This is a genomic window from [Borrelia] finlandensis (genome assembly GCF_000181875.2).
Lineage (GTDB): Bacteria > Spirochaetota > Spirochaetia > Borreliales > Borreliaceae > Borreliella > Borreliella finlandensis.
The window spans coordinates 403,701-519,043 of the sequence record NZ_ABJZ02000005.1; the positions used below are offsets into that span (position 1 = coordinate 403,701).

The 115,343-nt window shown below is 29.4% G+C and carries 109 protein-coding genes, 6 tRNA genes, 5 rRNA genes and 1 other RNA gene (2 of these 121 cut by a window edge); 85 read left to right on the top strand and 36 right to left on the bottom strand.

Translation table 11 applies throughout. The annotated features are described in order from the left end of the window. A protein-coding gene (locus BSV1_RS03160) for a hypothetical protein (protein ID WP_008882837.1) crosses the window boundary here: on the bottom strand, positions 1–516 show its 5' portion. Its footprint begins 333 nt before the window's first position; 516 of the gene's 849 nt are visible here — the first part of the coding sequence; its start codon is at positions 514–516; the stop codon falls past the left edge of the window. Positions 517–529: 13 nt separating this feature from the next. Beyond that, entirely contained in the window at positions 530–1,561 is a 1,032-nt protein-coding gene (locus BSV1_RS03165; RefSeq protein WP_008882800.1) for a tetratricopeptide repeat protein, read from the bottom strand. Between the two features lie 339 nt (positions 1,562–1,900). On the opposite strand from BSV1_RS03165, the gene BSV1_RS03170 reads away from it, so the two are divergent. Further along, positions 1,901–2,560 (top strand): ankyrin repeat domain-containing protein, encoded by a 660-nt coding sequence (locus BSV1_RS03170; RefSeq protein ID WP_083858433.1) that lies wholly within the window; start codon positions 1,901–1,903, stop codon positions 2,558–2,560. A gap of 9 nt (positions 2,561–2,569) precedes the next feature. On the opposite strand, the gene BSV1_RS03175 is transcribed toward BSV1_RS03170, so the two are convergent. Beyond that, positions 2,570–4,120: a hypothetical protein gene (locus tag BSV1_RS03175; RefSeq protein ID WP_008882403.1), complete on the bottom strand. Its 1,551-nt coding sequence runs from the start codon at positions 4,118–4,120 to the stop codon at positions 2,570–2,572. 106 nt (positions 4,121–4,226) lie between these two features. On the opposite strand from BSV1_RS03175, the gene BSV1_RS03180 reads away from it, so the two are divergent. After that, positions 4,227–5,429, top strand: a complete 1,203-nt coding sequence (locus BSV1_RS03180) for a dicarboxylate/amino acid:cation symporter (protein ID WP_008882619.1) — start codon at positions 4,227–4,229, stop codon at positions 5,427–5,429. An 11-nt stretch (positions 5,430–5,440) separates the two neighbouring features. On the opposite strand, the gene proS is transcribed toward BSV1_RS03180, so the two are convergent. Further along, the gene (proS, locus tag BSV1_RS03185) at positions 5,441–6,907 is read right to left on the bottom strand and encodes a proline--tRNA ligase (RefSeq protein ID WP_008882698.1); all 1,467 of its coding nucleotides are present in this window, start codon (positions 6,905–6,907) and stop codon (positions 5,441–5,443) included. 52 nt (positions 6,908–6,959) lie between these two features. Continuing rightward, complete coding sequence (locus BSV1_RS03190; protein WP_008882466.1) at positions 6,960–7,637, bottom strand: DUF2259 domain-containing protein; 678 nt, start codon at positions 7,635–7,637, stop codon at positions 6,960–6,962. Positions 7,638–7,802: 165 nt separating this feature from the next. Here BSV1_RS03190 and BSV1_RS07195 point away from each other — a divergent pair, with 165 nt between their 5' ends. From BSV1_RS07195 to BSV1_RS03205, 3 genes are read left to right on the top strand one after another with little or no spacing between them, the layout of a single operon-like run. Further along, positions 7,803–8,219: a hypothetical protein gene (locus BSV1_RS07195; protein ID WP_039949544.1), complete on the top strand. Its 417-nt coding sequence runs from the start codon at positions 7,803–7,805 to the stop codon at positions 8,217–8,219. Continuing rightward, positions 8,216–8,827 (top strand): DUF3996 domain-containing protein, encoded by a 612-nt coding sequence (locus BSV1_RS03200; protein WP_008882751.1) that lies wholly within the window; start codon positions 8,216–8,218, stop codon positions 8,825–8,827. Before BSV1_RS07195 ends, BSV1_RS03200 begins: the two co-directional genes overlap by 4 nt. A 10-nt stretch (positions 8,828–8,837) precedes the next feature. Next, a complete protein-coding gene (locus tag BSV1_RS03205; RefSeq protein WP_008882720.1) occupies positions 8,838–9,449 on the top strand; it encodes a DUF3996 domain-containing protein in 612 nt (203 codons plus the stop codon). A 49-nt stretch (positions 9,450–9,498) separates the two neighbouring features. Here BSV1_RS03205 and manA read toward each other — a convergent pair whose 3' ends face one another. Next, positions 9,499–10,617, bottom strand: coding sequence for a mannose-6-phosphate isomerase, class I (gene manA, locus BSV1_RS03210; RefSeq protein ID WP_008882356.1), 1,119 nt, complete (start codon positions 10,615–10,617; stop codon positions 9,499–9,501). Further along, on the bottom strand, positions 10,614–12,491 hold the full coding sequence (locus BSV1_RS06525; RefSeq protein WP_008882514.1) for a fructose-specific PTS transporter subunit EIIC: 1,878 nt from the start codon (positions 12,489–12,491) through the stop codon (positions 10,614–10,616). The genes manA and BSV1_RS06525 overlap by 4 nt, the downstream gene beginning before the upstream one ends. A 172-nt stretch (positions 12,492–12,663) precedes the next feature. Here BSV1_RS06525 and BSV1_RS03220 point away from each other — a divergent pair, with 172 nt between their 5' ends. From BSV1_RS03220 to BSV1_RS03230, 3 genes are read left to right on the top strand one after another with little or no spacing between them, the layout of a single operon-like run. Further along, positions 12,664–13,293, top strand: a complete 630-nt coding sequence (locus BSV1_RS03220) for a hypothetical protein (RefSeq protein WP_008882815.1) — start codon at positions 12,664–12,666, stop codon at positions 13,291–13,293. Next, a complete protein-coding gene (locus BSV1_RS03225; protein WP_008882600.1) occupies positions 13,290–14,171 on the top strand; it encodes a DNA/RNA non-specific endonuclease in 882 nt (293 codons plus the stop codon). The genes BSV1_RS03220 and BSV1_RS03225 overlap by 4 nt, the downstream gene beginning before the upstream one ends. Then, a complete protein-coding gene (locus tag BSV1_RS03230) occupies positions 14,168–14,947 on the top strand; it encodes a hypothetical protein (RefSeq protein ID WP_002557006.1) in 780 nt (259 codons plus the stop codon). Before BSV1_RS03225 ends, BSV1_RS03230 begins: the two co-directional genes overlap by 4 nt. Here the strand turns inward: BSV1_RS03230 and BSV1_RS03235 are convergent. Beyond that, complete coding sequence (locus BSV1_RS03235) at positions 14,942–15,556, bottom strand: diacylglycerol/polyprenol kinase family protein (RefSeq protein WP_008882374.1); 615 nt, start codon at positions 15,554–15,556, stop codon at positions 14,942–14,944. The genes BSV1_RS03230 and BSV1_RS03235 overlap by 6 nt on opposite strands. Before the next feature lie 250 nt (positions 15,557–15,806). Between BSV1_RS03235 and BSV1_RS03240 the strand changes: the two genes are divergently transcribed. The 5 genes from BSV1_RS03240 to BSV1_RS03260 are packed head-to-tail and all read left to right on the top strand — an operon-like array spanning position 15,807 to position 20,787. After that, the gene (locus tag BSV1_RS03240) at positions 15,807–16,664 is read left to right on the top strand and encodes a protein-glutamate O-methyltransferase (RefSeq protein ID WP_008882468.1); all 858 of its coding nucleotides are present in this window, start codon (positions 15,807–15,809) and stop codon (positions 16,662–16,664) included. A 32-nt stretch (positions 16,665–16,696) separates the two neighbouring features. Next, positions 16,697–17,824, top strand: a complete 1,128-nt coding sequence (locus tag BSV1_RS03245) for a chemotaxis protein CheB (RefSeq protein ID WP_008882530.1) — start codon at positions 16,697–16,699, stop codon at positions 17,822–17,824. A 24-nt stretch (positions 17,825–17,848) separates the two neighbouring features. After that, positions 17,849–19,063, top strand: a complete 1,215-nt coding sequence (locus tag BSV1_RS03250) for a TraB/GumN family protein (protein WP_008882820.1) — start codon at positions 17,849–17,851, stop codon at positions 19,061–19,063. Between the two features lie 36 nt (positions 19,064–19,099). Beyond that, complete coding sequence (locus tag BSV1_RS03255) at positions 19,100–19,735, top strand: adenylate kinase (RefSeq protein ID WP_002658927.1); 636 nt, start codon at positions 19,100–19,102, stop codon at positions 19,733–19,735. A gap of 23 nt (positions 19,736–19,758) precedes the next feature. After that, positions 19,759–20,787 carry a hypothetical protein gene (locus BSV1_RS03260; RefSeq protein WP_008882460.1) on the top strand — a complete coding sequence of 343 codons (1,029 nt, stop codon included), beginning with the start codon at positions 19,759–19,761 and terminating at the stop codon, positions 20,785–20,787. A gap of 18 nt (positions 20,788–20,805) precedes the next feature. Here BSV1_RS03260 and rrp1 read toward each other — a convergent pair whose 3' ends face one another. From rrp1 to BSV1_RS03300, 8 genes are all read right to left on the bottom strand, one after another. Further along, on the bottom strand, positions 20,806–21,729 hold the full coding sequence (gene rrp1 / locus BSV1_RS03265; RefSeq protein WP_008882640.1) for a cyclic-di-GMP-producing response regulator Rrp1: 924 nt from the start codon (positions 21,727–21,729) through the stop codon (positions 20,806–20,808). 2 nt (positions 21,730–21,731) lie between these two features. Then, positions 21,732–26,213: an ATP-binding protein gene (locus BSV1_RS03270; protein ID WP_008882560.1), complete on the bottom strand. Its 4,482-nt coding sequence runs from the start codon at positions 26,211–26,213 to the stop codon at positions 21,732–21,734. Positions 26,214–26,311: 98 nt separating this feature from the next. Continuing rightward, positions 26,312–26,422, bottom strand: a 5S ribosomal RNA gene (gene rrf, locus BSV1_RS03275). Between the two features lie 23 nt (positions 26,423–26,445). Then, positions 26,446–29,374: ribosomal RNA gene (locus BSV1_RS03280) — 23S ribosomal RNA — on the bottom strand. A 181-nt stretch (positions 29,375–29,555) separates the two neighbouring features. Further along, a 5S ribosomal RNA gene (gene rrf, locus BSV1_RS03285) occupies positions 29,556–29,666 on the bottom strand. Between the two features lie 23 nt (positions 29,667–29,689). Then, positions 29,690–32,618: ribosomal RNA gene (locus tag BSV1_RS03290) — 23S ribosomal RNA — on the bottom strand. A 204-nt stretch (positions 32,619–32,822) separates the two neighbouring features. Next, positions 32,823–33,662, bottom strand: a complete 840-nt coding sequence (locus BSV1_RS03295) for a Cof-type HAD-IIB family hydrolase (protein WP_008882818.1) — start codon at positions 33,660–33,662, stop codon at positions 32,823–32,825. A gap of 123 nt (positions 33,663–33,785) precedes the next feature. After that, the gene (locus tag BSV1_RS03300) at positions 33,786–34,346 is read right to left on the bottom strand and encodes a DNA-3-methyladenine glycosylase (protein ID WP_008882420.1); all 561 of its coding nucleotides are present in this window, start codon (positions 34,344–34,346) and stop codon (positions 33,786–33,788) included. A gap of 370 nt (positions 34,347–34,716) precedes the next feature. Here BSV1_RS03300 and BSV1_RS03305 point away from each other — a divergent pair. Further along, positions 34,717–34,790: transfer RNA gene (locus tag BSV1_RS03305), tRNA-Ile, on the top strand. A 639-nt stretch (positions 34,791–35,429) separates the two neighbouring features. Here the strand turns inward: BSV1_RS03305 and BSV1_RS03310 are convergent. The 4 genes from BSV1_RS03310 to rsmI form a co-directional block, all read right to left on the bottom strand. Then, a tRNA-Ala gene (locus tag BSV1_RS03310) sits at positions 35,430–35,503 on the bottom strand. Positions 35,504–35,681: 178 nt separating this feature from the next. Further along, a 16S ribosomal RNA gene (locus BSV1_RS03315) occupies positions 35,682–37,217 on the bottom strand. Between the two features lie 210 nt (positions 37,218–37,427). After that, positions 37,428–37,976 carry a 2'-deoxyribosyltransferase gene (locus tag BSV1_RS03320; RefSeq protein ID WP_008882723.1) on the bottom strand — a complete coding sequence of 183 codons (549 nt, stop codon included), beginning with the start codon at positions 37,974–37,976 and terminating at the stop codon, positions 37,428–37,430. A gap of 94 nt (positions 37,977–38,070) precedes the next feature. Continuing rightward, complete coding sequence (gene rsmI, locus BSV1_RS03325) at positions 38,071–38,745, bottom strand: 16S rRNA (cytidine(1402)-2'-O)-methyltransferase (protein ID WP_039949603.1); 675 nt, start codon at positions 38,743–38,745, stop codon at positions 38,071–38,073. 211 nt (positions 38,746–38,956) lie between these two features. Here rsmI and BSV1_RS03330 point away from each other — a divergent pair, with 211 nt between their 5' ends. Further along, positions 38,957–39,274, top strand: coding sequence for a hypothetical protein (locus BSV1_RS03330; protein ID WP_039949549.1), 318 nt, complete (start codon positions 38,957–38,959; stop codon positions 39,272–39,274). A gap of 29 nt (positions 39,275–39,303) precedes the next feature. Here BSV1_RS03330 and BSV1_RS03335 read toward each other — a convergent pair whose 3' ends face one another. Further along, positions 39,304–39,693, bottom strand: coding sequence for a DUF1893 domain-containing protein (locus tag BSV1_RS03335; protein ID WP_008882668.1), 390 nt, complete (start codon positions 39,691–39,693; stop codon positions 39,304–39,306). A 113-nt stretch (positions 39,694–39,806) separates the two neighbouring features. Here BSV1_RS03335 and BSV1_RS03340 point away from each other — a divergent pair, with 113 nt between their 5' ends. The 3 genes from BSV1_RS03340 to BSV1_RS03350 all read left to right on the top strand — a co-directional run bounded on the left by BSV1_RS03340 (position 39,807) and on the right by BSV1_RS03350 (position 41,990). After that, a complete protein-coding gene (locus tag BSV1_RS03340; RefSeq protein ID WP_008882425.1) occupies positions 39,807–40,412 on the top strand; it encodes a YigZ family protein in 606 nt (201 codons plus the stop codon). A 109-nt stretch (positions 40,413–40,521) separates the two neighbouring features. Further along, positions 40,522–41,274, top strand: coding sequence for a ParA family protein (locus BSV1_RS03345; protein ID WP_008882488.1), 753 nt, complete (start codon positions 40,522–40,524; stop codon positions 41,272–41,274). Positions 41,275–41,276: 2 nt separating this feature from the next. Then, on the top strand, positions 41,277–41,990 hold the full coding sequence (locus BSV1_RS03350) for a hypothetical protein (RefSeq protein ID WP_008882791.1): 714 nt from the start codon (positions 41,277–41,279) through the stop codon (positions 41,988–41,990). A gap of 256 nt (positions 41,991–42,246) precedes the next feature. Here the strand turns inward: BSV1_RS03350 and BSV1_RS03355 are convergent, their stop codons facing one another. From BSV1_RS03355 to gyrB, 3 genes are all read right to left on the bottom strand, one after another. Further along, complete coding sequence (locus tag BSV1_RS03355; RefSeq protein WP_008882324.1) at positions 42,247–43,029, bottom strand: ParB/RepB/Spo0J family partition protein; 783 nt, start codon at positions 43,027–43,029, stop codon at positions 42,247–42,249. 118 nt (positions 43,030–43,147) lie between these two features. Further along, positions 43,148–45,580 (bottom strand): DNA topoisomerase (ATP-hydrolyzing) subunit A, encoded by a 2,433-nt coding sequence (gyrA, locus tag BSV1_RS03360; protein ID WP_008882797.1) that lies wholly within the window; start codon positions 45,578–45,580, stop codon positions 43,148–43,150. An 11-nt stretch (positions 45,581–45,591) separates the two neighbouring features. Next, positions 45,592–47,496: a DNA topoisomerase (ATP-hydrolyzing) subunit B gene (gene gyrB / locus BSV1_RS03365; RefSeq protein ID WP_008882704.1), complete on the bottom strand. Its 1,905-nt coding sequence runs from the start codon at positions 47,494–47,496 to the stop codon at positions 45,592–45,594. Positions 47,497–47,683: 187 nt separating this feature from the next. On the opposite strand from gyrB, the gene dnaA reads away from it, so the two are divergent. From dnaA to fbaA, 9 genes are all read left to right on the top strand, one after another. Continuing rightward, complete coding sequence (gene dnaA / locus BSV1_RS03370; RefSeq protein ID WP_008882538.1) at positions 47,684–49,141, top strand: chromosomal replication initiator protein DnaA; 1,458 nt, start codon at positions 47,684–47,686, stop codon at positions 49,139–49,141. A 242-nt stretch (positions 49,142–49,383) separates the two neighbouring features. Further along, positions 49,384–50,541, top strand: a complete 1,158-nt coding sequence (dnaN, locus tag BSV1_RS03375; protein WP_008882615.1) for a DNA polymerase III subunit beta — start codon at positions 49,384–49,386, stop codon at positions 50,539–50,541. 90 nt (positions 50,542–50,631) lie between these two features. Further along, positions 50,632–50,931, top strand: coding sequence for a hypothetical protein (locus BSV1_RS03380; RefSeq protein WP_008882585.1), 300 nt, complete (start codon positions 50,632–50,634; stop codon positions 50,929–50,931). Positions 50,932–51,022: 91 nt separating this feature from the next. Further along, positions 51,023–51,178, top strand: coding sequence for a 50S ribosomal protein L34 (gene rpmH, locus BSV1_RS03385; RefSeq protein ID WP_002557032.1), 156 nt, complete (start codon positions 51,023–51,025; stop codon positions 51,176–51,178). Beyond that, a complete protein-coding gene (gene rnpA / locus BSV1_RS03390) occupies positions 51,159–51,518 on the top strand; it encodes a ribonuclease P protein component (RefSeq protein ID WP_008882384.1) in 360 nt (119 codons plus the stop codon). Before rpmH ends, rnpA begins: the two co-directional genes overlap by 20 nt. After that, positions 51,505–53,139, top strand: coding sequence for a membrane protein insertase YidC (gene yidC, locus BSV1_RS03395; protein ID WP_008882749.1), 1,635 nt, complete (start codon positions 51,505–51,507; stop codon positions 53,137–53,139). The genes rnpA and yidC overlap by 14 nt, the downstream gene beginning before the upstream one ends. A 15-nt stretch (positions 53,140–53,154) precedes the next feature. Next, positions 53,155–53,883, top strand: a complete 729-nt coding sequence (gene jag, locus BSV1_RS03400; protein ID WP_008882831.1) for an RNA-binding cell elongation regulator Jag/EloR — start codon at positions 53,155–53,157, stop codon at positions 53,881–53,883. Positions 53,884–53,928: 45 nt separating this feature from the next. Beyond that, complete coding sequence (locus tag BSV1_RS03405) at positions 53,929–54,996, top strand: NAD-dependent epimerase (RefSeq protein WP_008882639.1); 1,068 nt, start codon at positions 53,929–53,931, stop codon at positions 54,994–54,996. 155 nt (positions 54,997–55,151) lie between these two features. Continuing rightward, positions 55,152–56,231 carry a class II fructose-bisphosphate aldolase gene (fbaA, locus tag BSV1_RS03410; RefSeq protein ID WP_008882527.1) on the top strand — a complete coding sequence of 360 codons (1,080 nt, stop codon included), beginning with the start codon at positions 55,152–55,154 and terminating at the stop codon, positions 56,229–56,231. Positions 56,232–56,685: 454 nt separating this feature from the next. Here the strand turns inward: fbaA and aspS are convergent, their stop codons facing one another. From aspS to BSV1_RS03445, 7 genes are read right to left on the bottom strand one after another with little or no spacing between them, the layout of a single operon-like run. After that, complete coding sequence (gene aspS, locus BSV1_RS03415; protein WP_008882473.1) at positions 56,686–58,446, bottom strand: aspartate--tRNA ligase; 1,761 nt, start codon at positions 58,444–58,446, stop codon at positions 56,686–56,688. A gap of 3 nt (positions 58,447–58,449) precedes the next feature. Then, positions 58,450–60,555 carry a cation:proton antiporter domain-containing protein gene (locus tag BSV1_RS03420; protein WP_039949554.1) on the bottom strand — a complete coding sequence of 702 codons (2,106 nt, stop codon included), beginning with the start codon at positions 60,553–60,555 and terminating at the stop codon, positions 58,450–58,452. 2 nt (positions 60,556–60,557) lie between these two features. Beyond that, the gene (locus BSV1_RS03425) at positions 60,558–60,833 is read right to left on the bottom strand and encodes an HPr family phosphocarrier protein (protein ID WP_008882816.1); all 276 of its coding nucleotides are present in this window, start codon (positions 60,831–60,833) and stop codon (positions 60,558–60,560) included. A 12-nt stretch (positions 60,834–60,845) separates the two neighbouring features. After that, positions 60,846–61,139 (bottom strand): HPF/RaiA family ribosome-associated protein, encoded by a 294-nt coding sequence (locus BSV1_RS03430; RefSeq protein ID WP_008882744.1) that lies wholly within the window; start codon positions 61,137–61,139, stop codon positions 60,846–60,848. Then, entirely contained in the window at positions 61,129–62,388 is a 1,260-nt protein-coding gene (gene rpoN / locus BSV1_RS03435) for an RNA polymerase factor sigma-54 (protein ID WP_008882764.1), read from the bottom strand. Before rpoN ends, BSV1_RS03430 begins: the two co-directional genes overlap by 11 nt. 2 nt (positions 62,389–62,390) lie before the next feature. Then, positions 62,391–62,924: a chromate transporter gene (locus BSV1_RS03440; protein WP_008882706.1), complete on the bottom strand. Its 534-nt coding sequence runs from the start codon at positions 62,922–62,924 to the stop codon at positions 62,391–62,393. Positions 62,925–62,938: 14 nt separating this feature from the next. Further along, a complete protein-coding gene (locus BSV1_RS03445; RefSeq protein WP_039949605.1) occupies positions 62,939–63,526 on the bottom strand; it encodes a chromate transporter in 588 nt (195 codons plus the stop codon). 207 nt (positions 63,527–63,733) lie between these two features. Between BSV1_RS03445 and BSV1_RS03450 the strand changes: the two genes are divergently transcribed. Beyond that, a complete protein-coding gene (locus BSV1_RS03450) occupies positions 63,734–64,576 on the top strand; it encodes a mechanosensitive ion channel family protein (protein ID WP_008882423.1) in 843 nt (280 codons plus the stop codon). Here BSV1_RS03450 and BSV1_RS03455 read toward each other — a convergent pair. Beyond that, the gene (locus BSV1_RS03455; protein WP_008882567.1) at positions 64,573–65,724 is read right to left on the bottom strand and encodes a lipid galactosyltransferase; all 1,152 of its coding nucleotides are present in this window, start codon (positions 65,722–65,724) and stop codon (positions 64,573–64,575) included. The genes BSV1_RS03450 and BSV1_RS03455 overlap by 4 nt on opposite strands. Before the next feature lie 56 nt (positions 65,725–65,780). Between BSV1_RS03455 and holA the strand changes: the two genes are divergently transcribed. Next, a complete protein-coding gene (gene holA / locus BSV1_RS03460) occupies positions 65,781–66,770 on the top strand; it encodes a DNA polymerase III subunit delta (RefSeq protein WP_039949557.1) in 990 nt (329 codons plus the stop codon). A 3-nt stretch (positions 66,771–66,773) separates the two neighbouring features. After that, the gene (locus BSV1_RS03465; protein WP_008882500.1) at positions 66,774–67,379 is read left to right on the top strand and encodes a hypothetical protein; all 606 of its coding nucleotides are present in this window, start codon (positions 66,774–66,776) and stop codon (positions 67,377–67,379) included. Between the two features lie 51 nt (positions 67,380–67,430). Here BSV1_RS03465 and uvrC read toward each other — a convergent pair whose 3' ends face one another. Next, positions 67,431–69,242: an excinuclease ABC subunit UvrC gene (gene uvrC, locus BSV1_RS03470; RefSeq protein WP_008882675.1), complete on the bottom strand. Its 1,812-nt coding sequence runs from the start codon at positions 69,240–69,242 to the stop codon at positions 67,431–67,433. Positions 69,243–69,363: 121 nt separating this feature from the next. Here uvrC and BSV1_RS03475 point away from each other — a divergent pair, with 121 nt between their 5' ends. From BSV1_RS03475 to BSV1_RS03490, 4 genes are all read left to right on the top strand, one after another. Beyond that, positions 69,364–70,881 (top strand): fibronectin type III domain-containing protein, encoded by a 1,518-nt coding sequence (locus BSV1_RS03475; RefSeq protein WP_039949606.1) that lies wholly within the window; start codon positions 69,364–69,366, stop codon positions 70,879–70,881. Further along, on the top strand, positions 70,874–72,184 hold the full coding sequence (locus tag BSV1_RS03480; RefSeq protein WP_008882570.1) for a tetratricopeptide repeat protein: 1,311 nt from the start codon (positions 70,874–70,876) through the stop codon (positions 72,182–72,184). The genes BSV1_RS03475 and BSV1_RS03480 overlap by 8 nt, the downstream gene beginning before the upstream one ends. 63 nt (positions 72,185–72,247) lie before the next feature. Then, positions 72,248–72,336: transfer RNA gene (locus tag BSV1_RS03485), tRNA-Ser, on the top strand. 56 nt (positions 72,337–72,392) lie between these two features. Continuing rightward, positions 72,393–72,479 (top strand) — tRNA-Ser (locus BSV1_RS03490). Positions 72,480–72,502: 23 nt separating this feature from the next. Here BSV1_RS03490 and BSV1_RS03495 read toward each other — a convergent pair. Beyond that, positions 72,503–73,216, bottom strand: coding sequence for a hypothetical protein (locus BSV1_RS03495; protein ID WP_039949558.1), 714 nt, complete (start codon positions 73,214–73,216; stop codon positions 72,503–72,505). 74 nt (positions 73,217–73,290) lie between these two features. On the opposite strand from BSV1_RS03495, the gene BSV1_RS03500 reads away from it, so the two are divergent. From BSV1_RS03500 to BSV1_RS03570, 15 genes are all read left to right on the top strand, one after another. Next, a tRNA-Arg gene (locus tag BSV1_RS03500) sits at positions 73,291–73,364 on the top strand. 16 nt (positions 73,365–73,380) lie between these two features. Beyond that, positions 73,381–73,467 (top strand) — tRNA-Ser (locus tag BSV1_RS03505). Between the two features lie 3 nt (positions 73,468–73,470). Next, positions 73,471–73,567: signal recognition particle sRNA small type (gene ffs / locus BSV1_RS06445), an RNA gene on the top strand. Between the two features lie 191 nt (positions 73,568–73,758). Beyond that, on the top strand, positions 73,759–75,441 hold the full coding sequence (gene dnaX / locus BSV1_RS03510; RefSeq protein WP_008882631.1) for a DNA polymerase III subunit gamma/tau: 1,683 nt from the start codon (positions 73,759–73,761) through the stop codon (positions 75,439–75,441). A gap of 4 nt (positions 75,442–75,445) precedes the next feature. Next, on the top strand, positions 75,446–75,745 hold the full coding sequence (efbC, locus tag BSV1_RS03515; RefSeq protein ID WP_002656115.1) for a nucleoid-associated protein EbfC: 300 nt from the start codon (positions 75,446–75,448) through the stop codon (positions 75,743–75,745). Between the two features lie 170 nt (positions 75,746–75,915). Then, entirely contained in the window at positions 75,916–76,425 is a 510-nt protein-coding gene (locus BSV1_RS03520) for a nucleoside-diphosphate kinase (protein WP_008882367.1), read from the top strand. 283 nt (positions 76,426–76,708) lie between these two features. After that, entirely contained in the window at positions 76,709–77,236 is a 528-nt protein-coding gene (locus BSV1_RS03525; protein WP_008882557.1) for a hypothetical protein, read from the top strand. Continuing rightward, on the top strand, positions 77,233–77,928 hold the full coding sequence (locus tag BSV1_RS03530) for an LptA/OstA family protein (protein WP_008882485.1): 696 nt from the start codon (positions 77,233–77,235) through the stop codon (positions 77,926–77,928). The genes BSV1_RS03525 and BSV1_RS03530 overlap by 4 nt, the downstream gene beginning before the upstream one ends. Beyond that, a complete protein-coding gene (gene lptB, locus BSV1_RS03535; RefSeq protein WP_008882581.1) occupies positions 77,906–78,697 on the top strand; it encodes an LPS export ABC transporter ATP-binding protein in 792 nt (263 codons plus the stop codon). The genes BSV1_RS03530 and lptB overlap by 23 nt, the downstream gene beginning before the upstream one ends. Further along, positions 78,694–79,383 (top strand): peptidoglycan editing factor PgeF, encoded by a 690-nt coding sequence (pgeF, locus tag BSV1_RS03540; RefSeq protein WP_008882499.1) that lies wholly within the window; start codon positions 78,694–78,696, stop codon positions 79,381–79,383. Before lptB ends, pgeF begins: the two co-directional genes overlap by 4 nt. Position 79,384: 1 nt before the next feature. Continuing rightward, the gene (locus tag BSV1_RS03545) at positions 79,385–80,131 is read left to right on the top strand and encodes a Nif3-like dinuclear metal center hexameric protein (protein ID WP_008882334.1); all 747 of its coding nucleotides are present in this window, start codon (positions 79,385–79,387) and stop codon (positions 80,129–80,131) included. A 10-nt stretch (positions 80,132–80,141) separates the two neighbouring features. Beyond that, positions 80,142–80,654 carry a signal peptidase II gene (gene lspA / locus BSV1_RS03550; RefSeq protein WP_008882333.1) on the top strand — a complete coding sequence of 171 codons (513 nt, stop codon included), beginning with the start codon at positions 80,142–80,144 and terminating at the stop codon, positions 80,652–80,654. 237 nt (positions 80,655–80,891) lie between these two features. Beyond that, a complete protein-coding gene (locus BSV1_RS03560; protein WP_002557063.1) occupies positions 80,892–81,713 on the top strand; it encodes a TIGR00282 family metallophosphoesterase in 822 nt (273 codons plus the stop codon). An 89-nt stretch (positions 81,714–81,802) separates the two neighbouring features. Then, positions 81,803–83,086 (top strand): UDP-N-acetylglucosamine 1-carboxyvinyltransferase, encoded by a 1,284-nt coding sequence (murA, locus tag BSV1_RS03565; protein ID WP_008882592.1) that lies wholly within the window; start codon positions 81,803–81,805, stop codon positions 83,084–83,086. A gap of 662 nt (positions 83,087–83,748) precedes the next feature. Continuing rightward, a complete protein-coding gene (locus tag BSV1_RS03570; RefSeq protein WP_008882785.1) occupies positions 83,749–85,113 on the top strand; it encodes an MATE family efflux transporter in 1,365 nt (454 codons plus the stop codon). Between the two features lie 196 nt (positions 85,114–85,309). On the opposite strand, the gene BSV1_RS03575 is transcribed toward BSV1_RS03570, so the two are convergent. Further along, positions 85,310–85,699 carry a hypothetical protein gene (locus BSV1_RS03575; protein WP_008882702.1) on the bottom strand — a complete coding sequence of 130 codons (390 nt, stop codon included), beginning with the start codon at positions 85,697–85,699 and terminating at the stop codon, positions 85,310–85,312. A gap of 489 nt (positions 85,700–86,188) precedes the next feature. Here BSV1_RS03575 and tuf point away from each other — a divergent pair, with 489 nt between their 5' ends. The 31 genes from tuf to BSV1_RS03730 all read left to right on the top strand — a co-directional run bounded on the left by tuf (position 86,189) and on the right by BSV1_RS03730 (position 103,554). Next, positions 86,189–87,373 (top strand): elongation factor Tu, encoded by a 1,185-nt coding sequence (tuf, locus tag BSV1_RS03580; protein WP_002657015.1) that lies wholly within the window; start codon positions 86,189–86,191, stop codon positions 87,371–87,373. A 51-nt stretch (positions 87,374–87,424) separates the two neighbouring features. Beyond that, positions 87,425–87,736, top strand: coding sequence for a 30S ribosomal protein S10 (gene rpsJ / locus BSV1_RS03585; RefSeq protein ID WP_002557068.1), 312 nt, complete (start codon positions 87,425–87,427; stop codon positions 87,734–87,736). Positions 87,737–87,771: 35 nt separating this feature from the next. Next, entirely contained in the window at positions 87,772–88,392 is a 621-nt protein-coding gene (gene rplC, locus BSV1_RS03590; RefSeq protein WP_008882804.1) for a 50S ribosomal protein L3, read from the top strand. A 9-nt stretch (positions 88,393–88,401) separates the two neighbouring features. Beyond that, positions 88,402–89,031 carry a 50S ribosomal protein L4 gene (gene rplD, locus BSV1_RS03595; RefSeq protein WP_002557070.1) on the top strand — a complete coding sequence of 210 codons (630 nt, stop codon included), beginning with the start codon at positions 88,402–88,404 and terminating at the stop codon, positions 89,029–89,031. Between the two features lie 20 nt (positions 89,032–89,051). Further along, on the top strand, positions 89,052–89,348 hold the full coding sequence (rplW, locus tag BSV1_RS03600) for a 50S ribosomal protein L23 (RefSeq protein WP_008882690.1): 297 nt from the start codon (positions 89,052–89,054) through the stop codon (positions 89,346–89,348). Positions 89,349–89,369: 21 nt separating this feature from the next. Beyond that, positions 89,370–90,203 (top strand): 50S ribosomal protein L2, encoded by an 834-nt coding sequence (gene rplB / locus BSV1_RS03605; protein WP_002557072.1) that lies wholly within the window; start codon positions 89,370–89,372, stop codon positions 90,201–90,203. Positions 90,204–90,212: 9 nt separating this feature from the next. Further along, complete coding sequence (gene rpsS, locus BSV1_RS03610; RefSeq protein ID WP_008882531.1) at positions 90,213–90,491, top strand: 30S ribosomal protein S19; 279 nt, start codon at positions 90,213–90,215, stop codon at positions 90,489–90,491. A gap of 6 nt (positions 90,492–90,497) precedes the next feature. Beyond that, complete coding sequence (gene rplV / locus BSV1_RS03615) at positions 90,498–90,860, top strand: 50S ribosomal protein L22 (RefSeq protein ID WP_008882350.1); 363 nt, start codon at positions 90,498–90,500, stop codon at positions 90,858–90,860. 3 nt (positions 90,861–90,863) lie between these two features. Further along, a complete protein-coding gene (gene rpsC / locus BSV1_RS03620) occupies positions 90,864–91,745 on the top strand; it encodes a 30S ribosomal protein S3 (protein ID WP_008882327.1) in 882 nt (293 codons plus the stop codon). A gap of 4 nt (positions 91,746–91,749) precedes the next feature. Further along, positions 91,750–92,166 (top strand): 50S ribosomal protein L16, encoded by a 417-nt coding sequence (gene rplP, locus BSV1_RS03625; RefSeq protein WP_008882545.1) that lies wholly within the window; start codon positions 91,750–91,752, stop codon positions 92,164–92,166. Positions 92,167–92,168: 2 nt separating this feature from the next. Further along, a complete protein-coding gene (gene rpmC / locus BSV1_RS03630) occupies positions 92,169–92,369 on the top strand; it encodes a 50S ribosomal protein L29 (RefSeq protein ID WP_002557077.1) in 201 nt (66 codons plus the stop codon). Between the two features lie 2 nt (positions 92,370–92,371). Then, on the top strand, positions 92,372–92,626 hold the full coding sequence (gene rpsQ, locus BSV1_RS03635) for a 30S ribosomal protein S17 (protein WP_002557078.1): 255 nt from the start codon (positions 92,372–92,374) through the stop codon (positions 92,624–92,626). A gap of 27 nt (positions 92,627–92,653) precedes the next feature. After that, entirely contained in the window at positions 92,654–93,022 is a 369-nt protein-coding gene (gene rplN / locus BSV1_RS03640) for a 50S ribosomal protein L14 (protein ID WP_002557079.1), read from the top strand. Between the two features lie 14 nt (positions 93,023–93,036). Further along, on the top strand, positions 93,037–93,342 hold the full coding sequence (gene rplX, locus BSV1_RS03645; protein ID WP_002557080.1) for a 50S ribosomal protein L24: 306 nt from the start codon (positions 93,037–93,039) through the stop codon (positions 93,340–93,342). Positions 93,343–93,347: 5 nt separating this feature from the next. Then, entirely contained in the window at positions 93,348–93,896 is a 549-nt protein-coding gene (rplE, locus tag BSV1_RS03650) for a 50S ribosomal protein L5 (RefSeq protein ID WP_008882616.1), read from the top strand. A 16-nt stretch (positions 93,897–93,912) separates the two neighbouring features. Beyond that, a complete protein-coding gene (locus BSV1_RS03655) occupies positions 93,913–94,098 on the top strand; it encodes a type Z 30S ribosomal protein S14 (protein WP_002557082.1) in 186 nt (61 codons plus the stop codon). A 9-nt stretch (positions 94,099–94,107) separates the two neighbouring features. Continuing rightward, positions 94,108–94,506 (top strand): 30S ribosomal protein S8, encoded by a 399-nt coding sequence (rpsH, locus tag BSV1_RS03660; protein ID WP_008882456.1) that lies wholly within the window; start codon positions 94,108–94,110, stop codon positions 94,504–94,506. A gap of 16 nt (positions 94,507–94,522) precedes the next feature. Continuing rightward, positions 94,523–95,065: a 50S ribosomal protein L6 gene (rplF, locus tag BSV1_RS03665; protein WP_008882708.1), complete on the top strand. Its 543-nt coding sequence runs from the start codon at positions 94,523–94,525 to the stop codon at positions 95,063–95,065. A 17-nt stretch (positions 95,066–95,082) separates the two neighbouring features. Beyond that, positions 95,083–95,442 carry a 50S ribosomal protein L18 gene (gene rplR / locus BSV1_RS03670; protein ID WP_008882555.1) on the top strand — a complete coding sequence of 120 codons (360 nt, stop codon included), beginning with the start codon at positions 95,083–95,085 and terminating at the stop codon, positions 95,440–95,442. Between the two features lie 12 nt (positions 95,443–95,454). After that, positions 95,455–95,952: a 30S ribosomal protein S5 gene (gene rpsE / locus BSV1_RS03675; RefSeq protein ID WP_008882657.1), complete on the top strand. Its 498-nt coding sequence runs from the start codon at positions 95,455–95,457 to the stop codon at positions 95,950–95,952. Between the two features lie 3 nt (positions 95,953–95,955). After that, a complete protein-coding gene (gene rpmD, locus BSV1_RS03680) occupies positions 95,956–96,261 on the top strand; it encodes a 50S ribosomal protein L30 (protein WP_002657114.1) in 306 nt (101 codons plus the stop codon). Beyond that, positions 96,261–96,698, top strand: coding sequence for a 50S ribosomal protein L15 (gene rplO, locus BSV1_RS03685; protein ID WP_008882540.1), 438 nt, complete (start codon positions 96,261–96,263; stop codon positions 96,696–96,698). Before rpmD ends, rplO begins: the two co-directional genes overlap by 1 nt. A gap of 12 nt (positions 96,699–96,710) precedes the next feature. After that, positions 96,711–98,015: a preprotein translocase subunit SecY gene (secY, locus tag BSV1_RS03690; protein WP_008882347.1), complete on the top strand. Its 1,305-nt coding sequence runs from the start codon at positions 96,711–96,713 to the stop codon at positions 98,013–98,015. A 12-nt stretch (positions 98,016–98,027) separates the two neighbouring features. Then, positions 98,028–98,141: a 50S ribosomal protein L36 gene (gene rpmJ, locus BSV1_RS03695; protein ID WP_008882649.1), complete on the top strand. Its 114-nt coding sequence runs from the start codon at positions 98,028–98,030 to the stop codon at positions 98,139–98,141. Positions 98,142–98,158: 17 nt separating this feature from the next. After that, positions 98,159–98,536, top strand: coding sequence for a 30S ribosomal protein S13 (rpsM, locus tag BSV1_RS03700; RefSeq protein WP_008882709.1), 378 nt, complete (start codon positions 98,159–98,161; stop codon positions 98,534–98,536). Between the two features lie 27 nt (positions 98,537–98,563). After that, on the top strand, positions 98,564–98,956 hold the full coding sequence (gene rpsK / locus BSV1_RS03705; protein WP_002557092.1) for a 30S ribosomal protein S11: 393 nt from the start codon (positions 98,564–98,566) through the stop codon (positions 98,954–98,956). A 15-nt stretch (positions 98,957–98,971) separates the two neighbouring features. Beyond that, positions 98,972–100,006: a DNA-directed RNA polymerase subunit alpha gene (locus BSV1_RS03710; protein WP_008882817.1), complete on the top strand. Its 1,035-nt coding sequence runs from the start codon at positions 98,972–98,974 to the stop codon at positions 100,004–100,006. A 21-nt stretch (positions 100,007–100,027) separates the two neighbouring features. Beyond that, on the top strand, positions 100,028–100,399 hold the full coding sequence (rplQ, locus tag BSV1_RS03715) for a 50S ribosomal protein L17 (RefSeq protein WP_008882381.1): 372 nt from the start codon (positions 100,028–100,030) through the stop codon (positions 100,397–100,399). Between the two features lie 72 nt (positions 100,400–100,471). Beyond that, complete coding sequence (rny, locus tag BSV1_RS03720; protein WP_002656978.1) at positions 100,472–102,004, top strand: ribonuclease Y; 1,533 nt, start codon at positions 100,472–100,474, stop codon at positions 102,002–102,004. Further along, positions 101,994–102,782, top strand: coding sequence for a TIGR00282 family metallophosphoesterase (locus BSV1_RS03725; RefSeq protein ID WP_008882730.1), 789 nt, complete (start codon positions 101,994–101,996; stop codon positions 102,780–102,782). The genes rny and BSV1_RS03725 overlap by 11 nt, the downstream gene beginning before the upstream one ends. Then, positions 102,763–103,554 (top strand): TlyA family RNA methyltransferase, encoded by a 792-nt coding sequence (locus BSV1_RS03730; RefSeq protein ID WP_008882449.1) that lies wholly within the window; start codon positions 102,763–102,765, stop codon positions 103,552–103,554. The genes BSV1_RS03725 and BSV1_RS03730 overlap by 20 nt, the downstream gene beginning before the upstream one ends. Here BSV1_RS03730 and BSV1_RS03735 read toward each other — a convergent pair. Further along, positions 103,551–104,297 (bottom strand): GerMN domain-containing protein, encoded by a 747-nt coding sequence (locus BSV1_RS03735; protein ID WP_008882363.1) that lies wholly within the window; start codon positions 104,295–104,297, stop codon positions 103,551–103,553. The genes BSV1_RS03730 and BSV1_RS03735 overlap by 4 nt on opposite strands. A gap of 86 nt (positions 104,298–104,383) precedes the next feature. On the opposite strand from BSV1_RS03735, the gene der reads away from it, so the two are divergent. The 5 genes in view from der to pheS are tightly spaced (at most 19 nt apart) and all read left to right on the top strand, a layout consistent with a single transcriptional unit that may run on beyond the window. Continuing rightward, complete coding sequence (gene der, locus BSV1_RS03740; RefSeq protein ID WP_008882366.1) at positions 104,384–105,685, top strand: ribosome biogenesis GTPase Der; 1,302 nt, start codon at positions 104,384–104,386, stop codon at positions 105,683–105,685. Further along, positions 105,682–106,941 carry a hypothetical protein gene (locus BSV1_RS03745; protein WP_008882614.1) on the top strand — a complete coding sequence of 420 codons (1,260 nt, stop codon included), beginning with the start codon at positions 105,682–105,684 and terminating at the stop codon, positions 106,939–106,941. Before der ends, BSV1_RS03745 begins: the two co-directional genes overlap by 4 nt. Then, complete coding sequence (locus tag BSV1_RS03750) at positions 106,938–107,624, top strand: HAD family hydrolase (RefSeq protein WP_008882484.1); 687 nt, start codon at positions 106,938–106,940, stop codon at positions 107,622–107,624. Before BSV1_RS03745 ends, BSV1_RS03750 begins: the two co-directional genes overlap by 4 nt. 19 nt (positions 107,625–107,643) lie before the next feature. Beyond that, positions 107,644–114,144: a SpiroCoCo family coiled-coil protein gene (locus BSV1_RS03755; RefSeq protein WP_008882685.1), complete on the top strand. Its 6,501-nt coding sequence runs from the start codon at positions 107,644–107,646 to the stop codon at positions 114,142–114,144. Between the two features lie 11 nt (positions 114,145–114,155). After that, positions 114,156–115,343: the 5' portion of a phenylalanine--tRNA ligase subunit alpha gene (gene pheS, locus BSV1_RS03760; protein ID WP_008882652.1), read on the top strand. 387 nt of this gene lie beyond the right edge of the window; 1,188 of the gene's 1,575 nt are visible here — the first part of the coding sequence; it begins with the start codon at positions 114,156–114,158; the stop codon falls past the right edge of the window.

The following is a 115,343-nucleotide window of genomic DNA, read 5'->3' on the forward strand; positions in this document are numbered from 1 at the left end:
ATAAATCACAATTCCTGTATAATCGGTTTTATCAACATCAGAATTTACCAATGGATAAAAAGCTTTATAAGGAGTTTCATGTGAAAAAAATAAATTTATAAAATCGGGAAAAAGACTAAGCTCATACCTAACAGTAAGACTTCTTAAATCTTCTGAATATTTTATATAAGACCTTTTCAAAATACTATTAGGCCCTGAAAAATTAAGTATCAAGCTGGGATTCAGGTCAAAATAATTCTTAAAGGTATTTTCAGAATCCATAATTATCTTAAAAAGAGATTCTCTTATTAACGTATCTTTAAAATCATTAATGGTTGCTATTAATTTAGACGCTGTATTTAAACCCACTGGTCTAAATTCATTTTCATTAATTTCCTTAACAATGTCAAAACAAATAACCTTCCTATCCCAATCGATTATTCTGTGCACACTTGTTTCAGTAGCTTCATCTTTTATTATGGAAACATTAGAATAAAGTAGAAATAAATAACTAAAAAGAAACTTAAGAAAATGCATTATCTCCTTCCTATTATTTTTTACCTAAATACACACCTATCCAAGTCCAACCATTATTAATTTCTGGATCTTTAGGATAAACAATTCTTTTAAAAACAAAATACCATTCACGAATATGGTCCCAGCCCCTTGACTCAAGATAAGATATATCGTCACTAGAATCCGCCTCAAGATGATTTGCAAATTGTATTCCGTTTTTTCTTCTCCCTCCAAGCCTAATCATCGTGGTTAAAAAGCTATTGGTATTAATAGAATTGCTCTTTCCGCCCTTTTGATCCCAGCTTTGAATAAAAAAATTATTCTTATCTCTTATATTAAGCAATTTAGAAGTATTCCCAGAAAGAACAAAATTTTTAACATCCTGAATTAAATCTCCTAAATTTCTATAAACAACAAACTCTGGATTATTAAAGTAATTAATTTTTGTAACAACATTAAAATAGTCTCTAGAATCTATTTTTAAATGTGCCCTTGGAATTGAAAGAAATTTTTTATAATAAAAATAAGATTCATCATAATCTTGAACATCTTCCAAGCTTAGCGCAAGATTATAAAAATAATTACCCTTTTCCTCATTATTTAAATTATCAATCCCCGTATTTAATATAAATTTGTAATAATTGATTTTATCGATTGAATCAATATTTAAATTGACAATCTTTTTAGCCACCCTTGTTTTCATTGAATAGTTTTCATAAACATAATCATCGAAATTATCAACAACACGCTTGTAAATACTAAAAGCTACAAAATCTTCTCCCATGGAATCATAAATATTGCCCATTAAATAAAGATACAAAGGATAATATTCTCTAGATTCATCATCAATAATTCCACTATTTACAATTTCTAAAGCATCTTTATAATTTTTATTTGCAATATATATGTTAACAACCCTATCAATAATAAGAAATTTATCTAATCTATTTTTATTAGAAGATTTTAAAAGATGTGTAAGATTTTGAATCTCGCTTTGCTTTTGGTTGCAAGAAGTAAATAAAAATAAAATCAAAATAAATTTAGCAATTTTGACCAATAGATTCATAAGAGTATTTTACAATATAAACTACACATAATAAAATGCACACCTCAATTTGAAAAGTTGTCAAAATTTTTATAAATACTAACTTAACATGACCACATTTTACATTAACGCCAATCTAAAAATATTAAAACAACAGAACTAAAGCCTAAATTTAAAATTTAGTATAAAACTCCAATATTAAAAAATAGTAAAAATCATTTCATACCTGACAATTATGACCACAAAAATGTTGAAAAATAATCTTACAATGACCTATAATAAATGTTAATTTAATACCTATTTAAAAAGCAATCGCCTAAAATTAAACACTTTATTAAAGGAATATAAAACTCACAAAACATGAAAAAAGAATTCATTATGCTTTTACTGTTATTGCAAACAATAATGAATTTAAACTCAATAAATACTAATACAAGTGCTTCAATAGTAAAAGAATTGCAAAAAAATTTATATGTTTTCAATAGCAAAGAATATCAAAAAGATAAAGACACTTTAAATGAATTTATAAATTCAATAAATATAAACGACAAAGAAATCTTACAAAATTTAGCAAAAATTAAAAATGAGCTTTTTATAATATCTGTTTTTTTCAACAATAAAAAGGGAGTTTTAATTGCACTAAATCTTGGAGCAGAAATAAACTTTAAATATAAAATATCTCCAATTTCAATTTCAATAATAAACAATGAATTTGAAATCACAAAAATATTGGTAGATTACGGAATAAGCCTTAATCAAATAGATGATACTGGTTATTCTCCAATATTTTGGGCAATATATACTAATAACGAAAAAATATTTGAATTTTTAAAAGAAAGCGGAGCTGATTTAAGTTTCACACTTAAAAATAGAAAAACACCAATGCAAGCCGCAATAGAAACAGAAAATATAAAACTAATTAAATCTCTAGAAAAGAAAAAAATTTACATTGACGACACTTTCAAAAAAGAACTTAAAAGGCTTAAAAACAAAGAAATAGTTCGAATTTTCGCAAAATAGAAAATAAATTTAATACCCATCAGATGCTTGGATATTTTTATCTTTATCAATAAGATCCTTGTATATAAAAGATTTTTTAGCAAGCGTCTCTTTTAAATTTTTAGAAAAGGGTAAATTCCTCCACATTATTCCACGTACTAATTTCTCAAGTTTTTGAATTCCTTTACTTTCTTTTTCTATCCAAAGAAAATAATCTTCTAGAAAAAAATTTTTAACATTTCCTTTTTTAATAAATTTAACATAATAATCGTAATATTGACCTGTAATTCCTGTTTCCATCCACCTAAAAGAAGCTTGCTCTTTTGCAAGTTCCCAAACAAAATCACCAATACCCAAAATAACCGCCCTTCTTAAGTTTTTAGCATACATAGGTATTAATATTTTACCCCTGCCATTTGCTCTGTTTTTAACATCAATTGATTCCCAACAAATTCCTTTATCACCATAAGAAGGTATTAATATAAAATAAGGAACTACTCTGAGCAAATCTCCTCTATACGCTTTTTGAAAAAGTCTGGGCTGAATATCTTCGATTTCCCAAACAAGCTGCATAATTCTTTCTCTACTTCCAAAAAATTGAGGGTTAGCAACTACATTATTTTTCAAAAGTATAGGAAAATGATTGCCTCTTGGCCCTATTGCAAGTTTATTGGCGCTTCTGATAACTTCAACTTCATCATATGCAATAGTTGATTCAGTAGACATCCCAATATTATTCATTTTATTTTGAATTTCAAAAAGCTCTCTGTTAGCATCTTCAATTTTATTAATAAAAACATTAATATCCCGATTTGATTTAATAAGATCATCAACATAATTACTGGCAAAATTTAAAGGCTTTAAAATCGAATTAGGATAAGAACTCTGCACTCCGTATTCAGTCATATAAGTTAAATCGCTTTGACTATTATTTGAAAATAAAAATTCAAACATGCTTCTTAACTTACTAAGAGCCTCTTCTCTGATCTTATCAGTTCTCTTAAGGCTACTTTTTGCAAAATCAATATTTGCTAAAAGTTTTTCTTTCTTATTAAGTAAAACTTTTTCCATATCTTCTTCTTTAAAATTATCCGTTGGCAAATCGGTTGCTAATCTACTAAGCTTAAAATTATTAACCCCATAAAGCCATTCATCAAAATAAATAAAAGACTCATTATAATGATTGTCCCAAATAGTTTTTGAAATTAATAGCTGAATTTCAGATCCAAGTGCATTTGGAATAAGGGCAGCAAATCTAAATAAAATTTTTTGCTCCAAGGTCAATTTTGAAATGTTTTTTGCAATTGATCTGAGAAAAGACCAATAAATGTTAATAACTTGATTATATTTTAAAACCCTATCAACCTCTTCTGACTGCGGATTTAAATAGTCTACCAAAACTTTATGAAGCTTAAAGCCAATTTGTTTACTGCTTGAAATAAGATTTTTATAAAAATCTTTAGTAAAAAATTGCTTATCATGCTCCTCTAAAGTTAAAATATTTGGCAATCTCGAATTTAAATCTGTATCTACAGAATCAGGATACTTATACAAACTACCCCCAAAAACACCCACAAGCAATATAGCGACACAAGCATAATTGTAACTCTAAAGTTTATATTTACAAAAAAATTTAGTACTATTTATTATACACAGTGTACCTTAAATCTCTGAAAGGGGAAGTCATATGAATATAAAAATCAATTTTTTTTTCACTCTGCCTATTGGAATCTTTTTAGGATTGTTTTTTCCTCTTGAGATTTATAGCTCCTTATCACATGCCTTTATAAGATTATCCTACTTATCTCTTATTCCCTTTTTAATATTTTCAATTCCATTAGGAATTGAAAATATTATTGAAAATAAAAACTTTAAAAAACTTTTTAGTAAAACAATTTATTATGGAATTTTAACTAACCTATCTGGAGTTGCTGTATCAATAATAGCCGCAACAATATATCTTCCGCAAAGAATTCCAATACTAGAAAAAACAATACAAAATACATGTTTTTTTGAAAAAGAAGCTTTACTAGAAACATTTTTTCCAAAAAATATTTTCAAAATATTTACATCTAGCAATCCAAATCTACTAAGCATCTACATGATTTCAATAATAATAGGCACAAGTTTTTATTATGCAAAACAAAAAGGCAGAATAGCTAGAGAACTGATGCTAAGCGCATCCAATCTTTTTTATCATGCAAACGGGTTTATTGTAAACATATTAAATATAGGAATCATTTTTATAACAGCAAATTACGCTGCAAACTTAAAAAACTTCAAAGATTACCCAAATTATACAAACAGCATAACATTCTTTTTGGCATGGACAATTATAATTTTATTCGTAATATTGCCAACAATTAGTTATAGATTAACAAAAAGTTTTAAAATGATATATAAAGGCATTTTTGTATCATTTCAAAACATAATATTTTCAGGACTTGCAAAAGATTCTTATTCCCCTTATGTGATATTAATAGAAGATATTAAAAATGAAAGAATAAATATAAAAAAATCCATAATTATAAACATACCTTTAATAAATTTTGTATCTAAATTTGGTACTATTTTTGTTTCAGTAATATCATTTTTTATAATTTTAAAATCATATTCTAGCTTACCCATTTCTATTTATGAAATAAGCTATATGAGCACTTTATCATTTTTTTTTGTCTTTGCATTTCCTCATATACCAAATAGTTTAATTTATATAATTACAATGCTTTGCTCTACATATACAAAAGGAATAGAGCTAAATGTTTCTAACATAACACCAATGCTGCCGATATTAATCTCTTTGGCTTTACTAATCGACTTTGCTTTTAATATTGCAATCATTCATATAATAAACTTCAAAGAATTAAAAGATCAAGAAAAAATTAATTAAAGCTAAACAAATTAATAGGATTTGGCAAATAAAACAAAATATTTGGCTTTAGACGAACAATAAATACAAGTCATACCTGTTAAATCTCTGGCTTTAAAATCATCGGGAATACATCTTATTGTGGCTTTAGTTTCATTTTTAATAATATTTTCACAATTCAAACTGCCACACCAACAAGAAAGCACAAATCCAGAATAATCATTCACATAGGCCTTGAATGTCTCATAACTATCCTTACTGCTTCTAAAAATCTCCTTAGTATTCAAAGTCCTAAAATTTAATGCTCTTTTAAATAAAGCTTTTTGCATCAAATCAAGCTCTACCTTAACCTTGCTTACAAGAGAATCAAGTGATATTTGATACTTAAATTTTCTATCTTTATCTCTTCTTGAAATAGTAACAGAATTTAAAAGGACATCATTTATCCCCACTTCAAGACGTATTGGAATTCCTTTAAACTCGGCAGATGAAAATCTAAATCCTGGAGAGTTTCTAATGTCCTTATCAATTTCAACCCTAAATTCTGCTTTTTTTAAAGTATCCACAACACAATCAGAATAATCTAAAATTTTTTTATTAATCTCATCTTCTTTTTTAAAAATAGGAATAACAATAATTTCTATGGGAGCAATGCGAGGCGGTAAAACTAAACCTTTCTCATCAGAATGAACCATAATCAAAGCACCAATCAATCTGGTAGAAACACCCCAGCTACTAGCAAATACATGCCGCATCTTGCCATCTTTGTCTTGAAATTTTACATCAAATGCCTTTGCAAAATTTAAACCTAAATAATGGGATGTAGCGGCTTGAAGCGCTTTTTTATCTTGCATTAATGCCTCAATTGAATAAGTGGAAACAGCCCCCGCAAATTTTTCCTTTTCAGATTTTTTACCACAAAAAACCGGAATGGCCAAATACTCTTCTATGAATCTTTTATATACATCTAAAATAAGTAAAGTTTCTTCTAATGCCTCCTCTTCGGTAGCATGAGCAGTATGTCCTTCTTGCCATAGAAATTCGGTAGTGCGCAAAAAAGGCCTTGTTCTCTTTTCCCAGCGAACAACATTTGCCCATTGATTAATTTTAAGAGGAAGATCCCTGTAAGACTTAATCCATTTGCTATACATATTCCAAATAATTGTCTCAGAAGTAGGCCTTAAAACCAAAGGCTCTGCCAAACTCTCCCCACCAGCATCCTTAATAATAGCAAACTCGGGTGAAAATCCATCAACATGATCCTTTTCTCTTTCTAAAAAACTATAAGGAATAAGCATAGGAAAATATGCATTCTCGTGTCCTGTCTCTTTAAATTTTTTATCAAGTATACTCTGAATTTTACTCCAAATAGAATACCCATAAGGCATAATTACCATACATCCTTTTACAGGGCTGTAATCAGCAAGTTTTGCTTTCTGAACTATATCTAAATACCATTTAGAATAATCATCTTTTTTTGATGCTATAAAATCACTCATAAATTATCCTTAATAAAGCATTTCACTTCTTTAAAAAACTAAATAATTATATTCAATATTTTTTAACTTCAACCATAAACCGTTTATACTTATTTCCATAAGAATTTAACATGATTTTTTCCAAAACAAAAACAATTCCATCTTCATTTGGGAATAAAACAATCTCTCTTATTCTGTAATCAATAACATTCTTTCTATAATAATTTCCTCTTCCAACAGTCAAATGCTTTTCTAGAGTTGAATTACAATATCTGACAGATAAAAAAATATTAAAAGAAGAAGAAAGTTCTTGAGAATTAATATCCTTATTTATAAAAACTTGATATTCGTTTCCCGTTTTAAAATCAACAAAATTTAAAAAATCTGTTTCTGGAATTTCACTCTTTACATAAAAATAAATTTCGCGTCCTCTTCTTAAATGATTAATTTTAAATTCTTTAACTTTAAAATTAATCATCTTTAAAAGCTCATAAAGACTTTTATCATAGCTGTCTGAATACTCAATATGCTCCTTAAAAGTCTTAGAATGTACTCCAGAGTTTGCAAAATTATTTTTAAAAACATCAACAAAGTACACAGCAGAGTAATAATATCCATTTTCAAAACCATATTCGCCAAACATAAAATACCGATCATTATTAGAAAATCCTAAATTTTTAAAAAAAATATTTTCTGGAAACCCCAATAAAAAAGTAAAAAAATAAAAAAAAACGATATATAGTTTAATCATAAGCTTTGTATAAGTTTAATAACAATAAATTATGTACTAAATCTTATTTATAATTAATTTAGCCTTACTTAAAATAATATCAAAACAGCATTTCAAATTCAAAACTTTGATATACTATTTGTTTATAGATTAAAAACTTAATATTTAAATTTTTGGGATAAATTTTTGAAAAAAAGAATTAATGGCCTAAAGTTAGCTTCAAAAAGCTTGAGGCAAATAAAGTTTTTTTGCCATAGTTTTATAATACAACATTGCAAAAAAACTTATTTATTGCATATTCATAAATTTATATTTTTTTCAAAGGCCAAAAAATCAACACAAAAATATCTTCCCAAAAATCCTTTACAAACAAACAAGATTAACATCAATATACAGTCAAGTAGTATAATAATAGCTGTATTTGTGATTAAAAATTTTTTGATAACTAAAACCTTGATAAACAAAGCGATAAAAAATTCAACAATAAAGTTTTGCTATCAAAATAAGCAAATAAATATCGATATTTTTAATTTTTTATGCTTTATTAAAAATATTGTAAAAATAATTTCTAAAATTGAAAAGAAAAAAGGAGAATTTCAATGAGAATGCTATTAGTAACAATAATACTTATATTAACAACGGGTTTATTAACTGCCCAATCCAAAAGCAAAAGTATGACTGAAGATGACTTTGATTTTGATAAACTTCTTGCAAAAGAAGAATCTGTGCGCCGTTTATTTGGCATAGGTTTTGGAGTTGGATATCCACTTGCAAACATTACAATATCTGTTCCATATGTAGACATAGACCTTGGGTACGGAGGATTCGTAGGGCTTAAACCCAACAATTTCTTGCCCTATGTTGTGATGGGTGTAGATCTTCTATTTAAAGATGAAATACACAAAAACACTATGATTTCTGGCGGCATTGGAATAGGTGCAGATTGGTCAAAAGGAAGTCCTGAAAAATCAAATGAAAAACTTGAAGAAGAGGAAGAAAATGAAGCACAACAAGTGGCTTCTCTTCAAAATAGAATAGGGGTTGTGATAAGATTGCCTTTGGTAATAGAGTACAGCTTTCTTAAAAATATTGTGATTGGATTTAAAGCTGTTGCTACTATTGGAACAACCATGCTACTTGGCAGCCCAATGTCATTTGAAGGAGCTAGATTTAATTTCTTAGGCACAGGCTTTATAAAAATATATATATAATGGAGAATAAATGATAAAAATTTTTAAAAAAATACACATTTTAACATTAGTATTGGGTATGGCACACCTTTCTTTTGCATCTGACAATTATATGGTCAGATGCAGCAAGGAAGAAGATTCAACCACCTGTATCGCAAAGCTTAAAGAAATAAAAGAAAAGAAAAATTATGACTTATTTTCAATGGGCATTGGAATAGGAGATCCTATTGCAAATATTATAATTACAATTCCCTATGTAAATATTGATTTTGGATATGGAGGTTTTATTGGCCTTAAATCGAACAATTTTGAAAATTATCTAAATGGTGGAATAGACGTTATTTTTAAAAAGCAAATTGGACAATATATGAAAATTGGAGGCGGCATTGGAATAGGTGCAGATTGGTCAAAAACATCCCTTATACCTCCTAATGAAGAGAAAGAAACTGATTATGAGAGAATAGGTGCTGTTATAAGAATTCCTTTTATAATGGAATATAATTTTGCAAAAAATTTATCCATAGGATTCAAAATTTATCCTGCAGTAGGGCCAACAATATTACTAACAAAACCAAGCATTTTATTTGAAGGAATTAAATTCAATTTTTTTGGATTTGGATTCATAAAATTTGCATTTAATTAACCAAATAATTAAGGTAATTAAAATTAAGCTCGCATAAGCAAGCTTAATTTTAATTAAAACCGGCAATAAAAGCTTCACCATCCCCATCAATAAACAAGTTTTCTGCTTTTCTACCTATAAATATGCTCTCACCTTTCTTAAGATTTAAGGATTTATTTACACTCACGCACCCATCTAAAACTAGCAAGACCATTGCACTATTTCTATTAATACAAATGTTCTCATTTATTTTTTTTTGAATCAATTTCAAATTAGTATTTGGAAGTCTAAATACGCTAAAATTATCTTGAAAATCGGGATTTAAAAATGACAACTTTCCTTCCTCAAATTGACCAACTCTTAACATCTCGTCTTTATTAATATACTTTGTAGTAAGCCCAGCCCTAATAACATTGTCGGAATTAGTCATAAGCTCAATGCAGTCTCCCTTAAGATATGCATGCACCTCCCGACTATTTGTATAAACAACTTCTCCTGGTTTTAGTTTTAAAATATTCATGCCCAAAAACACCAAAAGGCCCACATCTATACCATAAATATTATAAATTTCATTAAACCAATAGCCCCTAAAATTATCAATAAGATCCAAATTTTTTAAAATTTTTTCAATAATCTTCTCAAGTTCATACATTTGTAAATCAAAAATAGTCTTTACAAAGTCTTTATGTGATTGAAAGTCGAAATTTAATTCCAAAATTTCACAAATTTTTTTAATCTCATCTAAGGGTAAAAAGCCCTTAAGAGCATAAAAATCACTAAGAGCATAAATAAGTTCAATTTTGGGGTTTTTGTCTTTGTATGTCCTTTTGGGATCATTAATGTCTATCCCTTTATTATTCTCTGATTCATACCCTTTTAAGGCAATATCTTTAGAAGGATGAATTTGAATAGACAAAGGCTTATTTGCAGACAATACCTTAAACAAAAAAGGAAATTCGTCATTACAGCCTAAAAGCTCTTTATGATCTTCTAAAAAATCGCTTAAAAGCACATATTCATTTTTATACAAAATCTTACTAGAAAATGTCTTGTGTGCTCCAAGCCACATTTCAGCCTTGGGCTTTCCATCAATCTTATCACCCAAAAGATTGGGAATAAAATTAATTCCGCCCCAATCATATTCTTTAATATTATTTTTCATTAAAAAAATATTATCTTCATTATTCATTCAGATTCCTTTAATTTTAAAGATTTCAAAAAAATTACCAAAGCTGTTGCAACTGCAACTCCAACAGCAATTGCAATAATAAACCCAAATTTATTATCAATAACAGGAAGTACTATTGGTCCTCCGTGTGGAGCATGATTAGCAACACCCAAAAAAGCAGCAATAATGCTTGATACAGCTCCTCCTACCACTATCGAAGGAATTACCCGTCCGGGATCACTAGCAGCAAAAGGAATTGCTCCTTCGCTAATACCAATAAATGAAATTAAAAAGGCTATTTTACCAGATTCTTTTTCTTCATTTTCAAATAATTTAGGTGCTAAAAAGGTTGCAAGTCCCATAGCCATAGGAGGAACAGGAATTGCTGCTGCTACCATTCCCATTATTTCTGGCACTTGAGGAATTAGCCCCACACCAAAAAGAAATGCCACTTTATTAAAAGGCCCGCCCATATCAACAGTAATCATTGAACCCAGTACTAAGCCTAGGAAAATTTTACCCAACACACCAAAAGTTTCTGAATTACTCTGTAAAGATTTAAGCCCACTCTCAAGCACCCCCATAAATTCTCCAATATAAACGCCAAAATACAGCATAAAAAAGCCGACAATAATGGTGCTTATTAGCGGAATTACAAATATAGGCATCACAGGTCTTAACCACTCAGGAACAGATCTTCTTGCTAAAAACCTTGCAACATAACCTGCAAGAAAGCCTGCAAATATTGCGCCCAAGAAACCAGCTTTTACATTCCCAGACATTACTCCACCAACAAGACCAGGGGTAAGACCAGGCTTATCAGCAATTGCCATTGCAATAAAACCAGCAAGCACGGGCAACATCATGCCGAAAGCTATAGAACCAATATCTGCAATCTGCTTATAAAATGGATGCTCAGCAAAATTAGGCCCATCAGGTCCAATTCCAACAAAAGCAATGCTAAGAGCAATTAAAATTCCTCCACTTGCAACAACGGGAATCATTGGAGATACCCCACTCATTAAATATTTATAAAAACTACCTTTGCCTGTTGCAACCGAAGCTTTAGGAGCGCCATTAGCACCGGAGTCTTTGCTTTTAAATACCGGAGCATTAAAAGACTCCTTAATAATATTTTCTGTATTGTTTATAGCTTTTACAGTTGAAACTTTATAAACTCTCTTACCTTCAAATCTCTTTTCATCAATATCCTTATCAACAGCAAGTATTACAACGGACGCATTCTTAATTTCCTCTTCTGTTAAGGCATTTTCAATGCCAATAGATCCTTGAGTTTCTACTCTAATGCTATAACCCTGCTTTTTAGCTTCATTTTCAATTTTCTTTGCTGCAATATACGTATGAGCAACTCCAACAGGACAAGCAGTTACAGCCACTATTTTTTCTGCTTTTGTAGCTCCAAAAACCTCTTCTTTAGCTTTTCTTTGAACATTTTCAATGTAATAATAAATGTCATCGGTAGTAACAAACCCACGTAAAGCATTTTGAAAAGCATCATCTTCAAATAGTTTAGCTATAAAAGCAATCGCCTTAAGGTGTTCATTGCCTTGTTGTTTTTTTGACATACAAATCAAAAATATTAAATTAACAGGAGGGTTTTCTTCAGACCACTTAACCCCAGAACCTTTAATGTAAAGCAATGAAATAAAACTAGTCTTAACAACATCTCCTATAAAATGAGGAATTGCAACCCCATTTTCCCAAGAAGTGTCACCTATCTTTTCTCTATCAAGAATTCCTTGAAGAAAATCTTTTTTATTATCTATATATCCCTTATCATTGATTTTTTCAATTAAAAAATCAATTACACCTTCTTTTGAATTTACTTCTGGTAAAACAAATACAAGATCTTTTTTTAAAAAATTAAAAAACATAAATGTGGTCTCCTAGCAATTAAACATATTGTATAATATACAATAAAATAGCATACCACAGCCACCTAATATAAAAAATATTTTTTAAACTAAACAGGGAAATTTTATCTAAATACATATTGTAATATTGAAAAGGTAAAACAATTTTTATATTATTTAAAATAATCAGTTTATGAAAAAAACTCCAAACACTTGTATTTTCTTAACATTGCTTATCATTTCCAATTTAAATGCACTTGCAAATGAAGAAGGCAATACTAATGAAAAAAATGATCAACCTAAACAAATCTCTAATTTTTTTAGCCCAGAAAGAGGATTCACATATTCAACAGGAATTGGGATTGGGGTTGGATTTTTCCTAAATTCAAATATTAAGCACCTTATTTTTAGACCTTATTATACATTCTCCAATAATACTTTTGATTTTTTAATCGTTGCTATGATATTAACAAAAGAAAGCCTTAATATCCCCAAAAAAATGCAATACTTTAAATCTTATATTGGAGGAGGAATAAACTGGCACATTGCAAACTTAATTAAAAAAACAAAATATTTTTCCGCCACCATTGGCATAGGTGGCCGTTTTTACCTATCTACAAACTTTATAGGAGACATTCGATTTTATGAAAAATTGCCTTATGTAATAGAGCCTTACATGTTTATTGAAATTTCTTCTAAAAAGGCAATTCCTTTAATGGGACTAGACTTTAAAATTGATTTTTTATTTTTAGATACATTTAACATTTCTTTTAATTTCACTATTAGATATAATTTTAAGGACGAAAACGAGATGGAAACATGAAAAAAAGGTCGAAATTTTTTCTTTACTGCTATATTTTATGCCTAACAGGATTTTTATTTTTTTCCTTAAATCCAAAAGCCCTAAAACAAATTAAACACAAAATTTATGATTATTTAGAAATAATAGAAAATAAATACATTGACATTACAAAATCTATTCCAATAAAAGAATCCCAATTAATCCCAAAAGGATATCTTACTACCCAAATAATAAGCAAAAAACACTATACCTTAGGATATGCTGAAAGCGCAAGACAATCTGAATGGGCTGCTTATCCGCTTAAAAGAGAAATGGTAGAACTAGCATTAACTTTGTTAAAATCAAAAAAAATTAAAAGGAGCACCAAATTCTTTGAAGACACCAACATTAAGGGCGCTTTTCCAAAACTTGAAGATTACTTTAAAAGCGGTTATGACAGAGGACACATAGTAAGTTCTGCAGACATGTCTTTTTCTGAAAATGCAATGAAAGATACATATTTTTTATCAAATATGTCACCTCAAAAAAGCGAATTTAATTCTGGAATTTGGCTAAAACTTGAAAAATTAGTAAGAGAATGGGCAATCTCAAAAAGATATATATATATCATTAGCGCTGGGATTTTAACAGAAAATAAAGGATTCATTGGTAAAAACAAAATTTTGATACCTAAAAATTTTTATAAAATAGTACTGGCAATTAATAATAACAATTATTATGACATAATCTCTTTTATTATCCCAAATGAAAAAGCAAAAGACTTAAATTTGGAAAATTATGCTGTTAGCGTTGACTCAATTGAAAAAAAAACAAAGATAGATTTTTTTGAAAAACTTGATTCAAAAATTAAAAAAAATATTAAAAAAATAAAAAACACGCATTCTTGGAAATTTAAATGAAATCAATATTTGCAAAGTTAAACGCTTCTATTAATCTCTTTCTTTTTATAATTTTTATTTTGGCAACAATAGTTATACTGACTTTCTCTTATAAAATAAAATATAATGAAAATTATCAAAATTATATTCTAGAAATTTACAATAATAATTTTATAATATTGGTTAATAAATTAACAATCTTTATTGCTGGGATCATAGGTTCGCTGTGGTCATACATTAACTACAAAAGAACCAACAATATACAATTTATATTTTTCTATTGCTTTATTAGCTCATATACATTAGACCCTATTTTAATCTCTGAAGATTTTTTTTTAAAAAACAATCTAAATTCAAGTTATTATTTATTTACAAAATTTATCCTTTTTGTAAATACTTTTTCATTATTAAATTTATTTTTTCTCAGTTTATATATATGCGATTTCAAAATAAAATCAATACATTATACAATTTACATTATTTTGATCTTTGCCTGCATATATAGTTACACAATGCCTATTAATTCGTACGAAAATAGCCAAAACCACGGAATTCTTAAAATCGAAAATACAAAATTTTACATAGACGCATTCTTGCTACTTATTTTAACAAACTTTATAGTAGCCTTTTTAAGAAAAAAAAGCTTTGACTATTTTTTCCTTTTTGTTTCAATGCTTTTAATATTAAGTGGAATTTACTTGAATTTGCTAAAAATGCCTTATGCCTTTCTCCCAATCTCAATTGGCATACCAATCTACTTAAAAAAATCAGGAAAAATTTTCTTTTACTGGTTATAAAAAAAAAGAAGTTAAAAAATAGGAAGAAGCTGAAACAACAAGCGGTAAAAATAAATTGTCATAATTAGCAGCATCAAAAAGTTCTACCAATACTGCTAAAATTCCAAGAATTAAAGCTACTGTTAAATAAGGGAAAAAATAATAATATGAAAAAAAAGTAACACAAAATACAACAAAGCTACCAGAAATCGTTTTATCGTTTACAAGCTTAAAAGAAGGAATTAACTTTCCAATAAGACTTGCAAATCCATCACCAAGACATACCGAAAATATTCCAATATAATTAAAAGGATGCATAGATAAACAATATGATATCAATATGCCTAAAAACAAAAAGACAGGAGAAAAAGATACTTTATTGGGCAATATTTTTCTTGATTTTAATATTATGTTTGAAATATTTTTAAATAAAAGTATTTTTTTTTCAGTAATTCTAAAAATTTCAGAACTTAAGTATAAAATCATAAAAAGTATATTAGAAAAAAGCCCTATCCAAAAATTTATTTTATAAAAAACCAAAACTATTAAGCTAAAAATATGAAAAAATTTTCTAAAAATTTCATACTTAATATCTTCTCTAAGAATTGTTCTTTTAAACCCATCAAACATCATTTGATCTTTTTTAAATACATATTAAATCGACATTTGAAAAAATTTTTTCCAACACTCATTAAATTCCTCATTTATTACTGCAAATAAATTAAAATAAACAAAAACCTTTTTATAAACCTATGTCTTATAATAAAATTACTTATATTAATTTTACAATTTTTTTTCAAAAAAAATATTCTTACCTAGAGATTTATTATAAATAGGTAATACTTATTTATAAAGAGAAGAATTAAGCAGGTTCCCAAAAATGCTAGAAATTGAAGATAAACTATTTTTAAAATTTTGTGATTTTATATATAACAACAGTGGAATTCGTTTTGATAAAAAAAATAAATTTGTTCTTCAAAGCAGAGTGAATGACGCAGTACGAGCTCTTGCTCTTGAAAACCCATCACAACTTTATAATTTAATAATTAGTGAAAAATTAAAAAAAGAATATTTCTTGGATTTGGTCACAACAAATTTAACAAGATTTTTTAGAAATTCGCTACATTTTCAAACTTTTGAAAAATTTGTAATTCCTAATTTAATTAATATTAAAAACATAGAAAAAAAAAATAGGATTATCATCTGGTCTGCGGGATGTTCAACAGGAGAAGAGCCTTATTCATTAGCATTTGTGCTCAAATCAAAGCTTCCAAAAGAAATAGATTTTGTTATTATTGCTTCTGATTTAAGCTTAAAATCTTTGATGATAGCAAAAGAAGGATATTACTCATCAAATAAATGTGAAAATATTCCTAAAGAATACCGACACTACATATATTCTCATTCAAACGGATACAAAATTAAACATGAAATTAAAAATCACATAAGATTTGATTATCATAACCTAAACTTTGAAAGTAATTTTTCAGAAATTGATGTTGTTTTTTGCAGAAATGTTTTGATATACTTTGATGAAAAATCAAAAATAAAAGTACTTAAAAAATTTTACAACAATATGTCTAAAAACAGCTATTTATTTATAGGACACTCAGAATCACTTTTTGGGCTCAACCTTCCTTTTAAATTTTTAAAAACACCTTGGGCAATAATATATGAAAAAAAAGATACTGGCTGTCAAAAAGAAAAATTCAAATCACAAAATAAATATAAGTTATAATTTAACAAGAATAAAATGGGAAAAAAGTAACGGTGGAAACAAAAATTTCTGTACTTATCATAGAATACTTTGCTGTAAAGAGAAAACTTATATCAGACCTTATCAATTCATCTCCAAAACTCCAAGTCATTGCAACTGCTTCTAACAGCAAATTTGCGACAAATAAACTTAAAAAACATAAACCCGAAGTAATATTAATGAATTTAGAAGAGAACAATATTAAAGATATTCTATTTTTGGAGGAAAAAAACAGTTTAAACAAAACAATACCAATTGTCGTCACATCTTCAAATCAAAACCTAATAAATATTGCTGCTTTAAAGGGCGCCGATGATCTTATATTAGTATCTAAAAACAAAAAATCACATGAAATCAAAAAAGAACAAATTATTAATTCTCTTTTGGCCTATGGATCGATATCTATAAAAAATAAAATTGCCTGCAATAAGGACATGAAAACAAAAAACTACGAAAGAGCTAATTTTATTTTAAATCACAAAAATGACATTTCTTCATTAAATCAACTTGAAGAACATGCAAAAGAAAAAACATTAAATGAAAAAGAAATAAAAAAACTTAAACTGAGAAAATTTGACATAATAGCAATTGGAGTATCAGCGGGAGGGCCTGTAGCCTTGAAATCAATATTACCAGAAATACCTGAAAGCTTTCCGCCAATAATAATTGTTCAACACATGCCTAAAGGATTTACAGAAGAATTTGCTAAAAATCTTAATAATCTATGCAAAATAAGCGTAAAAGAAACCACCAATAACGAAATATTAAAGCAAGGATATGCATACATTAGCTCGGGTGGATATCATACAAAAATCAAAAAAATCGATGGTAACTATCAAATAAAAACTCTCGATGGCAAACATATAAATGGTCACAAACCATCTATTGGAGTATTATTTCAATCTATTGCAGAGATTGCAAAAGATAAAGCAATTGCCATAATAATGACTGGAATGGGAAATGATGGATCAAGAGAAATTGGAGATATAAAAAAAGCTGGAGGACTAACTATTGCGCAAGATAAAGAAAGTTCTATGGTTTTTGGAATGCCAAAAATAGCAATAAAGGAAAACAATATAGACTATATAGTTCCACTAAGCCATATGGTAAAATTATTAAAAGCTATACTAATTAATAGCTAAATTTTTTTAAACAAGGAATATTTTTTGGACAATAAAAAAGAAAACACCGAAACAGAAGACTGTTTTTCTCATGTAAGTAAATTTAATATACACAATAAAACAATATATATACTCGGAACTGCTCACGTGTCAAAAAAAAGCTCAGAAGATACTGCAAATTTAATAGAAATCTTAAAACCAGACTATATTGCCGTTGAACTTGATGAAGCTCGCTATCATTCGATCTTAAATACCAATGAAAATGAAAAATGGAGAAACTTAGATATAGATAAAGCATTAAAACAAGGAAAAGCTTTCTTTCTCATAATAAACATAATTCTTAGTAATTTTCAAAAAAAATTAGCAAAAGAACAGGGAATAAAACCTGGTGAAGAAATGAAAACAGCCATTTTAAAAGCTAAAAAACATAATATTCCACTAATTCTTGCTGACAGAAAAATTGAAACAACACTAAAAAGAGCTTGGATATCTATTCCAATATTTGAAAAAGTAAAAATAATCTCAAGCCTTTTTTCCCTAACAGATGCAAAAATTACAAAAGATGAAATTGAAAAACTCAAAGAACAGGACGCTCTTTCAAAAATAATGGAAGAACTTTCCAAAGAAATACCCAAAGTAAAAAAAGTTTTAATTGACGAAAGAGACGAATTCATTACAAACAAAATACTTGAAGGAACAGGCATTATTCTTGCTGTTGTGGGTGCAGGTCATGTAAGCGGAATAATGAGAACTTTAAAAGAAATAAGTCAAAATAAAAAAATAATAAACGTTGAAGAACTTGAGAAAATACCCAAAAAACATTTTTCATTTAGCAAAGTGCTATCTTGCTTGATTGCAATTTCAATCATTTTACTAATAGTAAGCTCTTTTTACTTTAAAGGATTTGACTTTGCTTACAAAAATTTAAAGCTTTGGATAATATCTAACTCTCTTTTTTCAGGCATCGCATCGATTTTACTAAAATCTCATCCCTTAACAATTTTAACAGCTATTATAGGTTCTCCAATATTCTCTTTAATACCATTCATAGGAACAGGTATGGTAGCAGGGCTTGTTGAAGCTTACATAAACAAACCAAAAGTCAAAGATTTTGAAAATCTACAAGAAGAATTGTCGACAATAAAAGGATATTTCAAAAACAAAGTTACAAGAATTCTATTAATAGTGCTTTTTGTAAACCTTGGATCTACAATTGGAACAATTGTAGGACTTAAATTTTTATTAAATGTTTTCAAATAAACCCTTAAAATAACAAATATTTAAACAGGAGTATATATGGGACTTGTATTTTTAGGTCCTCCAGGTTCTGGAAAGGGGACTATTTCAAAAATTATTTCTAATGAATTTAAATATCAACACATTTCAACAGGAGACTTATTTAGAGAAAATATTTTAAATTCTACGGCTCTTGGGCAAGAAATAAAAAAAATTGTTGAAAGGGGAGAACTGGTCCCCGACCTAATTACAATCAAAATAGTAGAAGATAAAATTAAAGCTATTAAAAAGAACAAGGATTTTATTTTAGATGGATTTCCGCGCAATATTTGTCAAGCCGAAGCTCTTGACAAATTTTTGCCAAATGTAAAAATAATAAACTTTTTAATTGATGAAGAGTTAGTGATAAAAAGACTCTCGGGAAGAAGAATTTGCAAATCTTGCAATAATATTTTCAATATATATACCCTAGCAACAAAAAAAAATGGTATTTGCGACGTTTGCGGAGGAGATCTTTATCAACGAGAAGATGATAAAGAAGAATGCTTAAAAACAAGACTCAAAGAATATAAATTACAAACAAAACCGCTAATAGAATTTTACTCAAAATGCTCTAGACTTAACAATGTTGATGCATCTGTTAAAATTGATGAAATAAAAAAAAAGATAATTAAAATAATGTTAAAAAAAAATTAAATGGAAAAGGTATTTTAAATAAAATGTTAATAAAAAAAATTTGCTTTTGCTTGTTACTTTTGCAAGCAAAAATAATTCTTTCCCAAGATCAACAGAACTTAGAATTTAATAATGAATATTTTTATTTTAATTTTCAATCTGCTTATTATCCTCCCCACGAGCTGGGTACAAATGGAAATGGCTTTTCACAAAGCTTTAAACATCCTAACTTCCAAAATATTGACCCAAGTTTAAAAATTCCAGTCAATTATTGGGGAGGGATAAAACTAATATCATATTTGGGCTACTATAAAAATTTTAAAGCTTTAAACAATCCCAATTCTATATTTTTTAAAAATAATGGTATAGACATAGATTTAAATATTGGATTGTCTCCTGTAATTGTCTCATTTAAAAGCACAGTAAGCTTTACTCCTACTGCTTTTTTAAATTTATATGCATCAAATGAACTTGGCATAGGTTGGCAAGCTTTTGGATTTAAAGGAGTAGGCGTACACATTGAAAATGGGAAATATTCAAATGCTGTTGAATTTTATTCAGAAATAACAGTAGGGGGGCGATTTCAATTTGACCTAAACGCTATTTTTCAAGGAGAATGGACACACATTATTACAGTTATTGGAAATGATTTTACATACTTAATCAATCCCCATGCAAAAAAAGATCAACTTTGGAAATATAAAGCAGATGATGGTAAAAATATAAATGGCATGCTAATAAAACCCTACGCTCTTTTGGCTTACAAAATGCCAATACCTCTTAACACCATTGGCATACTTTATGAAGGAAAAACACAAATTGGCAAAGAAAGAAACATAAGCTCTTGGAAAAACAAAGGCTGGGGAAGTGATATTTTTTATCACAACATTTCTATTGTTGCTAATTTTGAAATTATCAAACCTTTAACACTTGGCCTTCAATTTAAATTATCTACAAATCCCACATACACAAGTAACACAGCCGGACTGGCTGATATTTCAAAAAGAATAGCAACTGGCAATTCTTATTTTTATTACGATTCTATTGGAATGTCTATAACTTATAAATACTAAAGTCTATTAAATATAAATTTAATATCTAAACTGATTTCTTCCAGAAACTTTAGCCTCATAAAGCTTGCGATCAGCAAGCTTTATGATATTAGTAAAATTGTTATCAATAGGAACTTCTTGAGCAAGCCCAATTGAAACAGTAACAATGCTGGAAACGCTACTGTGCTCATGAACTATTCTTAAGCGTTTTATATCATTAATCATTGTTTTAATAATGCTAATCATTTCATTTAGACTTTTGTTGACAGAAAAAAAAATAAATTCTTCTCCTCCATATCGAGCAACATCTATTTTATATTTTAAGGAAACCTTATATAAGGCTTTAGCAATCAATTTAAGACATTCATCACCATTGGTATGGCCATAATTATCATTGTAATTTTTAAAATTATCAATATCTAACATCCCAACAATTATTATTTCTTTACTTTCTAAAGCTTTCATCCACGACTTAGAAAATTTATCCATAAAAAATCTTCTGTTTGGAATTTGAGTAAGCCCATCAATTCTAGACAAGCTTTTAAAATAATCTCTTAACCTTTTTAATTCAAGATGCGTCTTAACTCTAGCATCAATTATTCGACTATTAAAAGGCTTTAAAATATAATCTACTCCACCAACGTTAAATCCTTCAAGTTGGGCATCTGTGGAACTTCTTGAACTAATGAAAATTACAGGAATCTCTTTAGTATCAGGATCGCTTTTTAGCTTTCTGCATACCTCATAACCATTAATATCTGGAAGACCTACGTCAAGAAGTACAAGATCAGGACTATCTTTTTCAACTTGTTTTAAAGCATCAAGTCCATTTGTTGCAACCTCAATCTCGTAAGCACCTTGCAATATATTTACCAATAAATCTAAATTGTTGGGAGAATCATCCACAATTAAAAGCTTCTGATTCTCTGCTTCAAAAGCTTTATCTTTAATTATCATTTCCACTGCTAATATCTCTTATTATTAAGCATTTCAATAATCTCTTCAAGAATCTTAGAGCTCTCAGCAAATCTATACAATCTTAAATTTCTGCGAAGATCACTAAATAACACCTGAATATTATCGTCTAAAACATACTTGTCAATGTTCTCAAGAATTTCTTTGTATTCTCTTGGCTTTCTAGTCTTAATACCAATTAAAAGTTTATGGAGAAGGTTTAAAAATTGATCATTATTTTTAAAGCATAGCTTGTTCTCACTAACAATCTCAGACTCAAACAAAATATTTTCCTTTATGTCGCTTATTAGTCGAAATAAATCATCTTTTACAAAAGAATACATTTTTTTCAACTCAGAAATTGAATCTTCACTTGTTTCAATTTTTTGAAAATCTTTATATAATTCGCTACGCATATTAGAAAGAGCTCCGGATATTGAATGAGATATATCCTTAATTAAAGACAAATTTTCCTCATCAAAAGCTTTTTCCAAATCAATAATATTAATAGAGATAAAATCAACAAGCCCTCTACATAATTCAGAATATGATGCATATGAAAGATTTAATTCTTTTAAAGCCCTATTAACATCTAAATTAGGAAACTTAACAGGTTGATTCAAATCTTCATTCTCCCCAATATCATCAACTTCAAACTGTAAGTATTTTTTTAATATAGTTTTAATTGAACTTATGTGTATTGGTTTTGAGATGCAATCATTCATACCACTTGCAAAACACTTATCTTTATACTCTTGCAAAGCATGCGCTGTTACAGCAACCAAAACACAAGGCTTTAAATTCTTTGCCTTTTCAAATTTTCTAATTTCCTTAGCCACCGAAAATCCATCATATCTTGGCATTCGTATATCAATAAAAGAGATAGCATATTTTTTATCTTTTAAAGATTTTAAAGCCTTTACTCCATCATCTACAACATCAATAAAATTTTCATTAATGCCGATTACAACAAGAATATCTTTCAACACTTTTTGATTTACCTGATTATCTTCAGCTATTAAAACATTAATGGGCTCTTTTATCCTTAAAGCACTATCTATTGGAACCAAATCCTCAAAATCCATTTCTGGGTTAAACTCTTTTTTATAAAGAATAGAGCATATACCAAGTCCCATTAAAGGCTTTTTAACATAACCATATTTTAAATTTTTTAGAGCTTTATTATCTAAATAATAAAATAAAAAAATAATTTGTACATCAGAATTTAGTCTTTCAATATTATTGGCAAATCGAATACCCTCCTGAATATTATCGTTATTTACATTTACATAAACAAAATTATAAGAAGGGTATTTCTTGAAGACTTTATAAGCATCCTCAAAAGACGCTACATAGCGCACATTAGAAGAGCATCCCAATAAAATCGAACAGCGCTCAAAAATTTTAATAGATTTTTGACTTAAAAGCACATTTAATACTTTATTATCACTATTTATCTGAAATCTATTGATTGACAATTTTTTACTTTTAAGCTCACTACCCAATAAAAAGGGCAACATAAATGAAAAAGTTGTGCCCTCTCCCACCTTACTATCAACAGCAATGCCAAGACCACCCATTAGTCTTACAAGCTCTCTAGATATTGACAATCCCAATCCTGCACCCTCATGAACCCTTGAAGAAGAATCATCCTCTTGTTTGAATATTTCAAATATCTTGGAAAAATTTTCTTTTTCAATCCCCTTGCCTGTATCTATTACCTTAAATTCAACTGTAACTAAAACCCTATTACCATTAGTTCTTGTCCTACATACTTCTTCATAGTTTAAAACAATAACACCATCATCTGTAAACTTAAAAGCATTTCCTATTAAATTAATTAAAACTTGTTTAATTTTTACAATATCACCCTTTATATAATTCTTAAAAATAGATTTGGAATAAGAGAATAAATCAATATTTTTCTTTGCACATTGAGATTGAAAAGCTTTTAAAACCATTTCCATTTCATTCTCTAAATCAATCTCTTGACTCTCAACATATAATTCATTGACATCTATTTTAGACAAATACAATATATCATCAATTAAAGAAAGCAAAGAATCAGATGAATAATTTATCATCCTAACATAATCTTTTTGAACATCTGTAAGAATAGTTGTATCCAAAAGCTCAGTAGCCGCCATTATTCCGTTAATAGGGGTACGAATATCATGACTGACATTGGCTATAAAAATGGTTTTAGCAGCATTAGCAGCTTCCGCAATCTTTTTTTCATTCATCACAAAAGAATATCTTCTTTTCTGCTCAAATGATAATCTGGACATAAATATAATTACAAATCCTAAAAAAGTAAAATAAAATATAATGAATGTTATCACTAAAAATTTGAAATTTTTAAACCTGATACTTTTGGATTTATAATAAATATCAAATTTCCAATCATTTAAATACATCTGACCGTCAACATTTGAACGCATAACAACTTTTTGAATAATTTCTTTCAAGATATAATCCTGATTATAAATAGCAAGACTCAAATCAAAAGCCAAATCTCTAAAAGTAGGAATTTTTTCAACATCATCAATATTTAATTCCTCAAAAACAGCAGCAGCTGTATACTCATCGCTAATAATCCCATCTACCTTTCCCTTATAAAGAAGAAGCAAAGCTTCTTTAAAGCTGCTTACCAGAATAAGCTTTGATTTAATATTAGAAGCCAAATTTTTACTATATAAGAAATCAGGTATAGCAAACTTTTCTAAAGATCTAGATGGAAGCACCCTTTTCTTATTTGAAAAAATATAAAGTGGAATTCGAGAATTTAATTTTATGTTGAAAACATTATCTAAATTTGAATCGGTTGCATTAGTACTTAGCATATCGATTTTTCCAGATTTGATTAATTTTTTAAGATCTAAACTGCTGTGTGCTTTAATTACGTTAAATCCCAAACCTGAAAACATTCTAATCTTATCAAGCAAAAATTGATTTATTCCTTTATAATTATTTGCTTCAACATAATCTATTGGATACCAATTTTTAACAGCAAGATTTAATTTATTATTTTTTGATAACCAAATTTTTTCTTCTATATTAAATTTAACCTTATTCATAATTTTATAACTATTTATTCTAGAACTATTAATCTCTTCTTTATCCAACCAATTTTTATCTATTTGAAGCAAAGATTCAAATGAAATATCATCAAATATAGAATTGAGAATATATTTAATAACCTTATAAATCCTATTATCAATAGCTAATACTAAAAACCTATTTTTATTAAAAATCGAATCGTAAGATTTTAATCTACCGTTATATCCATTTAATTTTAATAAATATTTTGTTGTTATTGAATTTTCTATAAACCCATATGAATTATTAACAATATCTATAAAGTTGTTAACAATATCTTTATTCTTGTTTAATTGAATATTATTAAAATTAAAATCAATAAACTGAGAATTTATTGGACCAGCATCATTGCTTAGGTCTTTAGAATAAAATTTAAAATTAAGAGGATATATTGGCTTACTTACTACATAATTAACATTTTCCAATACACTATCATTGCTAATAATTCCTCCAAAAATACCTACTGATTTTCCATCTAATGATTTCTTAATATCCTCTTTGGAAAATCCCTTAAAAATAGGTTTAAAGATATGTTGTCTTGAGAGAAGATTCCATAAATCCACTAAAATGCCAGACAATTTCCCCTGTGAATTAATAAAACTTAAAGGAGGATAATCATTATATAAACCAACATCAACAAAACTTCCCTTAGCATTGCTATCTAAAAAAGAAAAAACAAGTTCCTCAGGCATTTTCATTAAATATGAAAACAAATCTAAATTCAAATTCTTTACTATCTCAGGAGCATTTCTACTAATAGCTACTCTATTTTTGATACTATAAAAAACATCCCCAGTAAAAATCACAAGATCTTCGCTTAAAAAATGATTTGCAATATAATGTAAAGTCTTGCAATCACCATATATATAATCAACTTTATCGTTTTTTAAAGCTAATACTAAATCTTGAGAATTATCAGCCAAAAAAATGGTGTTAACGCTTTTTAACCTTAAGATATCTTCATATATTGTATTTTTAATAACTCCTATATTAAAATTGGACAAAAATGTTGAATGAGTATTTTTATATTTTTTATTAGAGTTTTTAAAAAATAAAATTGAAATACTCCTAGCAAGCTCACTTTTAAAATAAAAAAAATCATTTAATTTTGCATTATAAGTCAATCCTAAATATATTGCTTCGTCTTCAATTTCACTTTCATTTAAATTATCAATATGTTCAACCCTAATATCAGCATTATTATCTTTTGCCCATTTATCTAAAATAGAAAAAATAAGCCCTTCATATTCTCCTTTATTATTCTTGTAGTAAAAAGGAAAAAACTGATCTACAAGCTTAAACTTGAAAATATCCTTAGAAAATAAATTGACGTTGACAAAACAAACCAAAAGTAAAATTAAAAAATTAGTACTTAAAAAGTTTGCTTTTTTCATGTTATTTTAAAATTCCCTTATTAAAATACAATAGTTTTATCACTGTGTAAAAACAAATATACATAATAAATTTAAGATTTAAAGCATAAAAATAAAAACCCTGGCAATAACTTACTCTCCCGCGAACTCGCAGTACCATCAGCGAATAAGAGCTTAACTTCTGTGTTCGGAATGATAACAGGTGTTTCCTCTTTTCTTTAACCACCAGGGTTTTTACAAGGAAGACAAAAATATGGCCAAAGATATGGGTAATTAGTATTAGTCAGCTTAATATATTACTATACTTACACTTCTAACCTATCGACCTGGTATTCTTCCAGGACCCTTAAAGGATATCTCATCTTGAGGAAGGCTTCCCACTTAGATGCTTTCAGCGGTTATCCTTTCCGAACGTAGCTACCCAGCACTTACCCTTGGCAGGATAACTGGTACACTAGAGGTTCGTCCATCTCGGTCCTCTCGTACTAAAGATAGCTCCTCTCAAATATCCAACGCTTGTGGCAGATAGGGACCAAACTGTCTCACGACGTTCTGAACCCAGCTCGCGTACCGCTTTAAATGGCGAACAGCCATACCCTTAGGACCTGCTCCAGCCCTAGGATGCGATGAGCCGACATCGAGGTGCCAAACCCTTCCGTCGATGTGAACTCTTGGGAAGGATAAGCCTGTTATCCCCGGAGTACCTTTTATTCGTTAAGTGACGGCGCTTCCACTTGCCACCGCCAGATCACTAAGACCTACTTTCGTATCTGTTCGACTTGTCAGTCTTACAGTTAAGCTACCTTATGCCTTTACACTTACAGAGTGATTTCCAACCACTCTAAGGTAACCTTTGCGCACCTCCGTTACTCTTTAGGAGGCGACCGCCCCAGTCAAACTACCCACCTGGCACTCTCCTCATATTTCTATAAGTTAGAAACCTAATTAAACAAGGGTGGTATTTCAAGATTGACTCCACTACCCCTAACGAGATAGCTTCAAAGTCTCCCACCTATCCTACACATATTTAATCAAATCTCAATACCAAGCTATAGTAAAGGTTCACGGGGTCTTTCCGTCTAACCACAAGTAATCGGCATCTTCACCGATACTTCAATTTCACCGAGCTCCACGTTGAGACAGCGTCCAAATCGTTACACCATTCGTGCGGGTCGGAACTTACCCGACAAGGAATTTCGCTACCTTAGGACCGTTATAGTTACGGCCGCCGTTTACTGGGGCTTAAATTCAATGCTTCGCATAAACTAACATCTCCTCTTAACCTTCCAGCACCGGGCAGGTGTCAGTCCCTATACTTCTCTTTACAGATTTGCAGAGACCTGTGTTTTTGGTAAACAGTCGTTTGGACCATTTTTATGCTACCTAATTGCTTAGGTCGTACTTATCCCGAAGTTACGTACGTATTTTGCAGAGTTCCTTAACGTGGATTCTCTCGCGCGCCTTAGAATTTTCATCCCACCTACCTGTGTCGGTTTGCGGTACGGTCCCTTATAGCCTAACCTTAGAAGCTATTTCTTGGCACCTTGACTACCTACATTTCATGCTACCTAAATAGCACTCATTATCACATCTTAGCTCTCTTAACGGATTTTCCTATTAAGATCATCGCCTTAATGCTTAAACTAGGACAACCATCGCCTAGCAGTAGTTAACCTCATGCGTCACTCCATCGAAACTATAAGAGGTACGGGAATATTAACCCGTTTCCCATCGACTACACTTTTCAGCTTTGCCTTAGGGGCCGACTAACCCTGGGAAGACGACCTTTACCCAGGAAACCTTAGGTTTTCGGCGAATGGGAATCTCACCCATTTTTTCGTTACTCATACCTGCATTCTCACTTCTGATACCTCCATCAAACTTTCCAGCTTAACTTCTCTGGCTTACAGAACGCTCCCCTACCATCTTAACTTTCGTTAAGATCCAAAGCTTCGGTAATGTGTTTAGCCCCGTTACATTATCGGCGCTTAAGTACTCGACCAGTGAGCTATTACGCACTCTTTAAAGGTATGGCTGCTTCTAAGCCAACCTCCTGGCTGTTTACGTACCTAAACCTCCTTTTCCACTTAACACATTTTTGAGACCTTAGCTGTTGGTCTGGGTTGTTTCCCTCTCGACTATGAACCTTATCGCCCATAGTCTCACTCCTATTCATCATTTAATAGCATTCGGAGTTTAACTGAGTTTGGTACCCTTTGACAGGCCCTAGCTCAATTAGTGCTCTACCTCTATTAAACTAAAATAAGGCTGAACTTAAATCCATTTCGGGGAGAACCAGCTATCTCCGAGTTTGTTTAGCCTTTCACTCCTATTCACAGCTCATCCCTGCCTTTTTAAACAGACTAGAGTTCGGCCCTCCACTTGGCTTTACCCAAGCTTCAGCCTGGCCATAAATAGATCACTCGGCTTCGGGTCTACCACATCTAACTAAATCGCCCTTTTAAGACTCGCTTTCGCTTCGACTCCAGCACTTCTATGCTTTAATCTTGCTAGACATGATAACTCGCAGGTTCATTATGCAAAAGGCACGCCATCACCGCAATAAATTACGGCTTTGACTGCTTGTAAGTCTACGGTTTCAGTTCTATTTCACTCCCCTCCCGGGGTTCTTTTCACCTTTCCCTCACGGTACTCTTCTCTATCGGTAGCTTTCTAGTATTTAGCCTTGGAGAGTGGTCTCCCCAGCTTCAAACAAGGTTTCTCGTGCCTCGTCCTACTCAGGAACATTTTAAAAAGATATTTACATTTAAATTACAGGACTATCACCTTCTTTGGTTAAACTTTCCAGATTATTCTTCTATATAAACATTTTGTAACTTTTTTGCTTATTACAGACTAAGCTTAAACGTCCTACAACCCCATAAATGCAACGCTCTGCAGCTTGACACATTTAAAGTTTGGGCTACTCCCTTTTCGCTCGCCACTACTAAGGGAATCTCTTTGATTTCTTTTCCTCAGGGTACTTAGATGGTTCACTTCCCCTGGTATCGCCTCTATTATCTAAATAATAGATAGCTAGCATCTTGCTAGCTGGATTACTCCATTCGGTAATCTTGGGATCAATAAATGTTTGCTTCTCCCCCAAGCTTTTCGCAGCTTACCACGACCTTCTTCGCCTTAAAGCTCCTAGGCATTCACCATAGACTCTTATTACTTTGACCATATTTTTATCTTCCATCTCTATTTTGCCAATTTGTTTATGCAACATAAAGTAATATATATCTTTGTTTAATACATGTCAATATATATTTCATTTTTTATGTTATTTAAATAACACATTCAAAAACACTAATATTTAAAAACGCAAAAATAAAATCAAAGTTAAAAGCATAAAAACAAAAACCCTGGCAATAACCTACTCTCCCGCGAACTCGCAGTACCATCAGCGAATAAGAGCTTAACTTCTGTGTTCGGAATGATAACAGGTGTTTCCTCTTTTCTTTAACCACCAGGGTTTTTATAAGGAAGACAAAAATATGGCCAAAGATACGGGTAATTAGTATTAGTCAGCTTAATATATTGCTATACTTACACTTCTAACCTATCAACCTGGTATTCTTCCAGGACCCTTAAAGGATATCTCATCTTGAGGAAGGCTTCCCACTTAGATGCTTTCAGCGGTTATCCTTTCCGAACGTAGCTACCCAGCACTTACCCTTGGCAGGATAACTGGTACACTAGAGGTTCGTCCATCTCGGTCCTCTCGTACTAAAGATAGCTCCTCTCAAATATCCAACGCTTGTGGCAGATAGGGACCAAACTGTCTCACGACGTTCTGAACCCAGCTCGCGTACCGCTTTAAATGGCGAACAGCCATACCCTTAGGACCTGCTCCAGCCCTAGGATGCGATGAGCCGACATCGAGGTGCCAAACCCTTCCGTCGATGTGAACTCTTGGGAAGGATAAGCCTGTTATCCCCGGAGTACCTTTTATTCGTTAAGTGACGGCGCTTCCACTTGCCACCGCCAGATCACTAAGACCTACTTTCGTATCTGTTCGACTTGTCAGTCTTACAGTTAAGCTACCTTATGCCTTTACACTTACAGAGTGATTTCCAACCACTCTAAGGTAACCTTTGCGCACCTCCGTTACTCTTTAGGAGGCGACCGCCCCAGTCAAACTACCCACCTGGCACTCTCCTCATATTTCTATAAGTTAGAAACCTAATTAAACAAGGGTGGTATTTCAAGATTGACTCCACTACCCCTAACGAGATAGCTTCAAAGTCTCCCACCTATCCTACACATATTTAATCAAATCTCAATACCAAGCTATAGTAAAGGTTCACGGGGTCTTTCCGTCTAACCACAAGTAATCGGCATCTTCACCGATACTTCAATTTCACCGAGCTCCACGTTGAGACAGCGTCCAAATCGTTACACCATTCGTGCGGGTCGGAACTTACCCGACAAGGAATTTCGCTACCTTAGGACCGTTATAGTTACGGCCGCCGTTTACTGGGGCTTAAATTCAATGCTTCGCATAAACTAACATCTCCTCTTAACCTTCCAGCACCGGGCAGGTGTCAGTCCCTATACTTCTCTTTACAGATTTGCAGAGACCTGTGTTTTTGGTAAACAGTCGTTTGGACCATTTTTATGCTACCTAATTGCTTAGGTCGTACTTATCCCGAAGTTACGTACGTATTTTGCAGAGTTCCTTAACGTGGATTCTCTCGCGCGCCTTAGAATTTTCATCCCACCTACCTGTGTCGGTTTGCGGTACGGTCCCTTATAGCCTAACCTTAGAAGCTATTTCTTGGCACCTTGACTACCTACATTTCATGCTACCTAAATAGCACTCATTATCACATCTTAGCTCTCTTAACGGATTTTCCTATTAAGATCATCGCCTTAATGCTTAAACTAGGACAACCATCGCCTAGCAGTAGTTAACCTCATGCGTCACTCCATCGAAACTATAAGAGGTACGGGAATATTAACCCGTTTCCCATCGACTACACTTTTCAGCTTTGCCTTAGGGGCCGACTAACCCTGGGAAGACGACCTTTACCCAGGAAACCTTAGGTTTTCGGCGAATGGGAATCTCACCCATTTTTTCGTTACTCATACCTGCATTCTCACTTCTGATACCTCCATCAAACTTTCCAGCTTAACTTCTCTGGCTTACAGAACGCTCCCCTACCATCTTAACTTTCGTTAAGATCCAAAGCTTCGGTAATGTGTTTAGCCCCGTTACATTATCGGCGCTTAAGTACTCGACCAGTGAGCTATTACGCACTCTTTAAAGGTATGGCTGCTTCTAAGCCAACCTCCTGGCTGTTTACGTACCTAAACCTCCTTTTCCACTTAACACATTTTTGAGACCTTAGCTGTTGGTCTGGGTTGTTTCCCTCTCGACTATGAACCTTATCGCCCATAGTCTCACTCCTATTCATCATTTAATAGCATTCGGAGTTTAACTGAGTTTGGTACCCTTTGACAGGCCCTAGCTCAATTAGTGCTCTACCTCTATTAAACTAAAATAAGGCTGAACTTAAATCCATTTCGGGGAGAACCAGCTATCTCCGAGTTTGTTTAGCCTTTCACTCCTATTCACAGCTCATCCCTGCCTTTTTAAACAGACTAGAGTTCGGCCCTCCACTTGGTTTTACCCAAGCTTCAGCCTGGCCATAAATAGATCACTCGGCTTCGGGTCTACCACATCTAACTAAATCGCCCTTTTAAGACTCGCTTTCGCTTCGACTCCAGCACTTCTATGCTTTAATCTTGCTAGACATGATAACTCGCAGGTTCATTATGCAAAAGGCACGCCATCACCGCAATAAATTACGGCTTTGACTGCTTGTAAGTCTACGGTTTCAGTTCTATTTCACTCCCCTCCCGGGGTTCTTTTCACCTTTCCCTCACGGTACTCTTCTCTATCGGTAGCTTTCTAGTATTTAGCCTTGGAGAGTGGTCTCCCCAGCTTCAAACAAGGTTTCTCGTGCCTCGTCCTACTCAGGAACATTTTAAAAAGATATTTACATTTAAATTACAGGACTATCACCTTCTTTGGTTAAACTTTCCAGATTATTCTTCTATATAAATATTTTGTAACTTTTTTGCTTATTACAGACTAAGCTTAAACGTCCTACAACCCCATAAATGCAACGCTCTGCAGCTTGACACATTTAAAGTTTGGGCTACTCCCTTTTCGCTCGCCACTACTAAGGGAATCTCTTTGATTTCTTTTCCTCAGGGTACTTAGATGGTTCACTTCCCCTGGTATCGCCTCTATTATCTAAATAATAGATAGCTAGCATCTTGCTAGCTGGATTACTCCATTCGGTAATCTTGGGATCAATAAATGTTTGCTTCTCCCCCAAGCTTTTCGCAGCTTACCACGACCTTCTTCGCCTTAAAGCTCCTAGGCATTCACCATAGACTCTTATTACTTTGACCATATTTTTATCTTCCATCTCTATTTTGCCAATTTGTTTATGCAACATAAAATAATATATATCTTTGTTTAATCCATGTCAATACTTATTACAATATTTTAATAAATAAATTTTCAAAAATACATTATAAGTAAAAAATTTATATTTTAAATAGAAAATCCTACTAAAAATAAATTAAATGGATTAAACATTTAAATATAAATTATTAATATTTAATATTAAGCTCAAAAAAATCAATTAAAAACCTAGCAACACCATCCTCATTATTACTAAATCTTGTTATTTCATTCTTTGCTAAATTAATTTTAAGAAATTCATTGGCATTTTTCATTAAAACCCCTTTACCAAGATTTTTAAGCATTTCATAATCATTATTATTATCTCCAAAAGCTAAAACATCACACAATGGAATGCTTTCAAGAAAAGCAATATTTTTAATAGCATTATATTTGTTAGCATTAATATTGGTAACCTCTAATAAATCTTTAGAAGAAAAAAACACTCTTGTGTCCTGAAAATCTTTACTTTTAATCTCATTGTCAAGTTTATTAAGAATTACCAAATCGTCACAATAATAAACAATCTTAGAAACAGAATCAACGTTTAATTTAGTCAAATCTCCAATAATAACATTTAAGCCCAAATCCTTAATAAAATGTTTCATAATGGGGCTTTTAACATCTGCATTAGAATACCAAGTGTCAAAAGTATAAAGATTAACATCAACATTATCTGTATGTATCTTGAGAATTTCTTTTGCTAAGTCATAATTCATTGCATATCTAAAAATTAAATTTTCTTGCAAAAACACTTCAGCCCCATTCGCCGTTACAAGATAATTTTCATTAATACCAATTTCTTTTAATTGGCTCCTTATATTTTTAACTTCACTCAATCTTCTACCGGTTGCAATAATTATTTTAAAATCTTTCTTCAAAGCCAAAAAAACCTCAAGGGTTAAAAAGGCAATCTCATGGTTATTATTCAACAAAGTGCCATCAAGGTCAAAAACCAGCATTTTATATCTTTTATAATTAGAATTCATATATAAATCTCTCTTTTAAGATATACTATCACAAATAATTTATTCTTAATAAATTATTCTTAAAGCATAAAATAATAAAATTTAATAATATTATATTTTTAAAAAAATATAATTAAATGAAAATCAACGCCTTGAAACAAATTTGTTATCTTTGATATAAAACCTCCAAAGCTTGTTTATATCACTCTCTTGTGCATAATCAATATTAATTCTTTTTGAACAAACTATATTAAAATCTAGATTCAAACCTCTTTGTAAAAAAAGCTCATTATTCCCAATAAGATCAACTTTATTAAAAGTTAAATCAATGTTTAAAAATTTTGTAAGTTTTCCAGGACCATTAGTAAAAATGCTTTTCTCTCCCAATAATGGAGAAATAGGCTCTACACTTCTGATTAAAACAGCTTGAGGATTATTTTTATCTGAAGTCACAACGTTAAACATATAATGTATACCATATATTATATACACATAAAAATATCCCCCTATTCTATACATAGCATTCGTGCGATTTGTTATCTTGCCGCCATAAGAATGACAAGCGCTATCTTTTATCCCCATATAAGCTTCCGTTTCAACAATTCTGGTAACTATTTCCTCTTTGTCGATCTTTCTGATCAACAAATTACCAAGCAATAACTTTGCAACGGTAGTAGCATCTTGCAAAAAAAAATATCGATCCATAAACTCAATTTTAAAACAAGATAATAATAATAATTACCAAAACACACATGTAAAACATAAAAACATATTGCCCAGAATAAAAATAAAAACTAAAATCATTTAATCACCCAATAAATACATATTTTAATAAATTCTTGGTTAGTTAATAAATTTTTTTGATTAAAAATCAAAAAAATTTAAGAAGTTGAACTAGTTTAACTTAAATCAGCTTATATGAAAATGCTAATCTAAAATATAAAATATCGAACATTGACAAATATATAAAAAATTATAAACTATATGCAATATCTCTTATATCTTGAAAAGATATAAGAGATATTGACAAAATCATAAGATTTAAATAAAATTTGTAAAGAATTGATATGCTTAGGGGATCATAGCTCAGGTGGTTAGAGCGCAGGTCTGATAAACCTGAGGTCGGATGTTCAACTCATCCTGGTCCCAATGTATTCCATTGTTTTAAGGGCGGCAGTACTGCTTTAAGCTATAATTAATAAGAAAGACAAAAATTTATTCAATTTCTATATTAAGGAATATAAGATTACTAACGATTCCAACTTTATAGCACTGAGTGTCGGGCAAATCCAAACTGAAATCTGTTTTATAGTATTTTGCTTAGCTTTTTTGGGTTATTGCTGCAAACTTGTAACCTAAAACATAAGAGCGATGACGATTTAATGTAACTCTTATCTTCCTTCAACTTATAACTGGCAGTCTTATCCGAATCCCTACCACTAAATACTGACAACGATAACAAGGGCTTTGGCTCGCTACAATACTTGTCCTTCTCTCAGACATCACACTTAGTAATCTACATTATTTCCTAACTAAAAACTATTTACTAAATGCAGATCGTTTATAAAATAGGCTGCTGAAAAATATAATCCTGCTTGATCCTTGTGCTTTAGTGAAACAACTTTGGATTTTATCTAAAGCTTGCTTTCGCTTCTAGACATTCTTATTAATATCAATAGATCCCAACTTAACCCAGAAATTTTAACTTCCTCTGTTTCACATTCCAACAATTACTTTAACAAAGTTACTTAAAAACATACTTAATTACAATTTAGGGCATAAGCCCAATGGAGGTTAAGGGACTCGAACCCTTGACCCTCGGCTTGCAAAGCCGATGCTCTAGCCAACTGAGCTAAACCCCCAAAATGACCTAAAATTAAGTCTAAGTCTAATAAAGCTATTTAATATCAACAATAAAAAATTTAATACATAAACTTCTCTTAAACTTACAGAAATAACACTGGTTTTAAAAACTCTCTTATCAAAAGAAAAGAGTAGGGAAGAGTTAATGGAATTAGCCTTAGTTTATCTTTCTCTTAGAAAGGAGGTGATCCAGCCGCACTTTCCAGTACGGCTACCTTGTTACGACTTCACCCCCCTCACTAAACATACCTTAAATACCTTCCTCCCTTACGGGTTAGAATAATAGCTTCGGGTATCCTCAACTCGGGTGGTGTGACGGGCGGTGTGTACAAGGCCCGAGAACGTATTCACCGTATCATTCTGATATACGATTACTAGCGATTCCAACTTCATGAAGTCGAGTTTCAGACTTCAATCCGGACTGAGACCTGCTTTATGCGTTTTGCTTCACATCACTGTTTCGCTTCGCTTTGTACAGGCCATTGTAGCACGTGTGTAGCCCAGGACATAAGGGCCATGATGATTTGACGTCATCCTCACCTTCCTCCGACTTATCACCGGCAGTCTTATCTGAGTCCCCACCATTACATGCTGGTAACAGATAACAAGGGTTGCGCTCGTTGCGGGACTTAACCCAACACCTCACAGCACGAGCTGACGACAACCATGCAGCACCTGTATATAGACCCCAAACGGGGAATAATTATCTCTAACTATATCCTATATATGTCAAGCCCTGGTAAGGTTCCTCGCGTATCATCGAATTAAACCACATGCTCCACCGCTTGTGCGGGCCCCCGTCAATTCCTTTGAGTTTCACTCTTGCGAGCATACTCCCCAGGCGGCACACTTAACACGTTAGCTTCGGTACTAACTTTTAGTTAACACCAAGTGTGCATCGTTTACAGCGTAGACTACCAGGGTATCTAATCCTGTTTGCTCCCTACGCTTTCGTGACTCAGCGTCAGTCTTGACCCAGAAGTTCGCCTTCGCCTCCGGTATTCTTTCTGATATCAACAGATTCCACCCTTACACCAGAAATTCTAACTTCCTCTATCAGACTCTAGACATATAGTTTCCAACATAGGTCCACAGTTGAGCTGTGGTATTTTATGCATAGACTTATATATCCGCCTACTCACCCTTTACGCCCAATAATCCCGAACAACGCTCGCCCCTTACGTATTACCGCGGCTGCTGGCACGTAATTAGCCGGGGCTTATTCATAAATTAACGTCATCACTTTGTCATTTCCTACAAAGCTTATTCCTCATTTATAAAAGAATTTTACAATCTTTCGACCTTCTTCATTCACGCAGTGTCGCTCCGTCAGGCTTTCGCCCATTGCGGAAGATTCTTAGCTGCTGCCTCCCGTAGGAGTCTGGACCGTATCTCAGTTCCAGTGTGACCGTTCACCCTCTCAGGCCGGTTACTTATCATCGCCTTGGTAGGCATTTACCCTACCAACTAGCTAATAAGACGCAGACTCATCTACAAGCGAAGCTTTAAAGGCTTCCTTTCATCAATTAACAAATTAATTGACCTTATTCGGTATTAGCTACTATTTCTAATAGTTATCCCCATCTCATAGGTAGATCATCCACGCGTTACTCACCCGTTCGCCACTGAATGTATTGCTACATCCCGTTTGACTTGCATGCTTAAGACGCACTGCCAGCGTTAGTTCTAAGCCAGGATCAAACTCTTCGTTATTTTATTTTTTTATTTAAAAAAATTAACAGGTTTTGTTTATTCTTTTGGCTTTTAACCTTACTTAACTCTTCCCTTCTCTCATCTTCCAATAATCATTTCAACCTTTAATACTTTAACAAAAGAAGAATCATATTGTCAATACCTTTGCATTATTTTTATTAATATAAAATGTAAAAAAATAAATTTTATTAATAAACCGCAATAAAAGCATTAACAGCCACACTTTTCATTAGCAGGTAAAGTTGTAAAAATTTTTTTTAATTTATTTCCCAATTTAGCTTTTAAATAATCAAAAAAGGTTCTGAAATTTTCATTATCTCCTTTAAACTTAATCCACAATTCTTTAAAGGTTAAAATTCCTTCCCTAAGATCCTTGTAATTGGAAAAAGCAGCAGTACAGTCGCTATACATTAAATTATAAAAATCAGAATCTTGTTTATCTTTAAAAAAATCTATACTTGGTATTTTCTTGGCAAAGGCGAATCCTCTCTCATAAGCCGTGCCAGAATCAACATAATTAACCAAGGCTAAAACAATATCGCTACTAACTAACTCTTTTAAATCTATTTCTCTTATCTTCTCCCTTATATCTCTATTTGCAAACTTATAATCAACCTTCTCAAGCAATCCCATCTTTTTGACAGCATGATGCTCTGGAGAAAATACTTCTAAATTAAACTCTTCAAGAAATTTCAAAACCTCATCCCTTAGTTTAATTTCCTCTTCCTTAAAAAATGGAGAGGCTAAATAAATCTTCATAAAAACCCCTATCAAAATTCAAGTATAACACAATAAATCAATCGGGTAAAATCAAGAATAAATAAATTTTTAAAATCTAAGTAGAAAACATTTATTATGAACGACTTCTGCTGACTAGAATAGTAAACTCTCCTTTAACCTTCTCCTTGCTCGATTCAAAATATTTTTTTAATTCTAAAGGTTTGCCAATTTGATATTCTTCATAAATTTTTGTCATCTCGCGACCAATAAGAACCTTTGCATCTAAACTAACAGAAGAAATTTCAACAAGCAATTTCAAAATTCTATGACCAGATTCAAGCAGAACAAAAGCATCTCCCCTTTTATATAGCTCAGCAATTCTTTTAAATCTTTTAAGACCTTTGTTAGGCAAAAATCCCTCAAAAAACACTGATTTATCTCTAAAAGGATTAACACTTACAATTGTATTAAAAGAACTTACTCCAGGAATTGGACAAACCTTGTATCCCCCTCTAAAAGCAGCAGCAACTAATAAGCTACCCGGATCACTAAGCCCCGGAGTACCAGCATCGCTAACAAAAGCAACAGAATTTTCTTTTGCCAAATAATCCAATAGCAAGCTTATCTTTTTGCTTTCTGTTACGGCATTACAAGAAATCATTTTTTTATTAATTTTATATCGAGACAAAAGTTTGCTAGTGACTCTCGTATCTTCCGCAAAGATAACATTTACCGATTTTAAAACATCAATTGCTCTATAGGTAATATCTTCTAAATTGCCTATTGGCGTACCAACAATATATAACACAGCTCCTTTTAATTCCTCCAAAACCAAAAATGAATAAAATATATTAAAAGCATTTTTCTTAATGATAAAAATCTAAAACCTTTTACTCACCAAATACAAGAATAAGGCATAAGCCATATTTTATATGTCTATCAAAATACTTGCTTTTGTATTATATTTAGTTATATCATTAAGTATTAATGATTAAAAAGTTAAAAGAAAGGGAAAATTTATGTTTGCATTAATTAGAAAAATATTTATGATCTATTTTCTATGCATTACTCTTGCAGGTTTTGCCATGATTTTTATTGACAGCAAATTTACCGAACAGCCTGATGTTAAAGAAAATCAAAGCAAAATTAATCAACATACAATTGAACCCAATTTAATCATGTTTACATCTTCTATAGGAGGATTTTTAGGTGTTTATGCTGGAATTTGGATCTTTAACTATGACAAAAGCAATTTTTACCTAAATTGGGGAAATTTAATAATATTAATATACAACATAGCCCTAATTATCACTGTCTACTCAAAGTCACATAGTTAGCTAAAATATGGCTCAATTATTTTCATAATTTATAAATTATTGACTATAATACCTCTTTTAATCATATACTTATAAACCTCTTCAGGATTTTCTAAGCTTTCAATCAAGCTTTCTGCCCTGTCATTTATTTTTTCTACCAATTTTTTATAAGTCACTTTTATTCCTCTACTTTCTAAAAAATCCTTTGCAGGTTGAGAAACAACCCCGGCTTGAACATTTTGAAGCCCTATATTATAAATAATAACGGCTGCTGCCTTGCCCACAACTTTATCATAAATTTCAAGTCCTTCTTTATTCTGGATATACTTATTGATAAAATTATCTACTTCTAAAAGAGGCTTCAATCCTCTTTCCATATTAGAATAAAGTATTTTATGATCTTTAAACAACCTTAATGTTGGATTCAAGCCTGATATCATTTTTACCTCTTTTCTGGATATTTATAAAAATCAATAATAAAAACAAACACTATTAATAATATACATAAACAATAAATACTGCAATATCTAAAAAGATAGTATACTTACGTTATATGATATTTGTGCCAAAAAACAATAGTAATTCTAAAATTGAAATAAAGAAGTCCATCTTTGTTTCATATATTTTTAATATTGAAAAAAAAGACGATATAAATAAAACTATTAAAAAATACAAAATAAAATTTAAAAATGCTACTCATGTAGTTTATGGATTTAGAATCGGAAACAAAAACTCATTTCTAAATGGAATGAGTGATGATCGAGAACCTAATTTAACAGCTGGAAAGCCTACATTGGATGCCATAATACATAACAATTTAACTGATACTTTAATAATCACATTGCGATATTTTGGAGGCACTTTGCTTGGTAGAGGGGGATTAATCAAAGCATATTACAAGTCTGCCAAAGAAGTCATTAATAATACATCCACAATGGAAAAAGAAGAATTAGAAATTTTAAGCTTAAATTTAACTTACAACCAATACAATTCATTATTAAAAATGAAAAATAAACTTGAAATAGAAATAATAGACTCAAACTTTTCAAACAAAATAAACACTTCAATTAAATTCAAAACAAAAAATAAACAAAAAATATCGGAATTTTTTATAGAAAATGGCTTAATTCAAGAAATTTTAAAGTTTAATAAAGAATAATATGCATGTCAAATAATCAAATATTTAAAAACTAATTTAAAATATTATTATTTTTATCATTTATGTTTTAAAATATAAAAACAAAACCAAATAAAAAGAGAAAATTTATATGAAAATAATATCTGTAATCAATCAAAAAGGGGGCGTAGGAAAAACCACAAGCGCCATTAATATTTCTTATTCAATGACCCTGCTTAATAAAAAAATTCTTCTAATAGATATTGATTCGCAAGGAAACTCCACTAGCGGCACGAATACCTCGGAGCATATAGCCGAAAAATCAAGCTATGAACTTATTAACAAAAAAATAAAGGTCAAACCCTTAAATCATTTTGGATTAGACATAATTCCTTCTAGTATTAAATTAGCTTTGCTTGAAAAAGAATTAATAAATGAACTTTCAAGAGAAAATTTTTTAAAAAATGCATTAACACTGTATGAAAAAGATAAATATGATTTTATTATTATCGACTGCCCCCCCACACTTTCAATATTAACTATAAATGCCCTTATTGCAAGCAATTACTTGTTAATACCAATTGAAACGGAATTTTTTGCATTTGAAGGCATAAATCAACTAATAGATACAATAAATACTGTAAAGCAAATAAATAAAAATTTAGAGATTGCGGGTGTTTTTATAAACAAATACGACATAAGGAACAAAAGTAAAGAAAAATATGTAAACTCGCTAAAAAAAGTTTTTAAAGAAAAACTTTTAAATACAAAAATAAGGAAAAATATAACTATTTCAAAATCCCAAGAAGCAAAAATGCCTGTATATGAATATGAAAAAGAAAGCAATGCTGCAAAAGATTTTTTAGAGCTCTCAAAAGAGATAATAAACAAAATTAAGGAATAGCCATGTCTGACAATTTAGAAACTTTAATGTTTCTAATGGGTAAAAAATTAGAAACATCTTTAAACAATTCAGAAAATACTGAAAAAAAAGAAATTATTTCGATTGAAAGAAAAAACTTTGACTACAATAAGCTAGATAAAGATATTTCTGATTTTTTAAAAAAAAAGCAATATGAAATTTTCAATATTTTCAACAACACTTATACAAAAATTGGAAAGATACTTAAAGACGCACAAGACAAATTAAAAGGAAACAATCAATATAACGGGCTTTTTTATCAGTGGTTCAAAAGCATGGGATTTAAAAAAGACAAGGTTTACGCTTTAATATCAAGATACAATCTGCTTGTCGAAAATTCCGACAAGCAGCTCACTATAGAAAAATTACCTTTATCATTATCATATGAAATATCTAAAAAATCTTGTCCCCCTATTTTAAAAACCGAAGTTTTAAATGGCAAAATAAATTCTTTAAAAGAATTTAAAATTGTTTATAAAAAAAGTTTTGATTTAAAGGATACGCGCAAACCATTACTTAAAAAAAACGAAAAATATGAAAATGACATAAAAGAAGTATTAGATTTTATATTAAAAAATATAATAGAATTTAAAAATATCGAATTTAACAAATTAAGACAAGAAAACTTAAAATTATTTTTAAATTCTATTTTAGAAATAAAGAAAAAAATAAAATATATTAAAAATAATTCTATTTAAATTTACAGCTGCACTAATAAGAATATATAAATATATTCTTATTGTTCATTTTTTAAATATTAATTTTTTTTACTTTTAAATTTAACTACAAATAACAAAATATAAACTTTGCCCTTTTTTTAAAGCCCAATATTTCTTTATAGAAACTAAACAATTTTAAAATAAGCTTAAAAAATATTGTGACAAATACCTAGAAATAAAAATGCTCATAAAATTAAGAAAAGATATTTTACAATCTTTAAATTATAAAAACAATTTAGCTACTATGCCCAAAAAAGGAAACAATCCTTTTTAAATCACCCGCAGTAAAATACTCTATCTCTATTTTACCTTTATTTTGATTCCCTTTGATATCTATTTTTGTTTGGATTTTATCAAATAGAAATTCTTTTATATTGTTTAAAAAAGGATCTTCTTCCAGCTCTCTTTTTTTTACTATGGATTTAGAAAAATTTTTAACATATTTTTCTGTATCTCTTACAGAAAAATTTTTTTTAAGTATCATTAAATAAAGATTATACCTGTCTTGCCTGTCTTTTAAGGATAAAATAACTTTAGCATGCCCAAAAGAAATTTCTTTTCTATGTACTGCATTTAATATTTCTTGCTCAAGATCTAAAATTCTAACTAAATTTGAAATATAGGTCCTACTTTTACCAATTTTTTCAGATAAATCCTTTTGAGTTAACGAATATTTATTCATTACATTTTTATAGGCATAAGCCTCTTCAACAGGAGTAAAATTTTCTCTTTGAATATTTTCAACCAAAGGCATAAAATCTCTACAGGATTCTTTTATGTCAACCTCGATGACAGGAATATTTGTCAACTTAATAAGTTTAGCAGCCCTAAACCTTCTTTCTCCTACTATTATTTTATATCTATCATTTGCTTTGCAAACAATTAAAGGTTGCAAAATTCCATTTTCTTTTATAGAAATGCTTAGTTCTTCTAATTCAACAAGACTAACAGATTTCCTTGGCTGATCATTATCAATATCTAAAAGGTGAATATCTATCATTTTAAAAACTACATCCATATTGTCAGAACCTCCTATAACACAAAATTTTACCAGGTTATAATATTGAATTACAATTTAAGAATAAAAAAAAAGAATGTTCCACGTGGAACATTCTTAAATAAGAAAAACCAATTCTTTATTTAATAAATTTTGAAACAGAAACCAAGCTGTCACTATCAAGAAATAATACTTGAATTCCTCTAGCATCTTTGCCCTGTTCAGATACTTTTCCAGCCACTGTTCTTAAAGCTTTTGAACGTTTACTTACAAGCAAGATTTCATCATCCTCTGAAACTGCTATAGCATCAACAACACTACCCGCTTTTTTATCAGATTTTTTATAACTAGTATAACCAGTGGCTCCTCTTTTAAGCTCAGATATTTTAGACATGTTTAACCTTTTTCCATACCCATTTTCAGAAACAATTAAAAGATAAGGATTTTCTCTAACCGCTAAAACTTTAACAAGCAAATCGCCTTCTTTTAATTTCATTCCACAAACACCTTGAGTGCCTCTATTAGTAAGCCTAACATCCCTTGAATTAAATATAAATGCACTACCCTTTTTAGAAAGACAAATTACTTTTTCATCCTTAAAAACAATCTCTGCACTTGTAACAAAATCTTTATCATTCAGTTTAATAACAATAACACCTCGTGACTTTACTGCTTTAAAATCTGTAGATTCGAATCTAGCTATCTTTCCACTTGCAGTTGTAAGTAATAAATAAGCATCATCGGTTAAATCCTTACTATTCTTAATAGTTAATATTTCTTCTTGATCTCCTAAATTAAGAAGCTCACTAATATTTTGGCCTTTTGAAGCTCTTGAAGAATCTTTTATTTCATAGGCATTGATTAAATAAAGCTTTCCTTCATTTGAAATCATAAATAAATAATCATGAGTATTGACACACAAAGCAATAACAATCTCATCTCCATCATTTAGATCAAACGAGCTAAGACCTTTTCCTCCCGTACCTTGCAATTTATACTCATTTTGTGAAAGTCTTTTAAGGAAACCTTTCTTTGTAAGCATAACAACAATATTTTCTTTTTGCATTAAATCCGACATACTAGTTTTTAAAACCTCCTCATCATAAATTATTTTAGTTCGACGTTCATCGCCAAATTTCAAACCCAAATTAATAGTTTCTTCTCTTATAATATTAATAATCCTTACTGGATTCAAGAGAATATCTTCATAATCTTTTATTAAGCTTAAAAGTACCTTAAGCTCATCTTCAAGCTTAAAAATCTCAAGGGCTGTAAGTTTTTGTAACTTCATATCAAGAACTGAATTGGCCTGAATCTCTGAAAGACCAAAATTTAAAACAAGTCTCTCCTTTGCATCTTTTGCTAATTTAGACGATTTAATAATCTTAATAACCTCATCTATATTATTTAAAGCAATATTTAAACCCTCAAGAACATGTGCTTTCTCTTTTGCCTTTCTCAAGTCAAATTCAATACGTCTTTCGATAATATTTTTTCTATGCTCAATAAATTCAAATAATAATTCTTCCAAATTCAACTGTTTGGGAATACCATTAACAAGAGCTAGATTATTTATACTAAAATGCTTTTTAAATTCAGTATATTCATAAAGCAAATTCATAATAACATGAGGATCAAATCCTCTTTTAACTTCAAGAACTATTCTAATGCCTTCTCGATCAGATTCATCTCTTATGTCCAAAAGTCCTTCTAGCTTTTCTTCTTTTGCCAAAAGCGCAACTTTCATAAGAAGTGCAGATTTATTTACCGTATAAGGTATTTCTGTAACAATTATAGCATTTTTATCTTCTGCTCTTTCTTCAATATGATATCTTGCTCTAATAACAACACTTCCCTTGCCAGTTTTGTACGCTTTAATTAAATTATCATTATAAACAATCTCTCCAAAAGTTGGGAAATCAGGCCCTTTAACTATTTTAAGCAAATCAAATACAGAAGCATTCTCATTATCTAGCATGTAAACAATGGCATCACAAATTTCTCTTAAATTATGAGGCGCCATATTAGTAGCCATTCCAACAGCAATTCCACTAGAGCCATTTACCAAAAGAAATGGAAATGATGACGGCATAATCTCAGGTTCACTTAAAGAATCGTCATAATTAGACTTAAAATTAACAGTCTCTTTATCTATATCCCTAACAATATATTCAGTTATTTTTTCCATTTTAGCTTCAGTATATCGCATAGCAGCAGGGGGATCTCCGTCAATAGATCCAAAATTTCCCTGTCCCCGTATTACGGGGTATCTAAGCGAAAAATTCTGAGCAAGTCTTACAAGAGCATCATAAATTGATTGATCTCCATGGGGATGATATTTTCCAAGAACATCTCCCACTATTCTACCAGCTTTTTTAAAAGCCTTATCAGAACGAAGTCCCATCTCATACATAGAATAAAGTATTCTCCTATGAACTGGCTTAAGACCATCTCTTACATCTGGAAGAGCTCTGGAAACAATAACTGACATTGCATAATTTAAATAAGACGTTTTTATTTCATCTTCTATCTTAACATTTAATATTTGTTCTTTATTTTCTCCAACTGCCATTAACGCTCCAATTACACATCAAGATTAATTACATTAAGTGCATTCTGCTCAATAAATTCTTTTCTAGGCTCAACTAAATCTCCCATAAGAGTAACAAAAATTTTTTCAGCTTCAATAGCATCATCTATATTCATCAATCTCATTTTTCTTCTAGCAGGATCCATAGTCGTTTCCCAAAGCTGCGTTGGATTCATCTCCCCAAGCCCTTTATATCTTTGAAGAGAAATACCATTGCGATTTTTAGTTTCAATAGAATCTAAAAATTTTTCTTTTTCTTTCTCTTCATAAAAATAATAAATACGATTGTCATACTTTATTTTATAAAGAGGAGGCATGGCTATGTATATATATCCATTTTCAATTAAATCTCTCATATATCTAAAGAAAAAAGCTAAAAGTAAAGTTCTAATATGAGATCCATCAACATCAGCATCTGCCATAATAATGATCTTGTGATAACGAAGTTTTGTAATATCAAAGGTTTTACCAACTCCTGCGCCAAGAGATGCAATTATGGGAATAAGCTTATCATTGGTAATCACCTTATCTTCTCTTGTTTTCTCAACATTAAGCATTTTCCCCCACAGTGGCAAAATGGCCTGAAAAAATCTATTTCTACCCATTTTAGCACTTCCTCCGGCAGAATCACCTTCTACAATATAGATTTCTCTTTCCAAAGGATTTTTAGAAGCACAATCAGCCAATTTTCCAGGCAATGCCAAGCTTTCAAATGCATTTTTTTTTCTTTCTGATTCTCTTGCTTTTCTTGCAGCTTCACGAGCACGAGCAGCTTTTATTGCTTTTCCAAGAATAGTATCTATTTCTAAAGGATTTAAATTAATAATTTCCAATAAATGTTCATATACAACAACTTCAACTATTTTTCTTATCTCAGAATTACCAAGCTTACTCTTTGTTTGACCTTCAAATTGAGGTTCTGGAACTTTGACAGAAATAACAGCTGTAAGTCCCTCTTTAAAATCATCTCCTGTAAGATTTGGAATATCTTTTTTGCTTATTTTTGAATTTTTAAAAGCTTCATTCATGGCCTTAGTAAGTCCACTTCTAAATCCCATAACATGGGTTCCCCCTTCTCTTGTATTAATGTTATTAACAAAAGAAAGAATGTTGTCAGAATAGCTTTCAGTCCATTTAAGACCCACATTAACAATAACATCATTAATAAAACCATCAATATAATAGGGTTGTGATTGAAAGGCTTTACTGTCATTAGTTAAATAATCTACAAAAGATTTTATCCCACCTTCAAAATAAAATTTTGAAGATTTTTCTTTACCAATTCTTCTATCTTCAATTGAAATGTATATTTTATCGTTTAAAAAAGCAAGCTCTTTAAGCCTTTTTTCAAGAACATCAAAATTATAATCTAAAGTTTCAAAAATTTCAGAATCCGCTAAAAAAGTAACTCTGGTCCCCGTAATAGAAGATTCCCCCACAATTTCTACTTTAGAAGTTGGAATACCTTTTGAAAAAGTTTGCCTAAAAATTTTTCCATCCCTATTAACATAAACCTCTAAAAAAGAAGACAGAGCATTTACAACCGAAATTCCAACGCCATGAAGTCCTCCAGAAACTTTATAAGTGCCTTTATTAAATTTACCACCAGAATGTAATTTTGTTAAAACAAGTTCAAGGGCGCTAATACCCTCCTCTTCATGAATATCGGTAGGAATACCTCTCCCATTATCAATTACAGTTATAGTATTATCTAAATTGATAATAACATCTATTCTATCACAAAACCCAGCTAAAGCCTCATCAATGCTATTGTCAACCACCTCATAAACCAAATGGTGCAACCCATTAACAGAAACTGAGCCTATATACATGCCAGGCCTTTTCCTAACAGCCTCAAGTCCTTTTAAGACCTGAATGTTACTAGCAACATAATTCATAAACCTTCCATTCATTTAATCAAAATCTAGACACAGATAAATTCTACATTAAAAAAAAAATAATATCTATTACATAGAAAGTACCAAAAACTTTTAAAAATTCACAAACAATTTAGATAGAATCCTAATTTAACATTATACTATATAATGTTAAAAGTATAGTGCTAAAACCAACAAGGACAAAAAAATGGAAAAATCAAAAAATATATGGAGCTTGATTTTAACAGAAATAAAAAAAGAACTATCAGAAGAAGAATTTTATGTTTGGTTTGAAAATTTGTGCTTTTTAGAATCAATAGGTGACAATATTAAAATATCTACTCCAAATTTATTTCATAAAAATCAAATAGAAAAAAGATTTACAAAAAAAATTAAAGAAATCCTTATAAAAAATGGCTACAATAATGTAGTCATTTTATTTACAAATCAACCGTCCAAAACTCATTTTAACAAACAAGAAAGCAAAAACCCGGCTTTTAACGAAACTTTTCCAAGTTTCGACAAGCTCAAAGAAAAAACACTCTCCAAAGAACCAATTCAAAATATTCAAGACCGTATAAAAATGTATATCAAAAAAGAAGAAGAGCCCACAAATTTTAAAAACCCCTTTCTTAAAAAAAGATATACATTTGAAAATTTTATCATTGGGCCAAATAATAAACTTGCATACAATGCCAGCTTGTCAATCTCAAAAAATCCTGGAAAAAAATATAACCCGTGTTTAATTTATGGTGGAGTTGGACTTGGAAAAACACATTTGCTTCAAAGCATAGGAAACAAAACAGAAGAATTACATCATAACCTTAAGATATTATATGTTACTGCTGAAAATTTTTTAAATGAATTTGTAGAAAGCATAAAGACACATGAAACAAAAAAATTTAAAAAAAAATACAGATACTTAGACATGCTACTTATAGACGATATCCACGACTTACAAAAAAAAGAAGGCATACAAGAAGAGCTTTTTCACACATTTAACGCCCTTTATGAAGACAATAAACAACTAGTATTCACATGTGACCGATCTCCTTCTGAACTTACAAATTTTACAGATCGATTAAAAAGCAGATTCACAAGGGGATTAAATGTTGATATATCAAAGCCCAATTTTGAACTCAGAGCAGCTATTGTCGAAAAAAAAGCAGAAGAAGATGGCATAAATGTCCCTAAAAATATACTAAATCTGGTTGCTCAAAAAGTTACAACCAACATAAGAGACCTTGAAGCTGCTGTAACAAAACTAAAAGCATATATAGATTTAGACAATATAGAAATTGATATTGATATTGTTGAAAAAATAATCAAAGAAATAATAATTTACGAGAAAGAAACAACCAATGAACCAAACAATAAAATTAATATCGAAAATATAAAAAAAATACTCTTAAGAGAGCTAAAAATCACACACAAAGATATTGAGGGACATAGTAAAAAACCAGATATAACAAAAGCTAGACATATTTATGCATACCTTTTAAGGAATTTTACAGAGCTATCAACAGTTGAAATTGGAAAAATTATTGGGGGGAAAACCCATTCAACAGTGCTTTATTCGATAAATAAAATAGATAGAGACAGAAATAATGACAAAGAAATTAACAATTTAATAACAGAACTTATGAACAAAATAAAAAAAAACTAAACTTAATTGAAAAATCAAAAATTCTTTTAAACAATTGAAACAAATAATTTATCAAAAAAAATAACAAAAAACAACCCATAATTCAACAAGATATTTCATTACATTACATTACATTACATACAATTAAACAATCAAACAGTAGCTTATTACTATTACTACTATATATATCTATAAAAAATAAAAATACAAAATCTATAAAATCTTACAAAGATAAAATGTAATAAAATATATAAGGAGGCATCATGCTAAATAACACATTTTTTATTTGCGAAACAAATCAAGTTATAAATGAGATAGAAAAAGCAAAGGGAATAATATTGAACAGAAATATGAATGACATTTGGAGTGCATTATTAATAGAGGTAAAAAAATCTAATCTCATAATCAAATCAACAGACAGGAATATATTTTTTGAAAGCACAATTTCAATTGTTTCAGAAACAGATTTTAAGGTATTAATTAATGCTTCAAATTTTTATGATGCAGTAAAAGCATTCGGTTTTTATAAGAAAATAAAAATAGTTCTTAATAAAAATAATAGTAAATTAGAAATTATGGGAGAGTTAAAAGACGAGAAAGAGGAATATGAAGATCATTTAAAAGAGCCCACTTTTTCATACGAAGAAATAGAAAATTACAATTATGATATGGTTGATGAAGATTACACTTTTGAAATTGAAATAAAACAAAAATCTTTTAAAAAAGTAATAAATAGAATAGCTTTTTCAGCACATCTTGACGAATCTAAGAATGTATTAAATGGTGTGTATTTTTCAAAAGATGAAGATTCTAAATTGCTGCTTGTTTCTACTAATGGTCACAGAATGTCTATTTGTAAAACAGAAGTCATGGTTGAAGAAGATGTGAATTTTATAGTTCCTGTAAAAATATTTAATTTCTTAAAACATCTTATGTCGGGAGAAGGTATGGTTAAAATAAAGTTTTCGGATAAAAAATTTTATGTTGAATTTGATAATTATAAAATAGCTTGCAGCTTAATTAATGGCAATTATCCGGATTACAAGAGCATTATACCCAAAGAACAGAAAAATAAGTCTTTAGTTTCGCTAGGCATTCTAAAAGATAGACTTGCAAGAGTCAATTTATATGTTGATAAATCAAGAAAGTTAGTTTTAACTTTTTCTGAGTTGCAATTAAAACTTCTCGGAGAAGATTTGATTACTGGAAGAAAAGGTGAATTTTTTATTAAAGATCCGAATTATCTGTATGATGGAGCAGATGAGGTTATGGCTATTAATATTTCATATTTCGTTGAAGCTATTAATGTTTTTGAAACTTCAAAGATAGAAATACAATTTAATTCGGGCAATGTATTGAAATTGAGCGAACCTGAAAATTTTAATTTTACGCACTTGATAATGCCGATGTCTTTAGGTTAAAGTGAGTTATCAATGCTATTTTGAATATTAAAATAAGCTTTTCTAGGTTTATTTAATATTGTTTTTTGTATTGTGGTATAAAAAATTGCTATGAATGATTCTGCTTTTAAAAAAATAGGTAATGTTCTTAAGGATTATTTAGATTCCAATTTGCTTGTTAATAAAAAAATAAGTTCGAAATTATTGATCGCTGATAAATGGAATCAGATCTTTGAGGCTTTATCAGATGATGTAAAATTTTTAGATTTTAAAAATGAGCAGATCCTTTTTATTGAAGTAAGTAATTCAAGTATTTTGTATAGTATAGCAATCAATAAGTCGAAGATAATAAATTCAATAAAAGAATTAACAGGTATTAAAATAATAGATATAAAGGTTTTGGTAAGGTAATTATTATTGACAATTGCATTTATATGCTATACCATGGTAGTGTTCAATTTGTAGCTTGGCAGCATAAAATTGTTTTTAATGGAGGAGCGTTTTGAAAAGGACTTATCAACCCAGTCGTGTTAAAAGAAATAGAAAATTTGGGTTTAGAGCTAGAATGAAAACTAAAGGTGGAAGACTTATTCTTTCAAGGCGAAGGGCAAAAGGAAGAATGAAATTAACTGTTTCTGATGAGAAAAAGAAATATTAGTTTAAAATCAAAAATAGAAATTCAAAAAATTTTCAAAGAAGGCAAGCTGATTAGATTTAGCAATCTTAATCTTAAAATGTTCTATAAATCAAATCATTTGGCTTATTCTAGAATTCTTGTTACCTTTTCTAAAGGCTTTAGGGGATCTGTTAAAAGGAATCGTATTAGAAGACTTTTTAAAGAAGCTTTTAGAAAAAGATTAGAATTATTAGAAGGGATTGCTTTAGATATTATTTTTGTAGTTTCTTATAGCAAGTTAACTTTGACTTATTTTAGCATTGAATCTCTTATGAAAGGTTTGGTTTTAAGGCGTGAAAGGGGCATAGGTGAATCAAAGTAGAAAAATTTTAAGAACAGTTTATTTGTCTTTATTTTTAATAGGTCTTTTCATGCTTATTAATGATATTTTTTCTTCAAACATTTTAAGTTCCAGGTCTTCTGATAAGGAAGTGCAGTTTGATTTAAACAAAAGTTTTGATGATAATGAGATGTTTTCAGTTAAGAGCAATGGCTTTAATTTGATTAATAAATCTCAATATATTGTTGTAGAAACAGGGATATATGTTGCTACTTTTTCTACATTTAAAGGAAATTTGGTTTCATTAAAGCTTAAAAATCATTTAAATTTGGAAAAAAATCCTACAGATTTGATTAATATTGATCGCAAAAATGAAACTTTTTTTGAGGTTAGTTTTGACTATTTTGTAGATGATTTGTTTTTGTATAAAAAGATAGATGATTTTAATCATGAATTTAAAGCTTATTTTAAAAATAATGGTAAAACTTATGAATATGTAAAGAAGTATACATTTTCGAAAAAAGATGAGTACTTGATGAAATTCAAAGTTACTGTAAATGGTCTTGAGGATTATGACTTATTTGATTTTGATTCTTATAAAATTATTTTTAGTTCTGAGATTGAAAGGTTGAGTGATAAAGCAAAGCTACAATATAATAATTATTTGTCTCAAATAATTTATTATGATAATAAGCTTAAATATGGTAAAGATGGTCTAAGAATTAACAATCCCAGATGGATTGGTTCTAGTACTAAGTATTTTGGGGTTTTGGTTTCTAAAGAAAATATGGAGGTTGAATTTAAGAAGGAAAGAGGAATTCTTAAATCGTTTATTGTTAATAATGTTAGAAATAAAAAAAATATTAGCGATGAGTTTTTTATTTATGCTGGACCCAAGGATAATAGATATTTAGACGTTTTTGACAATAGAGGTGACAATACCTTTGGTTTATTTGATATTTTTTTTGGAATGTCAGTGGAAAAGAGTTTTTGGCATTTGATTCAAGTTCCTATGCAAATGGTAATGCAAGTTTTTTATGACGTTATACCTAATTGGGGGCTTTCAATTATTTTTTTGACAATTGTTGTTAGAGTGCTTATCTTTCCTTTGACATTTAAGGGATTTAGAGCTACTGCGGAGCTTTCCAAGCTTCAACCTAGAATGAAAGAGCTTCAAGTAAAGTTTAAGCATGATCCTAAAAAGTTAAATGAAGAGATGGGAAGGCTTTATAAAGAAGAAGGAGTTAATCCTCTTGGGGGGTGTCTTCCTGTAATTTTGCAGCTTCCTATATTTTTTGCTCTTTATTCACTTGTAAATAATTTATTTTTATTAAGAGGAGCTAGTTTTATTCCAGGATGGATTGATGATTTATCTATCGGTGACAGTGTATATCATTTTGGATATAAGCTTTATTTTGTTTCTTGGACCGATATTAGAATTTTGCCTTTTATTATGATGTTTACTCAATTGGGATCTACAATTGTTAGTTCTAATATGGATTTAAAAAATCTTGGGGCGCAGCAGAAGTTTTTATATTTTGGAATGCCTATTATGTTTTTTTTCATACTTTACAATATGCCATCAGGGCTTTTGATATATTGGATTACAACAAATATTTTTACTATTTTGCAGCAATACTATATAAAGATGCATTTGTCTTAAAGGGGGAATAATAATATGAGCTATGAATTTTACGGAAAAACCGAACAAGAAGCAATAAAGAAAGCAATGAGAGATCTAGAATTAAAAGAAGGCGAGTTTGATGTAGAAATTTTAGATAAAGAAAGGGTTGGATTTTTATTTAAGAAAGAAATGATTAAAATAAGGGTTTCTCCTCATGTAAAGGAGGTTAAAAAAGACGGTTTTGAAATTAAAATTGGTAATGAAATTTGTGATAAAATTTTAGAATTTGTAAAAGAAATGCTAATTAAAATGGGATATTCTGTGCATTTGACAATAGAGCCCAAAGAAGGGGGATATGTTAAGATTTCTATTGAAACAGATAGTCCAAATATTTTGATTGGACGAGAGGGTAAAAATTTAGACTCTTTGCAGCTTTTAACAAATGTTTATGCCTCTAAGCTTATTGGTGAAAATGGGGCTTTTAATAGGGTTATATTGGATATTGGAGATTATAGAGAACGGTTTAAATCTAGGTTTATTAATTTAGCAATAAATTCTTTTCATAAAGTCAAAAGAACCAGGCGCTCTATTTTGTTGCCGTCAATGAATCCTTTTGAAAGAAGGATTGTTCATACAACTTTAAATCGTTATAGTGACATAAAAACTGAAAGTGAGGGAGATGGAAATATAAAAAGAATAAGAGTCTCTTATGTTAGAAATAATAGGTATGGTATCAACAATTCCCGTGGTTATCAGAAAAGAGATATTGGTTTTAAAAAATAGATTAATGGGCTTGCTTTGTATTGAATTTTAAAGAGGAATAATAGTATGAAGATTTTTTTAACCGGAATTGCAGGGTTTATTGGATTTCATGTAGCTAAAAAGCTTGTAGAAAAAGGTCATGAAGTTTTGGGAATAGACGTATTAAATAATTATTATGAACTCAAATTTAAGCATGAAAGATTAGAAGCTTTAGGGCTTTGTTCTAAGGATGTTAAAACGCATAAGATTATTAAGAGTGAAAAATATAATAATTTATCTTTTGCTTATCTTGATATCCTAAATAAGGATAAACTGCTAGAACTTTTTAAAGATCATAAGTTTACACATGTTTGCCATTTGGCTGCTCAAGCGGGCATTAGAGATAGTCTTGAAAATCCTGATAGCTATGTTTCAATAAATATTGTTGGGTTTTTTAATGTTTTAGATGTATGTAGAGTTTATAAAGAAAACATCGAGCATTTTGTTTATGCTTCAACTTCATCGGTTTATGGCATAAATGAAAATATGCCGTCTAGTGAAGATTCTATTACGGATCACCCTTTAAATTTATATGCAGCTAGCAAAAAATCTAATGAGATGATGGCGCATGCTTATAGTGCATCTTTTAATATTCCCACAACAGGGCTTAGATTTTTCACAGTTTATGGGACTTATGGAAGACCCGATATGGCTTTATATTTATTTTCAGATGGAATTAAAAATGGCAAGGCTATTAATATTTTTAATAATGGGAATATGGCTAGAGATTTTACATATGTGAGTGACATTGCAGACGGTGTTTACAAGGTTTTGAAAAATCCGGCTAAGAGTGATTGTAATTTTGACGTTAAAAATCCAAATTCGTCAACTTCTTCTTTTCCTTACAGAATATATAATATAGGAACCGGACACGCAACTAAGCTGCTAGATTTTATTAGTGAGCTTGAAGCAAATTTTGATAAAAAGGCCTTAAAAAATTATATGCCTATGCAAAAAGCAGATGTTGTGGAAAGTTGTTGTGATATTTTAAAGCTTAAAAATGATGTTGGGTATGAGGCTAAAGTTTCTATTCAAGAAGGAATAAAAGAATTTTCACAGTGGTATAAAATGTTAGAGTCTACCAAGAAGGCTTGATTTTAAACTTTTTTATGCAAAATAATAAATTTTATGTTTGGGTTTGATTTAATAATTATTTATTTTTTGATTTAAATTCAATTCAACTTCTTAGGTGTATAATTTATTATAGGCATTTGATAAAAGAAAAAATAAAATGGAAAGGAGTGATATAAATGGGTGTTTTAGATAAGATTAAACCAGGTGTAGTTTATGGGAAGGAACTGCATTTTTTATATGAAATATGTAAAAAGGAAGGATTTGCTATTCCTTCTATTAATTGTATAGGAACAAATTCTATTAATGCAGTTTTGGAGGCAGCAAAAGAAATTAATTCTCCTATTATGATACAATTTTCTAATAGTGGCTCTGCTTTTATTTCTGGAAAAGGATTAAAGATGGAAAAACCACAAGGAGTTTCAATAGTTGGAGCTATTTCTGGTGCTATGCATGTTCATTTAATGGCAGAGCATTATGGTGTTCCTGTTGTTCTTCATACTGATCACTGTGCTAAAAATTTGCTCCCTTGGGTTGAAGGCCTTTTAGAATATGGAGAGAAATACTATAGTCAGCACAAAAAACCATTATTTTCTTCACATATGTTAGATTTATCAGAAGAACCTATTAAAGAAAATATTGAAATTTCTAAAAAATTCTTAGAAAGAATGGCAAAAATTGAAATGTTTTTGGAAATAGAGCTTGGAATTACGGGTGGGGAAGAGGATGGAGTTGACAATTCAGATAGAGCTTTGCATGAACTATTTTCTACTCCTGAGGATATTTATTATGGATATTCAGAACTTTTAAAAGTTAGCCCAAATTTTCAGATTGCAGCAGCTTTTGGAAATGTTCATGGAGTATATAAACCGGGGAATGTTAAGCTTACTCCAAAAGTTTTAAAAGATGGTCAAGATTATGTCATATCAAAAACAGGAGTAAATATTGCTAAGCCAGTTTCTTATGTTTTTCATGGGGGGTCTGGATCTACAATTGATGAGATTAATGAGGCACTTTCTTATGGCGTTGTAAAGATGAATATTGATACAGACACACAGTGGGCTGCCTGGGAGGGTGTTTTAAATTATTACAAAAAAAATGAAAGTCGTTTACAAGGTCAATTAGGAGATGGCAAGGATATTGATATTCCAAATAAGAAATTTTATGATCCAAGAGTTTGGTTAAGAGAAGCTGAGGTTTCTATGAAAGACCGTGTGAAGATTGCATGCAAAAACCTTAATAATATTAATAGGAATTAAATAAAAATTCACTAATTTTTATTTGCAAGCTGCTTTTTGAGCGGCTTTTTTATTATTCTAATTATATTTTAGATATTTATAAAATTATTGATTGTTTGATATATATTTTTTACTATTTATTGGGTATCTTTTTTTGTTATTTTTGTTTATTTTTTCAAAACCCGAATAATAGATTAATTTATTTTTAAAATTATTATTAAATTCTGTGTTTATGAGGCTGTTTTGATTGAAGAAGTAATTAATTAATAAGATTTTTTTTAAAATTTTAAAAAAGCATTTTGTTTTAGATTGATTTTATGCGTTTTTATAGTGTTTTTTGTTTTTGAAAAATTAAACCTTGAGATTTGAGACTTAATTTCTTGAAAGAATAGGATTATCTTGAAAAATTCCAAGGAATGTGGATTAGCTGATTTTTATAATTTTAAAGGTACATAGTTAGAGAGTGCATTATGGATTAAGTATCACCATCAACAATATTAATTCCCAGTTCTTTGAGTTGTTCATTTGAGATTTTAGAGGGGGAATTATCAAGAGGGCTTGCTGCAAAAGAATTCTTAGGAAACAGTATTACATCTTTTATTGAAGTTGATTTTGTCATCAACATTATTAGTCTATCAATGCCAATAGCAATGCCACCATGATTAGGAGCTCCATATTCTAATGCTTTTAGAAAAAATCCAAATCTATCTTCTGATTTTTCTTTTTGAAATCCTATTATGTTGAAAATTCTTTGTTGAAGTTCTTTGTTATGTATTCTAATTGAACCTGAGCCAAGTTCTACACCATTTAAAACAAGGTCGTAAATTTCACCTATAGTTTTTTTTGGATTTTTTTCTAAATTAGCAATATATTGCTTTTTGGGAAGCGAGAACATGTGGTGAGCTGGTGAATAGGTTTTTGTATTTTCATCATATTCAAATAGTGGAAAATCATAGACCCATAGAAATTCAAATTTATTTTCATCTATTAGTCCAAGATCATTTGCAATTTTTATTCTAATTTGACCCATTGCTTTACATGCAGTTTCCCAGTTATTATTAGCTGTAAATAAAATTATGTCATTATTTTCTAAAGAATAGGTTTTCATTAATTCCTGTTCTTCTGTTTTTAAAAATTTTGCAATTCCCCCGGAAAATTTATTGTTTTCAATTTTTGTAAAATAAAGCCCTTGTGCCTTGTAAAGCTTTGCAATTTCTTCTAAATTGTTTATTTTTGTTCTTGAAAACTTGTCAGCTTTATCTTTTACTATTAAAATTTTAATTGAACCTTTGTTTTTTAGAGTATCTTTGAATATATTAAATTCTGAATTTTTTAGATTGCGACTTATATCTTGTAATTCAAGTTCAAATCTAGTATCTGGTTTATCGCTTCCATATTTGTTCATTGCCTTTTTGTATGTTATTTTTTTGAATTTTTTAGGTAGGTTAATATTGATGCAATTTTTGAATATTAAAAAAAGCATATTTTCTATTAATTTAAAAATATTTTCTTTTTTGACAAAGCTCATTTCAAGATCGAGCTGGGTGAACTCTGGTTGCCTGTCTCCTCTTGAATCTTCGTCCCTATAGCAGCGGGCTATTTGAAAGTATTTGTCAAATCCTGCTATCATTATGAGTTGTTTGTAAAGTTGTGGAGATTGAGGTAGTGCATAAAAAGATCCTTTGTGAATCCTTGATGGGACTACAAAATCTCTTGCACCTTCTGGTGTTGATTTTACAAAAGTTGGAGTTTCTAGCTCTAAAAATTTTCTTTTTATTAAAAAATTTCTAATAAGATGAGTAGCCTGACATCTTAAAATAATTTTATTTTTCAAGGAATCTTTTCTTAAATCTAAGTATCTGTATTCGAGTTTTGAGTTTTCACTTGCATTATTGTTATCTTCTATCATAAATGGCAATTCATTGCACTTTGAGATAATTTCAATGTTTTTTGCCAATATTTCAAAATGTCCCGTTTTCATATTTGCATTTATCATGTTAGGGGGTCTTTTGATCAACAGTCCTTGAATTTTAATGCAATATTCAAGTTTTATTTTTTCTGCGATCTTTAGAAGCTTTTCTTCATTTACCAGAACTTGAGCTTTTTCATATCTGTCTCTTATGTTTAGAAAGATAAATTTTCCGTGGTGTCTAATTTTTTTTACCCAAGCATTTATTTCAACTTTTTTGTCTATCAATTTTTCATTCAATTCATTACATTTGATAACTTTAAACATAATTCAGCTCACTATTATATTATAAATTTCTTTATCTGTTTTTGCATTTAAAATTTCTTTTTTGTACAGATCAACTTTGCCCACAACAGATGCTAAAATTCTAGGATAGCTAACGTAATCTTTTGCTGGGCACAGTATTAATATAAAAACATGACTTAAGTTCTTGTCAAGAGCATTAAAGTCAATTCCCTCATGGCTTATTCCTATTGCAATATGTATTTTTGATATTAAATTTGTTTTTAAATGGGGAATGGCAAAGCCTTCTTTTAGTGCAGTAGTAATCAACTTTTCTCTTTCCATTAAATCTTGGAATATTCTTTCTTTATCAATTTCAATGTTTATTACGCTTAGAAGTTCTCTTATTACATCAGCCTTATTGCTTGATTTTAATTCTAGAATAATGTTTTCCTTTTTTATTCTTTTATTTAGGTTGATATTACTAAGGATTTTATCGTAATTTATTGAGTAATCTAGTTTTTTTGCTCTTAAAGAAACTGTTTCAACTTCTTTGGTTATTTTTTCTAGGTTTAAGATTGTTTCTCTAAAAAGATCTTGTATTATAATTAAATGATTATTTGGGCATTCAAATGTGATTTTGCTACCTTCTCGTTTTATTGAGAAGGATATATTGTTTTTTCTTGCATTAATATATTGTGAAGAATCATTTTTAATTTGTTGTGTAAAAAATCCTTCTTTTCTTAACTCATTTTTAAAGTCCCATATAAGAATTTTGGCTAAATTATCATATTCAAATGATACGCATATGTGTGTATTTTTATCTATTGGGAGTTCTTTTTTAAGTCCGCTTTTATTTATTTTAAATAAAAAGTTTATTATGGGTGTTGCAATGATTGTTGGCAAAAACACCATTATTATTATGATTCCAAATATTTTTTGGCTAATAAATCCTGAAGATAATGCTACATTTGCCATAATAAGTGAAACTTCTCCTCTTGGAACCATTCCGGTTGCAATTTTTAAGGCTCCAAGTTTATTAAATCCTAAAAAGAGTGCTGGGATAAAGCAAAATATACTTTTAGTAATTATTGCCATTGCGCTAATTGCTAATCCTAAAATAAGAACTTCCTTTGAGAGTATTTCATTAATATCTGACATAAGTCCGATTGATGTAAAAAAGATCGGGATAAAAAATCTTTCAAAGATTGTTAGTTTGTCTTGAATTACGTATACAATGTCTGTTTTTGACATGGCAAGTCCAAATACATAAGCCCCAACAACAAAAGACATTCCTAAATTTTGGAAAATGCTTGCAATAGTAAGGGCTAGAGAGAGCGTTATTACGGTTGCTAAGGTGACACTGTTTAATTTTTTTAACAGTCTTGAGAGTGTTTCTGATATATATATTAAAGAGAAAGTTAAGCATAGCCAAATTACTATGTTTTGAACTATGGCTTTTATTGAGCTTGCTATATCAAGATCTGATATAGATCTTGATATAGTTATTACACTTGTAAGCATAAGCATTGAAAGCACATCATCAATAATTGAAGTTGAGATTATTGTCACTCCTTCTGAGGTGCTCATTTTTTTCTTTGCCGAGAGTATGCTTGCTGCTATTCCCGCTGATGTTGGGGTTCCAATTATTCCAATAAAAAGTGAGGTTGGGCTTATTAGGGGAACGTTAAAAATTATGCTTGCCATTAGTACAAAACTTGTGAAGGTTCCAACAACCTCTGTTATTCCAATAATTCCTCCGCGTGGCAAAAATTTGATAAACAATTTTAGGTCAGTTTCAAGTCCTGCTGTGAAAAGCAATATTATTGAAGCTATGGTAGAGATTGCAAATATTTTTTCATTTATTAAATAATTTTCTCCAATTTGAGTTATTCCCAATGGGAATAATAAAGGTATTTTAATTTTCCCAAAGGCATTCGGACTTAGAATTATTCCTGCTGTTATTTGCCCTATTACTTTTGGAATTCCTATTTTAGCTACTAGATTTCCTATTGAAATAGATGAGATTACAATGATTGCCAGACTCATGACAAAAGCAGACATTTTTACCTCAATGTCGTATCTTGTTGAGTATGAAAATAGAAGATTAGGTAAGTGCAGCAGTATTGTTGTGTAAAAAATTTTTTTGTTCATTTTTAAAGCTCTTTTGAAAAATTATATTTTAGCAAGTTTAATAAATTTTTAATTGCTAGTTTTTCTTTTTTTCCTACGACTGTTATTTTTATTTTTTCTTTGTATATTATTCCCAATATGATAATTTCTATTATGGACTTTGCGTCAGCTTTTCTACCATCTTTTGTTGTTATTTTTATGTCGCAGGAAGAATGTTTATTTGCGAATTCAGCAATGATGTTTGCCGACCTTGAATGTATTCCATCTTTATTTATTATCTCAATTTCTACTTCTTGCATTTTTTGCTTATCTTATTTGTTGTTTTTTTTCTCTTTCTCTTTGGTTGCTGTTTTGTAAAGTCTTGCTATTGCGCTATCAATAAGATTAAGAAGTATTTTCCCATCTTCTCTTATATGTATTATTTTCCCCCAATTAAAGTGAATATGTGCGTCTAATTCAAAAAGCTCATGTTCTTTTTTAATTGTAATTTTTAAATTATCAATATGTTTTTTGATATGAGTATCAAATTTTTCTAGCTTTTTGAGAATAAAATTTTTTTCATTCTCATTTAAGCTGTAATTAACCGTTTGAATTTTAGGTTCCATAATATGTTCTCCCTTTTTCAGATTTCAATTCATTTCTGTACTTGTTTACTGTTCTTCTAGAAATAGAGATTCCTTTGGATTTCAGTATAACAGAAATCGCTTTGTCTGACATCTTTTTATTTGCTTCTAACAACTTTTTTACTGTTATTTTGATGCTTAATTTTGAAAATTCATTTGTTTTTGCTCCACCAACAGAGCTAAAAAGCTCTTTGATTAATATTGTACCCCATTTGCATTTTAAGTATTTATTTTTTATTGCTCTTGATATTGTTGATTTTGATACACTAATTTTTTCTGATAAAATGCTCAAGTTCATTGGCCTTAAGCTTTTAAATCCTCTTCTTAGAAATTCTTTTTGCAATGTATATATAGCTATCCCTATTTTTGCAAGTATTTCGTCTCTGTATCGTAGGGATTCGATTAACCACTTTGCTTTTTTTTGTTTTTGGGGATTTTCACTTGTCCTTTTAAGTTCTTTTTTAAAGATATTAACTTCTTTGATTTTAATTTTAAATTTATTATTGTGATTTATTATTAATATATCTGGATCAACATAAAAATTAGTGTCGTCTGGGTCTTTAAATTCAAGTGTTGGGTTGGGGTTAAGTTTTTGTCTGATAATTTCTAAAGCTTTGTTAAATTCTTTGCTTCTTATTTTAAGCTCTTCTTTTAACTTTTCTTGAGTTTTTTCAAGAAGCTCTGCTTTTTCAAGAATTTTAATAATATTAGTTTCTAATTTATGATGCTTTGCTTGCAAAATTAACGATTCTATTATGTTGGGGACACAAATTCCAATTGGATCAAATTTTTGAATAAGTTCAATTATTTTTTTTACTTTTTCTTTTTCTTCCTTTTTAAAAAGATCGTAAGGGTTTATTATATGAAAACCTTTGCTGTTTAGATTGTTTATTAGTATTTCGCCTATTTTAATTTCATCTTCATTTATTCTTTGAATTCTTAGTTGCAGTAAAAGGTGTTCTTTTAAAGAAGTATTTGTTTGTGTTTTTTCAAGAGCTATGTCGTGTTGATTTTTTATCATATCATCTTCTTTATAAAAAACTTTTTTAAACCTATATGTTTTCAATGTTTCAAAAAATATTTTATTTGAGTCTATTTTTAGGCATTCATTATTTTCGATTTCTTCTAGTATAAGCTTTGTTAATTCTTTTTGATTAAGGCCTAATATTTTTATTGTTTGTATTTGAATTGAGTTTAAATTTTGAGATATTTTTAATTTTTGTTTAATCATATTTATATTAATGTATAAAAAAATCCACTAAGCATAATTACTAATGCTGGACTTATTTTATTATAAAAAAATAAAATAAAAAAATTAATTCCTACAATAGCCAGAGTTCTCAAAAGTTCTGTTTTGTTGTTTTCTATTTTTAAATATGTATTTTCAAGTAGAATGATTATTGTAATTATCCACAGCGCAACAATAATAGGTTTTAGATTTTCTAGGCAATAATTTAAAAAACCGATTTTATGTAGTATTAGGAGGATTATAATCATTATTATTATTGGGGCTGTTATTAATGCTACTGTAGCAATTATTGCTCCTGCAATTCCTGCAGTTTTCATTCCAACGTATGTTGCTATGTTTGTTGCAATAGGCCCAGGGGTTATTCTTGATATTGTAATCATATTGACAAATTCTTCTTTTGTTATCCAATGTTTATTATTAATTATTTCGTTGTTTATTATTGCTGCAATTCCATTACCGCCTCCGAAATTTAATAATCCGATTTTTAAGAATGTAATGAATAAATTTATTAAAATCAACCGATACCCTTTTTCTATTTAGTTAATATTTTTTTTATTGTTATATATTTAAATGTGTATACTAAAAAGAAAATTAACAATATGTATGATATTTTTATTTTTAATTTAAAAATTGCAAAAATTACAAAAAAACATATTGTCCATTTTATTATAGAATCATTTAACATTTTTTTGGAAAATTTTAAAACAACGGTTATCATTATGATAATTGAAGATATTTTTGCACCTTCGAGAAATTTTTTAACATGTATGCTATCTGGTACTAATTTTAGGTAAAGGAAAACCATTATTATTGCAATAATGGAAGGTAAAATTCCTGCAACAACGAGCAAAAGTGCGCATGGGAAACCTCCAAATTTTCTTCCTACTAGGAACACAAAATTAATCGCTGTAACTCCAGGAATAACATTTGATGTTGCTAGTATTTTGTTAAAATCGTCCTCAGATATTATTTTTCTTTTTTTTACAAATATTTTTTTAAGCTCAGATATAATTATTAATCCTCCGCCAATTGTAAGTGTTGTTGTTTTAAAGACAAGTAAAAACAAGTCCAGAATTTCACATATTTTTTTTTGTTTCTTTTTATACATTTGTTTTGTCAAATTTAGTAAAAACCTTTGGATACTAATTTTATCACAAATATTGTTGTAATGTTCATTTTGTTGTTGAGTGGCAGTAATGAAAACATGCTTTATTGTGGCTTTAAAGCACTGAGCCATTGTTTTAATTGGGGTTTTTATTGGAAGGCTTGTTTGTTTTTTGTGCTATAATTCAATTAATTTATGTGAAGCCTGGAAAGAAAGTTTAATTTGTTTAAGGAGTTTTTTATATTTCAAGATTATTTTAATTATATTATTGAGGGCGTGGTAGGTTATGGTCTAAAAGTTTCGATTGCTATAGTGCTATGGTATTTTTTAAAGTTAATAGTTAATAAAATGGGAAAAATTTTATTTAAAACTTTAGAAAAGTCCAGATTAGAGGAGAAGTTAGAGGTTACAGTTTTTAACTTTTTAAAATCTTTTTTTAAAATATTAACAGACTTTGTTATTGTTTTAATAATATTGCCATATCTTGGGGTGCCCACAACATCTATTCTTGCTGTATTTGGATCATTAGGGCTTGCCGTTGGGCTTGCTGCTCAGAATATTTTATCTAATTTTGTTAGTGGATTTATTGTTTTGAATTCTAAGTTTTTTAAGTGTGGAGATCATATTCAATGCGGAGATGTTGAAGGTTTGGTTGCGGATGTCCAGATTTTTTTTACTACACTTGAAACATTTAACAAAGAAATTATTAAAATTCCAAACAGTAAGCTTACATCCAATTTTGTTGTTAATTTTTCGGCATGTCCTAGAAGAAGAGTTGTGTTTTCTTTTCAAGTTCCCTATGATACGAATATTGGTTTATTAAAGGATAAAATAGAGGATTTAATGATTTTTAATAATAAGAAATTTAATGTTGAGCTTTGCGCTCCTACTCTTATTGTTAAAAAATACACTCCTTATTATATGGTTTTGCAAGTTCGATTTTTTGTTAATACAGAGGTTTTTTGGGATTTTCAATATTTTGTTGGGGAGTCTATTCAAAATGTTTTATTGGATATGAAAATTAAGGTTCCAATTTGTTTTGTGCCTTTTGATAAGCTGTATTAATGATTTTTTCTTGCAATAATTTCTGAGTAATAGTTTTCAATTTTTTTTGTGAAAAAATAGCTTGAAAATTTAGTGGAGTGTTTTTTTGCATTTTCTTTAAATTTTTTTAGTATTTCATCATCTTTCATTACTTTGTCTATGTACCGAGATAAGTTTTCATATTTTTTTATTAAGAATCCGTTTACCCCCTCTTTTATTACGTCTTTATATATATAATCATTTATTAAAATAGCAGGTATTCCAGCGGTTAATGCTTCTATTACTGTCATTGGATATACTTCACTTTTTGATAGGCTAGCAAAGATATCAGAAATTTTGTAGTAATAGTATATTTCTTCCCATGGAATTGTTCCTATTAACAATATTTGTTTTTCAAGCCCATGTTTGATGCTAAAATTTTTTATTTCCTTTTCTTCACTTCCTTTGCCAATAAGTATAAGTTTATAATTATTGTTTTGTATTAAAAGATCTTTTAAGTGTGTTACTAATAAATTTATGTTTTTTTCTTTATTTATTCTTCCAACAAATATTATTATTTTGTCTGTTTGCTTTATATTGTGCTTTTTCAAAATTTCATTTTTTTTTTCTTTGCTTAGAGTTTTTATAAAAAGCTTTCTATCAACTCCATTTGGAATTATTTTATAGTTAGAAGAATTATTTGAAAGTCGGAAATATCTCTCTTTTGCTTTACTTGATGGGTAAATAAAATGTTTTATTTTATTATAATGTTTTCGCATCATTTTGTCGGGTTTGATAAAATATTTAAAAATTCCTAAGTAATGCAAATAATAATCCCACATTGTATGGCTTGTATGAACTATTGGTATGTTGTGTTTTAATGCAATTTGTTTTCCAATTTTTCCCATAGAAAATTCGGAGTGAGTATGAATGATGTCTGGTTTATAGCTTTGTATTATTTTGGATATTTTTCTTTTGTTGGGAAAAGCTATTACAGCATCAAGTTTTTTATTTATTTGAATAGATGGGCATCTGTAAACGTTTTTTTCGTTTAAAGATTTTTTGGATTTTGGGCAAAATATGTAAACTTCATAGCCATTTTTTTCAAATCCTTCTTTAATTTGTTTTATTGATGTTGCTACTCCATTTTTTTCTGGGATATACGTATCTGTAAATATTGCGACTTTCATATTCTCCTCCTAGCTTAAGTATAATATATTTGCTACTTGGATTATAATTTACCTTGATGCAAGCGGTTTATTTATTATTGGGTAATGAGCAAGGTTTAAAAGAAGCTTATTTAAAAGAGCTTTTAATCAAAATGGATGCTTTTAAATCCGAAGTTTCAGTTACTAAAGTTTTTTTGTCAGAACTCTCAGCTGTAGGATTTGCTGAGAAATTATTTTCCAATTCTTTTTTTTCAAAAAAAGAAATTTTTATTGTTTATGAGTCTGAACTTTTAAAAGCAGGAAAAGATTTAGAGCTGGTGTGTAATGCAATTTTGAAGTCTAACAATAAAACTGTTATTTTTGTTTCTAATAGCAATACATGTAACATTGATTTTAAGAATAAGCTTAAGTTTATAAAAAAAGTTTTTTATGAGATTCCTGATGATGATAAATTTACATTTGTAAAAAGAAATTTTTTTAATCTTAATATTAAAATTACAGATTCTGCAATAAATTTAATGCTTTTAATGTTAAATTCAGATACTAAAATTTTGAAATTTTATATAGATTCTTTTGCGCTTTTTGCCAAGAATAATACCATTGATGAGGAAGATATAACTTCTTGGATTAGTTTTATTCGCTTTGAAAACACCTTTTCCTTATTTAATTCAATTTTGAGAAAAGATATGACTCAGTCTTTGATCAAGATTAAGTCTATTTTGGACCAGGGAGAAGATTTGCTTAATATTTTAATGAGTCTTATTTGGCAATTTAAAAGATTATTAAAGGTGCAAATAGATTATAATGCATGTGGGAGCTTACAGAGTGCATTGAATAAAAATAAAATCTTTTTTTCATTAAATAAAATTTATAGAGCAGGAATTAAAAATTATTCAATTCCAGAAATTAAAATTGTTTTGAAAATTTTATATAAATTTGATTTATATTTGAGAATTTATTCTAAAAATATTCATCAAAATTTGTCATATTTTTTAATATTCTCAATTTTAAAGCTTAATAATAATTTTTTAATGCATTATTCTACAGAATCAAAGTTTAATTTTTAATGTATGAAGCAAAAATTAAGTTGGATTTTATTATTTTGTTTTTTGTCTTGTAGATTTGAATCTAGATTGGCTGAAAATGTTTTAATAGGGTTTTTTGATTCTATTAAAAATTTTCAAAGCAATCCTGAAATGTTTTTTAATTATTTAAATATTCCAAGTGATGATGACCTGAAGGCAAAAATTCGTGGCTTAAAATCTCAGGCAAAGGACGATTTCATTTTTTATCCTTTGTTTTTTAACAATCTAAGATATGAGATAATAGGTAGGAAAAATATTTCTAAGGGCTTTGAATTTGAAGTTATTATTAAAAATATTAACTTTCAAAGCGGTATAGAAAAATTTTTGGTTAAATTAAATAAAATTGAAGGGAGATCTTTAAATATTAAAAATTTAGAAAAAAAAGAGCGTAAAAAAATATTTGACAATTTAATAAATGAAGTTATTGGAGAGTTGAATGATTTTGATTACACCGAGATTGTTCATTTTTTTAGAGTAGTTAAGAGTTCTTCTGAAAATTATAAAATAGAGCTTTTGGGAGATGTTTTAAATATACAGTCTAGAAATAAGCTTATTAATGATCTTTTTTTGGTTTTATCGCCTGGAATTTAAAATATTGTTTTATTTTAAAAAATGTTAATAAATAATAATCTAGTTTAAAATTTATTTATCTTGATTATTATTTTTTATTGAGTTTTCTTTTATTGCAAATTCTTTTATTCTTTTTGCAAGTTGCACGTTTACTTTTATTTTTTCTGAAATTTCGTTTTCACTTAAAGGAAATATATCCTTATAGGTTCCAATTGATTTTAATATTTTTTGGGCTGTTTTTTCTCCAATTCCGTGTATTTTTGTATACAATAGGGTTATTTTTTCTCTGCTTTTTTTGTTAAATCCGTTGGCCTTTCTGTGTGCTTCGTCTCTTACATTTTGCAGTATCCTAAGGGCAGGATGTCCGTGGGGTAGATTTATTCCCTTTTTGTTGGTTGTTAAGAATATTGTTTCTTGTTTTTTTGCCAACGAGCAGACTTTAACTTTGTTTTCTATTTTTAAGCCCTTTAAGATAGAAATAGCAGCATTTAATTGCCCTTTGCCCCCGTCAATTAAAATTAAATTTGGCAGTTCTAAATTGTTATTAATTATTTCCGAATATCTTCTTGAGATTACTTCTTTTATTGCCTTAAAGTCGTCAATTTCTCCTTTTAATAGCGAATTTAGTTTGTAAAGCCTGTAGTTTTTTTTAAAAGGTATTCCCATTTTAAAAGTAACCATAGAAGCTACTGTTTCTTGACCTTTAAGATGAGCAATATCAAATCCTTCGATTATTTTGGGAAGTTTGTTCATTTCTAGCAAAATTTTTAGACTCTCAAGCGCTTTGTTGCTTTTGTTTTCATATTCTCTTAAAGATAATTCAGCATTAGATATGGCCATTTCCATTATTTTTAAAATTTCTTCTGTTTCTTTGTAAATAATTTCTGTTTTTGTATTTTTAATTTCATTTATTAGTTTTTCAACATTTTTGGTGTCAATATCTTTGAGAAAAATATGAATTTTGTCTGGTACTATCATATTAATAGATGTGTAATATTGAGTCAAAAATTGTAAAATCAGCTCATTTTCTTTGCATATACTCTCATCAAAGTTTGCATCTCTTTCAACTAATTTTCCATTTCTATATTTTAATACTATTATTGTATTTACATTTTCTCCTGGATGAACATGTACATAGTCTATGTTTAAATTGTTGGTTTTTGTAACGATTTGGATTTGATTGATTTCTATTAAAGAATTTTTAATTTCTTTTAATTTGATAGCGGTTTCAAAATCTTCTTTTTGTATGGCAAGTTTTAATTTGATATCAATTTGACTTAATATTTCGGATATATTTCCATTTAGTATGGATTTTGCCTTATCTAGTTCTTTTTGATATTCTTTTTCAAGGTTTTCTTTGTGGCATACTCCAAGGCATTGCCCCATATGGTAATATAGGCAAGGAGCATTGGATTTTTTTTTACACTTTCTAATCTTAAATGTTTTGTTAATAAAATCTAGTACTTGGTCTAATTTTTTTACATTGGTAAATGGTCCAAAATATTCGCTTTTGTCATTAATTATTTTTCTAGTTTTGAAAATTCTTGGATATTTTTCATGGGTTATCCTTACCATGGGATAACCTTTTCCATCTTTTAATTTTACATTGTAATCAGGTTTGTGGGTTTTAATTAGATTGCACTCTAGAAGCAATGCTTCGTATTCGCTGTTTGTTGTAATAACTTCTATTGATTTTACATTTTTCATTAATATTTTGATTTTGAGGCTATTTTTTTCTAAAAAATAACTTTTTACTCTTGATCTTAGATTTTTTGCTTTTCCAATATAGAGTATTTTTTTATTTTCATTTAGCATCTTATAGCAACCGCTTGTGGTTGGTAATTTTATTACTTTTTCGAATAAATTTGTTAGGCTCTCTTTCATAATGTCAGGCAGTTTTTAGATTTTAAAAATCATCTTATGATATAATATTGTATCATAAGGCAGTTTGTTTTATGTTTTGGGGTATTTAAAAATATGGGTAATAACAAATAAAAGGTCAAAAATGAGATTAATTTTAATACTCTTGCTATCTTTTTTGTGCTTTTCTACTCTGTTATCTCAAGAATTGAAGTTGATACTTGATTCGAAAAAAAATTTTAAATTTATTCAAGATTCTAGCAATGTTACTTTTGAAAGGGATATGAGGGGTTTGCTTGGTATTTATTTGGATAGATATAAAGCTGTTTTAGATTTAAATAATATTGATTTGCGCTTAGAAATAGGAAGGGATAATAAATTAAAAGACACATCTTCAAATTATTTAGTTAGTGCAAAAAGTTTGAGAGTTTCAAATGAATTTCGTAATGTTTCTAATGGCTCTTTAATTTTTTATTCAAATCAAAATCCTGTTAAGTTTAAGCCACTTACAAAGAAGGCGTTCTTTTTTTCAGGCAATACTGTTTCTGATTTTACTATTAAGTTTTGGGTATATCGAACAACGTCTGTTACAGGAGAAATTATTTTTAGTTGGGATGGTTATAAAAAGATTAATAATTCGTGGGTAGATCAGTCTATTAGATTGGAAAGCGATGAGGGAAATTTTGTTTGGGTTTTAAACAATGTATTTTTAAAAGACAATAAAAATCCTATCAAAATTAGAATGAAAAGCAATGATGATTTTATTCCAAAGGAATGGCATTTGCATATTTTAAGATATAGGCAAAAGGACGGCATACTTGAATATTTGATAGATTCTAAACCTCAGGCAATAGAATATATAACAGATGATAAGAAGGAAGGATCAGGATATTTATTAAGTATTGGTAATTTTATTGATTTTACCTTAGGAACTTATTTTACTGGTGCGGTTGAGAATTTGGAAATACATAAAAGCTTTGAAGAGGTTAGTAATGCTTTTTTCTCAAAGAATATGGGATACATTATTACAGAGCCTATTAAGCTTTCTAAATATTATTCTCAAGTATTATCCTTTGATGTTGATTCCAATGTTCCTAAGGATACAGAGATTGTTTATTATTACAGATTAGATAATAAGGTATTTTATGATACAGATAGTCATGGGAATATTAAAAAAAATTTAACTGGGGCATGGATTCATTTTGATCCTAAAAAAGATTTTCCAGATTCAAAGATATCAAAATATATTCAAATAAAAGTTGAATTTTATCCTAGTGGGGATTCTGTAAGCAGTCCTTCTCTTTATAGTATGTCAATTACTTACGTTCCTGAAGCAGCTCCATTTCCTCCTGTGATAACAAAAGTTATTCCAGGCTCCAGGGAAGTTTTTATTGAATGGATTCCTGTTGTTAATAGCAGTGTTGAGGGGTATTACATTTATATTGGTGTTGTTTCTGGTAATTATCATGGAAAAACCGGCGGTGTTTTAACTTCTCCTATTGATGTTGGAAATCAAACTTCTTTTAAGATTACAGGACTTGAAGATGGAAGACTTTACTATATTAGTATTGCTGCTTACAATTTGGATAAAAGTGTTAATAAGACTTCTTTTTCAAAGGAAATTTCTGTAAGGCCTATGGAGATTTTTAAAAAATATGAATAACTTTAGTTTTGAGAAGGCTTTAAATTTTTATAAAAATGGTGATTTTAAAAGCTCTCTTGATAATTTAGATGTTTTTGATGAGAATTTTGATTCTCTTGCACTTAAAGCGCTTATTTATTTCAAGAAAAAGGATTATAAGGCTCTTTTATATGTTTTAAATACTTATCCTGTTGTTTTGAGCGAATATAATTTTTTAGTTAAACTTATAGATTATGGCAAAATTGAAAAAAATAAAGATGATTTAGGTCCTTTTGAGAATTATAATTTAGGTGTTTTTTATTTTAATTTAAAAGAATATGAACTTGCTTTAAGTTGTTTTTTAAAAGCTAAAGAGCAAAAATCTGATTTTGTACAAGCTTTAAACAATAGTGCTGTTTTATTTGAAATGTTGGGTAACAAAGACAAGGCTTTAAAATTATTTTTTGAGGCTAGAGATTTGGATCAAAACAATTCTCTAGTTAAGCTTAATATTTGGATTTTAAAAAATAGTGAATCTCTTCAAGCAGCAAACTTTTTAAAAGTAGATAAAATTTTTTTTGATGCCAATCTTGCTCTTGTTGTTAATTATTTAATGTATTATTTCTATTCTATTGGGGAAATAAGCAGAGCAATTAGGCTTTCTGAGAAATTTTTAACAGACTCTCATTATTCTAAATATATTTGGCACAATAGGGCAACTATTTTTCATAAAATAGGCAACATGACTCAAGCCACAACATCTTATGTTAAAGCCATTTTAAATTTTCCCAATATTTATACGATCTACAATATGCATATTGCAACAGTTGAGCTTTTAAAATTTTCTCCTAAAAAGTCTATTGAGAGAATGGTTAATGATTATTCCAACTTAGATTTGATATATTTATATGCAACCTTATTTTTTCTTAGAAATCGTGATCTTGAGGATGCCTATTTTTATATGAAAAAACTTTGTGAGCTTAATCCAGAACCTTATTCAAAATTTTTAAAATTGCTTGAGTCCAGCGAGGATATGTTAATTGAAACTCTGCTTGAAGAATTTGCAGTATCTTTAAGAGTAAATTGGTATTTAGAGTATTTATTTTTTATTGACAATTCTTTGAATTTGAGAGATCCTATTTTTGTTTTTGATCACAATATAAGAGTAAATACGTATATTTGGAGAATTAAAGATGAGTGCATTGAATTAAAATTTAGCAACAATGAGGAAAAAATGGTTCAAGAAATCTTGCATGAAGAATGTATTTTGCCCGAAATTGACATTTCTATTGGGGATTTTCAAAATTTAATAGAAGCTTATAAAGAGTTTAGAATAAATTACTAATAATTTATAATTTATTTGGTTGACAATAATAATATCTCTAAGATAATATGTATTAATGTTATAGGAGAGATGCCAGAGTGGCCGAATGGGGCTTCCTGCTAAGAAGTTGTCCTTTTAAAAGGGGACCATGGGTTCGAATCCCATTCTCTCCGTAATTATTTAAATATTGACAGCGTGTATTTTATTTATTAAAATTTGTTTTAACTCTGGAGAGGTGGCAGAGTGGTTTAATGCTACGGTCTTGAAAACCGTTGTAGGTGTGAGCCTACCGTGAGTTCGAATCTCACCCTCTCCGTAATTATCATTTAATTTTAAGTATTAAGATTGGGGGTGAAGGTTTTTGTTTGGTTGATATTCATTTTCTGTGTTTTCATGTATGGGGAATTGAAACTCAATTTTATCGCAGCCATTACAATCATTTGAGAATGGATTGTAAAAAACTATAATTTGGTTATTTTTAAAATAATATTTATATCTTGGAAAGATTGTTGTGAATTTTTTTTCCAATTCTTTTTGACTGTGTTTGCCTTTAACATAAAAATCTTTAATTCTGCTATTTAGCTGTTCTTTTAATACGTTTATTAGAGAGTCTAGCTGATCTTTTGATATTATTTCTGAAATTTCTATTTTTTTGTTTCCTTTTAAGTTTAAAGAATAATATTTCAAGAAAGTGCTTGATTCTTTTTCTCTGAAAGATTCTTTGTATAAAATAGATGTAATGCCAATATTTTCATTTTTAAATATTGTAAAATTGGAAAAATAAAAATATTCATTTTTTGAGTTTTTGGGTTTTGATATTTTATTTTCGATGTCTTTTTTCCATTTTTTTATAAGATTTTCAAATTCAAAGCTTGCATTTTCCATAAAAGGAATTTTTGCATCTATGTGGAGAATATTATTGTTTTTTAGTATTTCATTTTCTTTGATATTTTTAGTTTTAATTTCAAATTCGGAATTGACTTTACTTGAGACTGATTTAGAGCATGATAGAATAGATAATATTGAAAGAAAAATGATTAGTTTAGTTTTCACAATTTCTCCATTTTCTATTGAATGTTTTTATTGTAATAAATAGTAATTTTTATTACAATAAAAACTAATTATTTGTGTCCATAGCTCAGTTGGATAGAGCGTTAGATTGCGATTCTTAAGGTCGGAGGTTCAAGTCCTCTTGGACACGAAAAGTTTGTTAGTTTGGAGAGATGGCCGAGTGGCTTAAGGCGCACGCTTGGAAAGCGTGTATACAGTAAAATGTATCATGGGTTCGAATCCCATTCTCTCCGATTCCTAGGACCCGTACTATCAAGTATTGCCGAATCCCGTCAGGACTGGAAAGTAGCAGCGGTAAGTGATTTTTTTGATGAGTACGTAAGTCTTAGGTTTAATTTTGAACCCAAATGCAATGTTTTGCTTTATGTTAAGATATGGATTTGTCTTTTTGCGACTTTCAATTTTATTATATTTTTTATGTTTCATAAAATTCTTTTAAAGTAATAGTTCTGAGATATAAATATGTTGTATAGTATATATTTACTAATATTTTACTTATTAAAGCATAGGGAGGTAAAAAGTTAATGGCGTCTTCAAGAGGCACTGCTCTTAAGAAACGCCCCAGAGATTTCAACTCTCTTGAAGGGCAAGACTTTGTTATTGAAACTCTAAAGCATTCTATAGAGAAAAATAAAATAGCCAATGCTTATATCTTTTCAGGGCCAAGAGGCGTTGGCAAAACTTCATCAGCCAGAGCTTTTGCCAGATGCTTAAATTGCAGGAATGGTCCAACAGTTATGCCATGTGGGGAATGCAGCAATTGTAAATCTATTGAGAATGATAGCAGCCTTGATGTTGTTGAAATTGATGGTGCTTCAAACACCTCGGTTCAAGATATTAGACAAATTAAAGAAGAGATAATGTTTCCTCCTGCAATTTCTAAATATAGAATATATATTATTGATGAAGTTCATATGCTTTCCAATTCTGCTTTTAATGCTCTTTTAAAGACAATTGAAGAGCCTCCAAATTATATTGTTTTTATTTTTGCCACTACAGAGTCACACAAGCTTCCAGAGACAATAAAAAGCAGATGTCAACATTTTAGTTTTAAACTTTTATCTTTAGAAAAGATTTATAATATGCTTAAGAAAGTTTGTTTAGAGGATGATATTAAATATGAAGATGAAGCTTTAAAATGGATTGCGTATAAAAGTAGTGGTAGCGTAAGAGATGCTTATACTCTTTTTGATCAGATAGTTTCTTTTACTGATTCTAACATTAAATTAGATCAAATAAGATCTAAGATGGGCTTAACCAACGATGAATTTTTGGAAAAGTTGTCAGTTAGCATTCTTGGTGAAGATGTGAAAGAGTTAATTTGTGTTCTTGATTCTATTTTTTCATCTGGAGTGTCTTATGAGCAATTTCTTTTAGATTCAATCGAATTTTTTAGAGAGGCATTATTTTTAAAGATAGGTATTAAAAATTTTGAGTTTATTGGAATTAAATCTGAGGATTTGAAAAAGAAATTACTTGAGTTTGATTTGAACTATCTTGAGAGAATTATTGTTGTTTTGCTTGAAACTTACAGGGATTTGCAATTTTCGGTTAATCCAAGATATGAGCTTGAGATTAATTTTATTAAAATTTTAAGACTTAAAAGTTATGTTCCAAATCATGTTTTAATAAAGCAAATTCAAAATCTTGAAGACAATTTGTTAGAAAATATTGCTGCAGATTCAAGCAATTTTGATGTTTTATCAAATAATAAGAGCGAAGATGATTTGGCTTTTATTCCATCAAAATCTAACTTAAAATGTGAATTTCCCGAAATCAAATCTTTAGAAAAAGAGGAAGCTGATCGTGATGAAAATTTGTCAACAAAAATTGATAAAAATATTTTAGAGACCAATAGTATTGACGAGATTGATGAGATTTTTATTGAAGATGATAATTCGAGTAATTCAAATGATTTTATTGATATAAGAGATAAGCTTATTTATATTGTTTCAAGATATGTTCAAACTTTAGTTCATTCGGGAGAAGTTGTTATTGACGACAATGTTCTTTATTATAAGGTTTTTAGTGAGTTTGAATATAATGAGCTTCAAAATTATAAAGGTGAGATAAGATCTGAATTTTATAAAGAATTCCCCAATTTAAGCATTGTGTTTCAGAAAAATTTTAAAAACCTTGAAAAGGATTTTGAAAAAATAGAAACTGTAAAAAATATTTTTGGAGCAAGTGAAGTTCTGGAGGGATAAAAATATGGCAGTAAATCCGTTAGATTTTTTGAAAAATATGTCTAGTGTTAAGAATAATATTGACAATATTAAAAAGGAAATTTCTAAAATTACGGTTTGTGGTAAAGCAGGTAGCAATATTGTTACTATTGAGATGGATGGCGAATTTAATGTTAAAAAAGTTTCAATCAATAAGGAATTTTTTGATGATTTAGACAATGATGCTTTTGAACAAATGGTTAAATCTGCTTTAAATGATGCTGTCTCTAAGGTTAAAGAAGAGATAAAATTAAAAACCATGGGAGTTCTTCCTTTTGGAATGTAGTTTTTAATTTTGTAAAAGTTATACTTGAATTTTTCAATACAATGTTAAGTGCTTTATAATTTGTATTATTCCATATAAATGTAATTAATCAGATATAATTTTTGTATTGAATAAGTATTTTTATTTATTTAATTATTTTTTAATATATATCCTAAATTTTAGGAGGATTTATGTCAATGTTATTGCAAAAAACTTTATGTATTGTTAAGCCAGATGGAGTTAGAAGAGGTTTAATTGGCGATGTAATTTCTAGATTTGAAAGGGCAGGTTTAAAGATGGTAGCTGCTAAAATGCTTATTGTTGATGAGAGTTTGGCAAAAAAACATTATTTATACAATGATATTGTCTTTAGACATAGTGAGGCTGTTTGGAATTCTTTAATTAAATTTATTTCAAATTCCCCTGTTTTTGCATTTGTTGTTGAAGGGGTTGAAAGCATTGAGGTTGTGAGGAAGCTTTGTGGTGCTACTGAGCCAAAATTGGCTATTCCTGGAACAATACGGGGAGATTTTTCTTATCATAGTTTTAAGTATTCAAATGAAAAAGGTTTTTCAATTTACAATGTGATTCATGCATCTGCAAATGAGGCAGATGCGATGCGCGAAATACCAATTTGGTTTAAAGACAATGAAATTTTAAACTACAAAAGAGATGATGAATGTGAGCATTATTATTGTTAATTTTTATAAGTCTATCTCTTAAAAGGAATAAGCTGTAAATTACCTTTGTGTTAGCCCGAAATAAGAGCAATTTTTGTACTTTTGTTTGAATTTTTGTATTTTAGGAGAATTCTTATATAGAAAATTGTTCTTAAGAATAGTGTTTTTACCTTGATTTTATGTTTTACATTATAATTGATTATATAAATAAATTTTGTTTGATAAAGTTTTTGATGTTGTGTTGTTATGTTTGGTAGATTGTCAATTGAAATAGAAAAAATTTCTAGTCTTGTGAAAAATGTTTATGAAAATACTTAGACTTTATTTGTTGTTTTTGTTTTTTGCTTGTACTTTCGATTATGATGAGTATTCTAGTAGATCTGATGTGGCCAAAAAGTTTCCTTCAATACAAATATTAGGAATCAAGTATTATGATGTTGTATACAATAAAGAGCAAACTGTTTTAAATTCTTTAAGCTTTAGTTATTTCAATGACTATAAAATTTATAAGGCAGAGAATGGAAGGTTTTTATATCATTCCCTAGATAATGAAATTTCAGGGAAGTTTAATAATTTGGAAGGTTCTTATATTACAAAGGATTTGGATATGAGGGATTCTGTAGAATTTAAAATAGAAGATAAAAATAATTATTATTTACTTAATTCAAATAGGCTTTTATGGAAGAATAAAGACAAGAAGTTGCAATCTCCCCCAAATGAGCTAGTATTAATTAGATTTAATGATAGCAAAATAAACGGAAGAGGATTTTCTTATTTTTTAAAGAGCAATGTTTTTTATTTTGATTCTGGAGTTGAAGGAATCATGAATTGAGAGATTTAATTTTAATATGGATTTTTATTATTTTTATTAACAATATTCAAGCAACACAAATAGAATCCAGCCTTAAATCTGAAAGGATTAAGGAAAGTGATGAGAAAAGCACCAATTTTACCTTTAAGTCAGATTTTGCACAAGGAGTAGTGTCTTCTTTTTATAAAAAAATTGTTTTAAAAGGGAATTCAGAGGTTATTTCCTCCGATTTTAATCTTAGAGCAGATGAAATTGAAATTTATGGAGAAAATGGCTCTTATCTTGAAGCTAGAGGCAATGTTTTTTATAAAGATTATAAGAATAAAATGAATGTTAAAGCTCAGTTTTTGTTTTTTAATAGAAAGTTGGATAATTTTTATCTTCAAAAAGGGGTTGAGCTTGAAGACTTAGAAAACAATATGATTGTTAAAGCAGAAAGAATTGAAGGCAGTAATAAAACTAATGTTTATATTATGCAATATTCTGTTAAAATATATAAGGATGATACTTTTGCAAGAGCTGAAAATGGGACTTATAATAAAGAAGAAAAAGAAATGATTCTTGAGGGGGTTCCAGTAATTTACCAGAAAGACAACTATTATTCTGCTTCAAGAATAATTTTCAATACAAAAACCAATAGGTATAAACTTGAGGGAAGTGTTGAAGGAGAATTTACTCAAGTTGAAAATGATGTTTCTGAAGAAAAAAAATAAAATAAAAGAGATTAAGGAAAGCCTTAACCTTGATTCTGTCAATAATGTTGTCTTAAAAGCAGACAACATTATTAAAAAGTATGGTGAAAAGCTTGCTGTTAATGGTATTACAATTAGCATTCATAAAGGTGAGGTTGTGGGGCTTCTTGGTCCAAATGGAGCAGGCAAAACAACAACATTTTATACTATTGTAGGCTTTATTAAGCCTAATGCAGGCAAGGTTTTAATAAATGATTATAACATTTCATCTCTTAATATGTATGAGCGCGCACGAATAGGAATTGTATATCTTCCCCAAGATGCTTCAATTTTTAGAGAACTTACAGTTGAAGAGAATATCATGGTTGCTTTAGAGAGAAGAGAAGATCTATCTAAAGCTGAGCGCAAAATAGAGCTTGTGAATTTGCTTAAAGAATTTGAGATAAAAAGAATACAAAGCCAAAAAGCGTATACTCTTTCTGGTGGAGAGAGAAGGCGAGCAGAGATAGCAAGAGCTTTGGCTGTAAATCCCTATTTTTTACTCTTAGATGAACCTTTTGCCGGTATTGATCCTATTGCGATTGGGGATATAAAGAATATAATAAAAATTTTAAAAGAGAAAAACATAGGAGTTCTTATTACTGATCATAATGTAAGAGATGCTTTTGATATAATCGACAGAGCTTATATTGTTTATCAGGGGCAAGTGCTTGATGAGGGCGATGTTGATTATATAATAAGCAGCGAGAAAGCCAAAAAGCTTTATTTGGGAGAAGAATTTAGATTATGAAAACAATAGATCATGAACTTTATTATGAATTTAGGATAGCTGATGATGTCAAAATGATTTATACTAAAAAGCCTTTTAATCTAAAATTAAAAGAACTTAGTAATGATAATTTTAACTTTGTTCCTAGGTCTAAGAAAATAAAATATTTAAAGCAATTGCATACAGATATTATTTATAAAGTTGAAGATGATTTTGTTAATTTTCAAGAAGGAGATGGTCTTATATCTAGCTCTTTAGATGTAGCCCTTGTTGCTTACTTTGCAGATTGTCTTCCAATATACTTTTATGATTCGGTGAAAAAAATTATAGGACTTATTCACAGTGGATATAAGGGAAGCTTTAATTTGATTATTTTAAAAATGTTATTTATGTTTGAAAAAATGGGATCAGCTTTTAAGGATTTGAAAATTGTTTTTGGGCCTTATAATAGATCTTGTTGTTATGAAGTTTCTGAAATTTTCTTAAAAGAAGTAAGTAATAAATTTAGCAAAGATTTATTAAATGCTTCTTTTGTTACAAGAGATGGTAAAATATACTTTGATAATGCTAGTTTTAATTTAAATTTACTTTCTAGTTTTAATTTAAATATTTATAATTCAAAGCTTTGTACGTATTGTTTGAAAAATCTTTATTCTTATAGAAGATTAAGAGAAAGTCAAAGTTATGCTTTAATTTGGAGAATTTAATTTGAATGTAAGAGATTTGTCTTTTAGGCTTAATTCAATTTTTGATATAAATAAGTATGAGCATATTGATAAAAATTTAAATGGGCTTCAAGTGGGGAATATTAATGCTAAGGTTAACAAGGTTGCCTTTGCTGTTGACGCTAGCTTTTCAACCTTAAAAGAAGCAAAAGGAAATGATTTTTTAATTACCCATCACGGTATTTTTTGGTCAAAAAAAGAGCGCATTGTTTCTAATATGTATGATAAAACAAAATTTTTAATTGAAAATAATTTAGCTCTATATTCGGTGCATTTGCCTATGGATGCTCATTCTGTTTATTCGCACAGCAAAGTGTTTTCAGATTTTTTAGGATTAAAAAATCCTTTTGCTTTTGCAAATTATGGAGGGTTTAATCTAGGAATTATTGCTGATTCTGTTTTTAGCTTTTCTGAAATTTTAGAAAAAATCAAAAAGGAAAATAAACATATTCTTTTTTCGAAAAAGTTCAAAGAATCGGTGAATAAGGTTGCAATTGTTAGTGGTTCTGGATACTCTTTTTTTGAAGAAGCTTTATGTCATGATGTAGATTTGTTTATAACCGGCGACACTTCTCATCAAATATATTCTTTGGCAGAAGAATTCGGTGTGAACTTAATTTTTGCAGGTCATTATTTTACTGAAACTTTTGGTTTAATTAAATTAATGGAAGATTTCAAAATTCAAGAAGATTTAGAGGTTAAATTTATTTGTAAAAATACTAATTTATAAGGATTTTTGTATGAGCGCTAAAAGTAAGCAATATTTCAATATTTTTGTATTTATTATTAGTTTGATTTTTTTTGATCAACTTTCTAAGTATTTGGTTGCAAAGTATGTTAAATTAGGCTCAATATATTTTTCCTTTTTTGATGATTTTTTTAGGATAATACATGTAAGAAACACAGGTATTTTATTTTCTATGGGCTCTAATATCCATTATAGCTTGAAAAAATTTTTTTTTCTTGCAATGCCCATTTTCATTTTAATATTTGTTTTTTATCTTTCTTTGAAAGAAAGAAATTGTATTGCCAGAATTTCACTTTTATTAATTTTTTCAGGGGGAGTGGGAAATGTTATTGATAGATTGTTTAGGCCTTCTGGGGTTGTAGATTTTTTAGATTTGAAATTTTATGGAATTTTTGGACTTGATAGATGGCCTACTTTTAATTTTGCAGATAGCTATGTTGTTATAGGTATGATTTTATTTTTAGTTTATGATTTTTTTATAAAAAGAAAAGCGCTTAATAAATGAAAATTTTGAGTTTTATTTTATGTATGTTAATGAACTTGTCATTAATGTTTCTAGTTTTCTTTTTAGAGTTTTTTTTAGTTGTTAAATTTAGCATTATTGTAAAGCCTTATTTGCAATTTATATTGATTTTTATGATGATTGTTTTCGCTGTTTTGGTGGGGTATTTTGTGTCAATTTTTATTGTAAGAAGTTTGCTTATTAGGTTGTTTGAACTAGATTAATAAAAAGAGAGGCTTTGTGTCTTTAAGGATTTTAATTACCGGCGAGGTTGTCGGTAAAGCTGGGATTATTGTTATAAAATCTTTTTTATCATCCTTTAAGGTGGAAAAAAAGATTGATTTTGTAATATCTGGCAATAATTTTACTACAGGCTTAAGAGGTCTTGGAAAAAAGCATGCCTTTTTATTAAAAAAGTATGGAATTGATGTTTTAACTTTAGGTGAAAATGCTTTTGCAAGGCCTGATTTATCTGATGATCTTGATAAGTATAATTTTATTTTAAAACCTTTAAATTGTCCTGCAAAATTAAAGGGATATTCTTATTTTATTTATAATATTAATGGCAAAAAATTGGCTGTGATTAGAATTGTAGGTCAAACAGGAATAACCAAATATAAATTTAATCATCCTTTTTATAGTTTTGATTTTTTTTATCAAAGAATCAAAATGCAAACAAATAATATTATTGTTCTTTTTGATTCAAATACTACAGCTGAGGTTAATGCTTTGTTTTTTTATCTAAAATCAAGAGTTAGTGCTTGTCTTGGAACTGGGAAAAGGATTTTAACAGCTGATTTGAGAATTTTAGATAATACTGCTATTATAACTGATTTGGGGAGAGTTGGGAGTTTAGACAGTGTTATTGGATATTCTCCCGATTTAGAGGTGGATAAATTTTTGAAAGGATTTTTAAATCAGAAATTTAATGAATCTTGGGAAGGCCTTGGTTTTAACGGTGTTTTAATTGATATCGATGAGAATGGCCATTCTTTTTCTGTAGAGACTGTTAGAGAATATATAGATTGTAAATCAAGTTTAAAAGATATGGATATTGTTTGATATTCATATCTTTAGATATTCTTTAAATTTTAATAATCTTATCTGTGTGATTTAATTTTATTAAGTTTTTATATATAGGAGGATGGATTATGCATAGTTATATTGTAGAAGGTGGCTATAAGATAGGTGGTCAAATTACAGCTAGTGGGAATAAGAACGCTGCTTTACCTTGTATTTTGGCTGCTTTGCTTACCGATGAAGAGGTTATTTTAGAAAATATTCCTAATATTAATGATGTAAAAGTTGTTTTAGATATTTTAAATGATATAGGAGCAGATATTGCAAGAGAGAGAAATACTTTAAAAATAAAAGTTTTAAATATTGTAAAAACAGAAATAGATTCTTCTTTTACAGATTTAATTAGGGCTTCCATACTTTTGTTAGGACCTTTTGTTTCTAGGTTTGGGGAAATAGATATGGCGCTTCCAGGAGGAGATGTGATTGGAAAGAGGAGGCTTGATACTCATTTTTACGGGCTTTGCAAGCTGGGGGCCAAGTTAAGCACAAAAGATAGAAGGATTGTTTTAAAGGCTAACAAGCTTGTTGGCGCTGAAATGTTTTTAGATGAAGCTTCTGTTACAGCCACAGAAAATATCATTATGGCTGCAGTTCTTGCTGAAGGAAATACCGTTATTATGAACGCTGCTTGTGAGCCACATGTTCAAGATTTATGCAATATGTTGAATTCAATGGGTGCTAATATTTTAGGAATTGGTTCAAATGTTTTAGAAATAAAGGGTGTAAAAAAATTAAGTGGGACCGTATTTAGAATAGGAGCCGATTTTATGCAAGTTGGTTCTTTAATTAGCCTTGCTGCATTAACAGGGGGCGAGCTAGAAATTAAAAAAGCAGATCCCCAGCATTTCAGATTAATTAGGCATGTATATTTAAGACTTGGCATTAATTTTGAATATGACAGGGAAAATGTATATGTAAGAGATAAGCAAGAATTAAAAGTTAAGTTAGATTTTGGTGGGCACATTCCAAAAATTGATGATGGCCCATGGCCAGCCTTTCCAACAGACCTTATGAGTATTATTGTAGTTACTGCAACGCAAGTAGAAGGCACAGTTTTAGTTTTTGAGAAGATGTTTGAATCTAGGATGTTTTTTGTAGATAAATTAATAAAAATGGGTGCTCGAATTGTGCTTTGTGATCCACACCGCGTAGTAGTTACGGGTAAATCTTCTCTTAAAGGTAATGTTTTGTCTTCTCCGGATGTACGAGCGGGAATGTCTCTTCTTATTGCTGCTTTTGTTGCTGAAGGTCGCAGCGAGATTCAAAATGTTTATCAAATTGAAAGAGGATACGAAGATGTAGCTAACAAATTAATTAATTTGGGTGCAAAAATCAAGAAAGTTAAAAGTCAATAGCTTAGTGTTGAGCTTTATTATATGTATGATTTATGGAAAATGTTTTTAATAAAAGGTAAAGATAAGGTATTAAGAGGTTGAATTATGAATGAAAATATATTACATTAATTTTTATTGTTGAGATTTTTTTTTATTTTATTTAGTTAGTCCGTAATTTGAAGTATTATTAGGGTTTTAGTATTTTTATCTAATATTATTAATTTTTTTATTTTATAGTTTAAAGATCTTAGTGTAAAAAATAATATTGAAAGATTGATAAAAATTTGCAGAGAGGTATTTCTGATTTTGAATTTTTATTTTTATAATATTAATTATTCTTTTAAATAAAGTATTTATTTCTCTGCTTTAATTCGTAAGAATGGTTTTAATTTTATTAATTACTGTTTATTTATGATTAATATCAGAATTATTAAATTTTTATTATTTATTATATCTGGTTTTAATTTTTCTGTTTTTGGTTATGATTTTTTTGTTGTGGCAGATTAATAGATTTTATTTATATCTTGGTCATTTAATGCATAACATGTTGACTATTAATTGTTTTGACATTGTATATTAATTTTTAATTTTTGAAATTAAAAATTAAATACTTGTTTATTACTGATGAATAAATTTGATTTTAGATTTTTTATAAAAAATGTTTTAGATGGGGATAAAATTTTATGTCTACAGATAAGAGCAAGACTAGGGAATTAATATTAAATGGCAATTTATACAAGGTTCTTTTTTTAATAAGTTTTCCTATTGTTATAACCAATATTATTCAAGCTTTTTATGATCTTACTGATATGTTTTATGTTGGTAAACTTGGAGCCATGCCTTTGTCAGCGCTTTCACTTGCTGGTCCTGTAAATTTTTTTATTATAGCTATTGCTATGGGAATGGCTACAGGAAGCATTTCTTTGATGTCAAAATGCATAGGAGAGGGAAATTTTTCTCGTTTTTCAAGATATGCAGGGCAACTTATTGTTTTAAACTTTGTTTTATCCTTATTTGTTACTATTTGTGTTTTTTTTTTAATTGATCATCTTTTAGATTTGTTGGGTGTAAAAGGGGAGCTTAAAGAACTCTCAAGAGTTTATTTTTATGTGACAATTTTTGCAATACCTATTATGTTTTTAAGCATTTCAATTACATATGTTTTAAATGCTCAAGGAGAAACTATCCTTTCAATGACAATAGTTTTATTTGCCAATATTGTTAATTTTATTCTTGATCCAATTTTAATATTTAGTTTTAATATGGGCATTGCTGGAGCTGCTTGGGCCACTTTATTTTCAAAATTGTTAACAGTTGTCTTTTATTTATTTTTGACTTACAGGCTAAATTATGGATTAAAAATTCATCTGAAGGATTTAGTGATAGATGTAAGATCCATTAAAGAAATTGTTAATCTTGGATTGCCTTCGACTTTTGGGCAAATAATGGTTTCGTTGTCTTTTTTTATTTTCAATTATATAGTTATTGAGATTAGTCCAAAATTTTTGGCGGCTTATGGACTTACAAACACCATTATTTCTTTTTTATTTCTTCCTGCTATGGGAATTGGTACTGGGATTATTTCAATTGTTGGTCAAAATCTTGGTGCTAAGAAGGTCAATAGGGTGGGAGAAGTTTTGAAAAAAGGGTTTTTTATTTCTTTAGCAATTTTATTGATAATAAATTCGATTGTTATTTTTAATAAACAGTTTATACTAAGGTTATTTACAAATGATTTAGAAGTTTTAAATTATGCTAATAATTATTTATTGTTAACAACTATTGGTACTTTTGGATATGGACTCCAACAAGTATTTTTTGGGGGACTTATTGGGTCTGGTAGGACAAAAATTGCAATGATTGTTATTTTTATTAGGCTGTGGCTTATTCGTCTTCCAGTAGTTTTTCTTTTTCAATATTTTGGCATAATTGAAAATTCTTTGGGTTATGCTTTTATAATTTCAAATTATTTGGCAATTATAATTTTAATTGTTTTTACTTGCACTCGTTATTGGGCTAAGCCTATTTTAATTAAAAAATACAAATAGTAATTAAGATTTATTTTATATTTGCATTTTGCCAAAAAATGGCTGATTTGTTTTTAATAAATTTAATGTCTTTGGCCTTAAAAATAGATTTTAGATTCTTTGTTAATCTATTTTTAAGTGTAATTGTTTGTTTGCAATAAAGCTTTTTAAGTAGAATTAATTTTAATAATTTTAGGTTTTAAATCATTTCTATTTGTTATTGTTTTTCAAAAATATATAATGTGTTTTTTCTTTTAGTATTGATTTTAGTTTTTAAATGAAAAGTTTTTGTTTCAAGCCCATTAAGTTTTTCTTTTATTAATTCACCTGTTTTGCTACCTTCTTTAAAAATTGCCAATGAATTTGCATTTATATCTTCTGTGCTTTTGTTTTTAAGGGTAATTATTAGATTATTTTTGCTGTCGGATTTGTAGTTTATTATTTCTACTTTTTTGTTGGTTTTTATAGTGCTAATAAGATAGGTAATTTCTTTTGCATTTTCTTTTGATTTTATTGTGCTTGTTTTTATGCAAGACATAAAAACAATTGAAATGCTAGAAATTGCAAGTATTGGCAATAATTTAAGCTTAAATTTTTGAGCTTTCATCATTTTTATTATATTTTTTTACTAGGGAAAGTGTTAGCCTTTTTGATAAAATAAAGGTTTTTGATCAATTTTAAATAGTGACTAGATTTCAAAAAGTATTTACTATTGTGTTAAATTTCATGTTTTTGAATGTGTTGAGTATCGCTTATTTTAAGTGGTTGCTTTTAAAGCTTTATTTTTCAACATTTTGTGTTTTTCTTTAATTAATGTAAAGTTTATATTAATTTTTAATACCATTATATGTGTAGTGAATTGAGTTTAAAAGTTTAAGCGTATTGACTATATTTTATAAAATGTGTAGAATTTTAAAGCTATTAAAATTTTTTAGAAAAACACGTAGTTCGGGTCAATTTCTAAAAAATTGATTTTTTTATTTTTTTGATTATTTGTAGCTATTTTCTTATTTTAATAAGAATAAATTTGTTAAAAATTTTTTAAAGAGATTAAATGTAAGTAGCTATTTAGAATGTGAAATTTAGGAGGTTAGTCATGGCAAAAGAAGTTTTTCAAAGAACAAAGCCGCACATGAATGTTGGAACAATAGGGCATGTTGATCATGGTAAAACAACACTAACAGCGGCTATTAGTATTTATTGTTCAAAATTAAATAAAGATGCAAAAGCATTAAAGTATGAAGATATTGATAATGCACCCGAAGAGAAAGCAAGAGGAATAACAATTAATGCTAGGCATATTGAGTACGAAACAGCTAATAGACATTATGCTCATGTAGATTGTCCAGGCCATGCCGATTATATAAAAAATATGATTACAGGAGCAGCTCAAATGGATGCAGCGATACTTTTAGTTGCTGCTGATAGTGGTGCTGAGCCTCAAACAAAAGAGCATTTGCTTCTTGCTCAAAGAATGGGAATAAAGAAAATAATAGTTTTTTTAAATAAATTGGACTTAGCAGATCCTGAACTTGTTGAGCTTGTTGAAGTTGAAGTTTTAGAACTTGTTGAAAAATATGGCTTTTCAGCTGATACTCCAATAATCAAAGGTTCAGCTTTTGGGGCTATGTCAAATCCAGAAGATCCTGAATCTACAAAATGCGTTAAAGAACTTCTTGAATCTATGGATAATTATTTTGATCTTCCAGAAAGAGATATTGACAAACCATTTTTGCTTGCTGTTGAAGATGTATTTTCTATTTCAGGAAGAGGCACTGTTGCTACTGGGCGTATTGAAAGAGGTATTATTAAAGTTGGTCAAGAAGTTGAAATAGTTGGAATTAAAGAAACTAGAAAAACCACTGTTACTGGTGTTGAAATGTTCCAGAAAATTCTTGAGCAAGGTCAAGCAGGGGATAATGTTGGTCTTCTTTTAAGAGGCGTTGATAAAAAAGACATTGAGCGGGGACAAGTTTTGTCAGCTCCAGGTACAATTACTCCACACAAGAAATTTAAAGCTTCAATTTATTGTTTGACCAAAGAAGAAGGCGGTAGGCACAAGCCATTTTTTCCAGGATATAGACCACAGTTCTTTTTTAGAACAACCGATGTTACTGGAGTTGTTGCTTTAGAGGGCAAAGAAATGGTTATGCCTGGTGATAATGTTGATATTATTGTTGAGCTGATCTCTTCAATAGCTATGGATAAGAATGTAGAATTTGCTGTTCGAGAAGGTGGAAGAACCGTTGCTTCAGGAAGAATTCTTGAGATATTGGAATAGGTTAAGACTTTAAGGATATATTTAATACTCTCTAAAGTTTAGGAGAATAAATTGATTGCTAAAGATAAGATACGCGTAAGATTATTTAGTTTTGATGTTAAAATATTAGACCAGAGTGCCGAATCTATTGTTAAAGCTGTTCAGAAGGCTAAGGCTCAGATTAAGGGTCCAATCCCTTTGCCGACAAAAATAAAAAAATATACTGTTTTACGTTCTCCTCATGTCAATAAAAAATCAAGAGAGCAATTTGAGATGAGAACTCATAAAAGGCTTATTGATATCTTAGAGCCTACTTCTGCTTTAATGGACTCTTTAATGAAATTAGAGCTTCCAGCAGGTGTTGAGGTAGATATTAAACAGTAAATGATATTTTAAGTATATGAATTTGAGGTATTTTAATGTTGGGATTGATTGGAAAAAAAGTTGGCATGACTCAGATATTTCAGAAAAATGGCATTGTGGTTCCTGTTACTGTTATAGAGTTTCAGCCCAATTATATTATAGGGAAGAAAACAGTCGATAGAGATGGTTATAGCGCTCTTATAGCAGGTTCTGTTGATCTTAAGAGCTCTAAAGTTTCAAAGCCCATAAAAGGTCAATATAAAGGTTTAAAAGATATTGAACCTAAAAGATATGTGATAGAGCTTAAGGGGCTTGACGGGTATGATGCTGGTGATGAGATTAAGGTTGATGTTTTTAAGTCAGTTAAGTATGTAGATGTTACAGGGACCACTAAAGGCAAGGGTTTTCAAGGGGCTATGAAAAGGCATAATTTTAGTGGTGGGCCATCTTCTCATGGATCAAAATTCCACAGACATCTTGGTGGAACAGGACAAGCCACTACTCCTGCAAGAACATTTAAAGGGACCAAAATGGCTGGTAGAATGGGGGGAAATCAACAAACTATTCAAAATCTTGAAGTTGTTTTAATCGATGAAGAAAAAAGAGCCCTTCTAGTAAAAGGGGCTGTGCCTGGCGCTAAGGGTTCTTTTGTTGTTGTTAAGAAATCTAAAAAGTAGGTATTTAGTATGGAAAGAAAAGTTTTTTCTAAAGATGGGAAAGAGATTGGAACCATAAATTTAGATGATAGAGTTTTTAATATAGAAATTAGTCATGGGTCTATTTATAATGCTATAAAAAATGAATTGTCTAATCTTAGGGTTGGAACATCTTCAACTAAAACCAGATCAGAGGTTAGAGGTAGTTCTAAAAAGCCTTGGAAGCAAAAAGGAACCGGTAGAGCTAGGGTTGGTACAAAGCGAAATCCAGTTTGGATTGGCGGAGGTATAGCATTAGGGCCAAAGCCTAGGGATTATAGCTATAGATTGCCCAAAAAGGTAAAGAAGCTTGCATTTAAGTCTGTATTAAGTTTGCGCGCTGCTGATGAAAATAGTTTTAAAGTTATTGAGAATTTTAATGTTGAATCTGGAAAAACGAAAGATCTTGCTTTAATAATAAAAAATTTTGCAAGTTTTAATGGTAAGGTGGTTATTCTTTTGGGCAATGATGATCAGATGATAAAAAGGGCTGGTAAAAATATAAGAGATTTAAAGATTTTATCTTTTGATAAACTTAGGGTTGTTGATTTATTTTATGCTAAGAATTTAATAGCTCTAGAATCCGCTGTTAACAAGCTTAATGAGTTTTACATTAAATAAAAAGGATGTTGAGGATAAGTATGAAGGCTTATGATATAATAGTTTCACCTATGCTTACTGAAAAAACTAATACTCAAAGGGAAAGTATTAATGTTTATGTTTTTAAAGTTAATAGGAGAGCAAATAAAAAAGAGGTTGGTGCAGCAATAAAAGAACTTTTTAATGTTACTCCAGTATCGTGTAATTTGCTCAATATTAAAAGTAAAGCCAAGGTTGTGGTGTCTCGAAAAGGGTACCCTATAGGTAAGGGAAAAACTTCTTCATGGAAGAAGGCATATGTTTATCTCAAAAAGGAAGATAAAATAGATATTTTTTAGTGGTTTTGGAGAAAAATAAATATGGGTATTAAGACTTATAAGCCAAAAACTTCTTCTTTGCGCTATAAGACGACTTTATCTTTTGATGATTTGAGCAAAGGTAATGATCCTTTGAAGTCTTTAACAAAAGGTAAAAAATTTAAATCGGGCAGAGATTCTTCTGGTAGGATTAGTATTAGAAGAAGAGGTGGTGGGCATAAGAGAAAGTATAGGTTGATTGATTTTAATCGAAGAGATAAATTTAGCATTCCTGCTCGAGTTGCTTCTATTGAATATGATCCTAATAGAAGTGCTAATATAGCTTTGCTTGTTTATAAAGATGGAGAAAAAAGGTATATTATTTCTCCTAAAGGCATTAAGGTTGGAGATGTTTTGGAAAGCGGTCCTAATGCTCCAATTAAAATTGGCAATGCCTTACCTCTTGAAAATATTCCTATTGGAAGAACTGTTCACAATATTGAGCTTAATGTTGGAAAGGGTGGACAGCTTATAAGAAGTGCTGGTGGATATGCTATGATACTTGCTTCTGACGGGAATTATGTCACTGTAAAATTATCATCTGGTGAGATGAGATTGATTTTTAAAAAATGTATTGCAACAATTGGTGAAATTGGAAATGAAGATTATGCCAATATTTCTATAGGGAAAGCTGGTAAAAGCAGGTGGCTTGGTAGAAGGCCTAAGGTTAGAGGTGTTGCTATGAATCCTGTTGACCATCCACATGGTGGTGGTGAAGGAAAAACTTCTGGAGGTCGTCATCCTGTGTCTCCTTGGGGACAGCCTACTAAAGGTTATAAGACTCGCAAGAAAAAGAGATATTCGGATAAATTTATTATTAAAAGAAGAAATAAATAGGAGAGTATAGTGGCAAGATCTATTAAAAAAGGACCTTTTATAGAAAAGAGTCTTTATCAAAAAGTTTTATCATCTTTTGGAAGTGAGAAGAGGGTTGTTATTAAAACCTATTCCAGATCTTCAACAATAATTCCTGAAATGGTAAGCCTTACTATATCTGTTTACAATGGCAAAGCTTTTATACCTATTTATATTACTGAGGATCTTGTGGGGCATAAGCTTGGCGAGTTTTCACCTACAAGGATTTTTAGAGGGCATGCTAAGTCAGATAAAAAGGGAAGGAAGTAAGTAGTTATGTTGGTAAATAGAAGATATACAGCAAAGGGCAAAAATTTACCCTCTTCTCCAAAAAAAGTTAGGCCAATAGCTGACAATATACGGGGAGAGTCTTATATTAAGGCTATTGCAGTGCTTTGTTCTATGCCTAATAAAGGAGCTAAGCTTTTAGAAAAGGTTGTTAAGTCGGCAGCATCAAATGCTATGTATCACAATAAAAATCTTTCCGAGGACATGATATTTATTAAAACAGTTATGGTTGATGATGGGCGTCGTCGTAAAAAGATTTGGCCTAGAGCTAGGGGTAGAGCTGATAGGCTTGTTAATAGAAATTGTCATATTTTTGTTGAAGTTGATGAAAAAAAAGATATTAAAGGATAAAGCATGGGCCAAAAAGTACATCCATATAGCTTAAGGGTAAAAATTAATAAGGATTGGAAATCAAAATGGTATTTTGATAAAAAATTGTATTCTGCAATTCTTCATGAAGACTTTTTAATAAGGCGAGAAATTATGAAGTTTCTTAAAGGGATTAAATTTGATATTTCTGATATAGAAATAATTAGAAATAATCCCCAAAAAGTAACAGTAGTAATTGTTACTCCAAGGCCTGGTTCTGTGATAGGGCTTAAAGGTTCTAATCTTGAAAAGATTGGTCAATTGTTAACTAAAAAAATTTCTAAAAAGATTAGCATTAAGATTAAAGAGGTTAAAAGACCAGAGCTTGATGCTCAAATTATTGCTAATGGGATTGCAAAGCAAATAGAAAATAGAGCGTCTTATAGGAAAGTTTTAAAATCATCTCTTTCTACCTCTATGTTAAAAGGTGCTCAAGGGTTAAAAATTAAGATTGCTGGTAGACTTGGTGGTGCGGAGATTGCTCGAAGCTTTGAGGTTAAGGAAGGTCGGGTTCCTTTGCACACTCTTAGAGCCAATATAGATTATGGATTTTCTGAGGCTCAAACTACTTATGGCATTATTGGAGTTAAGGTTTGGTTATTTAAGGGTGAAGTTTTAGGGAGACAAACCAATTCTGATGCTGGCCAGGTAATAAATAAAAAGTCTTTTAGGGAAAGAGGCGATGCTGTTAAAAATTTTGATAAAACTTTAAATAATAGAGAAAAGACTAATGAAAAGCAAACTAGGCTTTTGGATAAAAAAGATGGGCCATCTAAAGATGAAGTAGATCTTTTAAACAAAAAAAAACTTAGTGCGTCTTTTTCTAAAGAAAGAGGCGATTCTAATGAGCAGGATATTGGAGGATAATTAGATGTTAAGTCCAAAAAAGGTTAAATATAGAAAGAAGCAGAGAGGAAGATTGTCTGGAGAGGCTCAGAAGGGCAATAAAATTTCTTTTGGTGAATATGGACTTGTTTCTTTGGAAACAAATTTTATTACTGCTCGTCAAATTGAGGCTGCTCGTATTGCAATGACTCGTAAAATAAAAAGAGGCGGAAGGGTTTGGATAAGAATATTTCCTGATATTCCTTATACTAAAAAACCAGCTGAAACTAGAATGGGTAAGGGCAAAGGGGGTGTTGATCATTGGAATGCTTCTGTTAAGCTTGGCACTGTTATGTTTGAAATGTCGGGGGTTGTTGAGGAACTTGCTCAAGAGGCTATGTCGCTTGCAAGCTCTAAGCTTCCAGTAAAAACCATGTTTGTTGTAAGGCGAGATTTGAGGTAATTATGTTGAAAAATTTCAAAAATTTTACTCTTGAGGACATGAAGGCTAAAAGGCTAGAATTAAAGAAAGAATATTTAGATTTAAGATTTAAATCTGTTGTTGGTCATGTTGAAAATCCTTTAAAGAAAAGAGAGATTAGACGTGATATTGCAAGGCTTAATACAATGATTTGTGAATATGAATTAGGTATTAGAAAGGTTTAGATATGGCAAGAGAAAATAAAAAAGAATTAATTGGCAAAGTTGTTAGTGATAAAATGTCTAAGACTATAGTAGTAGAAATTGTTCAAAGAAAGATGCATCCAATTTATCATAAGTATTTAAAGGTTAGTAAAAAAGTTAAAGCACATGATGAAAAAGAAGTTTCAAAGGTTGGCGATAAGGTAAAAATTATTGAAGTTCGACCTATTAGCAAAGATAAAAGATGGTCTCTTGTTGAGGTTTTAGAAAAATTAAAATAGTTTTAATTTTTCTAAAGGAGGTTGATTATGATTCAGATGCAAACTTATTTAACAATTGCGGATAATACTGGTGGCAAGGTGGCTCAATGTATTAAGGTGCTTGGTGGCAGTAAAAGGCGTTATGCCAAAATTGGGGATATAATAACCATTGTAGTAAAACAAGCAATTCCTAATTCTTCTGTTAAAAAAGGAGATGTTTATAAAGCTGTAATTGTTAGGACTTCTAAAGAAGTAAGACGTAAAAACGGAACTTATGTTAGGTTTGATGATAATGCTTGTGTGATACTTGATGCTAATTTAAGTCCTAGGGGCAAAAGGGTATTTGGGCCTGTTGCAAGAGAACTTAGGGATGCTAATTTTATGAAAGTAGTATCATTGGCTTCAGAGGTTATATAGTAAAAGGGGGTTTTGTGAAGACAAAGTTGAAGATAGGTGATAGCGTAAAAATTCTTTCTGGAAAAGATAGGGGTAGAATAGGTAAGATTGCTAGTATAAATAGAAAAAAAAATAAAGTTATTGTTGAATCTTGCAATATGGTTAAAAAAGTCATTAAAGCTAGGACACCCCAAGAAAAAGGTCGAATAATAGATAAGGAGGCCGCTATAGATATTTCAAATGTGATGATATTTGTCAAGGGAACTTCTTCAAGATTAGGCATTAGATTTGAAAATAATGAAAAAATAAGGTATCTTAAAAAAAATGGACAGAGGATATAGAGTTTATGAATTATGTTCCTGAATTGAAGAAATATTATAAAGATAGTGTTATAAAAGAGCTTGTTAAGGAATTTGAATATAAATCTATAATGCAAGTTCCCAAGCTTGAGAAGATAGTGATTTCTGTAGGTGTTGGGGAGGCTGTTAGGAATAAGAAGTTATTAGATTCTGCTGTTTTAGAGCTTGCTCAGATCACGGGTCAGAAAGCTGTAAAGACAAAAGCAAAAAAAGCAATAGCCGGGTTTAAAATTAGGCAAGGACAAGAAATAGGCGCTAAAGTTACACTTAGGGGTAATGCAATGTATGAATTTTTATATAAGCTTATTCATTTGGCATTGCCAAGAGTTAAGGATTTTAGGGGAATCAATGGGGATGCTTTTGATGGTAATGGAAATTATTCTTTTGGGATAACGGAACAAATAATATTTTCTGAAATAGACTATGATAAAATAGAGAGAATATCTGGTTTGAATATTACAATTGTGACAACAGCTTCAAATGATAAAGAAAGTAAATCTTTGCTTTTGAAATTTGGAATGCCGTTTAGTAATTAGGGGATTTATAAGGTATATGGCAAAAAAATCAATGATTATTAGGGCTTTAAGAAAGCCTAAGTATAAAACAAGGCAAAATAATAGATGTAAATTGTGTGGTCGTCCAAGAGGATATTTAAGGGATTTTTGTATGTGTCGAATATGTTTTAGAAAGTATGCGTCTGAAGGATTAATTCCTGGCGTTTCAAAATCAAGTTGGTAAGGGAATTTTATGGCGATTACTTATTCAGTAGGAGACATGCTAACTAAATTAAGAAATGCAAGCAGAGTTGGGCATGGATCTGTAGATTTAAAGATGTCTAATATGAATAAATCAATATTAAACATTCTTAAAGAAGAGGGTTATATTAAGGATTTTAATTTTTTAGAAAAGGAAGGGATTGCTTTTATTAGGGTTTTGCTAAAGTATGACAGCAAAAGAAATCCTGTTATAAATAAAATAGATGCTATTTCTACTCCTGGTAGAAAAATTTATTCTTCATATAAAAATATGCCAAGAATAAAGAATGGATATGGAATATTAATTATATCTTCTTCTCAAGGTGTTATTACTGGCAAGGAAGCTAAAGATAAAAAAATAGGTGGTGAGTTGATTTGCTCAGTTTGGTAGTTTAATAGGGGGATGTATGTCACGTATTGGAAGACTTCCGATAAAGATTCCAGATGCTGTTAAGGTTGATGTTAAAGACAACTTAGTGATAGTTGAAGGTGTTAGGGGAAGATTAGTTCAAGATATAAAAGACAGTATTAATGTTAAAGTTGAGAATGGTAGTGTTATTATTGTTCGAGTTTTAAATGATAAAAAAGCAAAAGCCTACCACGGTCTTTACAGAAGTTTAATTTTTAACATGGTAAAAGGAGTGACTGAAGGATTTTCTAAGTCTCTTACTATAAATGGTATAGGATATAGAGTAGAGCAACAAGGCAATAGCCTTTTTTTAAGCCTTGGTTATTCAACTCAGTTTGAATATGTTATTCCAGATGGTATTAGTGTAAAGCTTGACGGGAATACTAAAATTTCTGTTGAAGGAATAGACAAGTTTAAGGTTGGTCAGGTTGCTGCTGAGATTAGAAGTTTAAAAAAACCAGAGCCGTATAAAGGAAAGGGCATTAAGTATGATAATGAAGTTATTAGAAGAAAAGTTGGAAAATCTGGTGTAAAAAAATAAATTTTAGGTTAATAATTATGAAAAAAATAAAAGAAGCAGAACAGAGAAAGCTTAGACGTAAAAAAAGAATAAAGGACAAAATAGGGCGCGGAGTAGCCAGTAGGCCACGAATTACTATATTTAAATCTAATAGGTATTTTTATGCGCAAGTTATAGATGATAGTAAGGGACATACTGTTGCAAGTATTTCTACTATTGAAAAAAGTCTTAATTTAGGCAAAAATATTGATGATGTAAAAAAACTTGGAGAAGTTCTTGCTAAAAGGCTTAAGGAGAAAAATATAAATAATCTTATTTTTGACAGAAATGGTTATAAGTATCATGGACTTATTGCAAGTTTTGCAACTTCTTTGAGAGAGTTTGGTATTAATATTTAAGGGAGTGTATTTATGGTAGATGTTCAGGTTCAAAGAAAGCAGATAGAAAAATTAATATCACTCAACAGAGTTACTAAGGTTGTTAAGGGCGGAAGAAGATTCTCTTTTGCTGCTTTCATGGTTGTTGGAGATGGAGAAGGACATGTTGGTTGGGGCTTTGGTAAAGCTAATGATGCTAGTGATGCAATAAAAAAAAGTTTAACAAGTGCTAGGAAGAATTTAAGATTTGTTCCTATTCGAAAAGGAACATTGCCACATGAGGTTATTGGTTGCTTTAAAAAAGCTAAGGTTTTAATCAAACCAGCTACTCATGGTACTGGTGTTATTGCAGGGGGCCCTGTTCGTGCTGTAATGGAGGCTTTAGGAGTGCATGATATTTTGAGCAAATCTCTTGGTTCTAATAATTCTATGAATGTAGTAAAGGCGACTTTTAAGGCATTTGATTTAGTTTTGAATGCTGAAAAAGTAGCAGAAATGCGAGGAAAAACTTTGAAAACTTTATGGGGTTAATGTATGATTAAAAGGAAATTAAGATTACAACTAAAGAAAGCTAGGTTTAATGCTTCAAGGTCTAGATCTAAGAATAAATGTTTTATTAGAAGAATGGAAAATAATAGAAAAATTATTTCTAAAAACAATATTAATGTGCAAGTTTTTCTTGTAAGAAGTCTTATTGGGAAATTAAATAAAAAGGTCAAAGTTTTAAAAGCATTAGGTTTAAATAAAATAGGCGATAAAAAGGTACATTTTTTAAATGAATCTATTAAGGGTATGCTTAACGAGACTATTAATATGATTTTATTAAGCGAGGTAATGTAATGTTTAACTTGTTAAAGCCTAAGGGAGCGAGCAAGCGACGTAAAATTGTTGGCAGAGGTCCAGGTTCAGGACTTGGCAAAACTTCTGGGAGAGGTCAAAAAGGGCAAAAAGCAAGAAATACTTCGCCAAGACTTGGGTTTGAAGGTGGGCAGACTCCTCTTTATAGAAGATTGCCAAGGAAAGGTTTTTCTAATAGTGATTATAAATTGGAATATGCAATTGTTAATCTTGGAGATATAGATAAAAAATTTAAGGATGGACAAGTTGTCAATTATGATACTTTGCTTGAAAATAAACTTATAAAAAAGAAAAATAAAAAAATTAAAATTTTGTCTAATGGTAAGCTTACGAAAAAAGTTTCTTTTGAGGTTTCTAAAATTTCTAAATCGGCTGAAAGCCTTGTAATAAAAATTGGTTGTACTATTAAATTAGTTTAAAGTGGAATAAAGATGAAAGAATTGTTTTTAAGTTTATTTACTGTTAAGGATTTGAGAAATAAGTTCTTGTTTACTTTATTTGTTCTTTTTCTTTTTAGAGTTGGTTCATATTTGCCGATACCAGGAATAGATTCTGTAGCGCTTAAAAGTTATTTCAAGTCGCAATCAGATTTTTCAATTGCCAATTATTTTGATTTTTTTTCAGGGGGAGCTTTTAGTAATTTTTCTATATTTATGCTTAGTATAGGGCCTTACATTTCGGCATCTATTATTGTTCAGCTTCTTGTTTATTCTTTTCCTTCTTTGAAAAAAATGCAAGAAGGTGACGGCGGAAGACAAAAGACTAAAAAATATACAAAATATTTAACAATGGTTGCAGCCGTAGTTCAAGGATACGCAACAAGCCTTTATGCTAAAGGTATTCCGGGTGCCGTTACCATTCCCTTTTATAGATATATATTTATTGCTATTTTAACGGTTACTACGGGGACATTTATCCTTTTGTGGTTTGGAGAGCAAATTAATCAAAGAGGTGTAGGTAATGGAACATCTTTGATAATTTTTTCTGGCATAGTGGTTAGACTTCAAGCGGCTTTGTTTAACTTATTCCAAAGCATGCAGGATCCTTCTCAAAATGTTAATCCTGTTTTTGTTATACTTATTATAAGTATATTTATTTTAGTTGTTATATTGATTATATATGAATATAAGGCTCAAATGCGAATTGCCATTCATTATGCTAGAGCAAATTCTAATAGTACAGTTAGTTCATATTTGCCAATCAAGTTGAATCCATCGGGCGTTTTGCCTGTTATTTTTGCCTCTGTTTTAATTACTCTACCTTTACAAATTTTAAGTGGTTTTGCAGAAACTTCTTCCATAGCCAGACAAATTTTATCTTATTTAAGGCCCAATGGTTTTTATTATACTTTTTTGAATGTAATTTTGATAATTGGATTTACGTATTTTTATTCTAAGATTCAGTTAAGCCCTAAAGACATAAGTAATAATATTCGTAAGAATGGGGGCGCTATTCCGGGAATAAAGTCTGATGAGATGGAAAAATATTTAGATGAAATTATGAATAAAACCCTATTTTCAGGATCTGTTTTTTTGTCAATTATTGCAATTATTCCATTTTTAGTGCAAAATATTTTTAGATTTCCACACGATGTTTCTAGAATAATGGGGGGGTCTTCTTTGCTTATTATGGTAGGGGTTGCTCTTGATACATTAATTCATATTGATGCTTATTTAAAAACTCAAGGATTTTCTCATGGAAATAAAAAGAATTATGCATTTTTGCAAAAAATTTAGGAGTGTTTGATTATGAAAGTTAGAGTGAGTGTAAGGCCAATTTGTGAAAAATGTAAGGTTATAAAAAGAAAAGGTGTATTAAGAATTATTTGTGATAATTTAAAGCATAAACAAAGACAAAAGTAAAAATTAGAGGAAATAAAATGGCTAGAATATCGGGAATAGATTTACCAAATAATAAACAATTAAAAATAGCGCTTACTTCTATTTATGGTATAGGTAGAACAAGAGCTTTGGAAGTTTGCAATAAATCAAGTATTTCTCCAAGCAAAGTTGCTAAAGATTTAGATAATGATGAAGTTAATCGACTTAGGAAGGTAATTGAGAGCGATTATGTTGTAGAAGGAAAACTTAGAAGTGAAGTTGCAATGTCTATTAAAAGACTTATGGATATAGCGTGTTATAGGGGCGTTAGGCATAGAAAAGGATTGCCTTTGAGAGGACAGAGAACTAAAACGAATGCAAGAACTAGAAAAGGAAAAAGAAAGACTGTAGCTAATAAGAAAATAGCTAGCAAATAAAATAGTTTTTAAGATTTGGAGGGCGAGTTGAGCGCAAAATTATCAACTAATAGTAAAAAAAAAATTAAAAGAAATATCGGAGAAGGAAACGTTTATATACAAGCTACTTTTAATAATACCATAGTTACTGTATCTGATATAAAGGGGAATGCTTTAGCTTGGGCAAGTGCTGGTGGAATGGGTTTTAAAGGGGCTAAAAAGTCGACCCCATATGCTGCTCAAATAACAGCAGAGTCTGCTTTAAATAAAGTGAGAGATTTTGGAATTAATTATGTTCATGTGTATATAAAAGGGCCAGGCATTGGTAGAGAATCTGCAATAAGAGCTATTGGTTCGATTGGTATGACTGTAAAATCAATTTCAGATATTACGCCTATTCCTCATAATGGATGCAGACCGAAAAAAACCAGACGAGTTTAGCTAGAAGGAGTTATGATGCCTGTGGAAAATTTTTTGAAAGATTTCACTATACCTGAAAAAATTGAATTTTTGAAAAGCCAAGGTGATGGGTCTTATGGTAAATTTACAATATATCCTTTTGAAAGAGGCTTTGGGATTACTATAGGTAATACTTTAAGACGTGTTTTACTTTCTTCTATTGAAGGGTATGCGATTACTGCTATGAGGGTTCAGTCCAACAATAAAGACTCTTCATCAAAGGTTGTTTCAAGTGAATTTGATTTGATTCCTGGAGTTTCTGAAGATACTCTTGAGGTTATTGCTAATATTAAAAATATTCATTTGAAACTTGGAGAAGGAGAGCAAAAAAAGACAATAAGCTTTAGTGTTAGCGGCAAAGATACCAATGTTTTAAAAGCTTCTCATTTTGAAAGAGATGGAGTTGAGGTTTTTAATAAAGATTTAGTTATAGCCACTTTATCACGTGATGTTAATTTGGATCTTGAATTTCAAATTAATTATGGTAGGGGTTATGTGTCTTCTGAGCAAAATTCTAAGTATTTAGAAGAAGTTAATGTTATTGCTTTAGATTCTATATTTTCTCCTATAGAGAAAGTTTCGTATTCTGTAGAAGATACTAGGGTTGGTCAAAGGTCAGATTATGACAAGCTTGTAATGGAAATTTGGACTACAGGTGTGATTTCTGCCAAAGATGCAATAAAAAAGGCTGCATCAATAGTAAGAGAGTTTTTGTTTCCTCTTGTTGATTTTGAAGACAATGTTAATACATCTTTTGAGAAATCAAAATCAGAAAGTTCTAACTTGCTTGATATGAGTATTGAGAAATTGAATTTGTCAGTCAGATCTTTAAATTGTTTGGCCAAAGAAAATGTTAGGACTTTAGGAGAACTTATTAGTAAAAACGCAGAAGAGCTTTCTAAAGCTAGAAATTTTGGGAAAAAAAGTTTAGAAGAGATAATCGAAAAACTTGGCTCTTATCGATTATATTTAGGAATGTCTAAAGAAGATGCTCTATCTGTATTGAGTAAGAATGTTAAAATATCTGAATAAAAGGAGAGTTTAGGCTGTTTCATGAAAACAAAATTGGGTTTTAATAGATTAAGTAGGAAGTCTAGTCACAGGAGAGCGCTTTTAAAAAATATGGTAATTTCTTTTTTTAAGCATGAAAAAATTTCTTCCACTAAGACAAAATTGTTCGAAGTTAAAAGATTTGCTGAAAGATTGATTACAAGGGCAAAAGTTGATACTGTGCATAATAGGCGAGAATTATCAAAATTTATAAATGATAAGCATATTTTAAATAAGCTATTTACCAAAATTTCTCCTGTTTTTAGACAAAGAAGTGGTGGGTATACTCGGATAATTAAATTAGGAAAAAGATATGGAGATGCGGCTGAAATGGCTATCCTAGAATTAGTTGAAAAGCCTTTAAAAGTTGAATAATTAATAATTTGAGGGCACTGTTTTAAAGATTAAATTTTAAATTGCTTTTAAACAGCATAGGAGTTAAATGATATGATATATATTATTTTTTCTTCTATTTTTGCTGGCTTTATATTAGGATTTTTAGTAAGAGTTTTTTTAGGTAGATTGTCTTTATTGGATTTAGAAAAAAATCTGAAAAAAGTAAGAGTAGAATCACAATTAGAGATAGAAAATGAAAGAAGGCAAATTATTGCTAATGCAAAATCTCAAATGCTTAAAGAAAAAAACCAGCAAGATAGGGATATAAGAGATCGGAAAAATGAGATTGTTAATTTAGAAAAAAGATTATTACAAAGAGAAGAAACCTTAGATAAGAGAATATCTGCTCTTGACAAACAGCAGTCTAGGGTTGATTTTAAAATTAAAGAATTTGAACAAAAAGAAAAAGTAATAAGAGAAAAAGAGGCTGATCTTGTTAAAAGATTGGAAAATATTTCTGGTCTTACAAGAGAAGATGCAAGAAAAATTGTAATTGAAAAAGTTGAGCATGAGTCTAAGAGAGATGCTCAAGTTATTATCAATAAAAGTGAGCAGGAAGCACAGCTATTAGCAGATAAGGTTGCAAAAGATATTTTAGTATCTACTATGCAACGTATTGTTACGGAGGTGAGTTCTGAGTTTACAGTGGCTTCTGTTGAGCTGCCTAATGATGAGATGAAAGGTAGGATTATAGGTAAAGAAGGGCGCAATATTAGGGCTCTTGAGACTTTAATAGGAGCAGATATCATTATTGATGATACGCCTGAAGCTGTTGTTATATCTTGCTTTGATCCAATAAGAAAAGAGCTTGCCAAGAGGACTTTAGAAAGGCTTGTTACAGATGGCAGAATTCATCCTGCTAGGATTGAAGAAGTTGTGTATAATGTTACCAATGAGATAAATAGCATTATTCAAGAAGAGGGTGAGAAGGTAGTTTTTGACCTTAATATACATGGGCTTGATAAGAGGCTTATTAGGGGGTTGGGAAGGCTTTACTTTAGAAGTAGTTATGGTCAAAATGTTTTAAGCCATTCTAAAGAAACGGCTATAATAGGAGAAATTTTGGCTAAAGAGATGAAATTAGATCCTGTTGTAGTAAAAAGAGCATGCCTTTTGCATGATATTGGGAAAGGGATGGAAAGTATTTCTGATAATAGCGAGGGACATGCTATTACCGGCGCTGAACTTGCTCAAAGTTGCGGAGAGAGCGAAATTGTTGTTAATGCTATTGCTGCGCATCATAATGAGGTGAAACCCGAGAGTCTTGAGGCTATTGTGGTTCAAATAGCAGATGCCATTTCAGCATCTCGTCCTGGAGCAAGAAGGGAAAGTTTAAATAACTATATAAATAGACTTAAAAGACTTGAAGACATTGCGTATAGTTTTGAGGGTGTTCAAAAATGTTATGCTATTCAGGCAGGTCGTGAAGTTAGAATTATTGTTGACAATGCTTTGATTAATGATGAAAAGTCAATTTTACTTGCAAGAGATATTGCTAAGAAGATAGAAGCTGAAATGAGATATCCTGGAAAAATTAAAGTTACAATTATTCGCGAAACCAGAGTTATTGAATATGCAAGATAGCACTATTAAAACCTTGATAATTGGGGATATAATAGGCGAGGGTGGATTAAAAAAAGTTTTTTTTAATCTTAAAAACATCAAGAATAAATATAGAATAGATTTGGTAATTGCTAATGGAGAAAATTCTTCAAATGGTTTTGGAATAACTCCAGAAATAGCAAATAATCTTTTTAGATCGGGGGTTAATGTTATTACTACCGGTAATCATGTGTATTCTAATTACAAAATAAATTATTACCTAAATAAGCAAACATATATCTTAAGGCCAAATAATTTTTCAGATTTGTTAGATGGGCATGGTTATTGTTTTTTAACTATTAGAGATGAAAAGGTTGCTGTTGTTAATGTTCAAGGGGTTTTAAATATGAATTTTATTGTAAAGAATCCTTTTGATAATACAAAAAAATTGGTTAATATGCTGAGTAATAAGGCTAGAACCATTTTTGTAGATTTTCATGCTGAAAGTAATTATGAAAAAGAAAGTTTTGGATATTTTTTAAATGGTTTTGTAACAGGTGTGGTTGGTACTCATACCCATGTTATGACTCAAGATGAAAGAATATTGTCAAAGGGGACAGCCTATATTAGTGATATTGGGATGACAGGTGGATTAAATTCTGTAATAGGATTTAATCCCAATATTTCTCTTAAGGGCTTGCTTGAATATACCCCCTTGAGAGCTGAAGTTGTAGAAGATGACACAATTTTACAAGGAGTTATTATTACTTCTAATTTAAAGACAGGCCGCGCTTTAAAAATTGAAAGGATTCAGAAATAATTTATTAAATATACTTTGTAAAAGGTATCCAGAAAAAACACGAAAAGAATTAATGATCTTAATTCTAAAAGGCAATATATATGTAAATTCTCATAAAGAAAAAAATCCTAAAATGTTAATAAACAAAACAAGTAAAATAGATTTAGTTGAGAATACTTGTCAAACATTTGTATCAAGAGGAGGTTACAAGCTTTTAGAGGCTCTTAAAGATTTTGAAATCGAAGTTAAAAATAAAATTTGTGTTGATATTGGCTCTTCAACTGGTGGTTTTACCGATTGTCTATTGCAGTGTGGTGCCAATTTTGTTTATTCAATTGATGTAGGCATTAATCAACTTTCTTATAAATTAAGAATTGATCCAAGAGTTAAAGTTTTAGAAAGAACTAATATTTTTGATGTTACAGAATTTAAGATTGTTCCCAATTTTGCCGTTGTAGATGTTTCTTTTAGATCATCAATAAGTATATGTGTAAATTTAATAGATAAACTTTCTGATAATTTTATTATAGTTTTGATTAAACCTCAGTTTGAGTTTAAAAGTTTAAATTTAGATATAAAAAATTTTAATGGTGTTGTGAGTGGTGAGTATTTGAAGATAATTTTGCAAAGCGTAATTGAAAAGTTCTATAAAAATAAATTACAAGTTAAAAAGATATTAAAGTTAAAAACTAAAGGTAAAAAAGGCAATCAAGAATTCATGTTTTTAGTTGTTAGGGCAAGTGTTTTAAGAATTGCAAGTTCTATGCAATTGCTTAGCAATATTGAATTTTAATATTTGTCCAAAGTCTTTTTATTTAATATTCCTGAGAACTTTAAGTTTAATTCTTCAAGTATTATTGGATTATTTTCTATTGTTAAAATTATTCCATCAATTCCTTTAATTTCAAGACATGTTAAGGTTATTTGAGCGATTTGATTAATTATTCCTTCAATTCCAAAACTATTTTCATAAAATTCTTTAGATAAGTTTATTTTAGCAATTCCTTCGCTTAGGCTTAAATTTAAAAGCTTGGTTTTTATAGGGATTAAACTTAAAAAATTATTTTTTAGCTCGTATTCATTTGGTCCTTTGATTAAAGATTTTAGTGTTTCTTCAAGAATATTTTTGTCGTAATATATAGCTCTTTTTACAGTTTGTCTTAAAAAATAACCTTCTGGGGTTACTTTTATAAAATAAAGTTTAATAAATTTTTTGTTTTTAAGGTTATTATTTCTTTGGTTTTGCTTGAACTCTTCTTCAAGTTTTTTTATTTCTGGTGGCTGGATTAAAAAACTTTCATTTTTAAGTATTTTTATATTTGTATTTTTATTGGTGTTTTTTTTAGCTTCAATTAATTTATTATCTTGTGTTTGACTTGATTCGAATAAACTGTTATCATAATTTTTTTCTTTAAAAATATGCATAATAAGTGAATTTTTGATTATTAATAGCACACTAATTATTGTTAAAACAATAGCAATTAAAATTAAAAGTATGTCTGACTTGGCTGAGCTTGAACTTTTTTTTCTTTTCAACACAAACACTCATGTGTAATTGGCATAAATACTAATATTTGCTATTATAATGGAAATATCGGAATAAATAAAGAGGTGTATTTGCTTTGCTTAGTTATAAAAAGGTTCTTATTGTTGGTAGGCCAAATGTTGGTAAATCTGCTTTATTTAATCGAATTTTAGATACAAAAAGAAGTATTACTGAGAGTACTTACGGTGTTACTAGGGATTTAGTTGAAGAGGTTTGTAAGGTTGATTCTTTTAAGTTTAAATTAATCGATACTGGTGGGTTTACTATCTTGAAAGATGAGATTAGCAAAATTGTTGTGCAAAAGGTTTTAAGCTCTTTAAAAAAAGTTGATTTAATTTTATTGGTTTTAGATATTAATGAAATTTTACTTGAAGATTATCAGATTATTGAAAGACTGAGAAAATATAGTAGTAAGGTGGTTTTGGTTTTAAACAAAGTGGATACTAAAGATAAGGAATGTTTAGCTCACGAATTTCATAATTTAGGATTCAAGCACTATTTTCTGGTTAGTGCAGCCCATTGTCGAGGCATTACTAAGCTTAGAGATTTTTTAAAAGTAGAAGTTGGTGAAGCTGGCATTGAGAGTAGCGCTGATATTAAGGTTGGGATTATAGGTAAGCCTAATTCAGGCAAATCTACCCTTATTAATTATTTATCTGGAAATGAAATTGCAATTGTTTCTGACCAACCTGGTACTACTAGAGATTTTATTAAAACTAAGTTTACTAGAAATGGGAAAGTTTTTGAGGTTGTTGATACAGCTGGGATAAGGCGAAGGGCAAGAGTAAATGAAATTGTTGAATATTATTCTGTTAATAGGGCGCTAAAAGTAATTGACATGGTAGATATTGTGTTTTTGTTGATTGATGTTAAAGAAGAATTGACTTCTCAGGATAAAAAAATTGCTCATTATGTTACTAAAAAGGGAAAAGGAATTATTATTGTGTTTAGCAAATGGGATCTTGTGGATGAGTCTAAAGGTTATTTTGAAGCATTAAAGAGCCGTGTGAAGTTTTTTTTCCCTATTTTAAATTTTGCTCCTATATTTAGAATTTCTGTTCATAAAAAGATAGGTCTAGATTCTCTTTTTAAAGAATCTTTTAAGTTAAAAGATCAGCTTGAGCTTAAAACCAGTACTCCAGATCTAAATAAAATGCTAAATTTATGGATCAAAGATTATCATTTAAATATTTCTCATAAAATCAAATATATTACACAAGTTAGTACGAATCCTGTTAAGTTTCTTCTTTTTGCAAATAAAATAAAGAATTTTCCAAATTCTTACTATAATTATTTAGTAAATAATTTGCGTAAAATTGGATATAGAAATATTCCAATTTTAGTAGAATTAAAGGAAAAAATAAGAGATTTAAAGTGAGATATATATTTTTATTCTTAATATTTAAGAGTCTAAATCTTTTTGCGCTTGAGAGTTTTTTTTATGATTTTGATGTAAGGACTAAATATTCAAAATATTTTAGTTCAAGCTATGCGCAAAAAAAAATAAGTCCAATAAAACATTTTATTACAGAAGATTATTACATTGAAGTTTCAAGTGAAATTTCTTCTGAGTATGTTTATTATTCTTTTTTTAATAAAAAAAAGAATGTGGATTATATTTTTCCAGGGTCTTACGTGATTAAAGTGGGCAAAGAGGGTATTGAGCAGATAAAAATATTTTTTATAAACAGAGGGGATACGTTTATTAGAATAAAGTCTTCAAAATTTTCTTCTATTGCTGATTTTTATTTAGTAAATACTTTGATTTATAAAGACGTTAAATTGCCCTTTAAGATTGAAGACATTGCGGTAATTTCTCTTGCTAATATAATAAATTATATTGGCAAGGTTATTGATTTTAGATATTTTATTCCTGAATATTTTAATATTTATAAAAATATTTCTAATATGCTAATTAGTTTAAGAAAATCTCTTGGATCTTTTCCCATTGCTGAGATTGCTGATGGTGCAATGGATGAATATGGTAAAATGGTGCATATAGAAACTGGGTTATTGCAAAAAGATCCTGTGGGGTTTAATTGCTCAGGATTTGTTAAATGGGTAGCGGATTCGATTTATAAATCAATGACGGGACGGCTTTTAAAAATTGATGATCTTAAGCTTAGACATATTGGCGTTAGAGGCAGTGGTTTTACTAGAAGTCAGGAATTTAATAAGGATCCTTTTTTTGGTCTTGATTGGATTCGTAATATTGCTTATAAGATAAATAATATTAATATAGATTTAAATTTATCTAAAATCAAGGAAAATGATGTCAATAATATTAAGTTTTTTGATTATATTGACAATCGTGGTTATAAAATTGAAAATTTAGAGTTTTTATTATATAGTCTGGCTTTAGATGAGCCTGGATATATTTATTTAGGATCTATTAGCACGGGTGTTAACAATTTATCAAGCATGGTGCTTCATAAACATGTTGTTTTGTTTCTTCCATTTCTTGATGAAAATAGGATTTTTAGGGTTTCTGTTAACGAAGTTAATGCTGAAACTTCAATCAAGTCTCTCCAGAAAAGATATCCAAAATCTTATATTCATTTAGTTAGGGTTAAGGTTCCCGAAAGTTTACCAATAGTGTCTATACCTATAAAGGCAAATAATCAATCATCATGATTAAAGCTGTAGTATTTGATTTAGATGGCACCTTGTATCCTGAGGCGGATAGAAATAAGCTAATGTTTTTTGAATTTTTAACTAATGTTAAGTTTTTTTTAGCTTTTAAACAGATTAGGAAAAAAATACGAATTTTACAAAGCAATCAATTTTCACCCTCAAACAGGGATGAACTCTTTTCTCTTCAGGTTAAAATGCTTTCTGAGTATTTAAATCTTGATGAGAATCGGTGTGCTTTTTTGTTAAATAAAATATATTATAGTCAAATTTTTAGCGATAAGTTTAAAAAACTCAAGCCCTATCTTGGAGTTCAAGATTTAATCTATTGGCTTAAATTCAAAGGAATAAAATTAGGTGTAATGTCAGACTTTCCTATTTTAGGTCGTGTCAAAAATTTATTAGGCATTCAAGACAGTTTTTGGGATATTCTTTATTCTTCAGAAGATACTGGATATTTAAAGCCCCATAAGGCACCTTTTTTAAAAGTTATTGAGGATTTGAATTTAAGGAGTAATAATATTTTGTATGTAGGGAATTCTTATGAATATGACATTTTAGGTGCTAGAAATGTTTCAATGAAAGCAGCTTTTTTTTCAAAAAAGAATATAAATCACAAGGAAATGATTGACTTTATTTTTCATGATTATAAAGACTTAAGAGAATATATACGTTTGAATATATAGAATATGGGTAAAATATTTTATGATAGATTTTGCGACTATTTTAGTTAACCTTTTTTTGGTTTCAATAGTTTTATTTGTTTATAGGCAATACGATAAACGTTCTAGAGCATTAGATAAAATTAAAAAGTTCGTTGATCTTACAAAGGTTAATCTTGAAGATTTTATTGAAGATAAGACAAAAGAGATTAATGATCTTGCTGTTGATATGGAAGCTTATCAAAGATCTAGTATAGAAATAATAAAAAAGATTGAGGAAGTTCAGCGAAAGATTAAAAATAAAAGCAATGATTTTGCAGAGGTTGAAAAAAAGATAGCCTATCATGATTCTATGCTTAAGGATCTTGATGAAATGACTTTTAAAGTTCAAGAGAATATACAAAGATTGCAAGTTGACGGGAAAATAGTAGATAAACTTTCAAAAACTTTAAAAGGATTTAATACTCAGATTGATTCGGTTGAATCAAATTTGAATTCAGTGTTAGAAAAATTTGACAAGACTAATAAAGAAAATCTCGAGTCTATTAAAATTGCTAGTTGGGAAAAGTTTGACACTAATATTAAAGAACTTGTTTTTAAAATGGATAATTTAAATAAAGAGATTAGTCTTTATGAAAAAGATTTAGCAAATATTGAAGAGAGAAAAAATGATATTTTAGTTAAGGGTAATGAGAAATTAGATTTAGAATTTAGCGATTTTCTTGAAAAGGTCGAATTTAATATTGGCAAATATAGCAAAGAGATTGAAAGTTCTTTTAATTTTTATGAAAACAAATATAAGTTAATAGAAAATTCTATAGAGCTTATTATGGAGAGTGTGAAGAATAAAATTAATGAAAAAGAAGATTTTATTTTAAATAGACTGAATGAAGAATTGCAAAATAAATTTAAGGATATCTTTGCATATGTTGATGATCGCTCTAAGGAAATTAAAGATAAGCTTGAAGATAAATTGGTTTTAGTGGACAATGAAATTTCTTCTATGAGTTCTTCTTTTAAAGACAATGTTTATTCAAGAATTAATTCACTTGAGGAGTCAATGCGAATAGAGATGGGAAAGTATGAAGAGCAAGTTGATGATGTTTTTGATAAATTTAGATCTCAAGTTGAGTTGAATCTTAAAAATATTTATGAGGATTATGAAGATAAAATAAGTCAAGTTGATAATAACATTAGAGAAAGGGTAGAGCTTAGTTTGTTAGATTTGAATTCTAAAATGGAAAGTGTTCAGTCAGGTGCTATTGATTTAATAAAGAGGCTTGAAGATGATTCTAATGGAATATATCTTGAATTTAAAGGTAAGTTTGGGGCAGATATTGAAGTATTTAGTGAAAGTTTTAAAGGTGATATTAATCAACTTAAGATGCAGTTAGAATCCCAACTCTTAGATGTTGATTCAAATATTCAAGAAAAGCTTATTGAGCTTAATGATAATTTGATTTCTAATTTTGAAGAAATTAATGGTAGGTTTAATAATAATTACTCAAATTTAAATAATAATATAAATGCCAAGTACACAGCTCTTTTTGAATCTTTGGATTCTAGCAGCTCTAAATTTGAAGATCAAATGGAATCTAAATATAAGAGCTTTACAGATAAATTAACAGCAGGAATGGATGAATTTTCTTTAATGTATGGTGAGAAATTTGAGACACTCTCTCAAGAGGCGACCAGTAATTATCAAGAATTTCAAGATTTAAACAAAAAATTAGAAAATGAAATTGAATCTTTTTATAATATGTTTGAAAAAACCCAAGAGACTTTAAAGGTAGATTTTAATGCTAGTTTAATTAATATTAAAGATGAAATTGGTAAAAATATAGTAGAGTTTAAAGATCGTTATTATGATGAGGTAAATATTTTTGTTACTCAGTTAGAAGAAAGCAAGCTTCAATATTCAAAGTGGCAAGGTGAAATGGATTCTAATTTAAAAAATATTGAATCTCAAATAAATAAAACAAATGAAGAATTTTTAAGTTTAATTCAGATTCAAAAAGACAAAGGAATAGAGCTTAGTGAGAGCGTTTTTAATGATCTGTCAGATCATATTCAAAAAAAAGCTATTGATATGCATGGTAGTTGGAAAGATGAGCTTATTGCTTTAAATAAATCTTTGCTTGATATTAAGGTCTCTAGTGAAGAGCTACTTTCATCTGCTACTTTAAAAATAGAAAGTTTAGAAAAAGATGTTAACGATAGAATGGAATATGTTTTATTAAAAACAGGCGATATTGAGAGCTTAGTGATAGAAAAATACAAAGAATTAAAAGATATGTCATATTCACAAAGTGATGAGGCTATATTAGGAATTAAAGAGTTTATTAATAGACAAACAGAAATAATTAAAGATAAAAGCATATTTATGCTTGAGGATTTGAATAAAAAATTTGATGATAAGAATAATTTTGTTATAAGCAAGATTGAAGAATGTGATTATAAATTAAAAGATTTCAAGATTGAATCAGAAGATATTTTAAATAATTTTAAGTCTGATCTTAATGAATTTATTGAGTCAAAACTACAAATTGTCTCTAATATAAAATCGGACAATCAAAAGCAAATTGATGATTTTTTAGATAGAATTTCTAAAGATATTTTAAACAGGAAAGATTCAATTAACAATGAAGTAGATAGTAAGCTTAGTGATTGGCAAAGTAAATTAAATGAAATAACTGTTAAAATTGAAAATTTATTGTCTTCAGGTAAAGTTGATCTGGATTTAATAGATTCTGAGGTGGCTACAAAAATTAAAGAGCTTAAATTTTCTATAGAAAGTCTTGAGAGTTATTATCTTGAGAAAATAGATGAGTTTAGAAATCAAGGTGCCATATACTCTGATGAGCTTTTGCAAGACATAATGAACCATTTTAATAAAGAGACTAGAGAACTTGAGGAAAATTTATCAAAAAAATTTGCTGCAGTTTTAAATAATTCAGAGGAATTTGTTAAAGAGGTTGATAGTTTATTGCAGGACAAAAGAAGCGATATTGCTTCTTTTCAGGCTAATATAGATATTACTCTTGATTCTCTTAATGTGAAGTTTAATGATATAAACAAAGAAATTAATGGAAAATACAATGAGGTGATATCTAATTATAGGGGGTATTCAGAGAATATTTCTAGTAAACTTGAAAATGAAATAATGCATGAGATTGAAAATCTAAGCAGAAGATTGACAGATAGAATAGACAGTCTTAGCAAAGGTATGGATGAAAATCTTCAAAAACTTAAGGAATCTTTTGATGTATCAAAATATCAAGTTGAAAAATTTGAATTGAAAGTTAAAGATTTAACAGATGATGGAGAGGCAAAAATTAACGAGCTTGTTAAAGAGATCGAACAGTATTATAAATCTAGATTAGAAGAAGCAATTGATTATAGAAGAACGATTGATAGCGATATTATGCAAGCAAAAGAGAGATTTGGGGAGATAACAAATGAGCTTAAAAATAATATTGAGAGTAAGTCTGAGTTTTTAAACGATCTTTATAAGGAAAGATTTAAACTTATTGAGAGTAATTTTGAAGAGAGATATTCTACATTTTTAATTGAAAGTGAGGGAGCTATTTCAAAAATTAGAGATGAAATCTATAAAACACTTACAAGCAATGATGAAAATTTGCAAATTAAGATTTCTGAAATGGATCAAAATTTTGAGATAATAGAGCAAAGATCAAAAGATATTTTAGAATTTGAAAAAGAATTGCAAGATAAAATTAAAGATTGTTACGGTTTTATAAATTCTCAATTTGGAGAGATTAAGGCAGGTGTTGAAGAGAATATAAAAAATCATTTTGATGTTTGTATAAAAAAGGTAAATACCTTGATTGATGATGACATTGTAAAGTATGAAAATGAAATTCACAAGAGAATTGATTCTTTAAAATCGATTGAGAGTACTTTTGATAGCATAGAGAAAAATTTAAATGATAAGGTGAGTGGGTGTATTGATAAAATAGCTAATGATTTTAATCTTAAGTATATTGAACTGGAAGAAAGGTGTAATGAAGGGCAATTAAATTTAGAGAATAAAATTGACAACAAAATTAAAGCCATTGATAATTTAGCTTTAAGTCAATATGATGGACTTGAGAAAAAGTATGCTGATATGTACGATGAGTTTTCAGAGAGATTAAATTCTTATATTGCAACTTTAAGCGAAGAGTTTAAGAGTTCGAATAAAGAGATGATTTTTGAACTTGAATCTCAACTGAAAAATCTTAAAAATCTTGAATCTGATTTAAATAATGTTGAAAAGGATGTTATTAGATTAAAGGAAGAATCTTATCACAATGTTTCATCACATCTTAAACTATTAGAAGAAGACTTTTTTAAAGATTTAAAAATTAGAGGCGAAGAGCTTAAATATTCTTTAGAAAACTTTATTGCCTCATATAATGATAAAATTCAAAATTTAGAATATGATTTGTCTAAAAATTTAGAAAACAAAACAGAACTTATTCAAAGTTTCCGTTTAGATATTGAACAAAAAATGAAACATGATAAAGAGAATTTTTATTTGGATTTTACTAAAGAATTTTCTTCTAAAAAAAAAGATATGCAGAGTGAGATAGCTTTAATGGAAACCAATATTACTGGGAAAGTAGATGAATTTGTTGATTTTGTAAATAATAAGCAAAGTATTATTGATTCTTGGTTTTTGAATATTAAAGATGATGTAAAAGATTGGCAAGAAAAATCTTATAGCACAATAGAAAAGAGAATAAATCTTGCTGAGCTTGGAATTAAATCATTTGAGAATGATATTTTTAATGTTAAGATTGGTTTAGAGTCTTTTAAAGATGGTTTTGAGATTAAGGCTGAAGAGATTTTTAACAATTTGCAAAACGAGGCTAAAAAAATTGAACAATCAGTTCATCTTGATTTTAAAAATATTGGCGAGTCATTAAATCTTAAAGTTTTAGATCTTGAAAAATTTGTTGATTTTAAAGTAGAAAAGATAGACGAAAAGGTTAATAAAAAAACAGAAGATATCTTAATTCAAGCAGAGGTGAAATTTTTAACTCAGCAAAAGGATCTTGAAGATAAGATTTTTGATCTTAATCAGAAATTAGAGCATGAATTTACAACCTTGTCTTCTAATCTTGATAAAGTAAGGCGGGAAATGGTTGATGTAATTTCTAGTGATAAAGAAAGCTTTGAAGGGCAAATTGAATTAATTAATAAAAATATTTCAGAATTTTCTGAGAAAATTAGTTTATACAGAAATAATATTGAGACATCAATTGAGAATGAATATAATTCGTTTTCTAAATCTATAAAATCAGATCTTGGTTTACTTGAAGATGAGCTTAAAAAAAGTTTAAAACATTCAACATCAGAGATTGAAACCATAAAGAGTGGTTTGCAAGAACAAATTGATAAATTTGAGGTTGAATTTAAGAAAAATCATAAAGAATTATTAAAAGAAGTTGATAATAATATTTTAGAACTTGAATCTAAAATATTAAATTGTGATATTCAATTTAACAAATTTATTAGTGAGATTAAAGACAATTTAGTTGAATACAAATCTGATTTGAGAGCAGAATTTGAAGATAGTTATGATAAAATAAATTTTCAAATCGAAAATCAAATTGAAAATTTTAAAAAATTGGATTCTGAACTTGAAAAGAATAATTCAATATTTTTGGAGGCTTATTCTCTTAAGGACAAGTTGGAAAAATTATGGGAAACTTTAAAAAATGAGATAGATCTTGCTCAGGAATATAAAAATAATTTTGAAAACGTTAACAAAGAATTTTATAATATTCAAAAAGAAACATTAGGTATTATTGAAATTTTTAATGAGCTAAAGTCAGAACAAGAATCAATTAAATCTATTAAAAATGATTTTAATAGATTTTTTGAATTTTACTCTTCATTTGATAGTAGATATAAGAGTTTAATTGAATCTTATGATGAAATGCAGATATATAAAGCTAAAATAAAAGAGATAGCTGACGAGCAGAGAACTATTCTTGATAATTATGAAAGAATTAGCAATAAAGAGAGCATATTAAAGAGTACTATAGAGTCTGTTGATAAAAATTTTGATTTAATAAATGAAGTGGAGAAAAGATTTAATAATTTAAGTAAAGAGAGTTCTAAGTTTCAAGACAATCTCAAGGATATGGAAAATGTTGTTTCAAGTCTCTTATTAAACAAAGGGTTGTCAGAAGAAGTGTTGATTAATGCTCAAAATTTAAAAGAAATGCTATTAGATATTGAAAATAAGTTGAAAAATACTATGACTATGAGAGAGAAGGTGGTGAAATCTGAGACAAGGTTGGAGAATTTAAATATTGCAGCAGAAGAGAGAATAAAAACTCTTGGTATTCTTGTCAAAACTGATTCTAAATATCAAGATAATGTTGGTCTTAATAATGAAACTGTTAGGAATTCTGTAATAAAATTAATGAGGCAGGGATGGAGTGCTGAAGAAATTTCTAGAGCTACCAAATTATCTATTGGGGAAGTTGAGCTTATTTTAGAGCTTGGTATAAGTAATAAAGGTGATTGAAGGTTATATTTATGAAGGCAGATTTAAATTTAATAAAAACATTACATCCTCTTGAGATAAAAGTAATTGCAAACAATGAAGAAGAGGATAATATTTCTGCTTCAATTATTATTGAAAAATTGGGGTTTAATGAAGGTCAAGCAAATAAAACAATTGAATGGTTAAATTCTAAAGGGATTATTGAAGAGATTTATAGGAAATTAAATGTATTTTATAAAGCAACAGAAAGGGGTCTTGGCGCTTTAAGAGATGGTTTTGTTGAAGAAAAAATAATAAATTTAGTATCTCAAAAAGCAGTGTTGGCTTCAAATTTAGTTTTAGAGCTTGATATTGATGTTAAAGAAGTAAGAAAAGCCTTTGGCAATTTGTTAAAAGAGGGCATTCTTTCTCTTGATTTAGATAAACAGATTATTATAAATTGCCTAGATGATGGCATAGAGGCTAATTATCAAAAAGTACGTGTTTTGTTGGAAAGAGCAAAAAATAGCGATCTTCTTAGAGAAAGTTTGACAACCGAAGAGCTTTTATTAATATCAAATTTTGCCAAGAAAAAAGGAGCAGACTCTGTATTTTTTAAAATAATAGAAAAATTTGATTTAAGGTTTAGATTATCTAGTTTTGGATTGGAAGTTAAAAATTTTTTAATGAAAAGCAAATTAACTGGAGATGAGCTTACTAAGCTTACTCCCGAAATTTTAAAAAATAAAACGTATGAGAATAAAAAATTTAGAGCTTACAATATTCATATTCCATCAGCTAAGACTTTTATTGGGCGTGCCAATTCTTATTTAGATTATATTTCTAAAATTAAAGACAAATTAGTAGGTCTTGGCTTTCAAGAGTTTGATGGTCCTTTGGTAGAAACAGAATTTTTTAACAACGATGCTCTTTTTATGCCCCAATTTCATCCTTCTCGTGATATTAAGGATGTTTATTACATTTCAGATCCTAGTATGCAAGAATCTTTGCCAGAACCTTATTTTTCTAATGTAAAATTAGCCCATGAAACAGGATATGCAACAGGTTCAAGGGGCTGGAGATATAGTTTTAGTGAAGATCTCTCTAAGAGATTGGTTTTAAGAACCCATGGTACCGTTCTTTCTGCAAAACAATTAGTTAATGCCAAAAATCCAAGCAGATATTTTGGAGTTATTAGATGTTTTAGGTATGATCAAGTAGATGCAACTCACGGAGTAGAT

Coding starts and splice junctions, on each gene's coding strand:
- BSV1_RS03165 (WP_008882800.1), bottom strand. CDS start 1,561: ATGAATCTATTGGTCAAAATTGCTAAATTTATTTTGATTTTATTTTTA.
- BSV1_RS03170 (WP_083858433.1), top strand. CDS start 1,901: ATGAAAAAAGAATTCATTATGCTTTTACTGTTATTGCAAACAATAATG.
- BSV1_RS03180 (WP_008882619.1), top strand. CDS start 4,227: ATGAATATAAAAATCAATTTTTTTTTCACTCTGCCTATTGGAATCTTT.
- proS (WP_008882698.1), bottom strand. CDS start 6,907: ATGAGTGATTTTATAGCATCAAAAAAAGATGATTATTCTAAATGGTAT.
- BSV1_RS03190 (WP_008882466.1), bottom strand. CDS start 7,637: ATGATTAAACTATATATCGTTTTTTTTTATTTTTTTACTTTTTTATTG.
- BSV1_RS03200 (WP_008882751.1), top strand. CDS start 8,216: ATGAGAATGCTATTAGTAACAATAATACTTATATTAACAACGGGTTTA.
- BSV1_RS03205 (WP_008882720.1), top strand. CDS start 8,838: ATGATAAAAATTTTTAAAAAAATACACATTTTAACATTAGTATTGGGT.
- manA (WP_008882356.1), bottom strand. CDS start 10,617: ATGAATAATGAAGATAATATTTTTTTAATGAAAAATAATATTAAAGAA.
- BSV1_RS06525 (WP_008882514.1), bottom strand. CDS start 12,491: ATGTTTTTTAATTTTTTAAAAAAAGATCTTGTATTTGTTTTACCAGAA.
- BSV1_RS03220 (WP_008882815.1), top strand. CDS start 12,664: ATGAAAAAAACTCCAAACACTTGTATTTTCTTAACATTGCTTATCATT.
- BSV1_RS03225 (WP_008882600.1), top strand. CDS start 13,290: ATGAAAAAAAGGTCGAAATTTTTTCTTTACTGCTATATTTTATGCCTA.
- BSV1_RS03230 (WP_002557006.1), top strand. CDS start 14,168: ATGAAATCAATATTTGCAAAGTTAAACGCTTCTATTAATCTCTTTCTT.
- BSV1_RS03235 (WP_008882374.1), bottom strand. CDS start 15,556: ATGTTTGATGGGTTTAAAAGAACAATTCTTAGAGAAGATATTAAGTAT.
- BSV1_RS03240 (WP_008882468.1), top strand. CDS start 15,807: ATGCTAGAAATTGAAGATAAACTATTTTTAAAATTTTGTGATTTTATA.
- BSV1_RS03255 (WP_002658927.1), top strand. CDS start 19,100: ATGGGACTTGTATTTTTAGGTCCTCCAGGTTCTGGAAAGGGGACTATT.
- BSV1_RS03260 (WP_008882460.1), top strand. CDS start 19,759: ATGTTAATAAAAAAAATTTGCTTTTGCTTGTTACTTTTGCAAGCAAAA.
- BSV1_RS03270 (WP_008882560.1), bottom strand. CDS start 26,213: ATGAAAAAAGCAAACTTTTTAAGTACTAATTTTTTAATTTTACTTTTG.
- BSV1_RS03295 (WP_008882818.1), bottom strand. CDS start 33,662: ATGAATTCTAATTATAAAAGATATAAAATGCTGGTTTTTGACCTTGAT.
- BSV1_RS03300 (WP_008882420.1), bottom strand. CDS start 34,346: ATGGATCGATATTTTTTTTTGCAAGATGCTACTACCGTTGCAAAGTTA.
- BSV1_RS03320 (WP_008882723.1), bottom strand. CDS start 37,976: ATGAAGATTTATTTAGCCTCTCCATTTTTTAAGGAAGAGGAAATTAAA.
- BSV1_RS03330 (WP_039949549.1), top strand. CDS start 38,957: ATGTTTGCATTAATTAGAAAAATATTTATGATCTATTTTCTATGCATT.
- BSV1_RS03335 (WP_008882668.1), bottom strand. CDS start 39,693: ATGATATCAGGCTTGAATCCAACATTAAGGTTGTTTAAAGATCATAAA.
- BSV1_RS03340 (WP_008882425.1), top strand. CDS start 39,807: ATGATATTTGTGCCAAAAAACAATAGTAATTCTAAAATTGAAATAAAG.
- BSV1_RS03345 (WP_008882488.1), top strand. CDS start 40,522: ATGAAAATAATATCTGTAATCAATCAAAAAGGGGGCGTAGGAAAAACC.
- BSV1_RS03350 (WP_008882791.1), top strand. CDS start 41,277: ATGTCTGACAATTTAGAAACTTTAATGTTTCTAATGGGTAAAAAATTA.
- BSV1_RS03355 (WP_008882324.1), bottom strand. CDS start 43,029: ATGGATGTAGTTTTTAAAATGATAGATATTCACCTTTTAGATATTGAT.
- gyrA (WP_008882797.1), bottom strand. CDS start 45,580: ATGGCAGTTGGAGAAAATAAAGAACAAATATTAAATGTTAAGATAGAA.
- gyrB (WP_008882704.1), bottom strand. CDS start 47,496: ATGAATTATGTTGCTAGTAACATTCAGGTCTTAAAAGGACTTGAGGCT.
- dnaA (WP_008882538.1), top strand. CDS start 47,684: ATGGAAAAATCAAAAAATATATGGAGCTTGATTTTAACAGAAATAAAA.
- dnaN (WP_008882615.1), top strand. CDS start 49,384: ATGCTAAATAACACATTTTTTATTTGCGAAACAAATCAAGTTATAAAT.
- BSV1_RS03380 (WP_008882585.1), top strand. CDS start 50,632: ATGAATGATTCTGCTTTTAAAAAAATAGGTAATGTTCTTAAGGATTAT.
- rnpA (WP_008882384.1), top strand. CDS start 51,159: ATGAGAAAAAGAAATATTAGTTTAAAATCAAAAATAGAAATTCAAAAA.
- jag (WP_008882831.1), top strand. CDS start 53,155: ATGAGCTATGAATTTTACGGAAAAACCGAACAAGAAGCAATAAAGAAA.
- BSV1_RS03405 (WP_008882639.1), top strand. CDS start 53,929: ATGAAGATTTTTTTAACCGGAATTGCAGGGTTTATTGGATTTCATGTA.
- fbaA (WP_008882527.1), top strand. CDS start 55,152: ATGGGTGTTTTAGATAAGATTAAACCAGGTGTAGTTTATGGGAAGGAA.
- aspS (WP_008882473.1), bottom strand. CDS start 58,446: ATGTTTAAAGTTATCAAATGTAATGAATTGAATGAAAAATTGATAGAC.
- BSV1_RS03420 (WP_039949554.1), bottom strand. CDS start 60,555: ATGAACAAAAAAATTTTTTACACAACAATACTGCTGCACTTACCTAAT.
- BSV1_RS03425 (WP_008882816.1), bottom strand. CDS start 60,833: ATGCAAGAAGTAGAAATTGAGATAATAAATAAAGATGGAATACATTCA.
- BSV1_RS03430 (WP_008882744.1), bottom strand. CDS start 61,139: ATGGAACCTAAAATTCAAACGGTTAATTACAGCTTAAATGAGAATGAA.
- rpoN (WP_008882764.1), bottom strand. CDS start 62,388: ATGATTAAACAAAAATTAAAAATATCTCAAAATTTAAACTCAATTCAA.
- BSV1_RS03455 (WP_008882567.1), bottom strand. CDS start 65,724: ATGAAAGTCGCAATATTTACAGATACGTATATCCCAGAAAAAAATGGA.
- holA (WP_039949557.1), top strand. CDS start 65,781: ATGCAAGCGGTTTATTTATTATTGGGTAATGAGCAAGGTTTAAAAGAA.
- BSV1_RS03465 (WP_008882500.1), top strand. CDS start 66,774: ATGAAGCAAAAATTAAGTTGGATTTTATTATTTTGTTTTTTGTCTTGT.
- uvrC (WP_008882675.1), bottom strand. CDS start 69,242: ATGAAAGAGAGCCTAACAAATTTATTCGAAAAAGTAATAAAATTACCA.
- BSV1_RS03475 (WP_039949606.1), top strand. CDS start 69,364: ATGAGATTAATTTTAATACTCTTGCTATCTTTTTTGTGCTTTTCTACT.
- BSV1_RS03480 (WP_008882570.1), top strand. CDS start 70,874: ATGAATAACTTTAGTTTTGAGAAGGCTTTAAATTTTTATAAAAATGGT.
- dnaX (WP_008882631.1), top strand. CDS start 73,759: ATGGCGTCTTCAAGAGGCACTGCTCTTAAGAAACGCCCCAGAGATTTC.
- efbC (WP_002656115.1), top strand. CDS start 75,446: ATGGCAGTAAATCCGTTAGATTTTTTGAAAAATATGTCTAGTGTTAAG.
- BSV1_RS03520 (WP_008882367.1), top strand. CDS start 75,916: ATGTCAATGTTATTGCAAAAAACTTTATGTATTGTTAAGCCAGATGGA.
- BSV1_RS03525 (WP_008882557.1), top strand. CDS start 76,709: ATGAAAATACTTAGACTTTATTTGTTGTTTTTGTTTTTTGCTTGTACT.
- lptB (WP_008882581.1), top strand. CDS start 77,906: ATGTTTCTGAAGAAAAAAAATAAAATAAAAGAGATTAAGGAAAGCCTT.
- pgeF (WP_008882499.1), top strand. CDS start 78,694: ATGAAAACAATAGATCATGAACTTTATTATGAATTTAGGATAGCTGAT.
- lspA (WP_008882333.1), top strand. CDS start 80,142: ATGAGCGCTAAAAGTAAGCAATATTTCAATATTTTTGTATTTATTATT.
- murA (WP_008882592.1), top strand. CDS start 81,803: ATGCATAGTTATATTGTAGAAGGTGGCTATAAGATAGGTGGTCAAATT.
- BSV1_RS03570 (WP_008882785.1), top strand. CDS start 83,749: ATGTCTACAGATAAGAGCAAGACTAGGGAATTAATATTAAATGGCAAT.
- BSV1_RS03575 (WP_008882702.1), bottom strand. CDS start 85,699: ATGAAAGCTCAAAAATTTAAGCTTAAATTATTGCCAATACTTGCAATT.
- tuf (WP_002657015.1), top strand. CDS start 86,189: ATGGCAAAAGAAGTTTTTCAAAGAACAAAGCCGCACATGAATGTTGGA.
- rplC (WP_008882804.1), top strand. CDS start 87,772: ATGTTGGGATTGATTGGAAAAAAAGTTGGCATGACTCAGATATTTCAG.
- rplD (WP_002557070.1), top strand. CDS start 88,402: ATGGAAAGAAAAGTTTTTTCTAAAGATGGGAAAGAGATTGGAACCATA.
- rplW (WP_008882690.1), top strand. CDS start 89,052: ATGAAGGCTTATGATATAATAGTTTCACCTATGCTTACTGAAAAAACT.
- rplB (WP_002557072.1), top strand. CDS start 89,370: ATGGGTATTAAGACTTATAAGCCAAAAACTTCTTCTTTGCGCTATAAG.
- rplV (WP_008882350.1), top strand. CDS start 90,498: ATGTTGGTAAATAGAAGATATACAGCAAAGGGCAAAAATTTACCCTCT.
- rpsC (WP_008882327.1), top strand. CDS start 90,864: ATGGGCCAAAAAGTACATCCATATAGCTTAAGGGTAAAAATTAATAAG.
- rplP (WP_008882545.1), top strand. CDS start 91,750: ATGTTAAGTCCAAAAAAGGTTAAATATAGAAAGAAGCAGAGAGGAAGA.
- rpmC (WP_002557077.1), top strand. CDS start 92,169: ATGTTGAAAAATTTCAAAAATTTTACTCTTGAGGACATGAAGGCTAAA.
- rpsQ (WP_002557078.1), top strand. CDS start 92,372: ATGGCAAGAGAAAATAAAAAAGAATTAATTGGCAAAGTTGTTAGTGAT.
- rplN (WP_002557079.1), top strand. CDS start 92,654: ATGATTCAGATGCAAACTTATTTAACAATTGCGGATAATACTGGTGGC.
- rplE (WP_008882616.1), top strand. CDS start 93,348: ATGAATTATGTTCCTGAATTGAAGAAATATTATAAAGATAGTGTTATA.
- BSV1_RS03655 (WP_002557082.1), top strand. CDS start 93,913: ATGGCAAAAAAATCAATGATTATTAGGGCTTTAAGAAAGCCTAAGTAT.
- rpsH (WP_008882456.1), top strand. CDS start 94,108: ATGGCGATTACTTATTCAGTAGGAGACATGCTAACTAAATTAAGAAAT.
- rplF (WP_008882708.1), top strand. CDS start 94,523: ATGTCACGTATTGGAAGACTTCCGATAAAGATTCCAGATGCTGTTAAG.
- rplR (WP_008882555.1), top strand. CDS start 95,083: ATGAAAAAAATAAAAGAAGCAGAACAGAGAAAGCTTAGACGTAAAAAA.
- rpsE (WP_008882657.1), top strand. CDS start 95,455: ATGGTAGATGTTCAGGTTCAAAGAAAGCAGATAGAAAAATTAATATCA.
- rpmD (WP_002657114.1), top strand. CDS start 95,956: ATGATTAAAAGGAAATTAAGATTACAACTAAAGAAAGCTAGGTTTAAT.
- rplO (WP_008882540.1), top strand. CDS start 96,261: ATGTTTAACTTGTTAAAGCCTAAGGGAGCGAGCAAGCGACGTAAAATT.
- secY (WP_008882347.1), top strand. CDS start 96,711: ATGAAAGAATTGTTTTTAAGTTTATTTACTGTTAAGGATTTGAGAAAT.
- rpmJ (WP_008882649.1), top strand. CDS start 98,028: ATGAAAGTTAGAGTGAGTGTAAGGCCAATTTGTGAAAAATGTAAGGTT.
- rpsM (WP_008882709.1), top strand. CDS start 98,159: ATGGCTAGAATATCGGGAATAGATTTACCAAATAATAAACAATTAAAA.
- BSV1_RS03710 (WP_008882817.1), top strand. CDS start 98,972: ATGCCTGTGGAAAATTTTTTGAAAGATTTCACTATACCTGAAAAAATT.
- rplQ (WP_008882381.1), top strand. CDS start 100,028: ATGAAAACAAAATTGGGTTTTAATAGATTAAGTAGGAAGTCTAGTCAC.
- rny (WP_002656978.1), top strand. CDS start 100,472: ATGATATATATTATTTTTTCTTCTATTTTTGCTGGCTTTATATTAGGA.
- BSV1_RS03725 (WP_008882730.1), top strand. CDS start 101,994: ATGCAAGATAGCACTATTAAAACCTTGATAATTGGGGATATAATAGGC.
- BSV1_RS03750 (WP_008882484.1), top strand. CDS start 106,938: ATGATTAAAGCTGTAGTATTTGATTTAGATGGCACCTTGTATCCTGAG.
- BSV1_RS03755 (WP_008882685.1), top strand. CDS start 107,644: ATGATAGATTTTGCGACTATTTTAGTTAACCTTTTTTTGGTTTCAATA.